The organism is Paenibacillus sp. R-74696, from assembly GCF_055814915.1.
This window is the reverse complement of record NZ_JBPULM010000030.1, coordinates 1-115,343: the sequence shown is the minus strand read 5'-3', so window position 1 is coordinate 115,343 and position 115,343 is coordinate 1. Positions and strand designations below refer to the sequence as shown.

The window sequence follows — 115,343 nt, the reverse complement described above, 5'->3', positions numbered from 1 at the left end:
CAAGCTTCTCCTGATGCGACGGGTGAAAACAATCAATCTGTGTACCGTTTGCGAGGCGACAGCCTCCCGGAAGGCTGGTCCGAAGTGCTCGCCGAAGAGACCAATATTCATACGGAGCTCATTCGCGTGCTGAAGACGGCTGAGAAAATGTCCGAGGAGATTAAAGATCGCATTGATGAGCTGGCGGTACAGGCGCTTGTAACGGACTTGAATGGCGCTTTACGCGATTTGACGAGAGTCAAGGATGATCTGCGCAGCTTTATGAAGGTCGATCAGACGACGGACGTGTTCTGGCTGGAAGCCAATATGACCTACAAGCATCGATCGCTGCATCTTTATGCGGTGCCAATTGATGTGAGCAGCCAGCTTCAGCAGTATTTATTTGATGTGAAGGACAGCATTATTTTAACGTCCGCCACTCTATCGGTGCAAAAATCATTCCAGTTCGCTGAAGAGCAGCTTGGACTTGGCGGCTTTGAAGAAGCGGGAAGGCTGCGTACCGTGCAGCTGGCATCGCCATTTAATTACCGTGAACAAGCGCTCGTTATTATTCCGCGCAATTTCCCTGTTCTTAAAGGCTCAGCGGGAGAGCCCGCATTTATTTCAATGCTCGTCTCTTCCTTGGCAGATGCGGTGCAGCAGACAAATGGCAGAATGCTAGTGCTGTTTACCTCTTACCGAATGCTAAAGCAGGTATACGATCCGCTTAAGGCGGCGCTTGCGGCCACCAGCATTCAAGTGCTGGGCCAAGGCATCGACAGCGGCAATCGTACGAAGCTGACGCGGCGGTTTTTACAGCAGCCGGAGTCTGTGCTGCTTGGCACAAGCAGCTTTTGGGAGGGCGTTGACATTCCTGGCGAAGCCTTAACTTGCCTTGCTATCGTCAGACTGCCATTCCAACCGCCGAATCATCCGCTGCTGGAGGCGAAGTCGGAATTGCTGCAGCGCCAAAAGCAAAATCCTTTTATGAAGCTGTCGATCCCGCAAGCGGTTATTCGCTTCAAGCAAGGCTTTGGCAGGCTCGTGCGAACGGCGAAGGATAAAGGGATTGTCATTATTTATGATACACGGGTTATTGAAACGTATTATGGCAAGCATTTTCTCTATTCTTTGCCTGGACCGAAAATTGAGCATATGCATATCGAACAAATTGTACCGAGAATGAGAGAATGGCTTGGTGCCGAGAAGGAGGAGGAGAACGGGTGAAGCAGACGAAAATATCGGAGGCCGTCGTAAGACGCCTCCCCATTTACCTGCAAGTGCTGAACGAGCTGAACAACCGGGAGGTGCAGACCGTTTCGTCCCAGGAGCTTGGCGTCAAGCTGGATTTAAATCCGGCGCAAATCCGCAAGGACTTGGCGTATTTCGGTGATTTTGGCCGCAAGGGTATCGGCTATGATGTGACGTATTTAATTGAAAAAATTCGCCAAATACTCAAGCTTGATCAGACGATTAATGTGGCGCTTGTCGGTGCGGGTAATTTGGGTCATGCTCTATGCAATTATAATAAATATTCTAAAGACAATATGAAAATTATTGCGGTGTTTGATGTGCATCCATCTAAAATCGGCTCGCAAATTAATAATTTGACCGTAATGCCGATGGATATGCTGAAACATACGGTTGAGGAGAATAATATTCGAATTGGGATTATTACCGTTCCCGGATTTGAAGCGCAAAACGTTGCTAATCAATTTATAGATGCGGGCATTGAAGGCTTGCTCAATTTTGCCCCAGCGATATTGAAGGTACCAGAAGAAATTCGCATTCATCATGCTGACTTTACGAAAGAGCTGCTAAGTCTGGCGTATTACTTGGAGAGGGAAAGGGATGACGAAAATGAGCCAAATTTGGATTGAAAATGGACGTTTTGTAACGATGGAGGATGGCGAGCATGTGCTTCAAGGGCATATGGTTGTGACCGATGATCGCATTACATATATCGGAGCAGAAGCTCCAACTGGGCTGCAAGCCGATGTGCAGAAGCTGGACGGCAGTAAGCTTGCTTTTATGCCGGGCCTAGTAAACACGCATGGGCATGCAGCTATGACCTTGCTGCGCGGCTACTCCGATGATCAAAACCTGCAAGTCTGGCTGGAGCAAAAAATGTGGCCGATGGAGGGCAAATACATCGACCTTGATACACGTGCGGGCAGCGCGCTTGCCGTGGTAGAAATGCTGAAATCCGGTACAACGGCTTTCGTGGATATGTATGACCGCATGGATCAGCTGGCCGAAGTCGTGGAACAGTCCGGCATTCGCGGCTGTCTGACGCGCGGCGTCATTGGCCTCTGCCCAGAGGATGTGCAGCAAGCGAAACTGGAGGAAGCGATAGCTTTCGCACGCGATTGGAACGGCAAGGCAAATGGCCGTATTACGACGATGATTTCGCCGCATGCGCCTTATACATGCCCGCCCGATTATATTGAGAAATTCGTGCAGGCTGCTCATGATTATGATTTGCCGCTGCACACGCATATGTCAGAATCAATTGCCGAAGTAGAGCAGAACGTTCGCGATTATGGCGTTCGTCCCGTTCAGCATCTCGACAATTTAGGCTTCTTCTCTCGTCCGGCACTTGTTGCTCATGCGGTGCATTTGAATGACGAGGAAATTGCGCTGCTTGCTGACCGCAAAGTAGCTGTATCGCATAACCCGGTCAGCAACCTCAAGCTGGCAAGCGGCATTGCCCGCGTTCCTGATTTGCTTCGCGCTGGTGTAACGGTATCACTAGGCACGGACAGCGCGGCGAGCAACAACAATCTCGATCTGTTCAAGGAAATCAATCTTGCGGCTTTGCTGCATAAAGGTGTTTCTGGCGATCCTACGGTTGTTCCAGCCATTGAAGCTTTGCGAATGGGCACGGTATACGGCGCTCGCTCTATTTGGCAGGAAGATTCCATTGGCCGCCTGCGCGTTGGCATGAAGGCGGATTTCATCGCCATCGATATTGAACAGCCGCATTTTTACCCACAGACGGATATTGTGTCCCATCTGGTGTACGCGGGCTCGGGCCGCGACGTCAAGCATGTATGGGTAGACGGGCGTCAGGTTGTACGGGATGGCGAATGCACATTGCTCGATGAGGAGAAAATTCGTCACGATGCTCAGGCAAGCTTCGAGAGGTTGTTGAAGGCATAATGCGGGCGAGAACGAGAAAGCCGTTTTGGACGGTAAAACGGGCTGTCTTTATTTCAATTGTTTTTGTTATCGCCTTGTTGACCGTTACGATTGTTTATTACCGCGCTGTGCATAAGGAATTATGGGCAGAGGAAGCTCCAATTAAGGCGTATGCTGTAGAAGCCGCACAGTTGACGGAAGTTACGGGCATGACGAAGCAGGTGTGGGATGGCATTTCCTGGGTCGTAAAAGGGAAGACCGCGGATGAACAAGAAGTTTACGTATTTCTGACAACAGTCGAAAGTCCTGTGCTTACACTGAAAGCAACGGAACATATTACAGCAGAACAGGCGGAATCTGCGTTACTGAGCAGTAAGCCGGATGCGGATGTTAAAAGGACACAGCCGGGATTGCTGAACGGCGAGCCGGTATGGGAAATTTTTTACAGCCGTGATGAAGCGATAACGAAATATTATTATGCGTATTATTCGTTCCGCGATGGCGCATTTGTGAAGCAATATAGTTTAGTAGGTGACAAGGCGTCCTAGCTGTATTGGATGCTTAAGCTGTAACAGCTGGAATTGCTGGCTATTATTACACCCCCTTATTCAAAAGGCGATGTGATATACTTTCGTGTATCGGAGTTGATATGCGTTTGGTATATCACCGTCATTTTGAGAGGGGGATTTTTACGATGTTCAAACTCAGGATCATGCCGATTTTGCTAACAGCTGCTGCGTCCGCCCTCGTTTTGTTTGGAGGCTGGCTCATTTATCATCAGGTTGCATTCGCAGCTCCGCTTGCCAAGGCGGTTGATCAAATAGAAGGCATTGCTTCATCCGACACACCTATTATGGATACGGACCGTATTACTTTCCCGCTGACGCTTACAGCCGGAGCGGATTTAAAGCATGTATATGAAACGATAGTCGAGCAAAGCAAATCTGTCGCCCAGAGCCGCGACATTCAGCTCGATATTGCGAATACCGACTCGAATGCGAAGCTGGATCAGCTGTGGTCATCGTCTTTATTCAAAGTGGCCGAAGCGATGGAGCACAAAAACTATTCTGCTATTCCGGAGGCACTTAAAGCTTTGGCAGATGAACATTCGGGTGTGGAGGCCATTACCGATATCGATGATAGCAATGTCTATATTACGCTGAAAGATGGCACGGCAACGAAGTATATCATCCTTCCGCGCGTTGCCCCGCAGCTGGAGGTGTCCAGTTATGCGTAAATACGGCATCGAAATGGCGATTGGCTTTGTTCCGGTATTCATTGCCTTTCTTTTATTTGTAAATGTGAATTTAATGCCTTTCGTACTGCTTGTCATTATCGCAGCTGCTGTCGTGTATTTAGCGACTGGCAGAGGCAAATTCGCACATGCTTCCGGAACGAAGCGGCGGAAGGTGTCAAGCAGCGTTCCCTTTTCCTTTGAGCAAATCGGCGGACAGGAGCGGGCCAAGCAGGAGTTGATCGAGGCGCTTGATTTTCTCGTCCGACATGAGGAACTGAGCAAGCTGGGCATTCGGCCCTTGAAGGGGATTTTGCTGACGGGACCTCCGGGAACTGGGAAGACGCTAATGGCGAAAGCCGCAGCGCAATATACCGACTCAATTTATCTGGCTGCCTCCGGCAGTGAATTTGTAGAGATGTACGTCGGCGTCGGCGCTGGCCGGATACGCGACTTATTCAAAGAAGCCCGGACGAAGGCGAAGAAAGCGGGCAAGGAAAGCGCCGTTATTTTTATCGATGAGATCGAGGTTATCGGGGGCAAGCGCGATGGCGGGCAGCATCGGGAATATGATCAAACGCTCAATCAACTGCTCACGGAAATGGACGGTATTCATGCGGATACGGCGCCGCGGCTGCTCATTATTGCAGCAACGAACCGTAAAGAAATGCTCGACAGCGCCCTGCTTAGGCCCGGACGGTTCGACCGCCATATTGGGGTAGAGCTGCCGGACAAAAAAGCGCGCCAGCAAATATTGAATATTCATGCGGCCAATAAGCCGCTTGCCGAGACGGTTGAGCTGGAGAAGGTAGCGGCCGAGTCGTTTGGCTTTTCCGGTGCCCAACTGGAGAGTGTCATGAACGAAGGTGCGATTTATGCGATGCGGGAGCAAAGCGAGGTCATTGAAGAGCAGCATCTGGCTATGGCGATAGACAAGGTCATGATGGGCGAGAAGACGGACCGCGAGGCGACGAAGGAGGAGCGCGAGCGTGTGGCGCTGCATGAGCTCGGCCATGCGATTTCAGCTGAGCTGCTCCGCCCGGGCAGTGTATCTCAGGTTGCCTTGTCTCCACGTGGTCAGGCGCTAGGCTATGTGCGTCATAATCCAGAGCAGGACCGTTATTTATACACAAGGGATTTTCTAAATGGGCAAATTATGATTGCGCTTGGCGGGGCGGCGGCCGAGGAAATCTTCTACGGAAATCGCAGCACAGGGTCGCGTGGCGACTTTGACCAGGCGATGAACATTGTCCGCACACTTGTCGAGTCGGGCTTAACGGAGCTAGGCATTATTCATCCCGAAATGATGACGCCTGATGCATGGGCGAAAATCAATCGCTCCATCCTTGACGATTTAATGGGCAAGACGATTGCAATGCTGGCACCGAAGCGCCAGGTTTTTCTGGACGCGCTAGATGTTCTGATCCGTGAAGAAACGCTCAGCGGCGCCGAGTTTCGTGAATTGCTTAAGAAGTTGTCACATAGCGCATCATAATACAGCATGAAAACCCCTCAATTTATTACAATTTGAAGGCAGACGACATGTCTGTCTTCTTTTTTTTCAGAAAACCGTTATAATAAACATTGAACATAACTATAAAGAGAATGTTTCTCATTTACATGGTGTAGGGAAACGACAAGGAGAGAATCATGTCTATTAAAAAAGTTGGCGTAGTTGGCGCAGGTACAATGGGCCAGGGCATTGCCGAAATGTTGGCCTCGAAAGGGCTGGACGTTCATTTAATCGAGATTTCGGAAGAAAGATTGACATATGGCAGGCAAATGATTGAGCTTAGCCTGGACAAGCAGATCGAGAAATGGGCTTTGACGCAGGCCGAGAAGAAATTGATTATGAATCGTATTCATATGACCCTGTCCTATGATGCACTGGCCGAATGTGAGCTGGTCATTGAGACGATTACGGAGGATCTGGAAAGCAAGAAGGCGGTCATTAGCCAAATCGATGACATTTGCGGCGCTGAAATTATTTTGGCGAGCAATACGTCCACACTCAGCTTGACAGAACTGGCTAGCGCCTCTGCACATCCGGAGCGGGTTATCGGGCTTCATTTCATCTATCCGGTGTTGAAAATCGATTTGGTGGAAATTGTCCGTGGTCTTAAAACGAGCGAAGATACCTTCACAAGCACCAAACATTTCGTTGAAGAAATTATTCATAAAAAAGGCGTCATGGTATTTGAATCCCCTGGATTCGTAACATCCCGCCTTATTTGCTTGTTCATAAACGAAGCTCTGCACGTATTGGAGGAAGGTGTCGCTTCTGCGGAAGACATCGACAGCGCGATGCGTGTCGGCTATTCCTTCCAGCATGGTCCATTCGAGATGGCGGACCGCTTCGGCCTCGATTCCGTGCTTGCGGCACTGGACCGGATGTTCCGTGAATATGGCGAGCTCAAATACCGCCCTTCCATCGTCTTAAAAAAAATGGTGCGTGCTGGTCAGCTGGGTGCAAAAACTGGCGTTGGCTTTTTCAAATATGACAAGGAAGGGGATCGGATCTAATGAAAGTACTCGTTATTAATGCAGGAAGCTCTTCTCTGAAATATCAGCTTTACGACATGCGCGATGAATCGGTGCTGGCTAGCGGCCGGGTTGAACGAATCGGGATGGACTCCTCCATCGTGACGCATGAACCAGCAGACAAGCCGGAAGTGCGCGATGTGAGCGAAATTTTGGACCATGTGACGGCAGTTAAAAAGGTTATTGACATGCTGACTCATCCAGAACATGGCGCAGTCGCGACAATGGATGAAATAGAGGCGGTCGGCCACCGCGTTGTGCACGGCGGGGAAGTATTCAACAGCTCTACGCTTGTTACAACTGAAGTTAAGCTTGAAATTCGCCGCTTGTTTGATTTGGCACCACTGCATAATCCGGCCCATATGATGGGGATTACTGCGGTTGAAGCAAATATGCCGGGTGTTCCACAGGCTGTAGTATTCGATACAGCGTTCCACCAGTCGATGCCGAACACTTCTTATCTGTATCCGATCCCTCAGGTGCTGTACCGTCGCCACAAGGTACGCCGTTACGGCTTCCACGGCACATCTCACCAATATGTGAGCCAGCAAGGCGCAGAGCTGCTTGGAAAGCCGCTGGAGTCGCTTAAAATGGTTACGGCTCATATTGGCAACGGCGCAAGCTGTACGGCGATTTTGGATGGCAAATCATTCGATACAAGCATGGGCATGACCCCGCTTGAAGGTTTGATGATGGGTACACGCAGTGGTGACCTTGATCCGGCGATCGTTCCTTTCGTCATGAATAAAGAAGAGCTGACACTTAGCGAAGTGAATTCCATGCTGAATAAGCATAGCGGCATGCTGGCGATTTCTGGCATTAGCAGCGATATGCGCGAAGTAACGGAGGCGATGGAGGAAGGCGATCGCAATGCGAAGCTTGCTTTTGATATGTATACGTATCGCGTTCGTAAATATATTGGCGCGTACGCGGCTGCGATGAACGGCATTGACGTTCTGTTGTTTACGGCCGGCGTTGGCGAAAACTCTTCGGCATTGCGCAAAGCGGTATGCGATGGCATTACCTTCCTCGGCATTGAACTGGATGAAGAGAAAAATGCAAAGCGCAGCAAGGATGCGCGGGTTATTTCGACAGACGCTTCGCGCGTGAAGGTACTGGTAGTTCCTACGAATGAAGAGCTGTTGATTGCTCGCGATACGTACACACTGGTACAGGCTCAGGCAGCGGGTGCAGCAAACGTTTAAGTAGGTTTTAATGGAAAGGCGGGCAAGCAGTGAGCAATGATGACATCTGGAAAGCTTATTCGCGCGGTATGGCGGCTGTAATGGAGGAGGGCGGTGTGCACATTTACGCCGTGCTGCTGCGTTCTTATCGGCAGCTTGGGCTGACGGATAGCGAGCTGCTGCTGCTGCTGCAGCTTAAGGCATTTCGGGATGTGGAGGGAAATGGCTTCCCGACGCCAGACGAGCTGGCGGAGCGTATGGACGCAAGCGAGCGCAGTATCGTCGAGCAGCTTGGAAAGCTGATGAAAGAAGGCTTTCTAGCGATTGATGAGCATCTGGACTCCCAAACAGGCATCCAATCCGAGCAGTATAACTGGAGCGGCTGGCTGCTTAAGGCAGCCGAATGGGCGGCTCTGGAAAAACGCGAGTCGAAAAAAGCGGAGAAAGCGCAGCGCCAGCCGGTGCAGCGGGTAGCAAATCCGGTCAATCTGTTTAATATTTTCGAGCAGGAGTTTGGCCGGCTGCTGTCGCCAATCGAATGCGAAACCATCAGCGGATGGATGGATGAGGATAAATATGCGGAAGAGCTTATTCGCTTTGCGCTTAAGGAAGCGGTATTTGCTGGGAAGCTGAGCTTCCGCTACATTGACCGCATCTTAATCGAGTGGAGCCGCAATCGTGTGACGAACGAGGATGAAGCCCGCGCCCATGCGCAGCGTTTTCGCGGCGGCAGGGGATAGGGGCACGGCGCGTCTTGTTATTTTTGTCAGTGAGCCAATGAGTATTACGGGTTAATTATAGCAGCGGCCGTCATCCTTAATAGGTGGCGGCCGTTTTTTTGACTTTTTGGATGCTGGCTAAATGAGCTCGAGCAGAATTTCAGCTGCTATTCACTCTAGTGGAATAAGGATTGTAAAAACGGCTGAAGTGTGTTGATTGCGTGTAACTGCATCCTTTTTTATAAAACGGTAGGAACAACGATAGTAGAAAGCGAATGTAAGGGGGAGCATGATTAAAGGAGATGAGTAAAGCATGCAGCTTGCAAATAAAATTGGCGTAATTGTCGATAGCTTTGGCGTCGGCGTGAGCGAAGGCCTGCGTTTGGCGAAGGATGTTGGAGCGGAGGGCGTGCAAATATATGCAGTAGATGGGGAAATGGATCCTGCAGTACTGACAGGATCCAAGCGCAAGCAGCTCAAGGAGGAAGTTGCTCAGCTTGGTCTTGAAATATCGGCGTTATGCGGCGACTTAGGTGGGCATGGATTTCAAGATAAACGAGCCAATCCGTTGAAAATCGAAAAATCCAAGCGCATTCTGGATTTAGCGGTTGAACTGGGAACGAACATTGTCACGACCCATATTGGCATCGTACCGGATGATCCGAACAGCGAAGTTTACGCTTCCATGCAGCAGGCGTGTGAGGAGCTGGCGAATTATGCAACTAGTCAGCAGGCGTATTTTGCGATTGAGACGGGCCCGGAAACAGCAGCGCAGTTGAAAGCATTTCTTGATACGCTAGGCTCTCGCGGCGTTTCGGTTAATTTTGACCCGGCGAATATGGTCATGGTCACGGGAGATGATCCTGTGAATGGGCTGTATATATTGAGGGATTATGTTGTGCATACGCATGTGAAGGATGGCGTCCGCCACCGGATTGTGGACCCCCGGCAAGTATATGGAGCGCTAGGCTATGAAAAAATGGATCATGGGCAAATCGCGCAAATGGCGTCCGAAGGTCCGGATTTTTCAGAGCTGCCGCTTGGCGAGGGCAGCGTAAATTTCACTGCTTATTTTAACATGATTCAAACGATTGGGTATAAGGGCTATTTGACAATCGAGCGAGAGGTTGGCTCGCAGCCAGAGGCGGATATTCGCAAAGCTGTCGAGTTTATTAAACGATACCGCTAACGAGCTGAAAATTAGCCTGATTGCGCAAAGGCCGCCAAGCATCCCATCATCTCTTCATCAGCCAACCTCTCCTTTAAGTCATGGAGAGGTTGTTTGGGCTGTATGCAATTAAATGGCCTAATAGTAGACCGTTTCCCTTGCCTTGAATCTGTAAATGGAATTTGATTAAAGTGATGGAATTATGTATAATTATTCATTGTGTAGAATTAATATTCATATTCAGGGGGAGTTTTATGAAATATAAAGTATTTGTTGATGGACAAGAAGGCTCGACAGGCTTGAAGATCTATGAGTATCTGTCAAAACGATCGGACATTGAATTTCGCAGGATTGATTCCGACAAAAGAAAAGATCCTGAAGAACGAAGTAAATTCCTTAATGATGCAGATATCGTTTTTCTATGTCTGCCCGATTCAGCTGCAAAAGAATCCATTGCGCTAGTGAAAAATGAAAAAACAAGAATCATAAATACCAGCACTGCCTTTAGAACGGATAAAAATTGGATATATGGATTGCCTGAGTTGAAAAATCAAAGAGAATTCATACAGTCCGCATCGAGAGTCTCCGTTCCTGGTTGTCATGCAACTGGCTTTATTCTGACGATTAAACCGCTAATTGAAGCAGGCATTCTCCCAAAAGATTATCCTGTTACGTGTTATTCTGTGACAGGCTACTCTGGAGCTGGCAAAAGCGGGATAGAGGAATATGAAAATTCAGCGTTAATTGCTGAAAGAAAACTCCATGTTCCAAGACATTATGCGCTTCACCACAATCATAAGCACATACCTGAGATGCTGATGTATTCAGGACTTTCATATGAGCCATTATTTACGCCCATAAAAGCTAATTATGCACAAGGAATAGCCATGTCAGTCCCCTTAATGAGCAGGATTTTGTCCAAAAATGCTTCTGCAAAAGATGTACATGAAGTATTATCAGCGTATTTTGAATCGGAGCGTTTTGTTCATGTGATGCCATATGATTCAGAAGCATATCTTGATGAAGGCTGCTTCATGATTTCTGAGTGTAATCATACAAATCGACTGGAAATTTTTGTTTTTGGACAAGAGGGCAAGGTAAATATTATTTCCAGATACGATAATTTAGGCAAGGGTGCATCAGGTGCTGCCGTACAAAACATGAATATCATGCTTGGATTGGATGAAGGTAATAGCCTGGTGAACTAAATCAGTTGATACAAAGCGTTATCCGCTTGCAGATAACGCTAGTTTTATAAAAAACGGCAGAATAGGGCTTTATTTTTGTGAGAGGTCAACCAGAAATGATTGGTTGGCCTATTTTCTCGTCCATTTACTACTTCAAATTATGGCTATTAAAGTTCTGGAGCATTGCGGTGAATTGCTTCAGCGAGGCATCATCCCATTGTGAAATGCTGGCATAGAAGGCGGATTCTTTTTCCTTCAGGGCATCCAAAGCTCGCTCCCGTCCAAGCTGGGTCAAGGATAAGCGCACGCCGCGGCGATCCTCGGGAGTGGGCTCGCTTTGTACATATTGAAGACGTTTAAGCTGGTTGACCAAGCGGGTAACGGAGCTTCGGTCCATAGCTGTTGCTTCGGCTAAAGCTGTGGCGCTGGTTGTCCCATAAGAAAGGAGCCACCGTACAATTAAAAAAGCGGCGGGCTGCAAGGTGGAATCAAACCGCGCAGCAGCTCTGACATTCAAGGCGTGCGAGGCGCTAATAAGCGCATTAAGCTGTTCACCAAGCTTTAATTCAAGCTGTGTTCTTGGTGGAAGCTGCTCTGATTGATTATTATTCATTATAAACATCTCCGTTGGCTCCATAGATTTACATTCGAATATAATTGACATATATCAAATAAAATCATATAGTTGATTTATGTCAATTATATGATTTTGCATATGGAGTGTCAAAAAAATTCAAGATAAACAGGAGAAACGTATGAATACAAATTCAGTGGCTGTCATTACAGGAGCGACCAGCGGTATTGGTCAGATTGCCGCAATTGATTTAGCCAAGCGAGGCATGAAGCTTGTATTAACCGCTAGAAGCAGGGAACGAGCGGAGGAAACAGCCAGAAGGATTAATGAGGCAGCGCCTCATTCGGAAGTTGTCTTCTTTTACGGAGACTTATCTATCATGGCGGATGTGAAAAGAATAGGGGAAGAAATCCAGTCAGCCTATGCCCAAATCGATGTGCTCGTGAATAATGCGGGTCTGCATGCTTTTACGCAGCGGATCACCTCCGAGGGTTTCTCGGAAATGATGGCCGTCAACTATTTGGCGCCATGGCTATTGACGTTGATTTTGCTGCCGTCGCTCAAGGCTTCTAGCCAAGCGAGAGTTGTCAATGTGGCATCAGAGGCATCCCGCAATCATGGGGTGCTGGCGCTGCCAGAAGATTTAATGGATACAGCTGATTTTACAGCAAGGGGCTCGTCAGCCATCTATGGAAAAACAAAGCTGTTGAATATTATGTTTACCGGGGAGCTTTCCCGTCAATTATCTGGCACCGGCGTAGCTGTTCATGCGCTCAATCCAGGATTTAATGTAACAGGGCTTGGACGCGAGCTTTGGTTTGCCCCGATGCTTGAACGAATATTAAAAGGGCTGCGAATTGGAGATCCGCGCAAAGGTGCCGAGATTATTACCCGTTTAGCGATTGACCCGCAGTATGGAGGAGTCACTGGCGGGTATTATAACGTTGGGACAGGCAAATCCATTCTTCCTGTGCATCCTGGCGGCGATAAGGCAATGCTGTCTAAGCTGTGGATGGAGACGCAGCGATTGCTGCAGCATAGGAAATGGATTTAATCATAGGTTTAAGCAGGTGTATGATGACTACTCCGATTTTACCGCAAAAAGCATAACAGCGGCGGTATCTAACTGCTCCACGACGATGGAGTAGCGGTGCGACTTGAGCCATTCTTGAAGCTCATGCAAGTGTAACGGCTCGATAGGGACAGCAAGTGGCTTCCTAACAGCAGCAGGAGCAGGAGCAGAATTAGATAAGCCTGCTCCCTCTTCGTTATCGAGGCTTAGATCGGTAATAGCCAGTCGTCCTCCCGGCAGCAAAATGCGGTCCATCTCAGCCAGAGCCAGCAGCTGCTGGGAGCCATTCAAATGATGCATCGCAAAGCTGCAAGCGATGAAGGAGCATACGCGGTCCGGTAGCGGCAGGGTGAGCAGGTTGCCGAGCTTTGCTTCCACATGCGGCAGACGCCCGCGCAAAATGCTGAGCATTTGCGCCGATTGCTCAATAGCTGTTAAGTATACGCCCGCCTCGGCGAGCTTGACTGACAGATTGCCGGTTCCGGCCCCAAGTTCGGCGCCGCACTCGCCCGCAATCGGGTCAATCCATTCCAGCGTTTTCATAAGCGCTTGTTCATAGCCAGAAGGGGTCAGTACCTTTGCTAATGCGGCCATTGGGGCCGCTTCGCCATGCTCCAGCGCCAGACGATCATAATCCCAGCGGTCATTCCAGCTTCTTCGCTCGGAGCGGGAGTGCTTCATCATATCCGCCACGTCCTCAGCTGTGCTAAGCTCAGGCTGTGCCTGACGCCGCCATATGGCAATCGTATCATCAAGCGCCTGCAGCTTTTGACCCGTTATGACCCATTCCTCATACAGTAGAGCCCGCGCACGATCGGCTAATCGCAGAAAATCATCATGCTGTTGTACCGTTTGCAGCACCTCGCCGATGACAGCCAGCGGCATGCCCAGCTCACGCAGCGCAATAATCCACCGCAGACGCTCCATATCTGCCTCGCTATACAGGCGATAGCCGTTTTCTCGCGCTTTCGTTGGCGAAACGAGCCCTTTTTCCTCGTAAAACCGCAGCGTACGCGGAGTTGTGCCAAGCAATCGTGCGGCTTCAAATACCTTCACAACGATTCCTCCTTTACTAAAGCATGAACCTTTCCCTAACGTAAAGGTCAAGCATTTTTTTAAATATAGGAAAGTATATGATTTTTCTATCCTTTCTCTGTATTCCACCCTCGAAACGGTAGCTTTGCCGCCATAGGACGGCAAAGGCCGTTTCACCTTGGATACTGATACATAGTGTCGCCTGAGTATCCCTTGAAAAAAGAGCCGCCTCTGCACCGTTGTGCATCGAGACAGCTCTTATTCTTCTTAATCTTTATATAGTTTGCGATTGAAGCGGCACATTATTTGCGGCCGTTCAACAGCTCCCAGCGATATACATATTCAAATATGAACTCAAACGCCTCCAAATGGCGCTTCGCTTCAAACGGATTTGCTCCCCAGGCGTAAATGCCATGCTTGCGCAGCAAAATGCCGGGAATTTCCGGCTGCAGGCGCTGAGTCACCTCGGGAACGATTTGCGGTATGTTGGCGAAGTTGGACACGATCGGAATGTCGATATGTGCTTCCTCGTCCCAAATATTGAACGCCTTAATCAGCTCGACACCATCGACCGGCACGGACTTGCGATCCCAGAACCATTCCGAGATGACGCTGTTAAAGACGGTATGCACATGAAAAATAGCGCCTGCGCCCGTCTGGCGATAAATTTCGCAGTGGATCAGCGTTTCTGCTGAAGGCTTCAGCTTCGTCGCTTCGACAGCTTTGCCTTCTTTATCGACGAATAAGTAGTCTTCCGGTGTATGAACCGTTTTATCCTTGCCGCTTGCCGTAATGGCAAAATGGAACTGCTCGGGGTCGAAATCGCCGACGCGTACCGACAGATTGCCGCTCGTGCCAGGGAACCAGCCGCGCGAGGCGAACAGTTCCTTCACTTCACGCAGATCAGCCAGCGCTTTCTGCTTCTGCTCCGTTGTAATTTGCTCAAATGTCATTACGATTCATCCTTTCCCTTGTCAAGCACGCGAATAATATCATGGAACGTCTCATATTCGGAATGAGGCAGGCCAAGCTCTTGGCATTTCGTCGTCAGGTGCGAGCGGGAAAATACCGTATCCGCCAGCTTTGCGCCTTCAAAGTCCGTCACGCTGTCGCCAATGACAATACGTTCATATTGCTCAGCGGGAAAACGTCGCATAATGGTCGTTTTGCACATGCCGCATGCGTTGCTGCACTGTCCGTCACAAGGATGCGGCCATGTAATTTCAATATTAGGGCCGCTAAAATCGTGGCCATTGCAATAAATATGATCCTGCGGAATATCGAATGGCTCAAGCACCGGATAGACGAAAAAGTCAATGCCGCCGCTTGTTACATAAAATTCAATATCATTTTTCCGGCAGTAGGAGAGGAGATCGCCAAAGCCTTCGCGAATTCGCGCATTCGTAATGCCGAAATGAACAACCTCGCTCATTATCGAGGAGGGGAGGAGGCGAAACAGCTGGCCAACCCCTTCACGGATCGAAATTTGCTGCGAAATCGTCTGCTCCACAATGGGCTCCCACCCTGGCGGGTTAAAATGGCGGATAATCGCAATAATATTATCGTTTATTGTAATCGTTCCGTCAAAATCGCAGAAAATGATGCGTTTTTTTGCTGCTGTCATTCTTTAATCCCCCAAGCGTCAATGGCAGCTTGCAGCGCTTCGCCGCCAGGAGCCGCGGCAGCTTCGCGCAGATGAACGCCGTTCATCGCCGCATCAATCGCCAGGCGGAAGGCTTGTCCGCCAGCAGCAGTGCCCATTGGATGGCCGTGAATGCCGCCGCCTGCGTTGACAACGACCTCGGTGCCGAAGTCGCGCAAAATAAGTGGAACAAGGCCCGGATGAATGCCTGCGGATGGAACCGGAAAGCTGGTAAGCAGCCCGCTAGATGGTGCCAGCAGCGCATCCTTGACTGCGAGATTTTCTTCCTTCGGCATGACGACCGAGCCGTAAGGAGAAGGGAACAGCACGAGATCAGCTCCCGCAAGGCGCATAAGCTTGCCTAGCAGCACGGATGCGCCAATGCCATAGTGCGGTGAGGGATACATCGCGCCCGCCATAGCCGGATGTGCAGCAATAGGGACATTGATAGATGCATCCTTGCTCAACTCATGCAGCACATCGTAGCCATATGCCAGCACATTAAAAAGCAGGGCGTTAGCGCCAGCAGCAATTGCTTTGCGCGCCTGAGAAGCTAGCTGCGAAGTAGGTCCAGTCAAATTGACGGCATAAAGCAGCTTTTGTCCTGTTTCCTGCTGGGCGCACTCGGCAGCTTCCATACAAGCCTCAACGCGTTTTTCCAGCGGGGTCAGCGGATTTTCAAACAAAATTTCATCATCTTTAATCAGATCCACGCCGCCAAGCGCCTGCTTATAAAACTGCTCCTGCAAGTTGGCCAGATCATGTCCGACCACGGATTTGAAAATGCTCATCAGCAGCGGGCGCTCCTGTACGCCGAGCAGGTCCCGAACGCCCTGCAGGCCAAACTTCGGACCCGGGAAAGCAGAGCCGAACGACTGTGAAACCTCAATATCAATCAGCTTAATGCGACCGTCCATCGACAGCTTGCCGAAAATTGTAACGAGCAGGGCAGGGATATCACGGCTGAAATTAATATCTGGATAAGCAATGCGAATATCAGCGAAGCGATTGCCTTCTCCGCCTTCATGCACCTCAACGGACAATACTTTGCCGAGATGCTTCTCCATTTCGGATTTGCGGGCCTCTGGCAGGTCGGTCCAGCTTCCAACCGTCAGGCCGACGGCGATGGATAACGCTTTTTTATCAAAATCTGCTTTATCGTCAAAGCTGCGATAGGTAGCAATGCAAAATTCACTCATTATTTCAAGCTCCTCTCAATATCGGCTCCGATTTCGGCTGCGCGCTCGGCGGAACGCTTCATGCCGCTGGCAATTGTCTCGGCTAAGCCTTTCTGGCTCATTACCTCAAGCGCTGCTTGCGTCGTTCCGTTCGGGGATGTCACTTTGCGTCTCAATTCGGCAGGCTCCTCGCCAGTTGCGCGTACCATCTCTGCAGCACCAAGCACCGTCTGGGTGACAAGCTCCTTGGCAGCCGTTTCGCTAAGGCCCATTGCCTTTGCCGCATCAATCATCGCTTCCATAAAATAATACACGTAAGCTGGGCCGCTGCCCGATACGCCGGTAATGACGTCCTGATAGTTCTCCTCAACAACGGAGGTTATGCCAACAGATTGGAAAATAGCTTCCGCCAGCTGCTGCTGCTCCTTCGTCACCGCTGCGGAATAACTAATGCCGGTAACGCCGAGCCCGATCGTGCAGGAAGTGTTCGGCATTGTGCGGACAATGGACAGCTTGCGGCCAAGCAGCAGCTCAATTGACGCGATCGATAGTCCGGCAATAACCGAAATAATAAGCTGATGCTCCGAAATAAAAGGCTTAATGCCCGCAATTGCTTCAGCCGCATCCTTAGGCTTCATCGCGAGAAAAATAATGTCGGCATCCTTCAGAAACGCTTCGTTCGAGGAGCCTTGCAAAATCGTCTGAACGCCATACTGGCTATTAAGCTCGGTGAGCCGATCAGCATTTTGCCGATTGAGCATCGCAATGCGTCCCGGCTGGGTCAGCTTCTGATTAATCATGCCGCGGGCGATGGCTTCTGCCATGGAGCCGGCGCCGTAGAACGCGATTTGCAGGGATTGAATACGATCACTCGTCTTGGTGTCTGTATCTATTGGCATAACGGTTTCCTCCAGTATTTTGAAATCGTAAAGGGAATGCGGAATTAGCCGCGAATTTGTCCTGAGCCAGTAATCCGGTATTTTGTTGATGTAAGAGCAGGCAAGCCCATTGGCCCGCGCGCGTGGAGCTTCTGCGTGCTAATGCCGATTTCGGCGCCAAAGCCGAATTCAAACCCATCCGTAAAGCGGGTAGAAGCATTGTGATAGACGGCGGCCGCATCAATTTCCTGCATAAAGCGTGCTGCATGGCCAGCGTCCTCGGTCACGATACATTCGGAATGCTGCGTCCCGTAGGTGCTAATGTGGGCAATAGCTTCATCCAAGCTATCAACGATTTTTACGTTCAGAATATAGTCATTATACTCTGTCGCATAATCTTCATTAGTGGCTTGCTTGACGCCAGAAATGAATTGCATCACGCGCTCGCAGCCGCGAAGCTCTACCTTTGCTGCCTTAAACTGCTCGGCAAGGGAAAGGAGCGATACGCTGGCAAAAGCCTCGTGAACGAGCAGCGTTTCCATGGAGTTGCAGACGGAAGGGCGCTGTGCTTTTGCGTTAAGGGAAATGCTTGCTGCCATTTCGGCATTTGCACTTGCATCAATATAAGTATGGCAAATGCCTGCGCCAGTTTCAATAACTGGGACGGTGGCATTTTCAACAACGGTGCGAATGAGCGCCGATCCGCCGCGTGGAATAATGACATCAAGCAGTCCGTTCAGCTTGAGCATTTCATTGACCGATGCGCGATCGGAATCTTCAATGAGCTGGAGTGCGTCGGCTGGCAAAGCCGTCGTTTCTAGCGCCTGGCGCAGCACCTCAATAATTTTGCGATTCGATTCAAGTGCTGCTGAGCCGCCGCGGAGCACGACGCAGTTGCTTGTTTTGAGACATAATCCAGCCGCATCGACCGTCACATTCGGACGCGCTTCATAGATGATGCCAATAACGCCGAGTGGTACACGCGATTTTTCAATATGCAGGCCATTCGGACGGTCGAACTGCTCCAGCAGCTCGCCGACTGGGTCAGGCAGCAGAGCGATTTCTCGGAGCGCTTGGGCAATAGCTTCAATTCTTGTTTCATCAAGTGCGAGACGGTCGAGGAGGGAGCGGCTAGTGCCGGCTGCTTCTCCGTTTTGCAAATCGAGCTTGTTCGCTTCAATAATGTCTGCTGTGTGGGTAATTAAAGCATCAGCAATCGTTAACAGCGCAGCATTTTTCTGGTCGGTCGTTACAGTGTTCATGACGCTTGCAGCACGTTTTGCCAAGGTGGCTTTTTGGACGACTTCGCTTGTCATAGATTTGTTCCTCCTAATAAAATAGTGAAATACAATCGGACCCCTACTTATGAAATAACGGGCTTATTTTAATGAAACCCATTCATCCCGGTGGATTACTTCAATCCGGTTCACGTCAATTCTGCGCTTCACTTCTTCGCTGCCAAGTCCAGCTGCGGCTTTCGTTTGCCAGGCGGCGTAGTTGACGACGCCGCGCCCTATCGTATCGCCGCTCGCGCTAAGCACTTCAACGATATCGCCTGGATGAAAATCGCCGCTGCTTTCTGTAATGCCGGCAGGGAGCAGGCTTTTGCCTCCTGTAAGCAGGGCAAGCTCCGCTCCTGCATCGACTGTAATCGTGCCTTGAGGCATAGAGTGGAAGCCCAGCCATTGCTTCTTCATCGGCAGGCTGTGCATTTCCGTATCGAAATACGTGCCTTGGCCGGAGCCGCTTGTAGCAAGCGACAGATCGCCGGGCTGCTGTACTTTCCCGATAAAAGCGGGCACGCCGCCGCGCATGGCAATCCGGGCTGCTTCAATTTTGGAGCGCATTCCGCCCGTTCCAACTGCCGAGCCAGCACCGCCAGCGAACTTCATAATGTCTGCGGAAATGCTGTCGACACGCTCGATTTTGACTGCTAAAGGATTTTTGCGCGGATCTTCCGTATACAAGCCGTCCATATCTGTAATAATAATGAGCTGACCGGCTTTTGTCATCGTTGCGACCAGCGCAGACAAGTTGTCATTATCGCCAAATTTCAGCTCATCGGTTGCAACGGTATCGTTCTCATTAATAATCGGTATCGTGCGCAGCCTGAGCAGCTCTTCAATGGTCATCAAAGCGTTTTGAATTCGCTTGCGGTTCGAGAAGTCGGCCCGTGTCAGCAAAATTTGTGCCGCTCCAATACCGAACTGGCTAAAAGCCTCCTGATAAGCCTGCATAAGCAGCGCTTGCCCAACTGCTGCGGCCGCCTGCTTCTCGTGAACGGCTTTGGGCCTTGACTCATAGCCTATTTGGCGAAAGCCTGCGGCTACGGCGCCAGAGGTGACTAGTATGACCGAGCGGCCTGCTGCATGCAGCGCGGCAAGCTCAGATACAAAATAAGCGATGCGTTCCTTATTCAGTCCGCCTTCCTCGGAGGTTAGCGAGCTGCTGCCGATTTTTACAATGATTCGTTCCGCCATTTATCCATCATCCCATTTCCTGACAAAATAAAAAAGACTCCCGTCCGTAAAGGACGAAAGTCTTATAAGCTTCCGCGGTACCACCTTAATTGACCGAATGCCAATATAGGCAAACAATCCTGCTTGGGCCTCGTAACAGGAGGTGCTGTCCGATTCATCATCGGCCGTTCAGGGGCAGGTTCAGCGAGCAGTCGAGGTAAATTCTTGCAGCCTCTGGAATTCACTCTCTGGGCACGACCTAGTCAAGCTTACTAGTCCCGTCATAACGTTTCATGTTCAGTTGATTTAAGCATATCATGATCGACTGGCTGCTGTAAAGAGAGGCAATCGCAGGCGGCTAGGCTTTGAAAATGCCAAGCTTGCCAATACGTTCAACCGCTTCCTCCAGCCGAGCTTCGCTCGTAAGCAAACCAAGCCGCACATACCCTTCGCCGAATGAGCCGAAGCCGACTCCCGGCGCGACAACGACATCCGCTTCCTGCAGTACGAGATCCGCGAAAGATTCAGACGTGTAGCCTTCCGGAACAGGCAGCCAGCAGAAGAAGGAGCCTCCTGGGCGCTCTGCTTTCCAGCCGATGCGGTCAAGGGCGCCGAACAAAGCCTCGCGTCTGCGCTCATAGGTAGCGTTCAGCTCTGTTACGCATTGCTGCGGACCGGTTAGCGCTTCAGCAGCCGCTTCCTGAATGCCGCCAAACAGGCTGCAATAATAATGATCCTGCATAAGATTAATTAAAGAAATGATCTGTGAGTTGCCTAGTGCAAAGCCTACGCGCCAGCCCGCCATATTGTAGGATTTGGACAAGGTATAAAACTCGATGCCCACTTCCTTTGCTCCCGGCGTTTGGAGGAAGCTGACTGGACGCTCGCCATCAAAGCCAATCGCGCCGTAAGCAAAATCACTTGCGACAACGACGCCTGTGCGGCGGGCGAATTCAACCGTTTGGGCATAAAATTCTGGATTCGCTACCGCTCCGGTCGGATTGTTCGGATAGTTCATAAACAACAGCTTGGCACGCTCAAGCGCGGCTACGTCAATGGCGCTATAATCGGGCAAAAAGTGGTTTTCCGCCGTTAGCGGCATAAAGTGCATATCCGCTCCAGCGAGTGCCACGCCTGACCAATAATCGGGATAGCCCGGATCAGGCACGAGGCAGACATCGCCGGGATTCAGCAGGCACTGGCTAATTTCCACCAGGCCTGTTTTGCCGCCGAACAAAATAGCGACTTCTGTGGTTGGGTCTATATCAACGTTATAATCTTCCTTATAACGTTTTGCGACGGCTTCCTTGAGAAAAGGGTAGCCGCTAAAAGGCGGATAACGGTGATACATGGGGTTAGCGGCAGCTTCTTGAAGCTTTGCCACAATGTGCGGCGGAGTCGGCTGATCGGGATTGCCTTGTCCAAGGTTAATAACGTCGCGGCCTTTGGCAACTTGGGCATTAGCCTTAGCAACCAATTTAGCAAAAAATTGCGTGGGCAAGCCCGTCATACGATCTGCTGGTTTAATGATATGCTGCTCCAGCTTTGTTTCCATTTTTATTCACACTCCACATCCAATAGTTGCTCATGAACAATAAGCCGTTAAGCATTACTGTAGCACGCAAAAACCATTTATGTCGAGTGATTCAGTTGGAATGGATTTTTAAGTGGCAGGAATGCCGACTTTTTTAATGAAAGCTGCGATGTCGGCTTTAAACAGCAGCAGCAGCGGCCTGCGCTGTTCATCAAAAACCAACAGCTGAGGGGCTTTGCCTCCACATACGAATAAAAACACTTCTTTTACTTGGAGTGAAATATTATTCGTGCTCAGGTTGTATGCTTTTGCAAGTGGAACGCGATAAACATAGGTACAGGTGTTGTCATTCGTTAATTGGGGGGCAAGACCCGTTACAGAGTCCAGCCAGCTGTTTGCCATCTTTTGATAGTCGTCGTCATTCGGTACGGTTAGAACGACCTTGCCGGCTTTTACATCAAAAACTTGAACCGGTCCTACGGTCGGTTGCTCTTTCGCTGTCTCCTGGGCAAAGCCGGTGGAGGCGAAAATAAATAGTGAGCAAGCTGCGCACAGGGCAGCTATCCATTTTTGCAGCTTCATGTTGGCATGCTCCTTGTCTGTATATGGCTTGGTAATTGTACTTGAGTTATCATCCCCATCTTGACACAGAACCATGTGAAGGTATCATTAGGGAAAATGAATGGTTGCATCATAATAGGAGGCTCGCCGAAAATGAATACTGAAAAATTAAACCTTGCGCTGCTGCAAATGGATATAAATGCTGGAAATCCAGAGGCTAACTTTGCCAAGCTTGAGCAAATGCTGGAGAAAGCGGTTAGCGGTGGACGCAAGCTGGACGTTATTGTTTTTCCCGAAATGTGGAACACAGGCTATGCGCTGACGGAAATTGAAACGCTGGCCGATGCGAATGGAGAGAGGACGAAGCAGTTTTTGTCAGCCTTCTCGGCCAAGCATCAAGTGAATATTGTTGCGGGCTCAATCGCGGAAAGCAGGGCGGATGGGGTTTACAATACGATCTTTGCTTTCGACCGCACTGGGGAAACGATTGCCGATTATTCTAAAATCCATCTGTTTCGTTTAATGGACGAGGAGAAATATTTGCAGGCTGGCGATAAGCTGGGCTCATTCCAGATCGGCGGACAGGAAGCCGGCATGATGATCTGTTATGATATCCGTTTCCCTGAGCTTGCTCGCAAGCTGGCGCTTGGAGGTGCCAAGCTGTTATTCGTTCCAGCCGAATGGCCGAATCCGCGCCTGCATCACTGGAAAACGCTGCTGAGCGCCAGAGCGATTGAAAATCAAATGTTCGTCATTGCCTGCAATCGGGTTGGGCAAAGCGGCGAAACGAGCTTTTTCGGGCATTCACTCGTGCTTGATCCGTGGGGGGAAACGATTGCCGAGGGTGGGGAGGACGAAGCGATTATTTATGCGGAAATCGATTTGTCGCTAGTTGATGCCGTTCGAGGCAAAATTCCCGTCTTCGAAGACCGCAGGCCGGGACTGTATTAGAAGCATGAAGAAACATCAGTGCTGCTGTCTGTTTCATCATGCTCCCCAGAAAATTTATTATTTATAGTGGACAATGGTTTTGTTCATCGTTCTAATGAAGGCTTCCGTAGCTTTAGACAGGTAACGGCCCTTGCGGCTGGCGATGACCAGCGTCCGTGATGCTTTGGGCGATAGCGGCAAATAGATGGGGGCGAATTCGCTCCCTCTTTGGCGTGTCAGCATTTTCGGGACGAAAGCGATGCCCATGCCGCCCGCGACGAGCGATTGGACGGTTTCAATATTGCTGCTTTCAAATACGATTTGCGGCGTAAAGCCAGAAGCTTGGCACAGCTCGACTGTAATTTGCCGGAAGCCCTGCCCTTTTTTTAATCCGATAAATGGTTCATTGCGCAATACGCTAATCGGTACAGGCTCTGTGCTTTCCGCAAGCGGATGCTGCGGCGGGATCGCCAAACAGATTTCTTCTTCCATTAATGGCTCCCATGCAAGCGAGGTATCGGCTAGCGGAAGAGATAGCAAGCTGAGGTCGGTGCCGCCGCTTGCCGTAAGCTGCTCCAGCTTTGCTGAAGTATCCTCCACGAGCACAACTTCAATTTGTGGATACTGGGCGCCGAATACCGGCAGGACGAGCGGCAGTATATGCGAGCCCGTAATCGGCAGCGTTCCGACAACGAGGCGTCCGCGCCGCATTTGCGCCATATCGTCCATTTCCTGCTTGAGCTGCTCGATTGCATCAAGGATCGTTTGGGATTTGTCGACAAAAACTTGCCCGGCCTGCGTCAATTCAACGGAGTTGGTCGTGCGCCGAAACAGCAGTACGCCAAGCTCCTGCTCCAGCTTCGACAGCTGCTGGCTGAGCGATGGTTGGGCGATATGCAGCTTTTCCGCTGCGCGGGAGAAGTTTTTTTCAATTGCGATTTGCAGCACATACTGCAGTTGTCTGAGCTCCATGGGCATCCTGCTTTCTTTGTTTTAAATATAAGAATTTATAAGTGTTCTCGTTTAAATACACTTATATTTCTCGGACTGAAACGCGCCGCGCCGCCAAAGGACGGCGATAGCCGTTTCACCTTGCTGGGAAGAGCTTCTTCATTTACCGTTATAGTTTTTACCTATAGACATTATAGATATTATATCTTGGATCAATCAAGTGCCAAGTGTTATGCTTAGAGCATCATTTTGAAGAGAAGTCGAACAATGGGGTGAATTTAATGGCTAAAAGAACGATGTTTGAGAAGATTTGGGACAATCATGTCATTAATCAAGAAGAAGGCAAGCCGAGTATCATTTATATCGATCTTCAACTGGTTCACGAAGTAACTTCGCCGCAAGCTTTCGAAGGTCTTCGCATGTCTGGCCGTAAAGTACGTCGTCCAGATTTGACATTCGCAACGATGGATCACAACGTTCCTACGAAAGACCGCTTTAACATTACAGATCCTATCTCCAAGCAGCAAATTGATACACTGACGCAAAACTGTAAAGATTTCGGCGTAAAGCTGTTTGATCTTGACAATATTGACCAAGGCGTTGTACACGTTATGGGTCCTGAAATTGGTCTTACGCATCCGGGCAAAACGATCGTTTGCGGCGACAGCCATACTTCCACGCATGGTGCGTTCGGCGCGCTGGCATTTGGTATCGGTACTTCCGAGGTTGAGCACGTAATGGCAACACAATGCTTGCAGCAATCGAAAGCAAAAACGATGGAAGTTCGCTTCACGGGCAACCGTAAACCGGGCGTAACGGCAAAAGATATGATTTTGGGCGTTATCGCAAAATACGGTACGGACTTCGCTACTGGCTACGTTATCGAGTACACAGGCGAATCGATTCGCTCACTGACGATGGAAGAGCGTATGACGGTTTGTAACATGTCGATCGAAGGCGGCGCTCGCGCAGGTCTGATCGCTCCTGACGAAACGACGTTCAACTATCTTCGTGGACGCGAGTATGCTCCAGCAGATTATGATGCGGCTGTAGAAGAGTGGAAATTGCTTTCCACTGATGAAGGCGCAACTTATGACACAATCGTTGATTTTGACGTTGATTCCCTGATTCCGCAAGTAACCTGGGGTACTAGCCCTGGTATGGGTACAGATATTACATCTTCGGTTCCTTTCCCAGCACAGCTACCTACGGAAAATGAGCGTAAAGCTGCTGAGAAAGCATTGGAATATATGGATCTGAAGCCAGGTACGCCTATGAACGAAATCGAGATCGATTATGTGTTTATCGGTTCTTGTACAAATGGACGTATTGAGGATCTTCGTGCTGCTGCTGAAATCGCTCGGGGCTACAAAGTTAGCGATAGAGTGACCGCAATCGTCGTTCCAGGCTCAGGCCGCGTTAAAATTCAGGCTGAAAAAGAAGGCCTTGATAAAGTATTTATCGAAGCAGGTTTCGAATGGCGTGAAGCAGGCTGCTCGATGTGTCTGGCGATGAACCCGGACGTTCTGCAACCAGGACAACGCTGTGCTTCGACATCGAACCGCAACTTCGAAGGCCGCCAAGGCCGCGGAGGCCGTACGCATCTTGTATCTCCAGCAATGGCTGTTGCTGCAGCTGTTATGGGCCGCTTTACAGATGTGCGTGATTGGAATGTCAAAACAGAAGTATTGAACTAATCAGGACGTGCGAGAGGGGTATTACCGATATGGAACCATTTAAACAGTTTACGGGCATTGTTGCTCCAGTCGATCGCGTTAACGTAGATACGGATGCGATTATTCCTAAACAATTTTTGAAGCGCATTGAGCGCAGCGGCTTTGGACAGTTTCTATTTTTCGAATGGCGCTTTCATGAGAACGGTGAAGTAAACGCTGAATTTGAACCGAATAAGCCTCGTTATCAAGGCGCTTCCGTGCTCATTTCACGCGCTAACTTCGGTTGCGGCTCCTCCCGTGAGCATGCACCATGGGCGATTCTCGACTATGGCTACAAAGTCGTTATTGCACCGTCTTATGCAGATATTTTCTACAACAACTGCTTCAAAAACGGCATTTTGCCGCTTAAGCTGAGCGAAGAGCAGGTTGAAGATCTGTTCCAGCGCACGGCGAAGCATGAGGGCTACAAGCTGAATGTTGATCTGGAAAACAATCGTCTGACTGATGATTACGGTCTGGAAATCAACTTTGAGCTGGATGAGCACCGCCGCCAGTTCCTTCTGCAAGGACTTGATGATATCGGCCTGACGCTGATGCATGAAGATAAAATTACAGCTTACGAGCAAAAACGCGCTGCAAAAGCGCAAGCATAAGCTAAAAGCAAGAAAAACGATGGCATCCTTTCTATTAGACGCCATCGTTTTGGCGAAACGTATAGAGAAGGATGGAAAAACCATATACTTTCCTATATTTTAAAAAGAGGGCAATTTCCTGTCGGAAAATTTGTCCTCTTTTTTCCTCTATACGCAACTTTTTCTGACGCTATGCGTCTAATATTTTAGTCTGTTTAAGTCGAATGCACCCCATTCGATGAGGGCAATTTCAGTCATCGAGGTGGAAAATGAAGAAATTTGTACCGATTCTGTTGCTCATGTCGTTGTTATTCACGCTGTTTTCCAGTGCAGGACATGCTGCCGAGGTTGTGCCAAAGCTTTATTTGAATGGGGCTTTACTAGATTCGAAGGTAGCGCCGCAAATCGTAGACAACAAGTATACGCTTGTGCCGATTCGGCTCGTGTCGGAGAGTATCGGCTACAAGGTAGGCTGGTCGTCAGCTACACAGACAGTTACTGTACATAATGGTTCTGATTCAATTGTACTTACTATTAACCAGGATGTCGCTTTTGTTAACAATGAGCAGGTGAAGCTGGATACGCCGGCGCTGCTGCAAAAAGGGACAACCCTTATTCCGCTGCGTTTCGTCGGGGAATCTCTCGGAATGCAGGTCAATTGGGATCAGGCGACAAAATCCGTCCAATTGTTTAAAGAACCGGAACCAACTCCTACGCCAACCCCATCGACAGATCCGGTTGTCACACAGCCTGATGGCGTTGTAACAGGTATTTCGTATGACAATGAAAATGCAATTATCATTCATTACGAGGGAAGCGCAGTCTACAATCAGCCCTTCAAGCTAGAAAGCCCGAAACGAATCGTAATGGACATTCCAAAGGTGTCTTATTCGGATACGCTTATAGCGCAGCTGAACTCAGGACAGATCAATCTTGAAGTAGGCGAGCATCCTTATTTGAGCGGCATACGCTATTCCTTGTTCTCGTCAAGCCCGGCAACCGTCCGCATTGTGCTTGATCTGAAAGCAGATGCCGATGTGGATGTCATGAACAGTGCGCTAGGCGAAATTCGCATTAATGTCATTGATCCGCTGCCAGTGGAAGCTACACCGACACCAACACCGACACCGACGCCTTCTGCGACACCAACGCCAACTGCGGGTCCGACACTGCCAGCAAACGGTGTTTATTCGATCGTAATTGACGCGGGGCATGGCGGCTCTGATCCAGGTGCCAAAGGAATTAACGGCAGATGGGAGAAAGAATTTAATCTCAGTATTTCTTTGAAGGTGAAGGCTTTGCTGGATAAGGAATCGAAAATAAAAGCTTATTTATCCCGTCCGGATGACAATTATGTGAAGCTGGAGGATCGGGTAAAGTTTGCTGAAAATCTTAAAGCCAATCTATTCCTGTCTGTGCATGCCAATAGCAATCCAAGCAGTGCCGCAACAGGCACGGAAACCTATTACACAAGAGCTAGCAGCAAAGCATTTGCCGATGCGGTGCATAAGCAGTTTGCTAAAGCAACAGGTCTTAGGGACCGCGGGGTCAAGCAGCAAAGCTTGCATGTAACGAGAGAAACGACGATGCCGGCGATTTTGCTCGAAGCAGGGTTTTTGTCTAATGCCGACGATTACAAGAAGCTGTTTGATGATTCCGTGCAAAACAACATCGCTGCCGGAATTGTAGCAGGAATCAAAGACTATTTAAAGTTATCGTAGAGACAGGGGGATAACAGATGCTGCGAACAGTAAGCCAGTTCATGTTGACTTTATGTATAGTTGGACTCGTTGCGGGCTGCGGCGCGGTAAACAAGCCGGCTGAATCAGGCGCGGGCAGCAGCCCGTCGCCTTCTATTCAGCCATCGGCTGCTCCGACAGCTGAGCCGTCAATTGAGCCTGAAAAACAGACAGCAGAAATAAAGGTATATGCGGGAAATGAAGAACTGGATGGTTTAGTAGAGCAGCAGGTTCAGGTTGCATACAGCTCAGATCTGGAATTAGTTCAAAACGCAATAACAGCACTGCAGCATGTGGAGGGCGAAGGCGCTGTATCACTGTGGAAGCTGATCGAAGTTAAATCGGTGCTGCTGGGAAGCGACGGACAGGTGACGATTGATCTTCATTTGTCTGACGAATCTCGGCTTGGTTCACCTGGCGAAGTATTAGTGCTGGAGACGCTCCAGAAAACATTATTCCAGTTCGACTTTGTAAAAGCCTATGATTTGCTCGTCGATGGAGACAGCGCTGATACGCTGATGGGTCATGTGGAGCTTGAGCATCCAACCGTCAAGCCTTAGCTTTGCCACCAGAGGACGGCGACAGCCTTTTACACGTTTTGAAACTATTCGGGGGGAACGATCATTATGGCATTGTCACGATCATCAAAATCTATTATTGCAGGTACGATTGCATTTTCCGTTTTGGCGGGACCGTTTGTGGTTCCCGCCCCTATTTCGTATGCGGCGACAGTAAGCTCCAATCCGTTTAGCGATGTAGCGTCGAATCACTGGGCGCAAAAGCATATTACAAAGCTTTCATTTCAAGGCATCATTAATGGCTCAAACGGTCTATTCCGCCCAGCTGACAATGTTACGCAGCAGGAAGCGGTTCTTATGGCTTTGCGTTTTATTGGAGCAGCTAATGAAGCCCCAGCTGATGATACCGTTGCGTTCCCAGAAACGTTTGTCATTAAGAGCGACTTTAAGGGCGAAGTTAAGCTCGCTTTCGATAAAGGCTTGCTGGATCAGGCTGAAGAATATGCGCTTGCCGCTTCCGGCGATCAAGCTGTAGGCTGGGGACAGCGACCAGCTACACGGGAATGGGTAACGAAGCTGCTCATTCGTGCTATTAATCAGAAGAGCACAGCGGACAACATGCAAAATGCCGTTTCATCGTTTAATGATGCGGATCAAATTTCCAGCAGCTACCGTGGCTATGTCAATGCTGCTGTTTCACTAGATTTGGTTAAAGGGGTAACAGCAGTCAAGTTCGATCCTAAAGCGAATGTAAACCGTGCAAGCCTTGCAACACTGTTCAGCCGTGCTGAGAAGCTGTATCCGGTTGAATATGCAGGACAAGCAACGGGTGTACTGCTGCAAGCCAGCGACACGGGCATTACGATTTACAGCAAGGAGCAGTCGGCTGTGTATACGCTCAGCGCGAATACGGCCATTTATCGTTATGACTCCGAAACGCCTATTGCAGCTAAGGATCTTGTACAATATGCAAATGTAACGGTTATTACGAAATCAGGTGCGGCTGCTTACGTGGAGCTTCAGGATGACAAGCCGCAAATTAAAACGATAACAGGTACGGTTGGCCGCGTGCTGCCGGATCAGAAGCTGCTATACGTGTGGATCGATAATAAGCCGGTAGAGGTTTATTATGACGACTCGCTTATCGTAGCCGAAACGTCTGGCAAGACGATTGCCATTAGCGACTTGAAGGAGAACAGCGCAATTACAGTGACGCAGGATACGTTCCGTACATCCCCTAAAGCGCTGAAAATTACAGTTGATCAGCAAACAGGAGCAGCCGTGCTGAAAGGCACGTTTATTTCTGGCGATGCAAGTGTCCTTACGTATGAAGACAGCGCAGGCAAGCTGAACTCCAAATTTTTGAACAGCACGGTTGAAATTATAATCGAAGGCATCGTAGGGCCAACGATTGGCGATTTGATTAAAGATGTGGATCAACTGCAAATTACAACGAATGACCAGGATCAGATTACAAAAATCGAGGTCATAAACCGCAACGTTCAGGCGCTTGTTGGAGCTCAGGTGGAAAGCTATAATGCGGACAAAAAATTCCTTGTCGTTTTTGACTCTACAGGAACAAAAGCATATCCGCTTTATTTGACCGAGAAAACAAGAATTGACAATAACGGCAATGCAATCAAGCTGGACGACATCGGAACATGGCTGACAAAAAACCGCAAGCTGACGATTACTTACAGTGGAGATAAGGTAGTGTCCTTGTCGATTGCAAGCAAATATACGGGCAAACTCGTTTCCATTAATGGCTCCAGCAATTCCGTTACGCTGAGCGTGCCTGGCGGCGTTGATGTTACGGTTGCTTATTCGGCGCCAACGGTAGAGGTTCCGGGCATTGCAGCGGCATCTCTGACTGATCTTAAAGTTGGCGATACGATTACAACGGTTATGAATGTGAATCAGGATCGGGCAACGCTCATTCAGGTTCATCGTCCAATCCAATATGAAGTGCGCGCAGTCAACACTGGCACCAAAAAGGTTACGGTCGTTAATGCGCAAAATGTACAGACAGATCTAGTGCTGTCGGGAATCGATATTACAAATGAGACAGGAAGCAAAGTGGCGATTGATACACTTGTTCCGGGCACTTTGATTAATGTCAGCTACATTGGCAAGCAAATTATTGCGGTGAAATCTATCGTCGTATCTTATGGAACTGTTCAATCGGTAGGCACAAACAGCGTTACGCTGACGAATGAGAACGGTCAGACAACAACGGTTGCACTTGGTCAAACATTTTTCATTACGAAGGGCACATCCACTTCTGCGACTACGTCGACGCTCGCAACTGGAGATCGGGTCCAACTGAGCAAAAATGAAAATGATGTGGTGCTGGTCACAGTAGCCGTTGGCCAGACGAGAACGTTTTGGCAGTATGACGCTACGGCTGGACAGCTGTGGACACTCAAAACAACCGATGCGGACAACGCCAATTATTTTTATGTAACAGGCGCAACGAAGCTGCTAAAGGATGGAAAAGCGGTTTCGCTGCAGGACATTAAATACGGCGATCAGATCATCGTTTATGCTTTCAAAAATAAAGCGGTGGAAATCGTAAAAGTGTAAATTGGTAAGGTTATGTGACAAACTGCCCTACGGGGCAGTTTTTTTATGGTTTTTTCAATATTTATGGTGGATTATAGTTGCATGGAGAGACGATTTTCGCTACACTTTGAACGATAGTGTTTGGAATGGGAGAGAGGACGATGAATGCGAAGCAGAAGATGCGACACATATTGGATACTCTTGCGGAGATGTTTCCGGACGCACATTGCGAGCTGAACCATTCTAATCCGTTTGAGCTGACGATTGCCGTCTTGATGTCTGCGCAATGTACCGATGAGATGGTGAATAAGGTAACCGCGAACCTATTTCAAAAGTATAAGCAGCCGGAGGACTATGTGGCGGTTCCGCTAGAAGAGCTGGAGCAGGATATTCGAAGAATCGGTTTATTCCGAAGCAAAGCTTCCAATATTCAAAAATTGTGCCGCATTCTCATTGATAAATATGATGGAGAAACTCCTTCCACGCATGAGCAGCTGGTCGAGCTGCCGGGTGTTGGACGCAAGACGGCGAATGTCGTCATGTCTAATGCGTTTAATGTGCCGGCTATTGCAGTCGATACCCATGTTGAACGTGTATCCAAGCGCCTTAGGGTAGCGAAGCCTGATGATTCTGTGCTGGAAGTTGAGAAGAAGCTCATGAAGCTTGTTCCCAAAGACGAATGGACCCTTACCCATCATCGGCTCATTTTTTTCGGCCGCTATCATTGCAAGGCGCAAAATCCGCAATGCGAGGTTTGTCCGCTGCTGGATATGTGCAAAGAAGGAAAACAACGTATGAAGCCAGGCTTAAACAAGAAGACTGTTAAGAGAGTGGCTAAATAAGGTTGGCTAATAACCAATACTTTTAAAATGAAGGATGATGACAGTGAAGTGTATTTCCGTGTATACAAATAGTTTTGAGCTTTTCTCTGATATTTATGAGCAGGTGCTTAGCTCCCCGCCAGAAGAAAACGAAGATATCGTAGTGGAAGGCGTAACCGTTAGCGGCTCCGGCGACGTGCCTGACCAATACATCGAGCGTATGCGTCAAAAACCGGAAGTCGTTGTTATGCGTGAAAAAGAGCGTAACATTATGATTTTGCAGCATGGCAATGTATTCGAAATTTGCATGCCTTCCGATGATGAGGAAATTGCATAGATTATGGCTGAAATGACGGTACAACGCATTGAAGAAGCAACAATCCTGGCGGCCCGCGAAATGACGGACGCAGGTGATGCGCTGCACGCCAAACAAGTTATGGAGGTACACAGTAAGCTGGCCGAGGGTCGGCTTACTGTTGCTTTTTGCGGTCATTTTTCCGCAGGCAAGTCGACGCTGATCAATCGGCTGTGCGGGGCTCAGCTTCTGCCTTCGAGTCCGATTCCGACCAGTGCGAACGTAGTGTCCATAAGAGGCGGAGCAGAGGCGCGGGCAAGCATCATCACGGAGAAGGATGGCGAGGCGTCTAGCCTCAGTGTTCCTTTGGAGGATCTGGATCGCTATTGCGTAGACGGTGAGCAGTTCCAATCGGTCTCGATCACGTATCCAACAGAAAGATTAGGCAATCATACGGTACTTCTGGATACGCCGGGCATTGACTCTACGGATGATGCTCACCGGATGGCAACGGAATCAGCGCTGCATTTGGCGGATGTCGTGTTTTATGTCATGGATTATAATCATGTGCAATCGGAAATTAATTTTGCGTTTGCCAAGCAGCTTAAGGATTGGGGCAAGCCGTTATATTTTATTGTGAATCAGATTGATAAGCACAGGGAACGCGAGCTAACGTTTGCTGAGTATCGCAAAAGCGTAGAAGAGGCGTTTCAAGCCTGGCATTTGGAGCCAGCGGGAATCGTTTATTTGTCGTTGCGCCAGCCGGATCATCCGCATCAGGAATGGGAGGCGCTTACGCGGCTGCTTGACGAGCTGAAGGAATTACGTGAGCCGCTTGCTGCTTACAGCGTCGATGCTTCGCTGCGCCATCTTGCAGCGGAGCATTTGAAATGGTGCGAGATGCAGGATGAACCGGAGAAGGAGCGGCTGCTTGCCGAGGCAGGCGGAGAAGAGGAAGCGCAGCGGGTGAAGGCGGAGCAAGGCGAGCTGACGCTGCAAATGAAGCAGCTCGAAGCAGAACCGGAACGGCTGCGTCTGGAGCTGCGCCGGGATTTGCAGGCGCTGGTAGACAATGCAATCATTACGCCAGCTCCGGTGCGCGATTTGGCGCATGCGTTTCTGGAAAGTAGAAAGCCGGGCTTCAAGACGGGGCTGCTGTTCGCTGGAGCGAAGACGGCGGCTGAGCAGGAACGCCGTGCGGAGCTGTTCTGTCATGATTTTGCTGGCCAAGTGAATGCGGCAGTTGATTGGCATGTAAAGGATTTGCTGCGCCGCGCCGCTGAGAAAGTCGGCTACGCAGCGGAAACGCTGGAGCAGCAGCTTGCCGAGCAGTTTAGCTGGAAGCCGGATACTTCCTGGCTCATTCAGCGCGTAAATACGGGAGCGGTATTCGGCAACGAATATACGATGACGTATACGCGCGAATTAGCCGCGGAGGTGAAGGAGGTTTACCGGAAGCGCGGCAATGAGCTGATTGACGCGCTGACGGCGCATGTGGCAGAGGCGAGCGAGACGGCCGCTGCAGATGTGCGCGGACGGCTTGCGGCGCTTGATGCGCAGGCCGGGGCGCTAGGGCTGCTTGCGGCGCTGACGGAGCGCGCCGCGCAGCATGCGGCGCAGGTTGCGGGGACGCTGCCGCAGCCAGTGGCGCGGCCGGCGCTGCCGCAGCCGCAACGTGCAGCGGCGGATGCACGCGCGCGCGCAGCTGTAGACGGCGGCGCGGCAGATGCCGCCGCCGGGCAAGAGCTGGGCCGCGCGAGCGAAGCTGCGCAGCGCGGCGATGGGGCGGCAGCGGGCGACGCTGCTGCCGCAAGGGCCAGCGGCGCGGGCGTTGCCGCGACGCCCGCGCAAACTGCGCTCGGCAGCGGCGAAGCGCTGTCGCAGCAGCATGGCGCAGCCGCGCGCTTGCTCAGCGCAGCCGCGCTGCTGACGCCGCACGCGCCGCTAGCCGCGGCCGCGCAGGCGATGCAGGACAAGGCGAACCGGCTCCGCAGCAGCCGGTTCACAATCGCGCTGTTCGGAGCGTTCAGCGCGGGCAAATCCTCGCTCGCCAATGCGCTTATTGGCGAGCCGGTACTGCCGGTGTCGCCGAATCCGACGACGGCGGCGATCAACCGTCTCGTGCCGCCATCGGGCGGCCGCGAGCATGGCACGGCAGGCGTCGTCATGAAATCCCGTGACGCCGTCCTGGAAGACCTGCGCTATTCGCTCGCTTTGCTCGGCGAAGACGCTTCTGACGCTGCGCTGCCGGACGCTGCCGCTCTCATGCGCGCGATCGACCGCCTGTCGCCGGATGCGATTCACGCCGGCGGACGGCCGCACTACAGCTTTCTGCGTGCTGCACGCGCAGGCTGGGAAGCGCATGAGGCGCTGCTTGGCCAGCGCCTCACCGTCTCACAGGCGGAGTACGAGCGCTTCGTAGCGGAGGAATCGCGTTCCTGCTACGTCAGCGAAATCGAGCTTTATTACGATTGCGAGCTGACGCGGCAGGGCATCGTTCTCGTGGATACGCCGGGAGCGGATTCCGTGAACGCCCGCCATACGGGAGTTGCGTTCAATTACATTAAAAATGCTGACGCTGTCCTGTTCGTCACCTATTACAACCATGCTTTTTCACAGGCAGACCGTCAGTTTCTCATGCAGCTTGGACGGGTCAAGGACCAGTTCGAGCTCGATAAAATGTTTTTCCTCGTCAATGCGGCCGATTTGGCAGCTGATCAGGAGGAGCTTGCGGGCGTCCTGAAGCATGTGGAGCATAATCTGCTCCAGCATGGCATTCGTTCGCCGCGTCTCTATCCGGTTTCAAGCCTGGACGGTCTCGACGCGAAACAAAATGGCGATGGCGAGCTGCTGGCACGCTCGGGCATTGACGCTTTTGAGCGCTCCTTCCTGCATTTCGTAAGCGAGGATTTAGGGAAGCTTGCAATCGACGCAGCCGAGCAGGAAATTGTCAGGGCGGCAGCTACCGTAAATGGCTGGCTGAACAGTGCCACAGGCGATGCGGCTACGAGAGAGCAGGAGCGCAGAGGGCTGGCTGAGCTTCAAGAGCAGGCACAACTGCTGCTTGCTTCTTATCGTTCCAGCGAGGCGCCGCCACAGCAGGCACAGGAGCTAAGCGAGCTGCTCTATTACGTCGTGCAGCGCCAGCAGCTTAGATTCGGTGAATTTTACAACTACGCGTTTAATCCTTCTGTCTTGCAGGATGATGGTCGCGATTTGAAGAAGATGATTTGGACGGCTTGGCTTGATTTGCAGCGGCAAATTCAGATGGAACTGGCGCAGGAGCTGCAAGCGACCTCGCTGCGTCTAGAGCGAATTTTGAATGGCCTTTTGCGCAAGCAATTTGACAGCTGCGCTTCTGAGCTTGCCGCTCTGCTAACGGGCTATCAATCCATCCCGTATGAGACGGCGACCATTCCTACTCCGGAAATCGACGTCGATTGGACGACAACGGATATTACAGGAAAATGGCTGTGGAGCCGCTTTAAATCGCCGCGGCAATTTTTCGAGGGCGACGGTAAAGGGCAGCTGCGCAAGGAGCTTGAAGCGCTGCTCATTCCATCACTCCAGCAGTGGATGGCTGCCGAGAACAGGCAGTGGACCGAGCGCTACAGCGTGCTTTGGAAAAAGTACGCCGAGCAGTCAGGCGAGCAGCTGCAGCAGGACGTTGTCAACTATGTAGAGGGCAAGCGCATCTCGCTAGCGGATAATGCCGATGTGGGTCAATTGCGCGAGCTGCATCAGCAATTGATTCATCTTCATAGCGCAACAATTGCATAAGCTTTCATCTAATAATAGTCTGAATGCTTTCAGCGACTGATAACAGTTGCTGAAAGCATTTTTTATTTTGCCAGGCGATTATAAGTTTCACACTTGTAAGCGGATTATATTTCACCCTCTAAACGGCAGCTTTGCTGCCTGAGGACGGCGACAGCCGTTTACGCTTGTGGGGCAATCCATTTATTTGGCATATGTTTTGAAAACCGTCTGTGTTTCAATAAAAAGTCTATTTATGCAGCCAAGCCACGTAAAATTGTTTAGGCTTGTTTTGTGTGTTTCTGTGCAAAAATGGCGTAAGACGCACACTTTAGGGATGATTTAAGACGATACTTGAGCATAGGTTAGTTAGTGTTTCCAAATTGCCATAATCGGCTGTTTCAATGTAATATACGGAAATTTACTCAGATTGCTCCTGTCATGGGATGCTGATAATATTCATTCATGCTTACAAAAAAGAACAGGGAGTGGGATTTGTTTGGACGTCTTTAGGCAACTCAAACGATTTTACTGGGTCGAACGAAAATTCCTTCTGACCTCCATCGTCTGCCTGATGTTTGCGACAGCGCTCGGACTCGTATATCCGAATTTGCTTCGCATCTTAATCGACGATGTCATTAAAGAAGAGCAGTATGGCAAGGTGCCAGCGTTAGCGCTAACCGTTGTCGGGGTTGTGACGTTAAAGGGATTAATGCAATTTTTACATGGCTTTTTTGGGGGAAGGATCGGCAATCGAGTAGCTTTTAGGCTTCGCAATGCTTGTTATGACAAGTTGCAATCGTTATCTTTTCAATATTATGACAAAGCGAAAACAGGCGATCTCATGTCGCGCTTGACCGCGGATTTGGAAGCGATCCGCAACTTTATCGGCTTTGGCTTCGCCCAAATTTTGAACGTGGTGCTGATGGTCGTGTTCGGCGGAGCGATGATGCTGTCCATCCACTGGCAGCTGACATTAATTACATTGGTTACGATCCCGCTGCTGGTGTTTACAGCTTTGCGCTTCGAGCGCAGAATCCACCCGGCCTTTCAGGAAATGCGCCGCGCGCTCAGCAGCCTGACGACGGCCGTTCAAGAAAACATTACTGGCGTTCGCACGGTAAAATCCTTTGCCCGCGAGCCGCATGAAGTGAACAAATTTTCGGTGAAAAACGAAGCTTATCAGACGAACCAGATCGGTGCAGCGAAAATATGGGCGCATTATTTCCCTATTATGGAATTATGCGCAAACATAAGCGCAGTCATTCTGCTTCTAGCAGGTGGAATGCTCGTCATTAGAGGAGAGCTCAAGCTTGGCGAGCTAGTTGCCTTTTTCAGCTTAACTTGGTACATTATCGGCCCGATGTGGGGCATTGGGTTCCATATTAACAACTATACGCAATCCAAAGCTTCCGGCGAGCGGGTGCTGAACCTGCTGAACGAGCATGTCCATGTGAAAAACCTCGAGCATGCTATTGTGCTGGACGATCAATTGGTTAAAGGGCATGTCCGTTTCAACAATGTAACCTTTCATTATCCAGATAAGGCTCCGGCATTAACGAATATCTCGATTGATGCGCCGGCAGGCTCGGTAATTGGTTTTCTGGGAGCTACAGGCTCTGGAAAATCGACGGTTATCCAGCTCCTCATGCGCGCCTACAATGTGAAAGAGGGCAGCATTACGCTGGATGGCATGGATATTCGTGACATTGACGTGTTCAGCCTCCGCAGACAGATGGCTCCTGTTTTTCAGGAAACGTTTCTGTTCTCCGCTTCCATTCGCACGAATCTGGCTTACGGCATGCAGGACGTAACGGATGAGCAGATTGAACGCGCTGCGAAGCTGGCGAAGGCACATGATTTTATTATGGAAATGCCGGAGGGCTATGACACCATTGTCGGTGAAAGAGGAATGGGTCTGTCTGGCGGACAGAAGCAGCGGATCGCGATTGCCCGCGCCCTTATTAAAAATCCGCATATTCTCATTCTTGATGATGCGACGAGCGCTGTAGATATGGAAACGGAGCATGAAATTCAGGCTGGCTTCAAGGAGCTCATGGCTGGCCGCACGACCTTCATTATCGCCCACCGTATTTCCTCGCTGCGCCATGCGGATGAAATTATCGTTTTGGATCAAGGCGTTGTTGTGCAGCGTGGCACGCATCAGCAATTGCTCGCGCAGCCTGGCCCTTATCGCGATACTTACAAAATTCAATACGCCGACTTTCCGCTCGAAGAGCTCGAGCAGGCGGGCGCGCAGTGGAAGGAGGGGGCGCTCTGATGAGCAGCACATCCGGCACGGATAAATACGATAAAAAAGAACGTTTTATTTACAAAGATGATGATGCGATCGAGAGGCCGTTTAACTGGGCGCAGGTGGGCAGATTGTTCGTTTATATGAAGCCTTATAAGCGCCAGCTGATCCCGGCCATCTTCATGATGATTATTGGCACACTGACGCGGCTCGCGACTCCCGCACTCGTCATCCTCGCGATTGACGAGGCCATCCAGCCGGCTGAAGGCGCGGCAAGCTTGCCAAAGCTTTACCTTTATGCTGGCCTAATGCTGCTGCTGTATGTCGTTCAATGGGCTGCCAACAGTTACCGGATCAAATATACGAATATTATTGGACAAAAGGTCATTTATGACCTGCGGCAGGATCTATTCAAGCATATCCAGAAGCTTAGCTTCCGCTTCTTCGACAAGCGTCCGGCAGGCTCCGTGCTTGTACGGGTTACGAATGACGTTAACGCCCTTCAGGACTTGTTCACGAACGGTGTTGTCAACCTGCTGATGGACTGCGTGCAGCTGCTCGGGATCGTTGTCATTTTGCTGGTCTGGAATTTCAAGCTGGGGCTTGCGATCATGGTGACGGTACCGTTGATGTTTATCGTTTCGACTGCGCTGCGCAAACGGATCCGCTTTGCTTGGCAGGACGTGCGGATGAAGCAATCGCGGATTAATGCCCACTTAAACGAAAGCATCCAGGGGATGAAAGTAACGCAAGCTTACGTCCAGGAAAAAGACAATATGCGTTTCTTCGACTACATGAATACGGTGAATGTGAAATCATGGAATAAGGCATCGGCGCTCAACCAAGCGTTTGGTCCGGTCATTGAAATCACCTCAGCGCTCGGTACATTTATTTTGTTCTGGTACGGTGCTCATCTGATTCAGCAGGGCGCGATTACAATCGGCTTGCTCGTCGGCTTCGCCAACTATATTGGAAACTTCTGGGACCCGATTAATCGGCTCGGCCAAATGTACTCCCAGCTTCTGATTGCGATGGCATCCTCCGAGCGGATTTTTGAATTTATCGATGAGGAGCCAAATGTAAGCGAGAAGAACGCAGCGAAGGCGCTGCCGAATATTCGCGGCGACGTTGTGTTTGACAACATTATTTTTGAATATGAAAAAGGGCGCCAAGCGCTCAAGGGCATTAGCCTGGAGGCCAAGGCTGGCCAATCAATCGCTCTCGTTGGGCATACAGGCTCCGGCAAAAGCACAATCATCAACCTGCTTTGCCGTTTCTATGATCCTGTAAGCGGCAGCGTGAAGATTGACGGGAAGGATATTCGCGATGTCACGATCGAAAGCTTGCGCTCTCAGGTCGGCATCGTTATGCAGGACACGTTCATTTTTTCGGGCACGATTCGCGACAATATTCGTTACGGCAGACTTGGTGCATCGGATGCGGATATTGTGGAAGCAGCTAAAGCGGTGCATGCCCATGACTTCATTATGAATTTGCCGGATGGCTATGATACGGAAGTAGAGGAGCGCGGCAACATATTGTCAATGGGCCAGCGCCAGCTGCTTTCCTTTGCAAGAGCGTTGCTTGCGAATCCGCGCATTCTCATTCTCGATGAAGCTACAGCAAGCATTGATACCGATACGGAGCTGAAAATTCAGGAGGCGCTTAAGACGCTGCTTGCTGGACGGACATCCTTCATGATTGCCCATCGCCTGTCAACGATTCGCAATGCCGATGAAATTATCGTGCTGGATCACGGCCGCATCGTCGAGCAGGGCAAGCACGAAACGCTTATTGCCAAAAAGGGCATATACAATGGGCTGATTGAAGCCCAATATCGTTTCTTGTCAGCTTAAGTCGAATCGAAGCGGTCAAGGTCTTGATTTTTACTGCAGGAACCTCCACAATGGAAGAAAAAACAATTCGGAATCGGAATCGCTGCCCTGAAGGGGCAGCCGCCGACAATTATCCGGTTTGCTTCCAGGAGGTTCTTTTTATTATGTATGGATCACCATTGTCTGGAGCTTCGCGCAAGCTTATGCTGCTGGGATCAGGAGAGCTTGGCAAGGAGGTGGCGCTCGAAGCGCAGCGGCTCGGCGTTGAGACGATTGCTGTGGATCGCTATGAGAACGCGCCGGCGATGCAGGTTGCTCATCGCTCTTATGTGGCTGATATGCTGGATGGAGCAGCACTTAGACGAATCATTGAAGAGGAGCGCCCAGACTATATCGTGCCGGAAATTGAAGCGATTGCAACCGAAACGCTGCTGGAGCTTGAACAGGAGGGCTTCCGCGTCATTCCAACGGCCCGCGCTGCGTGGCTGACGATGGACCGGGAAGGCATTCGCCGCCTCGCTGCCGAGCAGCTTGGCCTGCCGACGGCCGCCTACCGTTTTGCCGATACGCTGGAGGAGCTGCGTGAAGCGGCAGCAGCGCTAGGTTTCCCATGTGTCATTAAGCCGATCATGAGCTCATCTGGCAAAGGGCAAAGCGTCTGCCGCAGCGAAGCGGAAATTGAAGCCTGCTGGAGCTACGCCATGGAAGGCGGTCGCGCAAAGAAGCAGCGGATTATCGTTGAAGGCTTTATTACGTTTGAATCGGAAATCACGCTGCTTACGATTCGCTCTGTATCAGGCACAAGCTTCTGTGCGCCTATTGGCCATGTGCAGAAGGATGGCGATTACATCGAATCATGGCAGCCGCATGCGATGAGTACCGAGCAAATCGAGCAGGCGGAGGAAATTGCCCGCAAAGTGACCGAAGAGCTGGGCGGCTACGGCCTCTATGGCGTCGAATTGTTCCTTACGCAGGGTGGTGTGCTGTTTAGCGAGGTTTCTCCACGTCCGCATGATACGGGCATGGTTACGATGGTGACGCAGGATTTGTCTGAGTTTGCGCTGCATGTTCGCGCTGTATTGGGCTTTCCGATTCCAACGATCAGGTTGCTGTCGCCAGGTGCTTCACACACGCTCAAAGCGGATCGCGAAAGCAGCGAGTTCCGTATTGGCGGTGTGAAGGAAGCGCTGGCGCTGCCGCATACGCAGGTGCGTGTATTTGGCAAGCCGGAGACGAAGGTTGGGCGCCGGATGGCTGTTGCGCTCAGCACGGCTGCAGATGTGGAGCAAGCACGGGAAACGGCGCGGCAAGCGGCGGAGCTGCTGCACATCACATACGGAGAATAAGCTGCAGAAGGGCTGCCGCGTCCAGTTATCGTATGGGCGCAGCAGCCCTTCTTTCCCGAAATATAAGCTTTGCCGCCAAAGGACGGCGATAGCCGTTTCACCTTACCTATTTTGTTTTTTTCCAATACACACCTGTTGAATCTATCGTGACGAGCGGATCAGTAATATGATAGGCGTTGCGGAAATCGGTTACAGCTGCGGAGCAATAGCCAATGGAATAATCGTCAATAACGATAAAGCCGCCGATGGTTACTTTGGGATACAGATGGGTCAGCGCATCCATCGTCGAGGAATACATGTCGCCATCGAGGCGTGCTATTGCTATTTTATTCGTTGGCGCCGCCGGCAGCGTATCCTTGAACCAGCCTTTAAGAAAAATAATGCCATCGTCATACAAATCGTATTTTTGAAAATTGCTGATGACCTCAGGCAGGGAAACGCGCAAAAAGTCCTGTTCGTGAAATTTCGAGGTTTCGTCGATCGGACAGCGGGCCTCCGGCTTTGGCAGTCCTTCAAAGGAATCGGCGACGATGACTTTCCGGTTCGTTATGCCATGTACTTTTAGAAAGCCGCGCATAAAAATACATGTTCCGCCGCGCCATACGCCTGTTTCAATGAAATCACCCTCGATATTGTTGCTAATGACAGCATTCATAAGCTGATGCAGATGATTCATGCGGATACGCCCGATCATACTATGTGCGATGAGTGGCCAATCGAGGCCTTGAAAGCGATTTTCCTTCGTAGCGCCAGGCTCATGCTCCAGCCAAATTTCAAATAATATTGCTTTTTTCAACATTTCCAAATACATCTCTTTTGGTGTATTATTGCTCATAATCACAGTCCTTTTCTTTTTTATGGTTAACGTATGAATATGAATCAAGTTTGAAAATGGCTTGTGTATACGACCACTGGCGCGAAAAACTTATACATCGCCCATCATTTGTAAATGATTGAGAAAAAGGAGTGAGACAAGCGATGCGTTCATCAAAAAGATTAGGCATTATAATTGGCAGCTGCTCCCTGTTAATCACGATATTAATGCTTGTAGGCATTGGTTATTCGATTAAGGATCAGTTGTTTCCCTCTGTTTCGGCACAACCGCAGGGTACGGCGCTGCCAGGCCAGACGCCTGAGAAAAATCAGCTTCGCATTGTAGCGATTGGCGATTCTCTGACCAAGGGTGTTGGTGATTCTACAGGCGAGGGTTATGTCAAGCAGGTCGTAGACAGCTTGGCTGCTGATCCGGACAAGCAGGCGGAGCTCGTCAACAATTTGGGCATTAGCGGCCTGAGAGCCGACCAGCTTGCAGAAAATTTAAAGACGGATAAGGGCATCGCTTATGCGCTTCAGCAGGCCAATGTCATTTTGCTGACGATTGGCGGAAATGACCTGTTTCAATCGCTGCAGGGTGCTGGGGATTCCAATACTTCTGCAACTGCTGAACAAAGCATGTCGCTCGAGCAGGTAGAGAAAGGGCTTGAGGAGGGCTTGAAGCGGCTGGATGATGTCCTGTCGGAGCTGCACCGAATTAATCCGGACGCCCGCGTCATTTATATGGGCCTCTATAATCCGTTTTTTGATGTAGAAGAGCTGCGGGATGGCAGCTTGCAGGTACAGAAGTGGAATGAAAGAGCTTATGAAATGCTGCATGGATATTCGAATATGACGATGGTACCGACGTTTGATTTATTTGAGGAACGTATTGGCAGCTACTTGTCCTCAGACCATTTTCACCCGAATCATGAAGGTTACAAACAAATTGCGCAGCGGTTCGTGCAGGCGTTGTAGCAGAAGGAGTCGCTATGGAACAGTCAAATTTAGTGCTGCAAGTGACAAATCTAAGCAAAAAAATTCGCGGCAAGCAAATTATTCACGATGTCAGCTTTGAGGTGCGGGCGGGTGAAATTTTTGGGTTCCTTGGACCCAATGGCTCTGGCAAAACGACGACGATCCGCATGCTGGTCGATCTGATTAAGCCGACCTCTGGGCAAATACGGATTTGCGGGCATGATGTGCAAAAACAGCCGGAGCAGGCGCTTCGCCATATCGGGAGCATTGTGGAAAACCCTGAAATGTATGGATTTATGACGGGCTGGGACAATTTGCAGTATTTTGCCAATATGCTTGATGATGTGGATGAGGCGAGAATTAGCGAGGTTGTCGAAATCGTCAGTCTGACAGAGCGTATTCATGAAAAGGTCAAAACGTATTCGCTCGGCATGAAGCAGCGTTTAGGCATTGCCCAAGCGTTGCTCGGACGTCCGAAGCTGCTTATACTTGATGAACCGACGAATGGGCTTGATCCTCTGGGCATCAAGGAGCTGAGGGCTTTTGTGCGAATGCTTGCTGGAGAAGGCATCAGCCTGTTTATTTCAAGTCATTTGCTCAGTGAAATTCAACTGATGTGCGATAGAGTGGCCATTATTGACAAAGGCAGGGTGCTTGCCGTAGGCTCGGTGGACGAGCTGGTGCAGCAGGCAGGAACGTATGTATTATGGCAGCTGGAGCCTCGGGAGCAGGGTATTGCTTTGCTGCTGCAAGGCGGCAAGGCAGCAATCGTCTCGGAAGAGGAGCACCGTATCGATGAAAGCGTGCTTGCGAGCATGCCGGGGGCAGTCGTCACAACGATGCCGCTGGAGGATATTGCAGGTACCGTGAGCCGACTGGTGGCAGCAGGCATTAGCGTAGAAGGGGTGCACAAAGCCGCTCCTACACTGGAAGAATTGTTTTTGAACATGACGGAGGGGAAAAGCCTTGCATAAACTACTGCTTCTTACCGAGAATGAAACCTTGAAGATGTGGAAAAAAAGAAGGTTTCTCGTCATTATCCTCGTACTCCTTGTTATTATTCCAATGTTCACGTATGCTCAGTTAACCGTAGCCCAGAACAATAAAGACAAATTTGCCGACTGGCGCAATGAGGTGCTGCAGCAAATTACGGATATGCAAAACAGGCTGTCGAGCAATCGGATTCCTGAGGAGTGGAAAAAGCAGCAGCGTATAGCCGTGCAGCAGCTCCAATATTATTTGGACCATGATGTCAATCCGAGCAGCCCGAACGGCGTGACGTTCACGCGGGAATTCATGAATAATGCGGTAGGGCTGTTTATTCCGCTGCTGGTCTTGACCATTGCCTCTGATCTCGTATCCGGAGAACGCGGCACCGGAACGATCAAAATGCTGCTCACCAAGCCGGTTCGCAGATGGAAGGTGCTGCTTAGCAAGCTTGCGGCGCTTACGCTTTATGTATCGCTGCTTGTCGGGGTGATGGTGCTGCTTTGTTATTTGATATCGGGCATGTTTTTCGGCTATGGAGGCTGGGGCTTGCCGATATTTACCGGTTTTACAATCAATGGCAGCGAGGTCGACACAAGCTTTGTGCACGTTGTTCCCCAGTGGCTGTATATGCTCATGCAGACGGGACTCGTATGGCTGTCCGCCATGACCGTAGCGATTCTTTCCTTGATGGTATCGGTCCTTGTTAGAAGCACGGCGGCAAGCATGGTCATTATGATGGCTTCCGTTATTGCAGGAACGATCCTTTCGAGCATGTCCTCCTCATGGGAGAATGCCAAATATTTATTCGCCGTGAACCTCAATTTACCGACATATTTGGAAGGATCACCGCCGCCGATTGAGGGCATGTCATTTTCTTTTTCCCTTATCGTGCTTGCGATTTGGGCGATTGCGGGGCTTATTGTCTCGTTCAGCGTCTTTACTAAACAGGACATCTTGAATTAAAATAGCTTGAAGATACGGTAACGATGTAACAAGTGCTGCAGATAAGGGGGGCGCATATGGCAGAGCATACAGATGTTTTTACACAAGCACCGGCCGCGGATCGGAATTATGAGGCCGATGATATACAGATTCTTGAAGGCTTGACAGCCGTACGGAAACGTCCGGGAATGTATATAGGCTCTACGAGCAGCTCAGGGCTGCATCATCTCGTTTGGGAAATCGTCGACAATGCTGTCGACGAGCATTTGGCAAAGTTTTGTTCCGCCATTGAGGTAACTTTGCACAAAAACGGCTCCATTACGGTCTATGACAATGGACGAGGCATTCCGACAGGGATGCATAAAAGCGGCATTCCAACGCCGCAAGTTGTATTTACGATCCTTCACGCTGGTGGGAAGTTCGGCGGCGGGGGATATAAAAAATCAGGCGGCCTGCACGGCGTCGGCGCTTCGGTAACAAATGCGCTATCCGAATGGCTGGAAGTGGAAATTTTCCGTGATGGAAAAATACATAAGCTTCGGTTCGAATATTGGGTAGATGCGGATGGCAAGGAGCATGTCGGCGAGCCGACAACGGGACTCGAAGTGACGGGAACGACATCGCGTACGGGAACGAAGGTTACGTTTAAGCCGGATGGACGCGTGTTTCAGACGGGAACTACGCTAAATTACGATACTTTGGCGGAACGGCTTCAGGAAATCGCTTTTCTCAATTCGGGGCTGAAAGTGACGATCAAGGATGATCGCAGCGGCAAGCTTGATGTATTCCACTATGAAGGCGGAGCGCGCCAGTTCGTCGAGTTTCTCAATGAGGACAAGTCGGTGCTGCATGACGTCATTCATTTTACTGGCGAACGTGAGGATATCGAGGTTGAAGTGGCGCTTCAGTACAATGATGGCTATACGGAAACACTGGCTTCCTTCGTTAATGCCATTCCTACACGCGGCGGCGGTACGCATGAAACGGGCTTCAAAACTGCCTATACGCGCGTCATGAACGATTATGCCCGCAAAACCGCGATGCTGAAGGAGAAGGACAAAAATCTGGAAGGCAATGATCTGCGCGAAGGCATGATGGCGGTCATCAACATTAAGATGTCTGAGGTAGAGTTCGTCGGCCAGACGAAGGACCAGCTCGGCAGCGCATCTGCACGCGGCGTCGTCGATGCGATTGTGACGGAGAAAATGCAAGTGTTTCTCGAAGAAAATCCGCAGGTTGCGCAGCTGCTGCTCAAGAAGGCCGTTCAGGCTTCCAGGGCGCGGGAAGCGGCGCGCAAGGCGCGGGAAGATATGCGCAGCGGCAAGAAGAAGAGCGAAAGCTCCAATCTTGGCGGCAAGCTGACGCCGGCACAATCGAAGGATGTTACGCGCAATGAGCTGTTTATCGTCGAAGGCGATTCGGCGGGCGGCTCGGCCAAGCAAGGCCGTGATTCGAAGCATCAGGCGATTTTGCCGCTCAAGGGCAAGCCGATGAATCCGGAGAAAGCCAAGCTGCATGATATTTTGAAAAACGACGAGTATAAAATGATTATCGCCGCGATTGGTGCAGGCGTAGGCCCGGAATTTGATTCCGAGGAATGCAACTATCACAAAATTATTATTATGACGGATGCCGATACGGATGGTGCCCATATCCAGGTGCTGCTTCTGACGTTCTTCTATCGTTATATGAAGCCGCTCATTGACAGCGGACGCGTATATATTGCTCAGCCGCCGCTTTACAAGCTGACGCGGAAATCCGGCAAGCTGGAAACGGTGCGTTATGCATGGACGGATGAGCAGCTGCAAAATTATTTAAAGGAATTCGGCAAAAACTTTGAGCTTCAGCGCTATAAAGGACTTGGCGAGATGAATCCGGACCAGCTGTGGGAAACGACGATGAATCCGGAAACACGGACGATGCTGCAGGTGCAGATCGAGGATGCTGCGAAGGCGGAGCGCCGTGTGTCTGCGCTGATGGGCGACAAGGTTGATCCACGCAAGCGCTGGATTTTGGAAAATGTTGATTTTGCGGAATATCAGGAATAGGAGGCAAGCAGCATGAGCATTTTGGAACAGTTTCTTCCAGCTTTTCTTGAAGAAATCGTGGGCGATCGTTTCGGCCGCTACTCTAAATATATTATTCAGGACCGCGCCATTCCCGATGTGCGCGATGGCTTGAAGCCGGTACAGCGGCGTATTTTGTACGCAATGTACGATTCCGGCAATACGCCGGACAAGCCATATCGCAAGTCTGCGAAAACGGTCGGCGATGTAATGGGCAACTATCATCCTCACGGAGACTCGTCTATTTATGAAGGCATGGTGCGGATGGCACAGCCTTGGAAAATGGGACATATACTCGTTGACGGTCACGGCAACTGGGGCTCGATGGATGATGATCCCGCTGCGGCCATGCGTTATACGGAAGCTCGTTTATCTCCGCTGGCAATTGAACTGCTGAGAGATATTGATAAGCGTACGGTCATGTTCAAGGATAACTTTGATAATACGACGAAAGAGCCGGTTGTGCTGCCGTCTCGCTATCCCAATTTGCTCGTAAATGGGACCAGCGGCATCTCTGCCGGCTTTGCGACTGAAATACCACCCCATAACTTGCGTGAGGTCATTGATGGCTGTATCGCGGTTATGAACAGCCCAGAGACGACGCTCGAAGAGCTGATGCAAATTATTAAAGGGCCTGATTTTCCAACGGGCGGACTGATAATGGGTGAGGAAGGCATACGCGATGCTTATGCGACCGGCAAAGGCCGCATTTATTTGCGCGCCAAGACAGCGATTGAGGACATGCGTGGCGGACGCCAGCAAATTGTAATCACCGAAATTCCTTATCAGGTTGTCAAATCCCGCCTCGTGACGGCCATGGAAAACATTCGTCTGGAGAAAAAGGTCGAAGGTATCGCTGAGGTTCGCGATGAGAGCGGACGCAATGGACTGCGGATCGTTATCGAGCTGAAGAAGGATACGGATGCAAACGGCATTTTGGCTTATTTGCTTAAAAAGACGGATTTGCAGGTTGCCTACAGCTTTAATATGGTAGCCATCGTTAATAAAACGCCACAGCAGCTCGGCATACGCCAAATGCTGGATGCCTATATTGCGCATCAAAAGGAAGTTGTAACATTCCGTACGCAATATGATCTAGAAAAAGCGGAAGATCGTGCCCATGTGCTGGAAGGCCTTGTGAAGGCACTGAATTTGCTTGACGAAGTGATCGCAGCGATTAAAGCCTCCAAAAACCGTGCCGACGCACAGCAAAATCTCGTGCAGAAGTTTGCGTTCAGCGAGCGCCAAGCGGATGCGATTTTAACGTTGCAGCTCTATCGTCTGACGAATTTGGAAATTACGTCGCTGGAGAAAGAGCATAAGGAAGTAATGAAGCGCATCGCTTATTTGCGCAGTATTCTGAACAGCGATAAGAAGCTGATCGGTGTCATTCGTGATGAGATGATGGAAATTCATGCGAAATTCGGCATTAACCGCCGTTCGGATATTCAGGGAGAAGTAGAAGAGCTTAAGGTAAACCTTGAGGTAATGGTTACACCTGAGGAAGTGCTCGTTACACTTAGCAATGAAGGCTACATGAAGCGGACAAGCATGCTGTCGTTTACACGCTCTGGCGGTGAGGTTGGCAATGCGGGCGTGAAGGAAGGCGATATCGTCCGCGGCTTGTACGCTGTCAACACCATTGATAATTTGCTGCTCTTCACGAAAAAGGGACAATATTATACGCTGCCCGTCCATCAAATTCCTGAGTTCAAGTGGAAGGATACAGGGACCGCGGTCGTCAATATCGTACCGATTCCGAAGGATGATGCGATTATCAGCGTCATCCCCGTGAAGGATTTTAATGTTCCAGGCGCTTCGCTTGTCTTTGTTACCAAACGTGGACAGGTGAAGCGGACCGAGCTGAAGGATTACATGTCAACGCGCTCGACCGCGATTGCAGCCTGCAAAGTAGCCGAAGGCGATGAGGTCATTAAAATTATGCCGAGCGACGGTACGAAGCAGCTGATGCTCGTCAGCAAGCAAGGCTGGAGCATCCGGTTCTCCGAAAGCGAAGTAAACCCTATGGGACGTGTCGCTGGAGGCGTGCGCGGCATGCAGCTGAAGGAAGATGACGAACTGATTGCGGCAGATTGGGTTTCCGAGGATGAGGGAGAATTATTCGTCATCTCTGACCTTGGATATGCCAAGCGCTCGCTGCTGCTGGATTACCCTGTTCAGGGCAGAGGCGGCAAAGGCGTTCAGACGTTTGAATTTAAAGAAGGCAAGCGCGTGAAGCCGAATGGCTCAGCACTCGTTTATGCTGTTTATTGCAAGGAAGCGATTGATCTGATTGCGCTAACCTCATCCGGGGCTAAGCTGCCGATTACGACGGAGAAATCGGCGATTGATGATCGCAGATCGATAGGGCGGACTATCGTTCCGATCGAAAAAAATGATGCCATAACAGCGGTCATTGTCCGCCCGTCTGAAGTCATTCAATCATAAGGGCGATTAGGCGGATCAAAGCGTTCAATTAACTGGATCATCGCATCCAACATAACCCACAATGGTACGAGCTCATCCGGGCGATCGAGCCATTGTGGGTTTTTTATAATGCCGTAAGCTTTAATTTTGCGAATAATTTCGGCTTTCTCGTTGTCCATAGAGGTTCACTCCTTATGAGGTGAGGATGGCGAAATAGGGAAAGCGCCCAGATTCATTGTATGTCTACTCTTGTCAAAACGTTCGGGTATATCGCAGTTTGTGAGGGAAATTATTAATTGGGTTAACCTTTTATTCGACAATCTCGGATGGTATAATTGGAATTAAAGAGAAATTGGACAGGAAGCGGGTGCATGAATGGTTTCTGATGAATTTACTCGATTGTGGACGAAGCTAAGCAGAGAATGGAGGACAGGTCTGGAAGAGGGGCTGGCGCCGCTCACTGAAGGTCAGCTGAATGTGCTGGATTTATTGCTGCAGAACCAACCGATGAAGCCATCTGATCTATTGCAGCATTTGGCCACGACACCGGCAGCGATTACTACTTTGCTCGATCGTATGGAGCGCAATGAACTAATTGTACGTACAAGAGATACAGCCGATAGACGAATTGTATGGATATCCGTTTCCGGCAAAGGGAAATCAGAGGCACAGCGTGGCAAGGAAGTACGAACAAAGCTCATTTCCGAAGCGCTGGATCGGATTTCCTCCCATAATCAGCAGCTGCTTGTTTACTTATTAGGCAAGGTAGCGAATCGATAGTTTGGCCATTGCAGAAGGCAGGTGAACAGGCGAGCAAGGCAAGACGCCTGCGCTATATTCTGTGCATGAAACGGGCGTTGCCGTCTAAGGACAGCAACGCCCGTTAATGCTCACCCATCGATCTGCTGCCTCGCATGCTCTAAGAAGCTTCTAAGACATTGATTCGAGCCTTGTACGCAGCAGGCTGAGATTTTTTTTCAGAGAAGCATATAGATCCGGTGTGAGCAGCTTGCTTGACTGCTCCGCCAGCGTTTGCTCGACAGGCAGTATGCGATAGCGATAATTATGATCCGGTTTGTAGCGGTAGACCCAAGTCGGAATCGCTTCAATATCGGCAAGCTGGATGCTGCCGTCCCCGTTATTTTTGCGGATAAGCACTTGATAAATAACGCCATAATCCTTCGTGTCTCCACGCTGGTTGGAAATAAAATTGCCCATCGAATATATAATAAGTCCTTGGCGCTCGCGCCCGTTGTCATCCGTTGCCTCCAGCACCTCATAGGGCTGAATAACATGCGTATGCGAACCTGCAATAATGTCGGCTCCTTCCGCAATCAGCTTGCGGGCAAGCGTCTTCTGCTCCTCATTTGGCTTCGTCTGATACTCCGTTCCAAAATGTAGCGCCACCGTAACAAAATCAGCTCCTGCTTTCTTCAGCTTCTTAATGTCACCAATCATTTTTTGCTCGTCAATTAGCGGAACCATGTAGGGTTTTCCTTTAGGAATAGCAATGCCGTTCGTACCATATGTGTATGCGAGCAGCCCCATGCGAATCCCGTTTTTTTCGACGATAATATTTGTATCCGCTTCCTTTTGTGTGGCGGCGGAGCCTTTTATTATAAATCCTTTCTCCTTCATATGCGCAAGCGTCAGCAGCAGCCCTTTCTCGCCTTTGTCGAGCACATGATTGTTCGCATTGGTCAGTATGTTGAAGCCGGCGTTTTGCAGCGCATCAAGCAGGGCAACGGGCGCATTAAACGTCGGGTAACCGGTATATTCGAACGCTGATCCGGCAACAGGCGTTTCTAAATTCGCCAAAACCCAGTCGCCTTCCTTCAATATCGGCTCAACATCTTGAAAGAAAGGGTCAAAGTTATAGCTTTTCGTTTTTTTATTATAGGCCCCTGGCAGCTCCGGGGAGTGCATCATAATATCGCCAACTGCGACCCATAGCGCTTCCTGATAGCTATTAGAAGGGCTGGATGGGGGAGAGGCTGCTTCCTGCGTTGTTGTCGGCACTGGTGATGGGTCAGATGAAGGCACAGGGGAGGTCGTTGCACTAGGAGCTGTTGTCGGTTGTGCGCTGGCGCCTGATTCCGACGTCATTGGCAGCGTGGAATCGCCGCTGTTAGCGGTAAAGCTAGCGGTAAATGGTAATGAGCTTGCTAGCGTCGGGAAAAAAACAATAAGGAGTCCTGCTGCTGCCAGCAGCAGCAGGAGCAAATTGACGGCAAGATGAATTTTAGTCCTTCGGCGCATATGCGGAATCTCCTTCAGCCAAGTAGACGTCTGCTGCGGCTTCCAGCTCGGCTTGCGGCCACCAGCCCCAAGCTTTCGAGCCATAAGGGATGGAGCGGAAGCAGACGTGTTCCTTCGTTATGGGATGGGAAACCGAAACGGAAGTAGACCAAAGTGCGATATCGGCAACGCCGCCCGTTTGCGGCGCTCCATATTTGCGGTCGGCCACCAGCGGACAGCCGATAAAGGCCATTTGCGCGCGAATTTGATGAGGCCGCCCCGTATGCAGCATGACAGCTACCAAAGAATAACGGTCTGAACTGGATATAACGGTATATTCCAGCACAGCTTCCTTCGCTTCAGGCGCTTCCTGCTTGAATACGGTCACCTGATTCAGCTTCGCATCCTTGCGAATAAAGTGGCGAAGCTTGCCGCTTGCCGCATGAGGCTTGCCATGTACGACGCACACATAGGTTTTGCCAAAATTTCGGCTGCGGACAGCTTCGGAGAGCCGTGAGGCCGCTTTGGAGGTTTTGGCGAACAGCATTGCGCCGCCTACAGGCTGATCAAGCCGGTGAATAAGGCCGAGAAATACATTTCCCGGCTTATCGTGGCGTTTTTTTAAATCGCGTTTCAGCAGTGTCAGCATATCCGGCGTACCGGTGTGATCCTCTTGGGAGGGAATGCCCGGCTGCTTTACAACTGCCAAAATATGATTGTCCTCAAACAGCACTGGAATTTCGCCAATGCTGCCCCCAGAGGAGCCTGCCATTAGACAGACTCCCAGCGGCCCAATATGCCACAAGGCAGGTTAAGCCCGGATGCGGTAATAGGCAGGCCAATTTCGCCGCAATGAATGGCCCCGCCGAAGCGTTTCGCCATCGTCATATGGAGCAGATTATGAAGCACGGATGGAGATAGTCCCGTCGTGTACGAATTAATCAGCATAAACAATGGATTATCGGATAAAATCGTCGTGCAGAACTCAAGGAATGGGAACAGGTTCTCTTCCAGCTTCCATGTCTCGCCATTCGGGCCGCGTCCATAGGATGGCGGGTCCATAATAATAGCGTCATATTGACGGCCACGACGCTGCTCGCGTTGCACAAATTTGAATACATCATCGGTAATGAAACGGATTGGCTTGTCGGACAGCCCGGACAGCTGGGCGTTTTCTTTTGCCCACTGCACCATGCCCTTGGAAGCATCGACATGAACAACCTCTGCGCCGGCTGCTGCTGCGGCAACAGTAGCTCCACCGGAATAAGCAAAAAGGTTCAGTACGCGAATCGGACGGTCCGCTGTGCGGATTTTGTCCATCATCCAGCTCCAGTTCACCGCTTGCTCAGGAAATAGCCCCGTATGCTTGAAGCTTGTCGGCTTAATATGAAAGGACAGCTCTCCGTAGGAAATCGTCCAGCGCTCAGGCAGCTGGGAATTGAACTGCCATTCGCCGCCGCCCGAGGAGCTGCGATGATAGTGGCCGTCTGTTTTTTGCCACAAGCCGTCTTCCTTCGTTATGGGCCAAATAATTTGCGGGTCTGGCCTGCGAAGAATATAGGAGCCCCAGCGCTCAAGCTTATCTCCATTTCCTGTATCTATTACCTCGTAATCTCTCCATTTATCTGATACGTACATGATTTTAGTATTCCTTCCCAATTTCAAAATTTGTATTATAATATTATGGTCAACGCTAATTATAGCGAAGCAAACAAGTTGAAGCAATTAGGAGAGGATATTTATTCGAAAGGGATTTTGGGGATGGATCGCTGGACTTGCTGCAGGCGTGCTTATATTTGCATTAACTGCACAGCAGGCTGTGCGCCTGGAGCTGTCACAGCTGGACAAAGAAATAGCCGCATTCGCTCAGCAAATGCGGGGAGAAGGCTGGACAGCTTTTTTTAGAGTGCTGTCTTATATGGGATCTTCGCTATTTATTATCGCAGCGACTTTTGCGCTTTTTCTATGGTTCGGCTGGCGCAGCGGCTGGCTGAAAGCAGCACCGATTATAGTTGGTACTGGACTTGTATACATAACGAATACTTTGGCCAAAATGGCGTTTGACCGGGGTCGGCCAGAGGAGGCTTGGGGAATAGAGGCAGCTAGCACAAGCTTCCCGAGCGGGAATGCCATGATGGCGCTTTCGCTTTATGGGTTGGCTGCTATATGGATTGGAAGGGATGCCTGGTTCAGTCAAACGACGAAGCGGATCAGCTATGTACTCGCCGGATTGCTTATTCTATTAATGGGCGCCTCAAGGCTTTATTTCAACGTCCATTACGCAACGGACATTATTGGCGGTTATGCAGCCAGCTTTGCTATCCTCGCACTGATGATGGCCGTTCTGACGGCTCGCCGCTAACGAAGGCAGCAGGGCATTACGATGGCTAAGATTTATTCAGACTCGCGTAGGACACTAAGCATCTTGTCAATGGACGCTTTTCGCTTGTCTTCATCCATATGATTCAGCAGCCGCAGCAGCTCTTGCGTTTCTTCCCTGGCTAGCCCAGCCTCTTGCTGGCGGGTTTCACCTTCAATAATATAATCCGTCGTTACATGAAAAAAGAAGGCGAGCTTAATCAGCGTTTCATATACAGGCTGGCGATTGTTAATTTCGTAATGACTGTAGGCTGATCGGGTGATTCCGATCGCACGGGCAACGGCTTCTTGCGAAAGATTTTTTTGTAAGCGGAGTTCCTTCAATCGGTCTCCCATCGTCATTTTAGTGGCTCCTTCAAAAAGGCTGAAATAATAATACAAGCTTAACTATTAATTTATGATACAAAATGTATCATTGTCAATAGTTTTGGCGAAATTAGCAGGAAATATCTGTATTTAGGGAGGGTGAATAAACAGTGGTACTAACCTTTGAATGTGTTTGCGGCAATCAAACCGGACTGTTCGCAACCGGAGATCGAGATGATCAGGGACGCGAATATTTGGAAGCGGAGGACGATGATCGCATCAGCTGGGTCGTGGGCGAGACAGGCATATTGTTCAAATGCTCCTTCTGCGGTCATACGTACCGATTAGAGAAGCAATAGCTTGTCGGGAGAGGTACCTTTTCGGAGTGGCATAATAATGAGATTGAGTCATCCGTACAACTTGAGTGAGATATGGGATTCAATCTTTTTTTATGTACGTACAAGTTAGGGTGGCAATGCTGCTAACAAAAAGCCGGATTTTACGCTTTACGCGTAAAGTTCGGTTTTTTTTGCTTTTGTTTGTCACAAAAGAGGAGGCTTCTTTGTCTTATCTTATGAGAACCGAAAAACACCAACCTACTAGGAGGAATTTATAATGAAATTAAGAGTAAACTATCGCACGGCGAACCCGGCTGTATTTAAAGCGTTGATGGAATTGGAGAAAGCAGCATCAAGCTCCGGCATTGATCCTATCACCTATGAGCTCATTAAGCTGAGGGCGTCGCAAATCAATGGCTGTGCTTTTTGTCTGGATATGCATAGTGAGGATCTTATGAACAAGGGCGAAAGCATGCAGCGCATTATGCTGCTAAGCGTATGGCGAGAAGCGCCAATTTATACGGAGAAGGAATGTGCCGTTTTGGAATTGACCGAGCATGTGACTCAGGTTTCGGAAGCGGGAGTGCCGGATGAGCTGTACAATCGGGTGAGAGACTATTATGATGAAGCGGAATATACCGCATTAATTTTAGCGATTATTACGATCAACAGCTGGAATCGAATTGCCATTTCAACCAGCATGTTCCCTGGCTGCTTTGACTAAAGGGACATTATAGGCATTTATAAATTTGGTTATTTTGTTGAGGGAAAGGAAGTTTTGGACGCGAGATGGCGGATACTCAGGTGTTGTGGAAAGTAGCAGAGTGGTATGCGGATTATAAGTCGCTGCTTAGCTCGCTTGCATACAAGCTGCTTGGATCACGGCAGGAGGCGGACGATGTCGTCCAGGATGTTTTTGTGACGCTTCAGTCGGCGGAGCCTTATCCGCTGAGCAATGTCAAAGCCTATTTGTGCAAAATGACGGTCAATCGCTGTATGAATGTGCTGCAATCTGCCCGCCACAAGCGAGAAGCTTATGTCGGCGAATGGCTCCCGGAGCCATGGAGCGGCGATTATGGCGATGAGCCTTTGGAGCAGCTTGCGCGCAGGGAAACGATCAGCTATGCAATGCTCGTCATGCTGGAGCATTTAGCCCCATTAGAGCGTGCTGTATTTGTGCTGCGTGAAGGCTATGGATATGGCTACGATGAGCTTGCTGAGCTGGTAGGCAAGTCAGAGGCAAACTGTCGCAAAATTTTAAGTCGTGCCAAGCAGGCGCTTGACCTGTACCGCCAGCTTCCACAATCGCATGCTGAAGAAAGAGAGCTAACGGTGGACGCAGCTGCATTGGAGCCATTTGTTGCGGCATTTGAACAGGCCGATATTGGGAAGCTGCTTGCGTTGATGCGTCAAGATGCTGTGCTTATCACCGACGGCGGGGGCAAAGTTACTGCAGTGAGACGGCCCGTTATTAGCGCACGCCGCGCTGTCATACTGTTGCGGAGAATGTCTACGCACAGTCTGCACGCTGCGAGCCTATCTGTCTCCATCATAAACGGGCAGCCAGCGCTCGTCTTTCGCCGTGAAAAGGCTGTACAGGCGGTTATATGTCTGGAATGGGTTCATACGGAGGCCGGCAGCCGTATCAAGCGTATTTATACGATGTATAATCCGGATAAGCTATCGCTTATTTAATGTGAGGTTCTACTCATAATTTGCTTGCTGGATGCAGAACATAAAGCTGAGCAAGCAGCAAATGAATGAGGGGGAACAGCATGATGAAGCGTATGACACTCCGGCTGCTAAGCCTGTGTTTGGCTGTATGGCTAGGCTGCCTTGGCATGGGCAGCGCGTTTGCACAGCCGGGGGTTTATCATTTCGGGTTTAAGAAAAGCGCAGGAGGACAGCTGCCTTCGATTAATGAGGAGGGCTTTAAAGGCATCGTCCAGCAAAATGGGGCGATTTTCCTCGGCGATACGAAGCAAAAGGAGCTCTATCTGACCTTCGATAATGGCTATGAAAATGGCTATACGGCCAAGGTACTGGATACGCTTAAGGCCAAGGGTGTTCCTGCCGCTTTTTTTGTAACGGGTCATTTCATTAAAGATCAGCCGGAGCTAGTCAAGCGAATGGCGTCGGAAGGGCATATCGTTGGCAACCATTCCTGGAGCCACCCGGATATGACACAGCTAAGCTCAGGACAAATTCAGACCGAGCTCCAAAAGGTGGAGGAGCAGTCGGCTCTGCTGACGGGCCAACAGCAAATGGCGTATTTGCGTCCGCCAAGAGGCATTTTCAGCAATCAGGTGCTTGCTGTCAGCAAGCAGGCTGGATATACAAGCGTATTCTGGTCGGTTGCCTATAAGGATTGGGACATTAACAGCCAGAGGGGCGCAGCATATGCCCAGGATCAAGTGATGCGCCAGCTTCATCCGGGAGCCGTTATATTGCTGCATTCGGTTTCCTCCGACAATGCTGGGGCCTTAGGAGCGATTATAGACGGTGCTAGGGCGCAAGGCTATACGTTCAAAAGCTTGGATCAGCTGACCAATCGCAGCTATTGATATCTACAGGCTGCTTTGCAAGTCGAATGGTTGCAGCCGAATACGATGAGTAAAAATGGAAGATATGCATAGATAAAAACCAACCCCGTGCTGCCCTAACTAGAGCACGGGGTTGGTTTTATGTGTATACTGGGCATGCTGTACGCAGGAAGAGCGCCGTTATGTGTTATTTTGTTCCAGCGGTATATTGGGCACTTGGAAGTTCAACGGTCCAGCCAAATGGGTCGGCAATGACGCCCGTTTGGATGCCTGTTAACGTCTCATACAGCTTGCGTGACAAAGGACCTGTCTCTCCGCCGCGCAGCAGCAGCTGCTCATCGAGGTAATGCAGCTCTCCAATTGGAGAAATAACCGCTGCCGTACCCGTTCCGAAAGCTTCCTCCAGCGTATCGTTATGATAAGCCTCGACAAGCTCGTCAATGGATAGCTTGCGCTCCTCAACGGGAATGTTCCACGATTTAAGCAGCTCAATAATCGATTTGCGCGTAATGCCGTCGAGAATGCTGCCATTCAGCGCCGGAGTTACAATTGTGCCATTGATGCTGAAAAAGACATTCATGCTGCCAACTTCCTCTACGTATTTACGCTCAACACCGTCCAGCCACAACACTTGCGTACAGCCTTTAGCTGCCGCTTCTTCCTGAGCTTTCAGTCCTGCGGCATAGTTGCCGGCTGTCTTGGCATTGCCGACGCCGCCTTTAACCGCACGTACATACTCGGATTCCACAAAAATTTTCACCGGATGAATGCCTTCCGCGTAATACGAGCCGACTGGCGAAAGGATAATCATAAACATGTAGTTTTGCGAAGGGGCTACACCAAGTGATGATTCATTCGCAATAATGAACGGACGAACGTATAGGGATGTTTTATCCTCATCAGGAATCCAGTCCTGATCAACAGCAATGAGTTGCTTCAAAGCTTCCAGCGCAATTTCCTCGTCAAGATGCGGAATGCTCAGACGTTCGTTAGAGCGGTTAAGCCGTTTAAAGTTTTCTTCCGGACGGAACAGCAGTATGCTGCCTTTATCTGTGCGATACGCTTTCAAACCTTCGAACACCGTTTGTCCGTAGTGGAACACCTTGGAAGCAGGGTCGAGCGTAATCGGCTGGTAAGGAACGATTCTTGGGCTATGCCAGCCTTTCGATGCTTCATAGTCCATAATGAACATATGGTCGGTATAATATTTTCCAAACCCTAGTTGATCGGCTTGGGGCTTTGTTTTTTTGGTAGCAGCTAATTCAATGGCAATCGGTTGGCTCATTTTAGAATCCTCCCACTTATATTCGTGATAGTCGTGTAGTTGAATCGTACCACTTAACCAAGTATATTGATAATATCTGTTTTGTCGGATCATCATACTTTTTAGGTATAGGAGAGTGCATATGGATATACGTCAGCTCAAATACTTTCTGGCGATCGCCAAGGAGGGGCAGATTACGCGCGCCGCCAAGCTGCTGAATATGGAGCAGCCTCCGCTTAGTCGCCAATTAAAGCAAATGGAGCAGGAGCTGAACGTCACTTTATTTGACCGCAATGGAAAAAGCCTTGTGCTGACCCACGCGGGAGAGCTGCTGCGCGATAAGGCAGAAAGCTTAGTCAACCAATTTAATGAAACGATGCAGGAGGTGCGAGAGCTCGATGCGGGCATTCAGGGCGTGCTGCCTATTGGCTCGGTCGTTTCCTGCATTTCGCTGCTGCCGCCTGTCATTGAGCGGTTTCGGGACAAGCATCCCGAGGTGACGTTTAAAATTTGGGAAGGCGATCATTATTTGCTGGGCAGCCAGCTGGAGAAGCGCAGCATTGAGCTTGTCGTTGCCAGACTCCCGTTTGAATCGGCGTCTGATTCACTGCCTTATTCGATTTTGCCGCTGCCATCCGATCCGTTTGTAGCCGTACTGCCCTCAAAGTGGAGCACAGATCCACACAAGCAATCGATGCAGATGAGCGAGCTTAAGGATTTGCCGTTTCTTGCCCTCAAGACGGAGCGGACAACGGCGATGCATGAGAAGGTGATGATTGAATGCCGCGCTCATGGCTTTGAGCCGAAAATCATCTGCGAATGCTCCAGCGTCGCCATTATAATGGCACTTGTGGCAGCTGGGATCGGCGTTACCGTCTTTCCCAAATCGGTCATGGCCTCTTTCCCGCTGCCAACGATTCGCATGCTGGCCATCACGGACACGGATTTTCAATCAGATGTCGGTATCGTTTGGCTCAGGAATCGTTATCTTTCCAATGCCGCCCGTCATTTTATTCAAATGTTTCAGCAATAGCCGCCGCTTCGGGCTCTTCCGGCGTTATTTTGAATTTGCGCGTTTCCTCCCGCAGCTCAGTAGAGAGCGATGTTAACGCTTCTGACGAAGCGCTCATTTGCTGAACGGTCGCCATTTGCTCCTCCGAGAAGGAGGAAATGTTGCGAATGTCCTCGGCAATGCTTTGCGACATCGTAGCTAGGCGTTCCGACAAATCAGCCATCGTGCGCGAGTCATCGCCAAAATGGCTGACAGCCGCTGTAATTTCTCCAATATGAAGTGAAGCTTCTTGTACGGAGGTATCGATATTACGGAACGACTGGCCGGCCTGCTGGACCACCTTCATGCCCGCTTCCGTTTCTTCAATACCTACGCCAATCGAATGGGAGGCGGTATTCGTATCCTTTTGAATATTGGCGATGAGCTCGAAAATTTGTTCTGCGGAGACGCGTGCTTCCTCTGCGAGCTTGCGCACTTCGCTTGCAACGATTGCAAAACCTTTGCCTTGCTCGCCCGCATGGGCCGCTTCTATTGAGGCATTCAAAGCGAGCAGATGCGTCTGGCTGGCAATCGCCGTAATGACATCGGCAATGGCGCCGATCTCCTGCGACCTTGCCGAGAGCTGATGAATGATCGCGAATGTCTCTTCCGTCGAATGTTTTATCTTCTCCATTTGAATAACGGTTTGTTCAATAACTGAGCCGCCATAATTTACCTCTTGAACGACTAGGGCAGACGCATTCAGGCTAATATCCGCGGACTGCTTCATCATTTCAGCCCGTTCGAAGTTGCTTTCGGCTTTATGACGTGCACCCAGCATACCCTCATGCTGCTGCTGGACTTGCCCGGATATCGTAATGATATGAGCCGTTAGCTGTTTCGCGGCCACTGTATTTTTCTCCGAGCCGTCATGTAAAAGCAGGGAAGAGGTAGCTACTTGCTCTGCTCCTTGATTGATTTGTCCGATGAGCTGCAATAAATATTGCTTCATTCGGTTGATTGCCCGGGCGGTTTCACCAATTTCGTCATTTTGCTTCAGGGTTAGCTCAGAAACGAGTAAGTTTCCGTCAGCAATTTGTTCAATGTTTCGCGATATGCGAACAACAGGCTCTGCTATGTAATGGCTGATGGCTCGTGCAACAATTAAGCCAAGCAATATAATGAGACACGTAAGAAGCGGAAAAAGCAATTCGGCAACGCTAGCGTTTTTTTCTGAACTGTCGTCCTGAAGAAGGGTATTCAGCTGTTGCTGCTCATAGTCAAGCCATGCGCTGACTTTATCGGATGCTCCAGCATTTGTCGCTGCTGCGGCCGCATCGGCCAGAAGCTGTTGTCTCTCTGTATTGACGATGCTTTGCTTCAGTGCAGCATAATCCTTATCCTTGAGATTTAGCTCAAAATAGGAGAGGCCTGACAAACCGATAATTAAGACGAGAATGATTGAAAATCCGGCCATGATTTTTTTGCGAAGCGTAAAGGTTAGCAGCTGATTGAATTCAGATTTAAAGTCGTTCACCACAGTTCCTCCTGATATTTATAGAATGATTTTTGGCATGTTCTTGTCGAATAATAACTGTTGTTGTCAGTTAATGTTATTGTACAATATAATCATTTTGTACCGTTAATACTATTTTTGTGATTCTTAAGGACTAAGGAGCTGAAGGCGTGTATCAACAAAAGCATTTGAAAAGGCTTGAAATGGGATCTTTTATATTAAGAATCGTAATGGGAATCATCTTTATATTTCACGGTGTCGACAAGTTTGTTATGGGGATGGATAGCGTTTCGACGATGTTCAATAACTTTGGCATTTCGGGATTTTTCGCCTATGTGATAGCAACTCTTGAGGTAGTGGGCGGAGCTGCGCTGATTCTCGGCCTTGAAACCAAAATATTTGCCGCCTTATTCGGCATTCAAATGATTGTTGCGACCTTGTATGTATCGTGGGAAAAAGGCTTGATCAACGGCTTTGAAATTGATTTGCTGCTCTTTGCCTGCTGTGTCCATTTGACCATGAATGGCAGCAGCTGGCTATCGCTCGACAATGTGTTTCACGGCGGCAGAAGAAGGGTTCAGTCAGAGGAAGCCTAAGCCTTTACGATACCTGTCATTGAGCGAGGACTGGCTTTTGTATATAATGAGGATACGTATGGGGTGAGCTTGACGAGAAAGGTTGGAATGATGCAGTTGCCAAATGGAGAAAAGACGGCGGAGACAGAATCATCGAAGCGTTTACAGCCGATTACAACGCAATTCATGCAAACTGAAGGCAAAGCGCTCGTCTTGCAGCGCGCTGATCCGTGGATTTATAAGCATGTAGACGGCTGGTATTATTTCACGGCAACTGAGCCGGATTATAATTATATTGAGCTGCGCCGCTCGCAGACGATCGTTGGTTTAGCTGATGCGGAGCCGGTTGCAATCTGGCACAAGCATGAAAGCGGCGAGATGAGCGAGAAAATTTGGGCCCCTGAAATTCATTTTATCGCTGGCCGCTGGTACATTTATTTTGCTTCGGGCAGGACGGATGCAAGCTTTGCTCATCGTACATATGTGCTTGAAAATGAAAGCGTTAATCCGCTGAAGGGTGCATGGACGGAGAAGGGCAAAATCATAATGAACTGGGAGTCCTTCAATCTGGATGCTACGACGTTTGAGCATAAGGGAGAGCGCTATCTGGTTTGGGCGCAAAATGATCCAGCGATTAAAGGCAATACGAACCTGTACATCGCGGCGATGGAAAACCCTTGGACGATTCGCGGGACTCAGATTATGATCGCAACCCCAGAATACGATTGGGAAAAAATCGGCTATTTGGTTAATGAGGGGCCAGCGGTCATTAAACGGGGCGGCAGCATTTTCATCAGCTATTCTGCAAGCGCTACCGATTTTCATTATTGCGTCGGTTTGCTTACGGCATCTGAGGACAGTGACCTGCTTGCTGCTGCTTCGTGGACGAAATCGCCGGAGCCGGTATTTAAGACGGATGAGGGGCGCGATCAGTATGGGCCGGGCCATAACGGCTTCACTGTAGCGGAGGATGGCGAGACGGATGTATTCGTGTACCATGCCCGCACCTATAAGGAGATTGAGGGCGACCCGCTAAATGATCCGAATCGTCATACGTTCGTCAAGCAGCTGCATTGGTCGGAGGATGGCAAACCTGATTTTAAGGTCTGGAATGAAGGCTGGACAAGGTGAAGGGGCTGTCGCCGTCCTCTGGCGGCGCGGCGCGTTTCATTCCGAGAAATAGAGAGAAAGGATGGAAACATCCTATCCTTTCCTATGTTTTCAAAAAAAGTGGCCCACATCTCTGTGGGCCTGTCCTAGTTATATGATCAACTGTGGGGTTGATAGTTATTATTATATAAACAAAACCTTAGTCGAACCTTAAAGAACTTTGTCTAACGATTGTCTAAAACGTGAATGATTGACGTCAAATGTGACAAAATTCGCTATAAGGTTGAAAAAATGCTCAAATCCAGCTGAAGCCCTTGCTTTAGCTGGATTTTTTTGAAATATAATCCTATGATAATGATCACCCTTATTTATGGACTTATTTTTCACCCATGAAATTGTAGCTTTGCAGCCAGGCGGTTTTCGTAGTTTTCACTTTCGTCGATTAAGCCATGGGGAAACTGTCACAATTCAGCATTCTTTATTGTGATTTCAATCACAATCAAAAACGTATTCCTTGTTTATACTGGTGAAGATCAAGTTTGAAGGATACTTAAACCCGTGAGGAGAGTGCGATGATGCTGAGTGAGAAGACCATTGCCACAATTAAATCTACCGTTCCTGTATTGGAAGTCCACGGTACGACAATTACGAAGCATTTCTATGAAACGATGTTTGCGGCTCATCCGGAGCTGCTTCATATTTTTAACCATGCCAATCAAAAACAAGGCAAGCAGCAAGCAGCGCTCGCAAATGCGGTTTACGCTGCCGCTCTTCATATTGATAATTTGGCTGCTATATTGCCAGTTGTGAAGCAAATTGCCCATAAGCATAGAAGCTTGGGGATTTTGCCAGAGCATTATCCGATTGTTGGGAAATATTTGCTTGCAGCGATCAAGGATGTGCTGGGCGATGCGGCTACGGATGATATTTTGCAGGCGTGGGCAGAGGCCTATGGTCTTATTGCCGATGCGTTTATCGGCGTGGAGAAGGAAATGTATAAGCAGGCAGAGCAGCAGCATGGCGGCTGGGAAGGGTTCCGGGCTTTTGTGGTCAATAAAAAGGTTCAGGAGAGCGACAACATTACATCCTTCTACCTCCTGCCGGAGGACGGCGGTGCAATTGCAAGCTTTAAAGCTGGGCAATATGTGAGCATGAAAAGGGAACTGCCGAATGATGCTTTTACCCATATTCGCCAATATAGTTTATCGGACTCGCCAAGCAAGCCTTATTACCGCATTTCGGTCAAACGCGAGGATGGGCGGGATGACCAGCCTGCTGGCAAAGTGTCCGTGTCTTTGCATGAGCATTTGCGCGAAGGAGATATCGTTCATTTGTCAGCACCGGCGGGCGATTTTACCGTGGATTTGGAGGATACGCGGCCTGTCGTGCTCATTAGCGGCGGCGTTGGGCTGACACCGATGATGAGTATGCTGCATGCTGTAGTGGAAGCCAGTCCAGAGCGGCCGGTTACCTTTATCCATGCGACCACGAATGGAGACACGCATGCGATGAAGGAGCAGGTAACCGCGCTTGCCGGCCGTCACCCGCAGTTGTCCGTCTTCTACTGCTATACGCAGCCTACGGCACATGACAAGGCGCTTAAAGATTACCACAAGGAAGGGCTGATCAATTTCCCATGGCTTCGCACAGCTATTCCGACGACGGATGCCAGCTTTTATTTTTGCGGACCACAGCCGTTTATGAAAATGATCAATCGCGCCTTGCGGGTGTTTGACGTTCAGGCTTCCGATATTCATTTTGAGTTTTTTGGTCCGGCTGAAAGCTTGAACGATGGGCAAGGCGAGCAGCAGGAAACAGCCGATACCGTTTAATTAGAAGGAGGCTTTCTTCCCTGCGCTCTCGGTGGCCTTTGCGCGCAGCAGCCGATTGACTGTTTCGCGGCGCAGCCCGATCAGCTGTCCAATTTCATCCTGCGTCAGCACATCGCAAAGGGTAGCTGGTGAAATATACTGGTCGAACCATTGCTCCAGCTTGCGGAGCTTATCAATCGGTGCGGCCTGCGTCAATTGATCGATGCGCTGCTGCATCATGCGCAGCTTGTTTTGCAGCAGCAGCGCAATATCGCGGCATTTTTCCGGCTCGCTCTCCAGCGTTTGGTACCATTCTCGGGGCGGCAACACCTCAATATTGCAGGTGACCAGCGCTACAGCTGTTCCGTGATACGCCTGCTGGGTAATGAGCGAATGATGGGGAATCGTTTCTCCAGCGGTGATAATATTCATTAGAATGGGATTGCCATCCTCATGCAGGCGAATAATTTTGAGCATCCCGCTTTTAATGTGGTAGAGCGGTCCTAGCTCTCCTTGACGGAACAGTGTTTCTCCTTTATGAAGCAGCATAACGAGCATCTTCCTTCCTAGTATTTCTTATATATAAATGATAACGGCATTTCATAGAAGGGATCAATCAGTGCCAGGCTGATTGGTCTTTTTTTTGCAATATACACATGCATAAGCTATTCTTTAGTGACCTATCTCACAGTGGTTTGGCACATTATACTGGTACATTGAAATAAATGAGAACAGCTTTTGAAAGGACGACCTTCTAATGAACATACACAAGGAGAAGAACGATAGCAAGCATCAGAGAAAAGCAGTGACGCTAGGCGATGCGCAACAGGCCTTGCTCGATCGGGTCCATCAGGCCGGTACGGTCAAAATAGCACTGGCCGATGCAGCAGGCTATGGCTTGGCCGAGAGTATTCACGCACGAGAAGCGATTCCGCATTTTCGCCGCTCCGGCATGGATGGCTACGCCATCAGAACGGCGGATTTGCAGCAGCTACCTGTTATGCTGGAAGTTATTGAACAGCTGCCAAGCGGAACTGTGCCGACAAAAGTGATTGTGCCTGGCACAGCGGCACGAATTATGACCGGCGGGATGGTGCCGGATGGTGCCGATGCCGTCATTATGCTGGAAATGACGGAGGAGGCCGAAAAGGCTGGTCAGCCTTATGTCATGCTGCGCAAGGCGGTACCCGCTGGAGCGAACATATCGCCAATCGGCCAAGAAGCACTTGCTGGTGAGCTAATGCTGGAGGCGGGCGAACGGATCGGGCCGGGGCAGATGGCTCTGCTGAGCGCACTCGGCTGCGCGGAGGTTCGTGTGCACCGCAAGCCGCTCGTTGCGATCGTTTCAACCGGGAGCGAGCTGTTGTCCATTAATGAGCCGCTGGAAGGCGCCAAGATCAGAAACAGCAATATTTATATGCTGGCGGCCCAAGTGCGGGCATGCGGCGCTGAACCGCTTTTCGTGGAGCACATTGCTGATGATTATGCGAACGCTGAAAGCATGCTGTACAAGCTGCTCGCAAGCGACGTGGATATCGTGATTGCAACGGGAGGCGTATCTGTCGGGGATTATGATATTATCGCTAATTTTTTCCAGCAGTGGGAAGGGGAAACGCTGTTTAATAAAATCGCGATGCGCCCAGGCAGTCCAACGAGCGCAGGCATATGGAGGAATAAACTGTTTTTTGGATTGTCCGGCAATCCAGCAGCATGCTTTATCGGCTGTGAATTATTGGTGCGTCCCGTATTGCTCGCCATGCAGGGGGAGCACAAGTCAGTTGATATTCAGGGGCATGATGCTTTTCTTGCAGCCGATTATAACAAGGTTAATGCCTATCCCCGCTATGTACGGGGCATTCGATATTTCAATAACGGACTGGTGTACGTTAAGCAAGAGGGTGTGGATATGTCGAGCGCGCTGGTTACGTTAAAGGATGCAAACTGCCTAATCGTCATTCCGCCTACGAAGACAGGCATCAAGGCGGGGACGCTTGTTACGGTCATTCCTCTTGCCGCTTCTACTTTATAAGATTGGGCAGTCCTGCACTGTACAAATTTGTCCTGTAGCGTATGCCATGAAAAAGCGCCGCCCGTTCACCTCCCGAGCTATATTCGGAAGGGAAGAGAGGCGGCGTTGTGCGGCACAGCATAATTAGTAGTTGATGCGCACGGGATTATTGCGCAGCCGCCACATTCGGCCATCCTAGGCGTCTAAATCAAGAGTCTGCTGCCGAGACGGCAGCGGCAGTGCTAACGCGGTCAACAGCGTCCTCCTTCATACGTTTGCGCGTATTCCAGTCAAAACGCCGCGCATTGCTCCAAAAATTATATTCTCCTGTATAGTACCCCTGTTCATCTACCTCGAGCTTTTTGCGGGCAATCATTTTGACATAACCAATGACGCGGCTGAAGGTGGCGATATCGTCGCTGCCGCATACAGGACAGGCGTGAATGTTTTTTCCATCCTCAGCGACGATTTGCTGGCTGCAAGTAAGACAGCTTGTCAGAGTCGGCGTGAGCGTAATATATTGAATCGGCTTCTCGAAAATTTTCTTTAAATAATCGGCGAGCCTCTCCGGAGCAAGCTTCGTTTCAAGGAAATGATGCAAAATGCTGCCAGAGGTCGCATAAGCCTGAAATTCAGCGCTGTTCTCCACCTGGCGAAGAAAATCATCTTCGCTGAACGGCAGCATGCAGCCCGAGGTTAAATAAACGTTATCCCCTGTACCCTGTACGAAAATACTGCGATCATGGTTTTTCGCCCATTTAACATCATGACGGGCCAGCTTGATCGCGGCATTTTCACCCGGTGCATATTCGATGCCGCAGGCAACCTGATCGCGGATGATAAATTCATTGATCGTCTCTGTCATGAACTGCATGATTCGGTGGGCGAGCTGCTTGCCTGCCTCATTGTTCATCCCGCCCTCATAGCCGATATTGATTAGCCCCTCATGCATGCCAGTAACGGCAAACACATTAAAATAATTGGACAAATCACGGTTTAAGGCGAAAAAGGTCGGATACAGCTCTTTGTTTTGCTCAATCCACTTGCGCTTGGCCATATGGCCTTCCTGCATAATGTTCAGCAGCTCCTTGATTTTCGCAAGCAGCGTATCTTCATGTCCACCGTATTCCATTAGGACGCGGTTCATGTTTAAATTAAGAACTTGTACGGCACCGGTAGAACCAGTGGAGCTGCCAAAAATCCCGCTTCCGAGACGTGACAATATCGTTAAGTCTATTTGCAGTCGGCAGCACAAGCTGCGGCTGACCTCGGGATCACGCGGTTTAATATAAGGGTTCAGACGGCGATAATGCTCGCTCTCGAACGGCTTGCTGCGGAAGTTTTCGAAATAAACGCCGCCCCATTGGTACATGCCATCCAGCAGCTCTAGAAACAACGGATTGCTATAGTCAAAAAAATCGTCAATCGGTACTGTCAAAAGCGGAAAGGTGAACGGGATGCCATTGCCTGTACCTTGCTTCATCACCGCAATAACCGCCTCGTTAATCCGGTCAAAGTAGGCGGATGGAATTTCCTTGTAGCGCATGTCCAGCGGCGAGCCGCCAATGACGACAAAATCATCCTTGATTTCATCAGAAGGCTTGCCAAATTCTAGCGTAATGTTAGTGAAGGCAGATTGCGAACCACCGCGCAGCGGCATATTCATTTCCCAGATCAAGCTTTGGAACAGCTGCTCAAGCTCCTCGGCGGTGAAGATATGGCCTCTGACAGTCTCCTCATAATAGAGATAGGAGGCGGATACCGTCGTCATCTGCGAAAGCATGACAGCGCCGGATACCTGCTGCGACATCAGTACGACGAGATTGCTAAAATGCCGCAGCAGCGTTTCGAGCTTTTTTGTCGGCTGCGAGGACATCATATTTTTCGCCAGTGTTGGGATGCCGTTCGCCGCAATATCCTTGCAGCCTACACTTAGGCAATAAGGGCTAAGCTGCTTGTCGTGAATGTACACAACGCCATCCCAATAGAGCTCGGTAAGCGCGGGCGGCAAAATATGCTCCAGCAAATACTCCTCCTCGGCAAAATTATTCAAATTATGGCGCAGCAGCGGCAGCGAGTAGACAAAGTTGCTGTTTTCTCTTTTCAAGTAGTCGGCTTGCTTCGTCTCGGACCCGGAAGTAAACGTGCGGATAATATCGGTAGATTGGCTAAACATCATCGGCCTCCGTTCTATTTTTGCGGTGGATGGTAGGGATTCAGGGAATAAGGTACAATACTGTCATACTTGTCTTTCAACTGCTCAATATAGGAGGCAATCTGGACGAAAAACTCCTCGCTCAGCAGCGGGTAACGAACCGTCCTTACTTGGCTCAGCCTGCTGTTGTGGCGAATGACGAGATCGACGGAGTCGAGGATGTCCTGACAGAAGCGGACGGAAGGCTGGGCGCCGATAATCGCCTTGAACACCTCGGCATCCTCCGCTGGGTCGAGCAGGTGAAAGGGCAGCTTCATATCGATATGAACGCCGTCGATCAGCGCCAGTTCCAGCAGATGCTTCAGTTTGCCAGGGAATGTGCCATTCGTCATAACAATGATTTTCCCTCTGAAAATAAGGCGTACACGCCGCAGGAAGCTTTCCAGCTCAGCCGCGCTGCTGATTAAAAATTCGCCCCCGCTGAACAGCACGGCGTCGAACAGCCCATCGCTGCCGCTCAGCCGCTCAAGCGTCTGCTCTGGGGTTAACAGCAAATGCGGAATCGGCTTCTGCGCGATTAATTCCGCATCATTATGGCAGCCGTAGCAGCGCATATTACAGCCGTTCCAGGCGTGAATCAGCAGGGAGAGATGCCCGGGCAAATCTGTAAAGGTACGGATGAACCGGGGGTAGAAGGTCAGCATCATATTCTCCTTCCCACTGAAATAACTACATTTAGTTTCAGAAGTTAATGATAATACAACATGTGGTAGTCGTGAAGTGATAGGGATCACAGCAGCGTGAGAAAAAGAAGGAGAGGGACCATTGCAAACTTCCATTATTCAAATTGTCGGCTTTAAAAACACCGGAAAAACGACGCTGACCGCAGCGCTGGTCAAGCAGCTCGCCGAAGCCGGCTGCCGCGTCGGCACGGTTAAGCATGACGGACATGATTTTGACATTGATCATCCGGGTACCGATACATGGCAGCATCGCGAGGCGGGTGCGCATAAAATCGCCATCACCTCGCCGCATCGCACGGCGATTATGGAGCAGCGGCCGACGCCGCTGAAGGAGCTGCTTCAGCAGTTTGGCGACATGGACTGGGTCATTGTCGAGGGCTTTAAACAAGAGTGCTATCCGAAGATCGTCTTGATCCGCAAGGAGGAGGATGAGGCGCTCGTTAAGCAATTAGAGCAGGTCGTTGCGGTTGCATCATGGTATCCGGTGAGTTTTGGTGGGCTCCCGGTATTCGATGTGCAGGATAGCGCTGGTATGGCAGCTTGGATGCAGGAGGAACGCGGCAAGGGAGCATTCGTGCTGGAGGAACCGACATAAGGTTATAAGCGGGGTAAAGTAAATTAAAGAAACCGCCCGCTAGAGTTGGTATCGCTCCTTGAGACGCGCGTAGTGTTACTAGGAATAGGCAGCAACACGAATAGGAGTAGGAATAGGAATAGGAATAGGCAAGCCGCGATGAGGATCATCGGCAGCTTGCTTATTTAGAAGGCTGTTTTCTGAAATATTGTTGCTAAATAAAAAACAATTATAGTCATTATAGCCTCGCAATAGATTCACTTAGAAAGGTATGATAGACATTAGTACAGTTTATAGAGGGAGATTTATTATGAACACAAATGCTCGTTCCGATTCCAAAGAAAACATTTTTACGATTGAATGTAAGGATGTCATTCTACGAGAATTTTTAGTTACGGATTTAGATGATTTTCATTCACTCACCTGGCAACCTGAAATACATGAATTTTTGCCAGGCTGGAACGTATCGAAAGAGCAAAGGGAAGATTGGTTTATCAACTATGAAGTTCCAGAAAACAAACAGTTTTTGAATGCTGTATCCAAAAGTGAAGACATTGGTGAACTCCGTCTGCGATTAGGAATTATATTGAAAGAGACAGGAGAATTTATCGGTTGGTGTTGTTCAGGAATTAAAGATGAATTGCCACCGCCAAATCGAGAAATCATGTATGCAATTTCTAAGGAACATAGAGGTAAAGGCTTTACAACCCAAGCGTCACAAGGAGTGATTAATTATTTGTTTGAGAGTACGAACGTTAAGGTGCTTAGTGCTATTGCTCTATTAAATAACGTTCCGTCCAATAAGGTAATACAAAAATGTGGTTTTCACTTTCAGAGTATTATTGAGATGGATAACGAAAAATATAACTATTATAAACTTGATAAAAAGGATTGGGCCGGCAAACGTTAGCTTTGCCGCCAGAGGACGGCGAAAGCCGTTTACGCTCGTACCTAGCAATAACCTAGAAATTCCTTCGCCTCCTCCGACATCATGGCGGGCTGCCATGCAGGCTCCCAGACGACATTCACGTCAACGGAGGTGAAGCCCAGCTCCCCCAGCAGCACATGCCGGACGCCGCCAGCAATCATATCGTGCATCGGGCAGCCTGGCGTCGTCAGCGTCATGATCACGGTAATATGTTCGTCTTCCCAATTCAAGTCGTATACAAGACCGAGATCGACAATATTGACTCCCAGCTCGGGATCATGCACCTTCCGCAGCAATTCCCATACTTGCTCCTTCGTACCCTTGTCCATCCTGCTCCTCTCCTCTCCAAAGTGCTGCTTTTCATCTTGCAAAAACCAAGGCGATTAATGAAATATAACCGAGCGAAAATAAGGAAAAGCCAAGTCCGCCTACAAGCGCCAGAAACGGCAGGCCAAACAGCAGCCCCGCAAACAGCAGCAGCAGGGAAAAAGCAATGCCGGTAAGTCCAAGGTTGACGCCGTTATCGCCCAGTAAAGCCGCCATAGTAGGTATGCCTGGTTTGCCGACCTGCGGACCGTATTTTTGCGTCCACCATAGGAAGGGGACGATTTTGGACAAGTAGCATAAAATCATAAAACTGGCCCAGCCGCCTAAATAAATCCAGCCCGCAGCTGTTGCCAGCTCAGCGGAGCCAAAAGCCTGCGGATAAAACGCCGTATAGATCAGCGCGCCGATGGCAAACAGCGCAATAGCGCGGCAGCTGTTCAACGACCATACGATGCCTGCGCCGGGATGGCGCTTATGCCGATGCTTGCGAATTTGCGCAAGGTGAACATTGTAGGCAAGCAGCGCAAGCACGAGAAAGAGCAGCGCGGTCCATTTTGCCCAGAAGCCCCAGTCAAACAGGAAGGAGGCAGCGCCCATCAGCACGCCAGCATTCCATAAGCCGAGTGTGATATAGGACAGGCGGGCGGGAAAGCTGTGCGCCAAATAAAACATCGGCAGCATTTTATAGCTGAAGCCGGTAATGAGCAGCCCGAACCACCCTAAGGTGCCGAGCCAAATATGGGCACCGAACATGCGCTCATGCAGCCCGCTCCAGGCATTGAGGGCGAAGTTCAGCCCCATCCCCATGCCGGATAGCCCTGTGAGCGCCAAATACAATACAGCGCAAGCGGTGCTGAGCGTGATGGCATTCCACTGCGCGGCGCGCCATAGGGTATAAATGACATTAAAGGCGAACAGCAGCAGACCGATTAGAGCGAGCACGGCAAACCCGGCAATCCAGGCAACTTCGCCTTTAATGAACCCGTAAAGCAGTCCGCACACCCCGGCGGTGAAGCAGCCGTAATGGACGTAAGCGAGCCGTTCGCTAAAAATTTTTGATTGTAAAATAACATGAATGAGCTGATATACAGCGCCCATTGCAATCATCGTTGCCCATCCAAGAATGATGAGATGGATGTTGAACCAGCCTGTGGGCCCGCGAACAGGATCTCCTATCCAGTCGGCAAGCGACAAAAGGGAGGTGAGATGGAACAAGGTAAAACCGGTAATGCCTGTTGCGATAAAGAGAAAAGGGAGACGCAACATAAGCTGAGGCCTCCTAGCTTTTTTGAATGAACACTTGTGCGGTACCATCTTCCTGTTCTTCAATTGTAAAGGCGTAACCAAGCGAGTTAAGCTCCTCAATGAGAAAGACGGGAACTCTATCATTATGAATAATAACTTCATCGCCGATGCCCAGCTTTTCCAGCGCGTTCAGGGTGCGAATCATCGGTTGAGGCGGCTCCAGTCCACGGTTGTCCAGCCGAATGATTTTTTTGCCGGAATGCTCTGAAGAAGCTGGGGAGGCTGCCGCTTCTGTATCTCCTGCCTCGTCCCTTACAGCATCCTCCATCGCTGCATCGGGCTCTGCATCCCATGCCTGCAGGAAGCTCTTGTTTTTTTTGTTGACGAAAGTGACGCTCCAGTGCTCAGGGCCAACCTGCTGAACTTTATTGGCGTAGCCCTTTACTTTCATCAAGCCAAGCAGCGGGGTAGGCTTGAAGGTAGCATGGAGCACGAGCACATCATGGGTTTCCAGCTCCTTCACCTGATCCATAATGAGCTGGAAGGGCTCCAGCATTTGGCGCAAATAAGGCCTGACATCAAGCTCCACAATTCGGGTTTGCTTAGCTAGCATGGCTGCTCTCCTCCTCCGATCGTTAAAGGTAAAGCCTCGCTTCCTCGTACAGCCCCGTCATTCCTCCATATAAAGCATAGAAAAAGGAGTCCGGCGCATCGAGTGAAAAGGAGGTGTATTGCTTGGGGTCCGTATTCAGCATCCGCTCGAAAAGCGATGCGCTGTCGTAAGCATAAAAGCAAAAATACGTATAGTTGAACTGCGGCATTTTTTCCACCATGGTGACGATGTCAAACGCATATTCCGTAATATGGGTCTGGGCATCGCGGATCATGGTCAGCGCATCCTCCAGCTGGACCGCAATTTTAATCGTTTTTTCATTGACGATAGTCACTTTGGCCATCTGCTTGTCTCCTTATCGAAGCTATTCTACAAAGCTTTTTGTTGCTACAGCGCAAGCTTTCCGATTTTGACGCGAAAAAGCTCAGGGCCCTGCTCGATATATTCCCAATCAAACTGATCCTTGTACATCGATTCGAATTGGAAGCGGAGCGGCACGGGATCATGGTCGTTAATGAGCAGCATCGCTTCGGAAGGCTTAAGCTCCTGAAACGTTTGAAAAATAACTTTGTGCTTTAATTGCGGCGGATACTCCGTAGCGTTGACAGTTGCAGTGAAAGCTTGCATAAAACATTCCTCCTCGAAAAGATTGGTTTTGGCTATGTCTAAAGCATAATCGAAAGCGAGAGGCGGCTTTGTGACGGGAATCACATTGTGCGGGGTAAAGGGTATGCGAGCAGGCGATATGCTGCGGGTGACGGCTGTCACAGCCATCCTGCCTAGTTTGCTGTAGACTCGCGGTATAACGAAAGGAAAGGCCGCGCTGATTGAACGCGGCCAAGCGGGAGGGGAATATGGAGCAGCAAATGGAGCATAAAAAAGAGCTTGAACAGCAGGTGGACATTCGGGTGCTGCCAATGGGCAGCGATTTAGTCTTTCTCATCACCGGGGGAGCGGCCCATATTGGCGCGTCAGCTACCGCGTATTGGACAGCATGGGGCGCTCATTTAGCTGCTCCCAAATGCGAAACCATCACACTGCCAGGACACCAAGAAGGAGAGCTGGCAGCGGAACTGGCGATGCTGGCGGCAAGCACCCTCGGCGTAACTGCTACTGTGGTCGTGGGCATACATCTGGAGCAGCCGACTCGCAGCGAAATAACGAACATTGTCAATCGAACGAGAGAGGGCATGAAGCAGAAAATTGCGCTTCTGCGCTAATGCTTCATCGCCGGCTCATGCGTATCCTTGCCGTCTTTTGTTACGCGTAATATCGCGGTGGCGCCCTTGGAGGCATCATTAAACTGATGCGTCACAATCGGGTAGTCGCCTTCCTCGGTAACAGTCACCTCGACCACAGCACCGCCGCTTGCCGGAAGCAAATAGGTTTGCAGGCCGTACAGCACATTTCGCGGATTGCCGTCCATATAAACCCGGTCCAGTAGGGTGCCTACAATATGAAACGAGCTGACCTCGTTCGGACCGGCGTTATTGACATAAAACCGCACCCGATCTCCGACTTTGGCAAGGAAAGGCTGTTCTTTCAGCCCAAAATCATTGCCATTAAACACGACATAGATAGGCTCATCATTTAAAAAAGCTTGATAGTCATGCTCCGTATACCACTCGCTTTGCACAATCGTGTATTCCCGGTCAATGTCTGCATCGCTAGGATAACCATTCGCAGGCGCTACAATAATCATGCCGTACATGCCGTTTGCGATATGGGCGAGTGCCGGACTTGTCCCGCAATGATACATAAACACGCCCGGCGACTCCGCTTTATAACTAAAGTGACCTTCTTCATTCGGCATCACATCGATGAATTTTTTGCTTGGCGCAGCATGAACGGCGTGAAAATCCATCGAATGGGGCACGTTCGGGTCCATATTTTTCAGCGTAAAATCAATCGTGTCGCCTTCGTTCACATGCAGCACAGGTCCGGGTACCGTCCCATTGAACGTCCACGCATTGTAAAAGACGCCTTTGGAAATTTCTACATCGGTTACCTGAGCAGTCATTTCAATCTTAACCGTGCTTCCCTCCCGGTGAATAATCGGTGCTATAGGCGGCTGATTCAACGTTTCCGCAGCTTCCGCAATAGCGGCCGCATCATTATCCTCCGCAGGGATGTATGCGCAGAAAAGAGCGATTGCCCCCAAAATTGCGATCACAATCATCATATGCCTCACATTCAGCATGGTCATCCTTCCTTTCAATCCAGTAGATGCCTAAAGTGATATCGTATACCTCAACAATAAAGTAAGGTGCCGCTTGCGAATGTGACGGGACGCACAGTTGCGCTCCAGAATGTTTTCTAAAATAAGGACAGTTTCTATTTTGCTAAGGAAAGGAGGGAGAAATATGAGCATGACAGTAAACAAACAGGAGCGCGATTACAAGGTTAATCCATTTATCGTCATTTGGGAGGTGACCCGCGCCTGTGCCCTCAAATGTCTGCATTGCCGAGCGGAGGCGCAGTACAAGGCAGAGCCTCATCAGCTAACACTTGCTGAAGGCAAGCGGCTGATTGATGAGATTGCGGCGATGGATCGGCCGTTATTTGTTTTTACAGGCGGTGATCCGCTTATGCGGCAGGACTTGTTTGAGCTTGCTAAATATGCATCCGAGGAGCAGGGACTGCCGGTTTCGATGACACCTAGCGCCACACCGAAGGTTACTTATGAGGCGATTTGCAAGGCAAAGGAAGCGGGCTTGTCGCGTTGGGCGTTCAGTCTGGATGGTTCGACAGCGGACATTCATGATCATTTTCGCGGAACGCGAGGCTCGTTTGCCCAGACGATGAAAGGAATCGCATATTTGCAGGAGCAGCAAATTCCACTGCAGGTGAACACAACCGTGTCGCGCTACAATGTGGACGATTTGCCTGCAATCGCCGAGAAGGTGAAGGAATTGGGCGTCGTCTTGTGGAGCGTGTTTTTTCTCGTCCCGACGGGCCGGGGAATGGAGGCAGATATGATTTCGCCGGAGCAGCATGAGGCAGTAATGATGTGGCTGTGCCAAATTCAGCGAATGATGCCGTACGGAGTGAAAGCGACGGAAGCACCGCATTATCGCAGAGTTTTTATGCAGCAGCAAAAGCGGGAGCAATTGGAGAGGCGAAAATATGCGGGTGAGGAAATAGCGGGACGCATAGATACAGGCGGGGGTATGGGCAAACATGCCGACATGCTGGGACGTGCGCCCAAAGGCGTCAATGATGGGGACGGCTTTGTTTTTATTAGCCACACGGGGGATGTTTATCCAAGCGGTTTTCTGCCGATTGCATGCGGCAATGTACGCGAGCGGCCGCTCGCAGACATTTATCGGCATTCCCCCATCATGCAGCAGCTGCGGGATAAATCTCTGTTAAAGGGGAAATGCGGAATCTGTCGCTTCAAGCACATATGCGGCGGTTCAAGGGCGAGGGCCTATGCCCTCACTGGCGATTATTTGGAGAGTGATCCTTATTGTGCTTATATACCGAGTTTAAATTAAATAGGTAAAGGCGGGGAGTTCATGCCTTATAAAAAGCTATGGGCGGCATTGGCGCTCGTATTTGTTCTATCCTTTGGCGTATTGCTCTATTACGGCGGAGAAATTATTCAGGAGAAGCCGCCGATCCCAGAGCGAGTGGTCACGGAGCAGGGAGATGTGATTTTTACTAAAGCCGATATTATGGAGGGTCAGCAGGTGTGGCAGCGAATGGGCGGTCAGGAGCTGGGCAGCATCTGGGGCCATGGCTCCTATGTCGCGCCGGATTGGACGGCTGACTATTTGCATCGGCAGCTTGTATTTATGAATGATTATAACGCACAGCAAAAATACCAGCTGCCTTATAAACAGCTGACTGAGGAGCAGCAGGCGGAGCTTAAAGCCACGCTCAAGCGTGAAATCCGCAACAATACGTATGACGCACAGACGGGTGACCTTATCATTACAACGCTACGGGCATTGACGGCTTCTGAGCTGGGTGACTATTATGCAGCTGTATTCGGAGATGCGCCTGAATGGGCCGTATATCGCGAGCAAATCGCGCTGCCCGCCAATACGATAAGCTCAGCGGCGGACCGCGAGAAGCTAAACGCCTTTTTTTGGTGGGCGACTTGGTCGACCTCGACGAATCGATTAGGCTCGGATATTACGTATACGAATAACTGGCCGGGCGAGCCGCTCATTGACAATGAACCGACAAGCGTTTCGCTGCTCTGGTCCATTGTGAGCGTCGTTTTGCTGCTTGCGGGAGTAGGAGCGCTTGCTTGGTATTACGCCGTACAGCGGAGCAAGGAGCAGGATGAGAGCGGACATATACCGGAGCAAGATCCGCTCCTGCAAGTAAAAGCGACGCCTTCCATGCGTGCGACGATGAAATATTTCTGGATTGTGACGGCGCTGATCGCCGTGCAGGTAGGTCTCGGAGCGATTACGGCCCATTACGCGGTAGAGGGCAATGGCTTTTACGGCATTCCGCTTGCGGAATGGTTCCCTTATAGCGTCACGCGAACCTGGCATCAGCAGCTTGCGGTATTTTGGATTGCGACCGCATGGCTCGCAACGGGTCTATACATCGGACCAGCGATTTCAGGGCATGAGCCCAAATACCAGCGTTTAGGGGTGAACGTGCTGTTCTGCTGCCTGCTGCTGATCGTTGCCGGTTCAATGGCGGGCGAATGGCTTGCGGTCAAAGGCTACATTACAAGTGCGACGCATAATTTTTATTTTGGACATCAGGGCTATGAATATGTCGATTTAGGCCGGGCTTGGCAAATTTTTCTGACGGTCGGCTTATTTATCTGGTTTTTCCTCATGGCGCGGGCAATTTGGCCGGCTCTGAAGAAAAAGGGGGAGAGCCGCCATCTGCTGACGCTGTTTCTGATTGCTTCGGTTGCGATTCCGACATTCTACATTCCGGGCTTAATGTGGGGGCCTCAGGCACATTTGACCATTGTGACCTACTGGCGCTGGTGGGTCGTTCATTTATGGGTGGAAGGTTTTTTCGAGGTATTCGCTGCTGTTGTTATCGCATTTCTGTTTTCTCGCATGGGGCTTATACGCACGGCAACCGCGACTGCAACGGTGCTGTTCTCAACCGTTATTTTTCTTGCTGGCGGCATTATTGGCACGTTTCATCATCTATATTTTGCCGGGACGCCGATTGGGGTGCTCGCTTTCGGTGCATCGTTCAGTGCGCTTGAGGTCGTGCCGCTGCTATTGATTGGGTTTGAAGCTTATGAAAATTTGCGTCATGGCCGGGCAAAGCCGTGGGTAAAACGCTACAAATGGCCGATCTTTTTCTTCGTCGCCGTATCCTTTTGGAATTTGGTCGGAGCAGGTCTCTTTGGCTTCCTGATCAATCCGCCAATTGCACTTTATTATATGCAGGGGCTGAATACGACGGCGCTTCATGCGCATACCGCGCTGTTCGGCGTTTATGGCATGCTCGGAATCGGGCTTATGCTGTTCTGTCTGCGCGGGCTCACCGGAGAGAAGGAATGGCGGACGAAGCTGCTGAAATTTTCCTTCTGGTCGTTTAATATTGGCTTGATGACGATGGGGCTGGCAAGCCTGCTGCCCGTAGGCATACTCCAAACGCTGGCGAGCATGGAGCATGGGATGTGGTATGCGCGCTCTGCCGAATTCCTTCATACCCGCACAATGCAAAATCTTGTCTGGCTGCGGGCTGTCGGCGATACGATTTTCGCTCTAGGTGTAGTAGGGATTGTTATTTTTGTTATCGGTTTGGCGACAGGACGATCCTATAAATCGGACGTTAGCTAATCATATACGCTTGCTGGAAGTCTGCATGCTGTAGGGCTGTCAAGCGGCGGGCGAATCGCTGCTTGACAGCCCATCTTAGACGAAGGAGGGGGAAGGCTTGCCCAAAAGCTGGATTCATCTAACGCTTGGTTATTTCCTCGTAACGGCGGTAACTGGCCTGCTGATGCGCAGTATGGCATTTGTCACGCTGCCGGGGCTGCGATACGATTATTTGCTGCATGCCCATTCCCATTTGGCACTGCTCGGCTGGGGATATATGGCGCTGTTTATATTGTTTCTCGCTGTCTTTTTCAACTCAGCCAGTGGCAGGGTAGAGGGCGTCTTCAAGGAACAGAAAATCCGCGTGATGCTGGTGACAACACAGCTGACCCTAGCCGGAATGTTTTTGGCGTTCTGTATCCAAGGCTATGCCGCCGTATCGATTAGCTTCTCGACGCTGCAAATTTTGCTTTCCTACTGGTTTGCTGGATGGGCGTGGAGAAGCTTAGTGGCAATGGCAAGAGAAGGAACAAAACCGGAACGAGAAAAAGGCCCACATCCAAGCACGAGTCAGCCGCTCTCCTTTCTGTTCGTCAAAGGCAGTCTGCTATGTCTCGTCATTTCCTCGCTTGGTCCTTGGGGGCTTGCCCTGCTGAGTGCCAATGGATGGAAGGGCAGTCCGCTATATGAAGCAGCGATTTATTTTTATTTGCATTTTCAATATAACGGCTGGTTTACGCTCGGCTTGCTCGCGGTGCTGCTGCGGCTGATGGAACAGCGGCAAATCGCCTATTCTGTGAAAATAGTCAAGCTGCTGTTTTGGATGTACGCGCTGGCAATGCCGCCTGCATTTCTACTATCGGTGCTCTGGCTGAAAATAGGGCTGGCCGCCCAGCTCGCCGCAGCGCTCGCTGCCGTCATTCAGTGGGCGGCTATGTTGCTATTTTGCGCCGTCCTGCTCAAAGCCCGCTTCGCCTTGTCCGCCGTATTCACAGGCTGGGCGGCACGATTGCTCGTGCTTGCGCTGCTGCTCGCGGCAGTCAAGGCAACGCTTGAGCTGGGCCTTATCGTGCCTCAGCTGGCGGAGGCTATTTATCAATCGCGCAGCATCGTCATCGGTTATTTGCATCTGACGCTGCTCGGTTTCGTAAGCTGCCTGTGCCTAGCGCTTTTCCTCCAGCAGGGCTGGCTGAATGGTAAGGGGAGGACGGTGCATATCGGTTATATGAGCTTTATTGCTGGTTTTTTGCTGAACGAGCTGACGTTATTTTTACAAGGCTTATTCGATTGGACAGGTCGCGGGGCGCTTGTATTTGTACAGGAAGCCGTCTGGGCCGCAAGCCTGATAATGGTGACGGGCATCGCCTTATTCTGGGGAAAAAGAAAGGCCGCGCAAGTGCAAGGCTAACCGCCTTCACTTGTGCGACCAGGTTTTTAATGCTTCATAGTCATGAATCAGGTAGCCGCTCCGTTGAGGCTCCAAAATCCCTTCCTTACGCAGCTGATTAATGAGCCGGTTGACCGTTTCCCTCGTCGTGCCAATCGTATTGGCAAACTCCTGATTGGTCATCGGCACCTCCACATGGACGCTGCCGCCTTGCTCCGTTCCATAATTTTCTGCAAGCTTGAGCAAGAAGGAGACGCCGCGGTCCTGCACATCCTGTCCTGTGAGCTCCTGCAATTTTTCCTGCAGCTCCATTATTTTACCGCTCAATACGCGCATTACCTTAATGGCGATCGCCGGCGTATTCATCATGAGCTGCTCGAACGCATGAATAGGAATGGCCAGCAGCTGCGTCTCCATAATCGCCTCTGCCGTTGCCGGATACGGGTGCTGGTTGAAAAAGCCCGTATGAGGAAACATATCCCCTGTTTTGAGGAAGGACATAATATGCTCATTGCCGTTTTCATCGGTTTTATAGGTTTTAATCAGCCCGTTCTGGACGAAAAACACGGCCTCTTTATGGCTGCCCTCCGTAAAAATAGCGGTCCGCTTGCGGTATGACCGAGGAATGACAATAGCCCATATCCGGGCCAGTTCATCCGGCGTCAAATCGCGAAATAAAGAAATTTGGCGTAAAAGCTCCATCTGCTGCATCTCCGTACACCTCCGTTTTTTTCATTATAACTCAGACGATTTAGGCGTTATGTGACGCTAGTCACAGGTTTAGTCTATCTCTTCAATCATGTACCGCCTATTTCCCGTTCGTATGACCCATATCACATCCGCTCTGTTTCTGGCGTGGTATCGTAATCTGTACAGATGAAGGGGGATGGCAGAATTGGGAGAGGCACCTAAGCAAATCATCATCATTGGGGGCGGCATAACAGGTCTGAGCGCCGCCTTCTACATGAGAAAGCTGCTGGATGGGCAGCAAATATCGGCAGAAATAACCCTTATAGAAAAAAGCAGCAGCCTTGGCGGGAAAATAAAAACGCTGCGCCGGGATGGCTTCCTCATCGAGCAGGGGCCGGATTCGTTCATGGCACGCAAGCAGCCCATACTGGATTTGACAAGGGAGCTTGGTCTTGAGCCGGAGCTCGTAGCGGCGAATCCGAAAGCGAAGGCGAACTATATTTTGCATAAGGGCAGGCTGCATCAAATGCCTATGGGCCTGATGCTCGGCATTCCGACGGAAGTGACTCCGTTTATGAAGACGGGGCTGTTGTCGCCGCTGGGCAAGCTGCGTGCAGCCTTTGATTTATGGCTGCCGAAGCGGGAGGAGGCAGGGGATGAGTCTTTAGGTGCCTTCATTGAGCGGCGGCTTGGCCGTGAGGTGCTGGAGCAGGTTACGGAGCCGCTGCTGGCGGGCATTTATGCTGGAGATGCCAAAGCGCTCAGCCTGCAAGCGACCTTCCCGCAATTTCGGCAGCTGGAGCAGCGGCATCGCAGCTTGATTTTGGGCATGCTCGCCAGCAAGCGGCAGGCACGTGAAATGCCGAAGGAGCTGCCGGAAATAGCCCGCCGCAGCCTGTTTCTCACGTTTAAAGGCGGGCTTGGAAGCCTGATCGAGCGTTTGGACGAGCAGCTTTGCTCCATCCGCCGGCTGACTGGACAAGCGGTCAAGGAAGTGACGAGGGAAGGGCGGCGCTATCAGGTTCGGCTTGAGCACGGAGAGGAGCTGCAGGCGGATGGCGTTATTATGGCGCTGCCGGCTTACGAGACCGCCGTTTTACTGGAAGGAAGCGCAGGAATGCAAGTTCAGGCGCAAAGATCAATACAGGCACTGCGCGACATTCCCTATGTATCGGTTGCCAATATCGCGCTAGCCTTCAAGCCGCAGGACATTAAGCTTCCGCTGAATGGCTCCGGATTTGTGGTGCCGCGAAGCGAGGGCCGAATGATAACCGCATGCACCTGGACGTCGTCGAAATGGCTGCATACGGCGCCGAATGGTCATATTCTATTGCGGGCTTATATCGGACATGCGGGGGCGCAAGCCTGGGCGAAGCTTACGGATCGCGAGCTGCTGGATGCTGTTCGCCAAGATTTGCAGGCGATAATGGGCATTGCAGCTGAGCCGCTTTTTACGGAGCTGACCAGGTGGGGACGGTCGATGCCGCAGTATCCAGTGGGGCATCTGGAGCAGTTGGCGAAGCTGCGTGAGGGGCTTGCGGCTAGCCATCCCGGCATATTGTTGTGCGGCTCCGGCTATGAGGGAGTCGGTCTGCCGGATTGTATCGGGCAGGGAAGGCGAGCGGCTGAAGCGCTGCTGCTATTTTTCAAGCAGTGATCCTCATCACAAACATGCTAGCTGGCCTGCGCTATACTAACAGCAGCTCAAGCTTCATCAATTTAAAAGGCCGGAGCTGCAACATTATTTTATGGAGGTGCGACAAATGACCATATTTAACGGTACAGAGAAAATTGGTGAAATTGTGACGCGTTATCCGGGGGCAAGCAACCTGTTTCGAGCCTATAACATTGATTTTTGCTGCGGGGGCAATCGCTCGCTGCATACGGTGCTGCGGCAACAGGGAACGGATGAAGCTTTGTTTTTAAGCGCGCTCAATGAAAATTTTGCCGAGGCCAGCAAGCATAAGGGAGAGGATATCGACTGGAGCAGCAGACCTTTTACGGAGCTGATTGAGCATGTGATTCAGACGCATCATGTGTATGTCCAGCAGGAGCTTCCGCTGCTTAGCGAGTTTACGACGAAAATATTGCGGGTGCATGGGCATAAGCAGGCTGATGTGCTGCCCCGGCTGCATAGATTATTCCACGAAATGAAGCTGGAGCTGGAGCAGCATTTAATCGACGAGGAGGAGCAAATCTTTCCACTCATCCGCCAGTATGAGCAGGAGCCATCCCCCGAGCTGCACCAGAAGCTGACAGCGGCGATAACGGAGCTTGAGTCCGAGCACAGCCAGGTAGGTGATCTGCTCAAGGAAATACGTGCGGTTACGCATCATTTCGAGCTTCCGGAAGGGGCATGCCGTACGTATACGTTAACCTTTCAAAAGCTGGAGGAACTAGAAACCGATCTATTTCAGCACATTCATTTGGAAAATAATATTTTGTTCCCGCGCGTTCTTCAGAGCGCATAGCTTCATTTAAGATAGAACAAATAATATAAAGAAAATAAATAATACAGAAAAAAAGCCTTCCTACAGGTTGAACCATTGCAGGAAGGCTTAATTAAATGCGGCAAACCTCCTTCGGACATTGCTCGCAATTGCAAATCGATTTCAGATGCTCGATGTCTTTCAGCACGATATAGCCGTGATCGAATGACAATACCTCTTGTTTTTTTAGCTCGCCGAGCATGCGGTTGACGCTTTCCCTAGCAGCGCCGATATAGTCGGAAAGCTCGGTATTCGTTATTTTCTCAGAAATGAGCACGCCCTCCTCCGTTTGCGTCCCGAAAGAGTTTGCCAGCCGAATAAGCGTCGAGGCCAAAGCTCCCTGCTTCCCATAAATGACGAGGTCGCGGAATTTAGTCTGAGTCAAACGATGCATAAGCCCCATCCACTTCATAAATTCAATCGCCAAATCGCCATGCTGCCACAATAAAATTTCCAAATCGCTTTTTTGAATAACGCCGATGGTGCAGTCCAGCACGGCCTTTGCGCTTGAGCTGTGGCAAGTAGGCTTGAAAGGATCGAACTGGCCCAGAATATCACCTGTTTGATATTGCGAGAAGACAAATTCCTTGCCATCGGTATTGTGTTTAATCAGCTTAACGCGGCCTTCCATTATGTAATAGAGCTTGTCGTCGGCATCGCCCTCCCAGAAAATATGGCTGCCGGCCGGAATATGATGGGTATACATAATTTCATTGAGTTTCTCAAAGCTGGTCTCTGAAAAACAAAATGTATTGTATACGTTTTGTGTGTAAGGTCTCGCTACTGTCATTGGTTTCATCCCCAATTACCGCCTTTGCTGCTAGTATAGCGGGACTATCCGCTTGAAATAACTTACTCCCAATGTAACAGAAGTCCATCATCGTCAGAGTGACTAAAATCACACTTTGGCCATAAAAATTGTAAATAAAGCCTAAGAGAGTGATATTTGTAACAGTATCGCCTTATAAAACCTTCTATAATGTAGCCAGAAAAGGGTGTCCACTACAGAACGGAGGGACATATATGCTGACGGGAGCCATATTAGCCGGCGGGCAAAGCCGCAGAATGGGCGGTCGCCATAAAGGTCTGCTTCCTTTTGTAAACGAAAGCATTGTCGAGCGGCAGATCCGCACGATGAAGCAGCTTTGCGCTGAAGTCATTTTAGTAACGAATGACCCGCGAAGTTATTTGCCGATTCTGGGGAGCAGCATTCGCATCATTACAGACTATATTCCAGGCAAAGGGCCGCTGAGCGGCATGCATGCCGCCTTAACTCTAGCGACACATTCGGACATTTGGGTCGTGGGCTGCGACATGCCGCTTATTTCAAGCACGGTTGCCGAGCAGCTGTGGAGGGTGAAGCGGGAGCGTCGCTCTGCGGCGGCAATTCCATCTGTGGCTGGCAAGCTGCATCCGCTGCATGGCGTCTATGACAAGCGCAGTGCTGGCGAAATTGAGAAGCTGCTCGATATAAAAGAATACCGAGTGATGACTTTTCTGAACCGGATTTGCTATAACGGAGTAGATTTGCAGCAGCTCGAAGCACCGACCGAGCAGCTTAGCTGCGTGACGAATGTGAACACGCCTGAGGAATACGAGCGCATCATCAGCTTGTATGACGCAGCCTTGGCCTCTCAAACTTCCAATGCCTAGCTTCAGACAGATGCTTTGAATTCAATTTTCCTTAACGCTGAATAGAGCGGAGGAAAATTGTTTTTTTTTTTGAACAAAAAGTGACGAAGGTTTTAGTGTGATGACAATCACAGCGATACATCCGTCTGCAATGGTTTAATGGGGGCAGAAAACATCGAAGAAGGAGAATTTGCCATGGATCGAGCCTTTGCTTCCAAATTTGCGAAAATGTATTTCATGACCGTAGTAGCGCTGCTGATTCTAGTGTACGTCGGCACCCGATTTTTCACCCATATCGACCTTGCCCTTTATGGCTATATGGTGGGCACGTTCGTTTTCATCGGGGGATTTTTCTACCGATTTATTGCTTGGGCCGAGCGTCCACCGACGAAGCTGATTATGAAGAAGGGGCTTAAGCTGCTGTTTCGCAAAAGCACCCCGCAGACATCGGTTGAGCATCTGGCGACCTATCGTTTCATCTTCAAGCGCGGCGTTTACCGCTGGACACAGCACGTGCTGCTTGGCTGGGGATGTATTTTATCCTGCTGCGTTACGTTTCCGCTGGTGTTCGGTTGGATGTATTTTACGATGGGCGAAAATGGCCTGTACACCGTCGTCGCCTTCGGTATCAATGTGATGCAGGTGAAGGCGGACGGCTGGATCGCCTTTCTATTCTACAACGCGTTGAACATTACCGCCTTTATGGTTATTGCCGGGGTGTGTATGGCGCTGTATCGCCGACTTAACGATATGCAAGCGAAGGCTGAACAGACATTTACCTATGATTTTTTGCCGCTGTTTTTGCTGCTCTTTATTAGCATTACGGGGCTGCTGTTGACAGTCAGCAACATTTTTCTGCATGGCTGGGGCCATCCGGTTATGTCGCTCATCCATCAATGGTCGGTTATTGTTACCCTCATTTATTTGCCTTTTGGCAAGCTTGCGCATATTCCTTTCCGTCCAATGAGCGTACTCGCCAAAAATTATCGCGAAGCTTACGGCGAGCAGCAAATGAAAGCCTGTAAAGTATGCGGCAGCAGCTTCGTATCGACGGAGCAATCCAGCGATGTCATTCAGGTGCTTGCCCAAAACGATATTTCCTTCGAGATGAAGGAAGGCTTCCATCTCGCGGAGCTTTGTCTGCCTTGCAGACGCAAATACCGGATGTCCCGCTTTACTGGCATTCCGACACATGAAATCAAGGTCAAGGAGGCCAACCAGCATGCTAAAGGATAAGTTTCAGCAAAATATTCCCAATAAGCATCATCCGAAGGAAAAGCTGGTCAAAACCCACTGCGCCTACTGCGGCATGCAGTGCGGGATGAATTTGCGGGTCGATACCGACAAAAATACGATTATCGGAGTGGAGCCAAGATACGACTGGCCCGTCACACGCGGCAAAATGTGCCCGAAAGGCGTAACCGCCTATCAGCAGACGAATCATCAGGACCGGCTGCTAAAGCCGCTCATTCGGGATGACGCTTCGAAAAAAGGGACAAAGGAAGGCTTCCGCGAAGCCAGCTGGGACGAAGCTTATGATTTAATTGCCCGCCGCTTCAAGGCGCTGCAATCCGAATATGGCAAGGACACGCTGTCCGTATTCAGCGGTGTCTCGATGACGAATGAAAAATGTTATCTGACCGGTAAATTCGCCCGAGTTGGGCTGCAAACGAGATACATCGATTACAATGGGAGATTTTGTATGGCGAGCGCAGCAGCGGGCTTCCTTCGGAGTTTTGGGATTGATCGAGGCTCAACGCTGCCGTGGACGGATATTCATCAGACGGATTGCTTGTTCATCGCAGGAAGCAATACGGCAGAATGCCATCCAACGTCGATGTTCCGCGTCTGGGAGGTGCAAAATCGCGGTGGCTATCTCATCGTCGTCGATCCAAGGGAGACACCGATTGCCCGAAGGGCGGATGTCCATCTCGATCTCAGACCGGGAACGGATTTGGCGCTTGCTAATTGCATGGTAAATCTGCTCATTCAGAACGGTCATGCGGATCATGAATATATCGCGAATTATACGAGTGGCTTTGAAGAGACGGTAGAGATTGTGAAGATTTTCACACCGGAATACACGAGTGAAATTACCGGGGTAGCTCCGGAGAAGCTGATCCGGGCAGCGGAAATTTTCGGCAAGGCGCCGAATGCGATCGTCATGTTCGCCAGAGGCATTGAGCAGCAAGTTAAAGGCGCAGACAACGTCTCGGCCTACACGAATATGGCCCTTATTTCCGGAAAAATTGGACGGCCCAAATCGGGTGTAGCGACGCTTACGGGACAGGGCAACGGTCAGGGCGGACGCGAGCATGGGCAAAAGTCCGATTTGCTGCCGGGCTATCGCAAGCTGACGAATCCGAAGCATGTGCAGGAGGTATGCGAGGTGTGGGGCATTACGCCGGAGGAAATGCCGCTACCGGGTGTATCGGCCTTTGAAATGTTCGAGCTGATGGAGCAGAAGACGATTCGCGGCTTATATCTGCTATGCTCGAACCCGGCTGTTTCCGCGCCGCATCTCAATTATGTGCGCTCGGTATTGAAGGATTTGGACTTTATGGTTGTCGCCGACTTCTTCCTGTCGGAATCAGCCGAATTCGCCGATGTCGTGCTGCCGTCTGTTACATGGTCGGAGGATGAAGGCACGGTGACGAATTTGGAGGGCCGCATTATTAAAATCAACAAGGCACAGGAACCGCTGGGTGAATCGAAGCCGGATTGGCTCATTCAAGTAGAGCTGGCAGAGCGGCTTGGACGCGGTGACTATTTCCGCCATTTACAGACGGCAAGCCAGGTTGCAGATGAGTTTCGCCTCGCTTCCAAAGGTGGATATGCTGATTATTACGGCGCCACTTGGGACAAAATCGATCGACAGGATGGCGTGTTCTGGCCCTGCAAGGATGAAGCGGATACGGGAACGCCCTATATGTTCGAGGATCACAAATATTTTCACCCCGATGGCCGGGCGAAAATTTGCGCATTGCCTTACCGCCCATCAGCGGAGGAGCCATGCGAGGATTATCCGCTCCGCCTGACGACAGGGCGGGTTGTCTATCATTATTTATCGGGTAATCAGACGCGGCGGATTCCGTTTTTGCGGGATATGTGCCCAGAGCCGTATGTTGAGGTTCATCCTGAGACGGCCCAGCAGTATGGCATTGCGCATGACGAGGTTGTCAAATTGTACACCCGCCGGGGTGAATGCTTATATAAAGTGAAAGTTATTGAAGCGATCCGCAAGGATACCGTATTTGTGCCTTATCACTATGGTCATGAGCAGTCGGTCAATTTGCTGACGATTGCTGCCCTTGATCCGATGTCGCGAATGCCGGAATTTAAAGTCTGTGCCGCACAAATGACGAAGGTGCCCGCCGCCGGAAAGGAGGCAGCACGATGAAAAAGCTGCTTTACATTGAAATGGACAACTGCATCGGCTGCCGCAGCTGTCTCGCCGCTTGTACGCAATGCGGCGGACACGACGAGCGCAACCGAAACTATGTGTACGACGTCAACCCGCTGGTTGATCGCCAGACAATTCCGCTCATGTGCCTGCACTGTGTCAACCCGGCGTGCGCGAGAAGCTGCCCGGCGCAAGCGATTCAAATTACTGAGGAAGGCGCAGTGCTATCCGCGCTTGTCGAGAAATGCATTGGCTGCCAAAACTGCACGATCGCTTGCCCTTATGGCATTCCTAAATTTGATGAAGAGCAAAATTTGATGTATAAATGTGACCTCTGCTACGACCGAACGAAGGAAGGCATCCCGCCGATGTGCGCTTCCGTCTGTCCGACCAATACGCTGCAATGGATTACAGAAGAAGAGCTAGCGGAGAAGCAGGAGCAGCACCGACTGGGCAAATGGGTTTCCAGCCACCAGCCTTTCGAGCCGCTTGAAGGCGAGACGAATGTAAAGATCAGCCTTCCCGGCATTTTGCAGGGTGTCCAAAAGCTATTTTAAACGATAGGGCTTTACCGGCTTTGGCATTATGATGCGGCTTGGAACGTTAGCTAGTAGAAGGAGGTTCGGATGCAATGGACAATGAAGCAGGAAAAAATAATAAAGTGCCATTTGAAGAGGATAATTACACGCATAACATCCACAAAAATAATGAACGCCAGCTGGACCGCAGGGGCTTTCTGAAAACGATGGTTGGCGCAGCCGGCGTGTTCGCCGTGTCCACGCTGCCTTGGGGCGGCCTTGCTGCGAAGGAACTGATGGGTTTTGGAAAAAGCAGCCATCCGAAGAAAAAAATCGCCGATGTGCGGGCGCTCAAAGTAGGAGAGGCGGTGGAATTCCACTACCCCGGCGACCATGAGTCAGCATTGCTCATTCGGCTAGGCGACAATCAGTATAAGGCTTACCAAAATGCCTGTACCCACTTGAAATGCCCGGTATTTTGGAGCCGCGAGGAGGATCAGCTCGTCTGCCCTTGTCATCATGGTTTTTTCGATCCGCAATCGGGCAAGCCGACAGCAGGGCCGCCACGGAGAGCGCTGCCTGAGATTTTGCTTGAGTTGGATGGCGGAGCGATTTATGCGACAGGGGTGAAGCGGTATGAAACGTAGCTACAGAGGGGTGTTGCTGCTGTGCGCGGTGCTTTTTTTGAATATCGTCTGCACGCAGTACGTCGTTAATCATTATTTTCATGAAAAATATGAGCTTGTTCTCGTTTTTGCCTTGCTGAATGTACTGCTTTTCCCGCTGGCCCTATGGATTTATAAAAAGGAGGTTCGCAGATGAACGGAAATAAAACGCAGTTATCGATTCAGACGGGAAGCCTAATTCTTGGGTTTATGGTTTGGGTTATTCTTTCATCGCTTATTCCGTTTATTAAGGAGGATATCCAGCTGACATCAGGCCAGCTTGCCTGGGTGACGGCGATTCCAGTGCTATTCGGCTCAGTGCTTCGGATACCGGTCGGCTATTGGACCAATCGCTATGGCGCGCGCAAGCTGTTTGGGTTTAGTTTTCTCCTTTTGCTTGCCCCCGTCTATTGGGTCAGCCTTGCAGACAGCTTTATCGATTTGATTATCGGCGGGATTTTCCTTGGCATCGGGGGCGCAGTGTTTTCGGTTGGCGTCACTTCTCTGCCGAAATATTACCCGAAGGAACGGCATGGCTTTGTGAACGGCATTTATGGCATCGGAAATTTGGGTACGGCGATTACAGCATTTACCGCTCCCGTAGCGGCTAACTATTTGGGTTGGAGCAAAACAGTGCTGCTATATCTGGTGCTGCTCGCCATATTCATCTTGATTAATTTTATGCTGGGAGATCGCAATGAGCCGAAGGTGATGGCTTCTTTGTCGGAGCAGATCAAAGGGGTATACCGTAATGAAAAGCTGTGGGCGCTCTGTTTGTTTTATTTTATTACGTTCGGCTCTTTCGTCGCTTTCACGGTCTATTTGCCAAACTTCCTCGTCTCGCATTTTGAGCTGAGCAAGGTGGATGCGGGGCTGCGCACAGCTGGCTTCATCGTACTTGCGACCATCATGCGGCCTGTTGGCGGCTGGTTAGGAGACCGTTTCAATCCATTTATGATTTTGATGTTCGTGTTTGGCGGACTTACGCTGTCAGCGGTCGTGCTGTCTTTCGCGCCATCCATCGGCATGTATACGGTGGGCTGTCTGATTATTGCGTTTTGCGCGGGTACTGGCAACGGGACGATTTTCAAGCTGGTGCCGTTGTACTTCACCAAGCAGGCGGGCATTGCGAATGGTCTAATATCCGCTATGGGCGGGCTTGGCGGATTTTTCCCGCCACTGCTGCTGTCCGTGCTGTACAACTGGACCGGCCATTACGCCATCGGCTTCATGGCACTGTCAGAGGTTGCGCTGGCGAGTCTAATTCTCGTCATTTGGCTGTACTATCAAGAGAAGCTTGGTCATGCTGAGCGCCTGATTCAGCAAAACGCTCAAAATGCTCAAAACGACCACAGCACAAGAAATAGACTGCCGGGGGATATGGTCAAATCTTAAAGGTTATAGGTCAGGCTCCATTTGATAGATGCACAGGGAGGGATTGACGATGAAATCGGAATTTATGCTGGATTTATGCTTTATCCGCAAGCAGGAGCTGGGAAGCTCATTTACTAAATCAATTGAAGGGCTGCTCCAGCAGCTGTTCGAGAAGAAATCCTCCTGGTTTCTGGAAGAGAAGCAGGAGGGGGAGCTTGAGGTCGTCAATGCGGCGGTGAAAGGCTACAGTGACTGGGAGAAGGATGAGGAGGTGCTGTTGTTTATTGAGGAGCAGGCACCTCCGGAATTTTGGGAGTGGATTCAGGGTTATAGGCTGGAGCTGGATTTGAAGCGTCCCGAGGAATGCAGGCACTGCGGCGAGAAAGCGGGCAGTCCAAATACGGGGGCAGGTGCAGCCTCATGATGGAGATGCAGCGCTTGGTGGATGAGCTGATGCCGTATGCGGGCAGCCGCATTAAGGTGTGGATGGAAGATCGTTCAGGGGAAAAGCAAACTTTGCCGAAGCCATATACGCTGTTTAAGGTAGAGGCGGCAAGTGACGGCACGCAGCTGTTGTTTTATTTTAACAAGGAGCAGTTTCTGTCGGTTCCGGTGTTTGATGAGAAGCATACGATGCTGGAGCAGACGCCGACCGGACCGCGCTTTGTCTCGCATGATGAGCGGTCGCAGCTGCATTATTGGGTGTATTTTTTATAGGTGAGTATAGCCTTCGCTATAAAGCTCCAACGTCGCTGGGTTCGTGACGGCGGGGCTTGTTTTTATAATGTCGGTTTGACAGTATGGATTTTATCAATTATCATTTAGATATTATCAAATCGACAATATTAAAAACGGAAGCGGGGAACGAGCCATGTTTGGATTCGAATTCGTTAAGTTTCAACCGAGCGATTATATTATTCAGGTGAAGAACGGGAAGGTTGTGAAAGAGGGCGTTGGTCTGTCCTTCTATTATTATGAGCGGGCGTCCTCGGTGGTCGTCATTCCGATTTCCTCAATCGATGTGCCTTTTATGTTTGAAGAGATTACTCGCGATTACCAGACGGTAACGGTGCAGGGTCAGCTGACCTACCGGATTGTGGACTACCGCAAAATGATGGAAATTATGAATTATACGTACAATATAAAGAAAAAAGCCTATATTTCCGACGATCCGCTTAAGCTGTCCCAGCGTATGATTCAACTTGCCAAGGTGCTGACGAAGAAACAGCTGGCGCAGCTGCCGCTTAAGGAAGCGATCCAATCGAGCGAACGGCTGGCGAAAATGATTAGACAGGACATCAGCCAGCATGAGGAGCTGACGAAGCTGGGCATCGAGCTGATGGGCTTATCTATTTTGGCGGTGCTGCCGAACAAGGAGACGATGCGGGCACTTGAAGCGCAGTCGCGCGAGCAAATGCTTCAGGATGCGGATGAGGCGCTGTACGTGCGGCGAAATTCCTCCATAGAGCAGGAGCGGCGCGTGAAGGAAAATGAGCTGAACACGGATATTGCGGTTGAGCTGAAGAAGAGGCAAATTCGCGAAGCGCAGCTTGATGCGGAGCGCTCGGTGCGCCAGAAGCAAAACGAGCTTAAAGAGGTGCAGCTGCAATTTGATACGCAGCTTGAGGAGAAGAAGCAAGCGATAATTGAGCTGGCTGCTGCAAACAAGCGGTCTGAGGCGGATGCCAAGGCGTATGAGCTCGCCGCTGTTATGAAGTCGCTGCATGACACCCAGCCGTATGTGCTGCATGCGATGACGAATATGGGCATGGATTCGAATAAGCTCATTGCGATTGCATTCCAGGAAATGGCGGAAAAAGCGGAGCGAATTGGGCAGCTGAATATTTCGCCGGATCTGCTGCAAAGCCTGATTCCCGGAGCTGGCAATGGGTCGGGCTCGGGCAAGCCTGAAGCTAGAGGAGGGGCAGGACGATGAGCCGGGCATCGGGTGCAGATGCAAAGTTTATCGTCGTAAAGCGGAAGACGAGGCTGGAGGAACTGCTCGTTCGCTACAATACGGTGCAGCAGGCGAAGTTTTACATTGAGCGGCTTGGCGCTGACTTTGGCGACTATTGGCTGGAAAATGACGTGTATCAAAATGCTGTATCAATGACGGTAAGCGAGCTGGAGCAGCAGGGCAGAGTTCAAGTGCTGGATCGCGAGCATGTGCCCAGCTTCCTATTCGGCGACCACGATATCGTCGTCGTAATTGGCCCAGATGGGCTAGTCGCGGGTACGCTAAAATATTTGGACCGCCAGCCGCTCATTGGCGTCAATCCAGAGCCGCAGCGCTGGGAAGGCGTGCTGCTGCCCTTCACGGTTGGCGATTTGCGCCTGCTTATTCCCGAGGTGCTGCGCGGCAAGCGCCGGGTTCAGCCTGTTACGCTGGCAATGGCGCAGCTCAACAATGGCCAGTGCCTATACGGCGTTAACGATTTGTTTATCGGCCGCAAAACCCATGTATCGGCACGGTATGAAATTAAGCTCGAGCAGCATGCTGAGCAGCACTCCTCCAGCGGCATCATTGTGTCGACCGGCCTCGGCGCAAGCGGCTGGCTGCGCAGCGTGCTTGCCGGGGCAGCGGGCATTGTAAGCAGCGCGACACACCAGCCGCTGACGCTCACACCGGAAAATTTAGGCGCGCCTGAGGAACAGGCAAAACGGTGGCTGGACTGGTCGGTGGACTCGCTTTATTTTACAGTGAGAGAGCCATTTCCAAGCCGGACGACCGCAGCTTCGATAGTGTTCGGGCAGATCAACGGGCAGCGCAAGCTGCGAATCATGTCGCAAATGCCGGAAGACGGTGTTATTTTCAGCGACGGGGTAGAGAGTGATTTCCTTACTTTCCATTCAGGGCTTGAGGCAACGATTGGACCCGCTGATCGACAGGGACATCTCGTTATTTAAGCAAAGTTTAGAACAAGAACAAGCACAAGAATAAGAACAGGGCGCAGGGCGCGATCATTTTGGAAATCTATAGGGAGATTCGCACGCCAGTCCGCAGCAATCATGCTATAATTGGGGCATGGGTTGATGGGGATGATTCGGATTAGCAGGAATACGCTTGTGAACCTAATCTAGAGATGAGAGAGTGATTTTGAAATGCTGCGTCGATTTTTTTCGTATTATCGTCCCTATAAGGGGCTGTTCTTTCTTGATTTCGGCTGCGCCATTCTTGCCGGATTGCTGGAGCTGGCTTTCCCGCTTGCGGTCAGTCAATTTATTAACGATTTGCTTCCCAGCCAGAATTGGACGCTGATCGTTGCTGCCTGTGCGGGGCTGCTTGCCGTTTATGCGCTCAATACGGCGCTGAATTATGTCGTTACCTACTGGGGGCATATGCTAGGCATTAACATTGAAACGGATATGCGGCGCAAAATGTTCGACCATATCCAAAAGCTCAGCTTCCGCTTCTTCGACAATCACAAGACGGGGCATTTGATCGGCCGCATTACGAATGACCTGAATGATATTGGCGAAGTAGCGCATCACGGACCAGAGGATGTATTTATTGCGGTTATGACGCTTATCGGCTCCTTCTCGCTGATGGCCTACATTAACCTCGAGCTTGCACTTATAACCTTCATCATTATTCCGGTTATGGCTTGGCTGATTATCGTCTTCGGCGGCAAAATGAGCAAAACGTACCGTCGCTTGTTCGGCGATGTCGGCAACTTTAACGCCCGTATTGAAGACAATGTCGGCGGCATTCGCGTCGTTCAATCGTTTGCGAACGAAGAGCATGAGAAAAAGCTGTTTTCCGTAGACAACCAAAATTTCCGCCTGACGAAGCTGCTCGCTTACAAAACGATGGCGAAAAGCATTTCCGTCAGCTATATGATGATGCGTCTCGTTACGATTTTTGTCATGATTTGCGGCGCTTACTTCTTTATTCAGGGGAAGCTGGATATGGGTGAATTTATGGCGTTCATTTTGCTTTCGAACATTTTCTTCCGCCCGATTGAGAAAATCAACGCGGTTATCGAAAGCTATCCAAAAGGCATCGCCGGCTTCAGACGTTACACGGAAATCATTGATACAGAACCTGACATTGAAGATCGCCCAAATGCGACAGAGCTCAAAAAAGTCGTCGGTAATGTCCGTTTTCATGACGTGAGCTTTGGTTATGAAACGAACAATATGATTTTGCAGAAAATCAATTTGGATATTAACGCTGGAGAGACTGTGGCATTCGTCGGGCCGTCTGGCGCAGGGAAAACGACGATTTGCAGCCTATTGCCGAGGTTTTATGATGTGCTTGCGGGCAGTATTACGGTAGACGGCAAAGATATTCGGGACATTAAGCTGGAATCGCTGCGCAAAAATATTGGAATCGTGCAGCAGGATGTGTTCCTGTTCTCGGGCTCCATTCGCGAAAATATTGCTTATGGAAACTTGAAGGCAACAGAGGACGAAATTTGGGAGGCGGCGCGCCGGGCATCGCTTGAAGATTTGATCAGAAAAATGCCTGAAGGGCTGGATACCATTATTGGAGAGCGCGGCGTCAAGCTTTCGGGTGGACAAAAGCAGCGCCTGTCGATTGCTCGAATGTTTTTGAAAAATCCGCCGATTCTCATCCTCGATGAAGCGACCTCGGCACTTGATACGGAGACGGAAGTCGCGATTCAAAAATCGCTGTCCGACCTGTCCGTAGGCAGAACGACGCTAGTCATTGCCCACCGCCTGACGACGATCAAAAATGCGGATCGCATCATTGTCGTCGACGAGAGCGGCATAGCTGAGCAAGGAAGGCACCAAGAGCTGGTTGCGGCAGGAGGCATTTACAGCAAGCTGCATCAAGCCCAATACAGCACGGTCTAGCCATTACGGCGAAAGGCCGTTTACGCTAGATAGAATGGCCTGATAATCCTCCGGCGTATTCATATTAATGAACTGCTTGGCAATCGCCGGATTGTCAGGCTTGTAAGGAATGATGGACAGCTGGGGGAGCACATCCATGACCTTCAGATTTCGGCTATACAGCGCGGCGGCCCATTTGCCCAGCGTTCGTCCATGGAAGATGGCAAACAAAGGATGGCTTCGCTCCTCGATGATCGGGATGACAGCATCTTTGGCTGGATGGCTGCCAAGCAGCGCCAGCATTTCAATAAAAGGCGCAGCGGTGAGCAGTGGATAGTCACAGGCCGCGACAACGTAAACCGTGTCCGGTTCCTGATCGCTCATTCCGGCATGCAGTCCGGCAATCGGGCCAAGACTTGGAAAGATATCAGGCTTAATTGTAATAGAGGGAGCAAGGAAGGGATATAATTCAGGCTCATTAGTAATGATAGAAATGCGGTCTGTAAGAACACTTAGCTGCTCAGTTATGATTTGGATAACAGGCTTGCCATTAATAAGGAGCAATTCTTTACGCTGCTGCATGCGGCGGCTCTCTCCTCCGGCAAGCACAATGGCTTCCAGGTTCATCCTCGTTCACCTTGCTTTCCATAATTCGTTGATGTCAGGAACATTGACAAATACTTGACCTCTATTCATAATGTAAAGAACTTATTCGCTATTTACCATAGTGTAAAGTATGAGGCCATCATTAAACAACATTCTCTTTTGTATAACCTGAGGTGAGGAGCTTGGAGCATTCAATAAAGGATCAAATGAGCCGTGGTCTGCGGGACCTGCGCATATCTGTTACCGACCGTTGTAATTTCCGCTGCCGTTATTGTATGCCGGCCGAAATTTTCGGCAAGGACTATCCGTTTTTGCCTGAGGACAAGGTGCTCAGCTTTGATGAGATAGAACGGCTCGTAACGATTTTTGTATCATTGGGCGTCAAGAAGCTTAGAATTACCGGCGGAGAGCCGCTGCTTAGAAAAGATTTGCCAACGCTGATCAAGCGCTTGAATGCAATCCCGGGCGTTGAGGATATTGCACTCACGACCAATGGGGTTCTGCTTCCCAAATCGGCTGCTGCACTTGCGGAAGCTGGAATGCGGCGGGTAACGGTCAGTCTGGATTCGCTGAATGACGAGCGGTTCCGGCTAATGAACGGAAACCGCAGCGGCGTACAGGCCGTGCTGGATGGCATTGAAGCGGCTTCTGCGGCAGGCATGCCAGTCAAAGTCAATATGGTTGTCCAGAAGGGCACCAATGATCAGGATATATGGCCGATGGCAGCTTATTTTCGCGAAAAGGGACATATTCTTCGGTTCATTGAATATATGGATGTGGGCAATTCAAATGGCTGGAAGTGGGATCACGTTTTTTCAAGCAAGCAGATTTTGCAGCTTCTGGAAGAGCACCTGCCGCTTGAGCCGGTGGAAGCCCATTATGTAGGCGAGGTTGCTTCACGCTATCGCTACCTGGATGGATCGGGGGAAATCGGTTTTATTTCCTCCGTCAGCGACGCTTTTTGCAGCACCTGTACACGGGCACGCATATCAGCTGAAGGTAAGCTGTACACCTGCCTGTTTGCCTCGAAGGGCTATAATTTAATGGAGCTGCTGCGCGGTGACGGAACGGATGAGTCGATTCGGGAATCCATCGCCCGCATTTGGACGAATCGCGATGATCGTTATTCGGAGGAACGGGCTACCCGTACCCAGTCGCCTGCGAAAATCGAAATGTCTCATATCGGCGGCTAATTTCATAAAGAGTGACCGGCTAAGGCCATCCACCACGCTTCTGCGAGAAGCGTGGTTTTTTGTGAAAAAAACATCATAATCGTCTATCACTTTTTCTAATGGAAATTATCATAATTCTTAATTTATAAGGCTAAATTAGGGTGAAATACCCCCATTTCACTCGGATTTAGCCACATTTTGCTCCTGAATCGACTTTTTAGGAAAAATTAGGTGGTAATGTGCGCATTGCCCGATTGCACTTAATATGTTAGTTTGAATATTAATGATGGACTAAAGTGTGTAAGCGCAGTTTACAAGGTGAAACGGTCGAAAGCCGTCCTTTGGCGGCGCGGCGCGTTTCAGTCTGAGAAATATAGAGAAAGGATGAGAAAATCATATCCTTTCCTATATTTTAAAATAGTATGATTTCATGTTTATGAGAGGTGGATTTTGTTGCAACTTCAGGTGACGAACAGTCCTTTTAATCAGGAGCAGGTTGAGCTTCTTAACCGCCTTCTGCCAACTTTGACGGAATCGCAGCATATATGGTTATGCGGATATTTGTCCGCAGTTCAGAGCACAGCAGCTTTTGCCCCTATTAGTGCAGAGCCGCAATTAAGCGCAGCACTTGCTGTAGAAGGGGAAGCGCTGTCAGCACCCGCTCAGCCAGCAGGCTCGCGCGAAGTGACGATTTTATTTGGATCACAGACAGGCAACAGCCAGCGGCTGTCCGGCAAGCTTGCAAGCAAGCTTGAGGCAAACGGCTTCCAGGTTACATTGGCCGCAATGAACAAATTCAAGCCTAATGGCTTGAAGAAGGTTGAAAATTTATTGATTATTGCAAGTACACATGGAGAAGGCGAACCGCCGGATAATGCAATCTCCTTCCATGAGTTCCTATATAGCAAAAGAGCGCCGCAGCTGGATGAATTGTATTTCTCCGTTCTGTCGCTCGGTGATACTTCGTATGAATTCTTCTGCCAGACGGGTAAAGATTTCGACGTTCGTCTTGAGGAACTGGGTGGCAAGCGCCTGACGCCGCGTATCGATTGCGACTTGGATTATGATGAGCCGGCAGCAGAGTGGTTCAATCAAGTTGCGGCAGCGTTAAACGAGCGTTTGAATGGATCGGCAGCTGCACAGCCAGCAGCTGTATCCACAACCGCTTCGGTTAGCTCGACTGAATCCGAATATTCGCGTACAAATCCGTTTCATGCGGAAGTGCTCGCGAACATTAATTTGAACGGTCGCGGTTCAGACCGCGAGACGCGCCATCTGGAGCTGTCGCTTGACGGATCGAGCCTGCAATATGAGCCGGGCGATTGTCTGGGTCTTTTTCCAGAAAATCATCCGAAGCTTGTAGACGAGCTGATTCAGGCTTTGGGCTGGAGCGCGGATGAGAAGGTTCCATTTAACAAAAAAGGCGAAGAAGGCTCGCTGCGCGAAGCGCTTCTGAAGCATTATGAAATTACAGTATTGACGAAGCCGCTGCTGGAGCAGGCTGCGAAGCTTTCGGCCAATAGCGGGCTTCAAGAGCTTGCAGCGCCCGGCAAGGAGAAAGAGCTGAAGGATTACATCAACGGCCGCGATTTACTTGATCTGGTGCAGGATTTTGCGCCTTGGAACTGGTCGCCTGCTGCATTTGTCGGTATTTTGCGCAAGCTGCCAGCACGTCTTTATTCCATTGCGAGCAGTTTCCAGGCCAACCCGGACGAGGTGCATCTGACGATTCGCGCCGTGCGTTATGAAGCAAATGGCCGCGAGCGTTACGGCGTATGCTCGATTCATACGGCAGAGCGTCTGGAGCCAGGCGATACCGTACCGATTTATATTCAGAACAACCCGAATTTCAAGCTGCCGGCAAGCGCCGAAACCCCGGTTATCATGATCGGTCCAGGCACAGGCGTAGCACCTTTCCGGGCATTCATGGAGGAGCGCGAGGAAACGGGAGCGGAAGGGAAATCTTGGTTATTTTATGGCGACCGCCATTTCGTAACGGACTTTCTGTATCAAACGGACTGGCAGCGCATGCTGAAGGACGGCGTTCTGACGAAGCTGGACGTTGCGTTCTCACGCGACTCGGAAGAGAAGGTGTATGTACAACACCGTATTCTGGAGCAAGGCAAGGAGCTGTATGAATGGCTGCAAGCCGGCGCCCATGTATATGTGTGCGGCGACGAAAAGCATATGGCACATGATGTGCATTCCGCACTCATTACGGTCATTGAGCAGGAAGGCGGCATTAGCCGCGAGAAAGCAGAGGCTTATCTCGCCGACATGCAGCAGCAGCAGCGCTACCAGCGCGATGTGTACTAAACCGACTTAAAGCGAGTGCGAGAGGAGAAAGCAGCAATGGCAAATGATCAAATCGTAAAGCCTATCGGCGGCCCGCCGAGCGATGTTGAACATATTAAAATAGAGAGCAATTACTTGCGTGGAGCGCTCGTTGAGACGCTTCGCAATCCGGTTACAGGAAGCTTGCCGGAGGACGACAACCGCTTGATGAAATTCCACGGCAGCTATATGCAGGATGACCGGGATCTTCGCAATGAGCGCGAGAAGCAGAAGCTGGAGGCTGCATACCAGTTCATGCTCCGCGTCGTTGTGCCTGGTGGTGTAGCAACATCCGAGCAATGGCTGGCGATGGACGAACTGGCCCATAAGTACGGGAACGGAACGCTGCGTCTGACGACTCGTCAGGCTTTCCAAATGCACGGCGTGTTGAAATGGAATTTGAAAAAGACGATCCGTACGATCAACGACAAGCTCATGACGACGCTTGCTGCCTGTGGCGATGTTAATCGTAATGTGATGAGCAATCCTAACCCGCATTTGTCTGAGGCTCATGAGCAAGTGAATGAGTGGGCAAGACTTATTAACAATCACCTCGCGCCGCGCACACCTGCGTATCATGAAATTTGGCTGGATGGCGAGAAGGTAGAAAGCTCGGAAGCTGCTGGCGAAGTGGAACCGATCTATGGACCGGTTTACTTGCCGCGTAAATTCAAAATCGGGATGGCCGTTCCGCCATCCAACGATGTAGATGTTTATTCTCAGGATCTGGGCTACATTGCGATTTTGGAAAAGGGCAAGCTCGTCGGCTTCAACGTAACCGTTGGCGGCGGCATGGGCATGACGCATGGCGATACGGCGACCTATCCGCAGCTTGGCCGCGTTATTGGCTTCTGTACGCCTGAGCAAACGATTGACGTTGCCGAGAAAACAGTTATGATTCAACGCGATTATGGCAATCGCTCTGTTCGTAAAAATGCCCGTTTCAAATACACGATTGATCGCCACGGTCTGGACTGGTTTGTTGACGAGCTGCACAAAAGAATGGGCTGGAAGCTGGAAGCGCCGCGCGAATTCCACTTCGACAGCAATGGCGACCGCTATGGCTGGCTTAAAGGCACAAACGGCAAATGGAACCTGACGCTGTACATTCAAAGCGGGCGGATTCAAGATGAAGGCGACTACAAGCTGATGACGGGCCTCCGTGAAATTGCGAAGATCCATACCGGAGACTTCCGCCTTTCGCCGAACCAGAATCTCGTTATTGCCAATATTACGACGCAGAAAAAACGTAAAATTTTGGAGCTGATCGAGCAATATAAGCTGACAGATGGCCTGCATTATTCTGCTTTGCGCCGCAGCTCGATTTCCTGCGTAGCGCTGCCTACCTGTGGCCTTGCGATGGCGGAAGCAGAGCGGTATTTGCCGACTTTGATCGACAAGCTGGATGTGGTCATGGATGAAGCTGGTCTGCGTGACGAGTCCATCGTTATTCGCATGACAGGCTGCCCGAACGGCTGTGGCCGCCCAGCGCTGGGTGAAATTTCATTTATCGGAAAATCGCCAGGCAAATATAATATGTATTTGGGCGCAAGCTTCAACGGCGACCGTTTGAACAAGATGTACAAGGAAAATATTGATGAAACGGAAATCATCAGCACGCTGACGCCTATTATTAACCGCTTCGCGAAAGAGCGCGAGCAGGGCGAGCATTTCGGAGATTTCGTCATTCGCAATGGTTATGTGAAGGCTACGACGTCGGGGCTTAATTTCCACGACTAGAGGCTCCGCTGCAGGCTATAACAGGCGAGCTTGGAAAAGGCAGATCATACGCTTGCCAGCTGCTCTATTTTTCTCAAAACGATAGATAGGAAATAAGGTCTGGGGCATTGGCTCCAGGCCTTATTTCGCATATTGCCTATTGAGCGGCTGATGCTTATAATAATTGAGTCGATGTAGAGATAGAGAATGCAATTGGACATATGTAAAGAGAGGAGCACGTCATAGCGATGATGCCGGAAAAAAAAGTAACGTGGCTGGAGCTGTTTTATGATTTATTGTTTGTCGCGGCCGTCTCCAAGGCCACACATGTGCTGCTTCATGTCGAGCATAGCAGCATTACTTGGGAGCATTTATCCAAATTCATCTTGATTTTTGTGCCGATTTGGTGGGCATGGGTTGGACAGACGATGTACAACAATCGTTTTGGACAGGATACGCTGAAGCACCGATTATTTATCGTGGTGCAAATGTTTTTCGTCCTTATTATGACAGCAAGCTTGAATGTTGATTTTGACGCGTATTATGTGCCCTTTTTTATTGGTTATATCGGGCTTCGGATTATAACGACCGTGCAATATTTGCTTACGGCACGTTCAGAGGTGCTGCATAAGCTGCAAACCGCACGCTTCTTCGGTACTTATTTTTGGCTGGGGATAGCGGTATCGTCATGTTCCTTGTTTTTTGATTCGTGGCTGCGTTACGCGATTTTGTATGCGGGCATTATTTTGGACATCATCGTTCCGTTAATTGGCCGCAAGCATCTCGTTGTCACGCCGATCCATACCCCTCATTTACTGGAGCGTTTTTCGCTGTTTACGCTGATTTTGCTGGGGGAATCGGTCGTTAGCCTGCTTTCGATTTTGGATGCTGGAGATATGAGCTTTACTTCTATTGCATTCGTTGCACTCTCCTTTATTCTCGTCATTGCGATTTGGTGGCAATATTTCGAGAACATGGAGAAAAATGTGGATAAAACGAAGCGAACGGCGGGGCAGACGATTATTTACGGTCATTTGTTTATCTATTTATCGCTTTGCATGATCGCTGCTTCGATTCAGCTGGTATTTTTAAACAAACTGGAATATGGCTTTATGCTTGGATTTGTTTTTGGCTCTGTGCTCATTTATTTTCTGTCGGTTATGTGCGTGTTATACAGCTACCGTTTTGAGCATTTGCGTCCAACCGTGAAGCATATTGCGCTGCTGTTTCTGCTGCTGCTTGTTTTATTCAGCGTGAACTTGCTCGTTGTAGTGCCGCCGACGGTCGTGCTGCTGGAACTCGTACTGTTTTTTATTGTATTTGCCAAAACAACGGCTTAACATTCAAAGGATGAACGCTGTCAAAGATGAATGGTTCACTTATAAAACGCTGGATTATCGAGAAAATATTATGCGAACCATTTTTCGACCCTTCAAAAAACCCTTGAGCCCTTGTGCAGCAAGGGTTTTTCCTGTTTTCCCGCTTCGCTTTTGTTGCTTTGTTTTCGCATAACTTTGATTTTTTCAGCCCAGATATACGAAACAGGCACATGAAGGTTATCCGCAGAAAAAGATATGCACACCTGATTTTACGTGATATACGAAGCTGATAAAATCAGCATAATAGCCAATGTTTATATACATAAAATTGAATTAGCAGCCCCGCCCCCAAGAGATTTTTTAAAAAAGCGTGTTGAGAGAGTTATTGAATCATTCATTTGGCTGGACAGCAAGCGCGGCATTCATTATGATTTAAATATGAAAACGTTATCAAAATGGATGCGTTATTATGCGGGCAGGGGGCCAGGGGCTTGCGCAAATCGATGTTCGTCAGCTTGTTTGCTGGATGTTTGATTATTTTGTTTTTCACGCTAGCCTCGATGATAAAGGTGTTCTCCTCCAATTTAATTGAGCCTGCGCTTACATCGGAGCAGCATAACAGCTACCGGCTCGTACTCATTACAAGCGAGCTGGATACTCCGTTTTGGGCGAAGGTGGAGAATGGGGCTATGGCAGCAGCTGAGCGCTATGGTGCAAGCTTGGAGGTATGGGGCACCTACGGCTCGAATCGCGATGATTTTCTGAAAAATATTGAGGTTGCAATTGTATCGAAGGTAGATGGCATTATTGTGCAGGGACTGGATACGGATGAATTCAAAAGCTTGACCAAGGTGAAGGCCGCAAGCAGCGGCATTCCGATTATTACCGTCGCAAACGATGTTCCGATGAATGAGAGCCTGCGCCGGACCTATGTCGGCTCTGATCATTTGGAAGCAGGCAGCATGATCGCGCGCCAGCTGGTGTCGGATATGGGCTTCGCGGGCAGAGTGGTGCTGATGGTCTCGGACCGTCAGGAATATTTCCAGCGCTCGCGCCTAACGGGCATTTTAAATGTACTGAAGCCGTATCCCCAGATCGAAACGCTGATCGTTGCGGCAGGCGATTCGCGTGTGGATGTGGCCAGCGCTACGAATAAGCTGCTGAACGAGGCCCCTAACGTGGATGCCTTTGTTGCCGTGTCTGCGAATCATGCAGGCTCTATTATTCAGGAAATTAGCAAACGGAAGCAGGTCGAGCCATTTTACATCTATTCTTTCGATGATTCGCCAGAAACGTTGACCTTGATGCAGCAGGGCAAAATTGATTCGTTAATCGCACAGTCCCCGGAGGCGATGGGAGAGGAAAGCGTCACCCATATGATCAAGTGGCTGACTGGCGAGCAGGTGCCGCTAAACCCTGACGGTTATTTTACGGACATCAAGGTACTGCGGGCGGGGGAAACACGATGAACAGCATACATCGGAAAATTTTGACAATGTCGGTTATTGTACTGTCCATTATGGTTTTGATTTGGGTCGTGCTCACTTACTATAATCAGAAAACACAAGCGCAATATAATGATATTCTTCAGCGCTATTTGCGCATGAATGAAGTAACTGATCACAGCCACCAGACGATTATTGCTTTAAATGACTATATGCAAAAGCCATCTGCGTTTAAGCTGAGCAAGCTTAACCAGAACAAAAAAAACATGCTGATGGCAAAGCTGCAGACGGTCACACTGCGTAATAAAGACAACGCTTTTACCCTGACGAGCTATATCAATATGATTGATAGCCTGATCGCTTCAGCGGATTTGACGGTTATGTTTCTCGGACAAGGAAACGCGGAGCAATCGACTGAGAAGTTCGAGGAGGCAACTCGCATTGACAAATATATTGCCGAGACGACGATTACCCTTATTGACAAAGAGGTGCGGACGTACGATGCATTTTACCGCGGCATTATTGAGCAAAGCACAGAGCTAAAACGGCTTGGCGCTTGGCTGCTCTCCTTAATTACGATTATACTATTGCTGTTTACCTACTGGTTTTCCCTCAGCATTACCCGGCCGATTCAGAAGCTGACGGTGGCCGCCAAGGAGCTATCGCGCGGGCGCTTCGACAAACCGATTGAAGTACACTCCAACGACGAAATTTCATTCCTCGCGAAGACGTTTGACCGCATGCGCGTAAATATCAACAATTTAATCTCCGAGATTCAACAGAAGGCTCAGCTTGAGAGTGAGCTGCAGCAAAGCAAGCTGCTCCTGAAGGAAAGCCAGCTGATCAGCCTGCAAAGCCAGATTAACCCCCACTTCTTGTTTAACACACTAGATACCCTCTCTAAGAAAGCTTATCTCGATGGTTCCGAAGAAACAAGCGATTTAATTGCAAGCGTCGCTGGCTTGCTGCGCTATAATTTGCGCCGTCTGGACCGGGCGGTAACGCTTGAGGAAGAACTGTCGGTTGCTTTGAAATATATCGAGATTCAAAGTGCACGCTTCACCGATCGGCTGCGATTTGAGCAGGAGGTCGATGAGAGCTGCCTTCAGCTCAAGCTTCCCTGCCTTACGCTTCAGCCCATTATTGAAAATGCGGTAATTCATGCCGTGGAGCCGCTTGAGGATGGGGGGAGCATAACGCTTCGGATTTATGAAAGAGAGCAATGTGTTTGGATTGAAATTGAGGATGACGGAGCTGGCATGACGGCTGAGAAGGTGAACCATATTTTGATGGAGGGCGGCAACGCCGATGGTCTGGGGCACTCTACGGGAATAGGCTTCAGCAACGTGGTTAAGCGGCTGCGGCTGTTCGTCGGCGCTGAGGATGTCATTTCCATTGACAGTGAACCCGGCTGCGGAACCAAGGTAACGATAAAAATACCATTGGCGGGGAGCGAAGGCTAGCATGCTTAAACTATTAATTGTGGATGACGAACAGGTAGAACGCGAAGGCTTGCAGGCGATTTTGCACAAGGGCTTTCCCACCTGTGAATTTAAGCAAGCGAGAAATGGCGCAAAAGCGATTGAATTGGCAAGTGAGTGGCAGCCGGACCTTATTCTGATGGATATTAAAATGCCAGGCGTAAACGGAATTGAAGCCATTGAGCGGATATCGGTCTTTTTGCCAGATGCAAAATTTATTATGGTAACGGCTTACGACACATTTGATTATGCCCGTAAGGCGATTAAGCTGGGGGTTAAGGATTATTTGCTCAAGCCTAGCAAGGCGAGTGAAATTATAGCCGTTATCGGCAAGGTTATCGATGAAATTCTGCAGGAAAAAACCATACTGGAGCAGCGTTTGCTTGACGAGGAGAAGCTGCGGAAGATGATGCCGCTAGTGGAATCGGATGTTGTAATGCAGCTGCTGTTCGACCATGTCCATGAAGTACATATTAATGACATGCTTCAGCTTCTAGGAGGAGAAATTACAAGTGAGGCATTCGTCATGCTCTTGATGCTGCCAAGCGAAGGAGCGGCAGAAGCGCTCTATAGCACATTGAAAGCAAAGGTGAGAGAGGTAGGAAAAGGCTGGGTAGGGGCCATGTCGGGCCGTCAAATTCCGTTTATCGTGTTCCGCGAGGAGGCCAAAACGTTCCGCGCGCAGGCGGCATCGCTCGTGCAGCAGCTTCTGCTGCTGCAGCGTTCCGCTGGCGGAGACTTTTTCATAGGAATAGGTAGCTGCTACGCGGGACTTGGCAATGTTCGGTTATCCTACCAGGAAGCACTGCTTGCAAGCGCCAATACGGAGCAGCCCGCCAAGCATCAATTTTATGGAGAGATGGATAGGGAAGACACTTTCGGAAGCGGTTATCAGGACAAAGAAACAGAGAGGCAGTTCGTTGACCGAATTCGTTTAGGGCAGTGGCCGGAGGTGCGGAAAATGATTATGGGCTTAATTGACCGCTGTGACCAGAATCAGGCCTCCCTGACGGAATCGGGGCAATATGTACTGGAGCGGTTATGGCTCATCGCCCGTGTGGCTATGGAAATGGGAATTGAGATTGAGAAGCCATTATTTTCCTTTCAAGTACGGCAGTACCAGCAGCTGCGCGCCGAAACCGAGTGTTTGCTCAGCAAGATGATGTCTACGCTTGAAGTCCATCAAGCAAATGTACAGCCCGATGCGGTAGGTCGAATGAAGCAGTACATTATAGAACATTCCGAGAAAGAGATTTCACTGGAGATGATGGCGAATCGAATAGGGCTGAGTCCCTTTTATATGAGTAAAATGTTCAAGGATCAGGAGGGCATCAACTATATCGATTTTCTCACCGAGTGCAGAATTGAGAAAGCAAAGAAGCTGATGGCTGACCCGGAACGCAGCTTAAAGGAGATCACGTTTGAAGTGGGCTATAACGATCCCAATTATTTCAGCAAGGTGTTCAAAAAGGTGTGCGGCGCATCCCCAACCGATTACCGGCGGGCGATTATAGGTAGTAAGCGATGAGAGGGCAATCCATCTTAAAAAAATGCAGATGATCGCAAAAGAGTGCTGGAAGTGGTTTGCTCGCCTGTTCCAAATGTATGCTATATTTGAAAATATAAGCAGTTACATTTTGTGAGATAAGGGAGCGAAGAAAATGGGGAAACGTTTGACAAGAGGCGGGGTTGTATCCATTGCATTAGCTTTGATTCTTGTTCTGTCAGCTTGCTCGGGCGGCAACGGCAACGGCAACGGCAACGGCAACGGAAAAGAAGGTTCTGGATCAGGCACGAAAGAAACGACCGGGAAGGCGAACAATGCCAAGTCAGGGGATGAAAAGCTGGTCATTGGCTTCTCGCTGGATACGCTTCAAGAGGAACGCTGGCAGCGTGACCGCGATTTGTTCATTGCGGCAGCCGAGGCACTGGGCGCGAAGGTAGAAGTACAGGCAGCGAATAGCGATGATGCGAAGCAAATCTCGCAAGCGGAAAATTTGATCAGCCAAGGCGTAGACGTGCTGGTCGTTGTTCCTCATAATGCGGAAGCTACCGCTGCTATCGTAGAAAAAGCCCATGCTGCAGGCATTAAAGTGCTAGCGTATGACCGCTTGATCAAAAACTCCGACCTCGATCTGTATATCTCATTTGATAACGAAAAAGTAGGCGAAATGCAGGCTGAGGCTATCGTGAAGCTAGCGCCAAAAGGAAAATTCGTTTACATTGGCGGCTCGGAAACCGACAATAATGCTCATTTGTTCAAAAAAGGCGCGTTTAATATTTTGCAACCTCTTATTGACAGCGGTGACATTCAGGTTGTCTTCGACCAATGGACGAAGGATTGGAATCCAGCGAACGCACTTACGAATATGGAGAATGCGCTTACAGCAAACGATAATAAAATCGACGCCGTTGTTGCGGCAAATGACGGTACGGCAGGCGGCGTTATCCAGGCACTGGCTGCTCAAGGGATCTCTGGCAAAATTCCAGTATCCGGCCAAGACGCCGAGCTTGCGGCAGCACAGCGTATCGTTGAAGGCACACAAACGATGACGGTTTACAAGCCGATCAAGGATTTAGCTGAGAAAGCGGCCGAGCTAGCGGTGAAGCTTGCCAAAGGTGAGAACGTTGGCGCGGATAAATCGGTCAATAACGGTAAAATCGATGTGCCTTCGGTCTTGCTTGATCCCGTTGCTGTTGACAAAACGAATATCGATGCGACAGTGATTGCGGACGGCTTCCATTCCAAAGAAGATGTATACAAAAACGCGAAATAGAGGCTTGCGACGAAGAATGAGGGGATGAAGCGATGGGCAACATGACGCGCCTCCCCTCTTTGTTATTTTCGGAGGTGTTTAAGGGATGACGGCTGCATTAGAGATGCGCAACATTACAAAACAATTTCCAGGCGTTAAGGCGTTGAACGACGTAACCTTTTCGGTAAAAAAAGGCGAGGTGCATGCGTTATGCGGCGAGAACGGCGCTGGCAAGTCCACTTTGATGAAGGTGCTTAGCGGGCTTTATCCGCATGGCACCTACGATGGGCAAATCATGATCAACGGCGAAGAGAAGCGCTTCGGCAAAATTAAAGATGCGGAAGAAGCGGGCATCGCTATCATCTATCAAGAGCTTGCCCTTGTGAAGGAGCTGTCGATCGGCGAGAACTTGTTCCTCGGCAAGGAGCCCGCAGTCTTTGGCATCATCAACTGGGAGCGGGTGTTCAAAGAAAGCGAGCGGTGGCTGAAAGAGGTTGGCCTGCATGACGTAAATCCGGAGCATCCGATTGGTGCGCTCGGGATCGGAAAGCAGCAGCAGATTGAGATCGCCAAAGCACTGTCCAAGCGGGCAAACATCCTGATTTTAGATGAGCCGACAGCAGCATTGACGGAGCAGGAGGTCGAGATACTGCTCGGCATTTTGCGGGAGTTCAAGAAACGGGACGTTACCTGTATTTATATCTCCCATAAGCTTAATGAGGTGTTTGCAATCGCGGATACGGTAACGGTGCTCCGTGACGGGCAGACGGTGGGCACCTATCCGATCGCCGAAGTCAACGAGGATAAAGTTATTTCGCTTATGGTAGGACGAGAGCTGAAGGAGCGCTTTCCTAGAAAGGCAGCGATTCCAGGCGAGGTTGTGTTGAAGGTAACAGACTATACCGTTATGAATCCCGAGCGTCAGGGGAAGAAGGTCATTGACAATCTTAGCTTTGAGCTGCGCAAGGGTGAGATTCTAGGTATTGCCGGGTTGATGGGGGCGGGCAGAACGGAGCTTGTCATGAGCTTGTTTGGCTCCTATGGCGGGCAAAACCAAGGGACGATCGAAATTGAGGGCAAGCCAGTCAAGCTCAAAAATACCCAGCAAGCGATCAAGGCAGGCTTGGCGCTTGTATCGGAGGACAGGAAAAAATATGGTCTTGTGCTTGGCATGGATATCAAGAGCAACGTGAGCTTAGCGAGTCTTGGCGCGATTTCCTCTGGCGGCATTCTTCGCCCGAATGAAGAAATAGCGGCAGGCAATCAATATTTGCGCTCGCTGCGCGTGAAGGCGAACTCGGTGGAGACGATTGTAGGCACATTAAGCGGAGGCAATCAACAAAAAGTGGTGCTCGGCAAATGGCTGATGACGGTTCCGAAAATATTGATTTTGGATGAGCCGACACGCGGGATTGACGTAGGCGCCAAATTCGAAATTTACAACATTATGAATGAATTGATTGCGCAGGGCGTTTCCATCATTATGGTATCCTCGGAGCTGCCGGAGCTGCTTGGCATGAGTCACCGAATTATGGTTATTGCAGAGGGCAAGCATATGGGGGAATTTGCTGCTGAGGAAGCGACACAGGAAATGATCATGACGGCTGCCACAGGAGGAAAAGGACGATGAGCATGAATCAAGAAACCGTATTCAACCAAACGAAAACAAAGCGGCGTCCGAATTGGTTTAAATTTGATGCTCGTGCCTATACGATGATTGGCGCGCTATTGTCCATATGGGTGTTGTTTTCATTGCTGCATGAGCGCTTCTTGTCGCCAACGAATATTTCGAATTTATTTTTGCAAATGTCGGTAACGTCTATTATGGCTATCGGGATGGTTCTCGTTATCGTTGCTGGTCAGATTGATTTGTCTGTTGGCTCACTTGTGGGGTTGACCGGGGGCATCGCAGCGATCCTGAATGTATGGTACGAATGGAATACATTTCCGGTCATTATAGCCACTATGGCCATCGGCGCTGCAATCGGCTTCATCCAGGGCTGGATCATTGCTTACCGGGCTGTTCCGGCGTTTATCGTCACCTTAGGCGGGATGCTTATCTTCCGGGGCATTTTGTTTGGGACGACAGGAAGTGTGACGATTGCTCCGCTGACGCCTTCCATGAAAGCGATCGGACAATCTTATGTAGGCGATTTAATTGGCTGGATTTTTGGCATTGCCGCTTTGGCGGTGGCTGGTTATTTGGTCATGCGCAAACGGTCGGCTAGAGCGAAATTCGGGTTCGATGTAGAGCCTTTTGCGGTAAGCGTGCTGCGTTTGGGTGTCATTGGCGCGCTTGTCATCGGCTTCGTGTATTTGATGAACAGCTATAAGGGCATTCCTGTTCCCTTCGTAATGGTCATCGTACTGGCACTCATTTTCACTTTCATTTCGAAGAATACGACGTTCGGACGTCAAGTCTATGCTATCGGCGGAAATGCCGAGGCAGCGCGTCTATCAGGCATCAATATCAAGCGGCGCATTCTGCTGGTATTCGTTCTCTGTAATACGTTAGCTGCGATCGCTGCGCTTGTTCTGACAGCCCGACTGAATGCGGCAACGATGAGCTCCGGGCAAAACTACGAGCTGGATGCCATTGCGGCATGCGTGATCGGGGGAACAAGCCTGATGGGTGGTACCGGAACCATCGTAGGAGCTATTATTGGTGCGCTCGTCATGGCGAGCTTGGACAACGGCATGAGCTTAATGAATTTAGAGTCCTTTTGGCAGTATATCGTCAAAGGAGGCATTCTCATTCTCGCGGTGTACGTGGACATTTATACGAGGCAGCGGAAGAAGGTTTAAGCTTGCAGCAATGCAGTAGGAGGCTGGATGAACGGGGGGCGCATTTGGAAAATGCACCTCCCGTTTCATTTGATTAGCTTATGGTTGAGCTTGTAATCCGTTCAAATAGTCCTCGCGCAATAGGCCGTAATAGTCAATATCCTCGTAGTTATCCCATTTCAAATAATGCTGTAGAAAAGTGCCCTCATACTTCATTCCCACTTTTTTCATGACGCTGGAGGAAGCGGGGTTTTTGCTCATCGCTGCCGCATGAATTTTGTGAAGGTCAAGCTCTTCGAAGCCAAAAAGGAAAAGCGGCACTTTCGCCGCCTCATCTCAATATTCATAGAATTCGTTTCATATTCTCAACAGGACTAAATTTCTTATGCTGCTGCTTGATATCGTCTGAACAATTCGACATAGTAGTCGACCATTATTAATGAAGCATGGCCAAGAATTCGTCTAAGTGTAAAAGGATCTCTACCGTTCAAAATATAAAATTTCTCCATCATATGTCGGAACGTATGCGGGGAGACTCTAACGCCGGTAATGTCCGCCGCGCAACCATAAGCGTACATATGGAGATCGTTGGCGATATTCTCTGTTAGCCAGCCTTCTTCAAACAAGTACTTGAAAAACTGCTTTATGGCCTTGATTCGTCCATTTACCGTGTTGTCTGATCTGCCTTGGTCGAACAGATAGGCAATAAAATGATTTTGATTTCGCGAATCGATACCGTATAGATATCAAACGGCACTTGCTGCGCCAGAAAGGCTTTTTTCATCTGCTTGGCGCTGTCCTGATAGAAACGAAGTGTTAGCGGTGAAAGGTTTTTGGCCTTGCAATCGAGAATAAAGGAATGAAGCAGATCTTCAAAACTGAGTTGTTATTTAGTCTGGCTTGGATTCTCTGCGTTTTCCAGCTTGTTCTGTCGACGACGAATATTCATTTCCCATTCACCTCACTTTCTGACAGCAGGTGAAGTGCTTCGGCTAAATGTTCGACAGGATGAACTTCTCATGCTGGGCTTGTAAGTCGCTAGCAAATCATTCCACATACATTTCAGTCGTCTCGATTTGCGCGTGCCCCATTACGCTCTTGAGCGTGAAGACATCGCCGCCATTTAATAAATATTTCTTGGCAAACTGCACCAAAGAGCTCGGCAGTCCACCCTTTTTCATATAAAAGCTGAGCAAAAGACTTATAGATGTGCAGGTTACAATTAAGAGTACGTAAAGTTAGACCCTCGTCAAGCAGACTGGGCAGCACCTGCTTTTTGAAGACGGAAGGTGAGAGATCTCGTAGTTGTAGCTCCAAATCATCGAGATGCTGGTGGAGTTTTTCCAAGCCATTGCGATAACGACGATTGCTCTCCCTACTGAAGTTCGCTTTCTTTGTTCGGCACTTCGCATTTCCTCCTTATGGAGTTATGCGAACCAAAGTGGATATGCGAAGGAGGGGAGCGGGATTCGTATAACTTGCACGAAAAACCGGGTTATTTGAAGGATATTCGTGTTCCTCGAAAAGCGCAGGAATCCCTTGATACATATGGGTTTCTGGGCATTTTGAAGGTCAGAGATTTTCAGAGAATGGCTCGTATAACACTATATTCATGCTGCAAACAGACATTTTATTTTCTCGTCAGCGTACCACAATTGTTTCAAAAAAAATGGATTATCGATTAAGAGGAGAAGACATGGAGCAAATCATTATCCAACCAGTGACCACCCAAAATTGGGAAGAAGCGATGGAGATTTCTGTCAGTGAGGAACAGAGGGACTTCGTTCCGTCAGTGATTCAGTCGCTCGCCTATGCCTATATCAAACCATGGGATGAAGCGTTAGACCCGTTTGTCCAATCCATAAATGGAAAAATCATTGGGTTCTTTTATATTTCGTACACGCCCCACAGTTCTGATAATTATTGGATCGGCGGATTTCAAATTGACCAAAAGCACCAACGGAAAGGCTATGGAAAAAAAGCAATGGTTCAAATCATTAATTTTATTAAGGAAAATCATTCGAATTGCAGGTTAATTTCCTTAACTGTGGAAAAAGAGAATTTTATTGCACAAAATTTGTATGAAGGAATAGGTTTTATCAGAGGATACCGTTCGAACCAGGATGGGGAGATTATCTATACCATGCAACTCAACTGAACGGTATTCATTTCATAATGGAGGCGGTTTACGCTTTGACTATTATTAAATTACATAAGATTATAAAAGAGTTCGAAAGCGAGTGTACCCAATTAAGCGTGAGCAGCCAACAGATAGACTTGGTTGCAAGTAATGAGGATTCACTATTACATGCAGCAAATGAACCTACATCTGTTCCATACGGCATTTTTTCTGAAGGAATAATGGTCGGGTTTATACTTTTTGATAATGAAATATATAAAGACGGTTATTATTGGATTCTGAGATTTATGATTGACGAGAGATTTCAGAGAAAGGGTTATGGAAAAGCGGCGATTGAAGAAGTAATTAAGATGCTTAGTGCCAAGGTGGACTGTAAACAAATCAGGGTATCACATATCCCACACAATATAACCGCAAATAAACTCTATAAGGATTTAGGGTTCGTAGAAACGGGAGAGTTGGAAGGAAACGGGGATATTATTTTGGTTTATTTTATGTGAGATGTTTGTCTCCCTGTTGCTGGAACTTAGAAGCCATTGCCCGAGTGCAAAATAGATGATTAACGCTCGTTGTATCCACCTTTTGTGATAGATACATATGCCTATTTTCTCAGACCGGGGCTACAGAATGTTGCTTAAGGATCATTAAACGAAATTCCAATTCATGTTAAAATAATAGAATTACAAATAGAAAGGTGCGTAATACGATGGGATCATGGGGAACAGCATCGTTGGAAAGCGATGAAGGACTTGACGTACTTGATGCTTTAAGCAAATTTGCAGTGGACCGCCAGTCTTTTAAGTTGAAGGAGCTTTTAGCTCATTATAGAGAGCTCGGATTCCTTGCGGAAGATCCGGAAGAGGAGGATTTCCTTTATGATAATTCAGCTATTGCTCTAGCTGAAATTGTGTGCGCCTATATCGAAAACGGCAAGACGCAATACGAGGCTCTGAGTGGTTTGAAGGAGATCGTCTGGGAAACGGAGGATCTGCTCGAGTTGAAACAATTGGTTCAGCAGGTGCTGGATAATAAAGGCGGAGAACGCGAGCTGTATGAACTACGGGATGGAGATCCGGACTGGATTAACCATATGGGAAATGTAGTTCGTATTTTATCAGAGCAGGTTTAAATTGTGAAAAAAACGGCTGCAGCCGCATTAAGCGATTGCAGCCTATTTGCTGTTCATCATCAGCTTATATTTTGTGAAAATCCAAGAGTTAACCATATCAGTCATCGCATGATGGCTTATGCGCACAGGTGGCTTTTGCTCTTGCAAAGCATCTGCTGTTGCTGCATGTACCGAAAAACGAAGCGGTTTTGTCATTTTTTTAATATCTTTTGTGATTTCATCAAAAAACGCATAAGCTAACGGCTGATGCTCCCGAATATCCTCATAAATATAATAGTTTCCTTGTTCATCCTCCACATTGATTTGAAAGCCTTTTGGAAAGGAAAGCATGATGCACGGCAACTCATCCTCTGCCCATTGTCCGTAATAGGGAAAAGGGATACCTTCATTTCTCGCAAAAAAACCCGTGCTTTCATGATCAGACTTAACAGAGATGGAATAAACAAAGAAGGGATGATAATCC

At 49.8% G+C, this 115,343-nt stretch carries 106 protein-coding genes and 1 pseudogene (1 of these 107 running past the window's edge); 73 read left to right on the top strand and 34 right to left on the bottom strand.

Annotation, left to right across the window (positions count from 1 at the left end):
• The 11 genes from dinG to argC form a co-directional block, all read left to right on the top strand.
• Positions 1-1,206: the final stretch of an ATP-dependent DNA helicase DinG gene (gene dinG / locus ACSR9A_RS12235; RefSeq protein WP_473757487.1), read on the top strand. The gene continues 1,659 nt to the left of window position 1, outside the view; 1,206 of the gene's 2,865 nt are visible here — the last part of the coding sequence; its start codon lies beyond the left edge, outside the window; its stop codon occupies positions 1,204-1,206.
• On the top strand, positions 1,203-1,859 hold the full coding sequence (locus ACSR9A_RS12230; protein ID WP_473757486.1) for a redox-sensing transcriptional repressor Rex: 657 nt from the start codon (positions 1,203-1,205) through the stop codon (positions 1,857-1,859). The genes dinG and ACSR9A_RS12230 overlap by 4 nt, the downstream gene beginning before the upstream one ends.
• On the top strand, positions 1,840-3,141 hold the full coding sequence (locus ACSR9A_RS12225; protein WP_473757992.1) for an amidohydrolase: 1,302 nt from the start codon (positions 1,840-1,842) through the stop codon (positions 3,139-3,141). The genes ACSR9A_RS12230 and ACSR9A_RS12225 overlap by 20 nt, the downstream gene beginning before the upstream one ends.
• Positions 3,141-3,668: a hypothetical protein gene (locus tag ACSR9A_RS12220; RefSeq protein ID WP_341278123.1), complete on the top strand. Its 528-nt coding sequence runs from the start codon at positions 3,141-3,143 to the stop codon at positions 3,666-3,668. Before ACSR9A_RS12225 ends, ACSR9A_RS12220 begins: the two co-directional genes overlap by 1 nt.
• Before the next feature lie 146 nt (positions 3,669-3,814).
• A complete protein-coding gene (locus ACSR9A_RS12215; RefSeq protein WP_473757485.1) occupies positions 3,815-4,357 on the top strand; it encodes a hypothetical protein in 543 nt (180 codons plus the stop codon).
• Positions 4,350-5,849 carry an AAA family ATPase gene (locus tag ACSR9A_RS12210; RefSeq protein ID WP_473757484.1) on the top strand — a complete coding sequence of 500 codons (1,500 nt, stop codon included), beginning with the start codon at positions 4,350-4,352 and terminating at the stop codon, positions 5,847-5,849. The genes ACSR9A_RS12215 and ACSR9A_RS12210 overlap by 8 nt, the downstream gene beginning before the upstream one ends.
• 155 nt (positions 5,850-6,004) lie before the next feature.
• The gene (locus ACSR9A_RS12205; protein ID WP_473757483.1) at positions 6,005-6,877 is read left to right on the top strand and encodes a 3-hydroxyacyl-CoA dehydrogenase family protein; all 873 of its coding nucleotides are present in this window, start codon (positions 6,005-6,007) and stop codon (positions 6,875-6,877) included.
• Positions 6,877-8,100: an acetate/propionate family kinase gene (locus ACSR9A_RS12200; RefSeq protein WP_341278119.1), complete on the top strand. Its 1,224-nt coding sequence runs from the start codon at positions 6,877-6,879 to the stop codon at positions 8,098-8,100. Before ACSR9A_RS12205 ends, ACSR9A_RS12200 begins: the two co-directional genes overlap by 1 nt.
• 29 nt (positions 8,101-8,129) lie before the next feature.
• Positions 8,130-8,819: a DnaD domain-containing protein gene (locus ACSR9A_RS12195; RefSeq protein ID WP_473757482.1), complete on the top strand. Its 690-nt coding sequence runs from the start codon at positions 8,130-8,132 to the stop codon at positions 8,817-8,819.
• Between the two features lie 292 nt (positions 8,820-9,111).
• Positions 9,112-9,987 (top strand): sugar phosphate isomerase/epimerase family protein, encoded by an 876-nt coding sequence (locus ACSR9A_RS12190; RefSeq protein ID WP_473757481.1) that lies wholly within the window; start codon positions 9,112-9,114, stop codon positions 9,985-9,987.
• Positions 9,988-10,220: 233 nt separating this feature from the next.
• Positions 10,221-11,174, top strand: a complete 954-nt coding sequence (argC, locus tag ACSR9A_RS12185) for an N-acetyl-gamma-glutamyl-phosphate reductase (protein ID WP_473757480.1) — start codon at positions 10,221-10,223, stop codon at positions 11,172-11,174.
• Between the two features lie 127 nt (positions 11,175-11,301).
• On the opposite strand, the gene ACSR9A_RS12180 is transcribed toward argC, so the two are convergent.
• A complete protein-coding gene (locus ACSR9A_RS12180; protein ID WP_473757479.1) occupies positions 11,302-11,766 on the bottom strand; it encodes a MarR family winged helix-turn-helix transcriptional regulator in 465 nt (154 codons plus the stop codon).
• 142 nt (positions 11,767-11,908) lie between these two features.
• Here ACSR9A_RS12180 and ACSR9A_RS12175 point away from each other — a divergent pair, with 142 nt between their 5' ends.
• Positions 11,909-12,781, top strand: coding sequence for an SDR family NAD(P)-dependent oxidoreductase (locus ACSR9A_RS12175; protein WP_473757478.1), 873 nt, complete (start codon positions 11,909-11,911; stop codon positions 12,779-12,781).
• Positions 12,782-12,808: 27 nt separating this feature from the next.
• Here ACSR9A_RS12175 and ACSR9A_RS12170 read toward each other — a convergent pair whose 3' ends face one another.
• The 9 genes from ACSR9A_RS12170 to ACSR9A_RS12130 all read right to left on the bottom strand — a co-directional run bounded on the left by ACSR9A_RS12170 (position 12,809) and on the right by ACSR9A_RS12130 (position 22,107).
• The gene (locus ACSR9A_RS12170; RefSeq protein WP_473757477.1) at positions 12,809-13,855 is read right to left on the bottom strand and encodes a MerR family transcriptional regulator; all 1,047 of its coding nucleotides are present in this window, start codon (positions 13,853-13,855) and stop codon (positions 12,809-12,811) included.
• 281 nt (positions 13,856-14,136) lie between these two features.
• Positions 14,137-14,787 carry a methylthioribulose 1-phosphate dehydratase gene (mtnB, locus tag ACSR9A_RS12165; RefSeq protein WP_341278110.1) on the bottom strand — a complete coding sequence of 217 codons (651 nt, stop codon included), beginning with the start codon at positions 14,785-14,787 and terminating at the stop codon, positions 14,137-14,139.
• Positions 14,787-15,458 (bottom strand): 2-hydroxy-3-keto-5-methylthiopentenyl-1-phosphate phosphatase, encoded by a 672-nt coding sequence (locus tag ACSR9A_RS12160; protein WP_473757476.1) that lies wholly within the window; start codon positions 15,456-15,458, stop codon positions 14,787-14,789. The genes mtnB and ACSR9A_RS12160 overlap by 1 nt, the downstream gene beginning before the upstream one ends.
• Entirely contained in the window at positions 15,455-16,675 is a 1,221-nt protein-coding gene (locus ACSR9A_RS12155; protein WP_473757475.1) for a 2,3-diketo-5-methylthiopentyl-1-phosphate enolase, read from the bottom strand. Before ACSR9A_RS12155 ends, ACSR9A_RS12160 begins: the two co-directional genes overlap by 4 nt.
• Positions 16,675-17,553, bottom strand: coding sequence for a pyrroline-5-carboxylate reductase (proC, locus tag ACSR9A_RS12150; protein ID WP_473757474.1), 879 nt, complete (start codon positions 17,551-17,553; stop codon positions 16,675-16,677). The genes ACSR9A_RS12155 and proC overlap by 1 nt, the downstream gene beginning before the upstream one ends.
• A 44-nt stretch (positions 17,554-17,597) precedes the next feature.
• Complete coding sequence (locus tag ACSR9A_RS12145; protein ID WP_473757473.1) at positions 17,598-18,848, bottom strand: glutamate-5-semialdehyde dehydrogenase; 1,251 nt, start codon at positions 18,846-18,848, stop codon at positions 17,598-17,600.
• A gap of 63 nt (positions 18,849-18,911) precedes the next feature.
• Positions 18,912-20,012 (bottom strand): glutamate 5-kinase, encoded by a 1,101-nt coding sequence (gene proB, locus ACSR9A_RS12140; protein ID WP_473757472.1) that lies wholly within the window; start codon positions 20,010-20,012, stop codon positions 18,912-18,914.
• 337 nt (positions 20,013-20,349) lie between these two features.
• Positions 20,350-21,546, bottom strand: coding sequence for a pyridoxal phosphate-dependent aminotransferase (locus ACSR9A_RS12135; RefSeq protein WP_473757471.1), 1,197 nt, complete (start codon positions 21,544-21,546; stop codon positions 20,350-20,352).
• 108 nt (positions 21,547-21,654) lie between these two features.
• Positions 21,655-22,107 carry a hypothetical protein gene (locus tag ACSR9A_RS12130; RefSeq protein WP_341278103.1) on the bottom strand — a complete coding sequence of 151 codons (453 nt, stop codon included), beginning with the start codon at positions 22,105-22,107 and terminating at the stop codon, positions 21,655-21,657.
• 132 nt (positions 22,108-22,239) lie between these two features.
• On the opposite strand from ACSR9A_RS12130, the gene ACSR9A_RS12125 reads away from it, so the two are divergent.
• Positions 22,240-23,037 (top strand): carbon-nitrogen family hydrolase, encoded by a 798-nt coding sequence (locus ACSR9A_RS12125; protein WP_473757470.1) that lies wholly within the window; start codon positions 22,240-22,242, stop codon positions 23,035-23,037.
• Positions 23,038-23,094: 57 nt separating this feature from the next.
• Here the strand turns inward: ACSR9A_RS12125 and ACSR9A_RS12120 are convergent, their stop codons facing one another.
• On the bottom strand, positions 23,095-23,988 hold the full coding sequence (locus ACSR9A_RS12120; RefSeq protein ID WP_046234749.1) for a LysR family transcriptional regulator: 894 nt from the start codon (positions 23,986-23,988) through the stop codon (positions 23,095-23,097).
• Positions 23,989-24,248: 260 nt separating this feature from the next.
• On the opposite strand from ACSR9A_RS12120, the gene leuC reads away from it, so the two are divergent.
• The 11 genes from leuC (at position 24,249) to purT (ending at position 41,401) form a co-directional block, all read left to right on the top strand.
• Positions 24,249-25,664, top strand: coding sequence for a 3-isopropylmalate dehydratase large subunit (leuC, locus tag ACSR9A_RS12115; RefSeq protein ID WP_341278101.1), 1,416 nt, complete (start codon positions 24,249-24,251; stop codon positions 25,662-25,664).
• A gap of 29 nt (positions 25,665-25,693) precedes the next feature.
• Positions 25,694-26,296, top strand: a complete 603-nt coding sequence (gene leuD / locus ACSR9A_RS12110) for a 3-isopropylmalate dehydratase small subunit (protein WP_473757469.1) — start codon at positions 25,694-25,696, stop codon at positions 26,294-26,296.
• A 248-nt stretch (positions 26,297-26,544) separates the two neighbouring features.
• On the top strand, positions 26,545-27,996 hold the full coding sequence (locus ACSR9A_RS12105; RefSeq protein ID WP_473757468.1) for an N-acetylmuramoyl-L-alanine amidase family protein: 1,452 nt from the start codon (positions 26,545-26,547) through the stop codon (positions 27,994-27,996).
• Between the two features lie 17 nt (positions 27,997-28,013).
• Positions 28,014-28,574, top strand: coding sequence for a GerMN domain-containing protein (locus tag ACSR9A_RS12100; protein ID WP_473757467.1), 561 nt, complete (start codon positions 28,014-28,016; stop codon positions 28,572-28,574).
• Positions 28,575-28,640: 66 nt separating this feature from the next.
• Positions 28,641-31,115, top strand: a complete 2,475-nt coding sequence (locus ACSR9A_RS12095) for an S-layer homology domain-containing protein (protein ID WP_473757466.1) — start codon at positions 28,641-28,643, stop codon at positions 31,113-31,115.
• Between the two features lie 140 nt (positions 31,116-31,255).
• Positions 31,256-31,936 carry an endonuclease III gene (gene nth / locus ACSR9A_RS12090; protein WP_473757465.1) on the top strand — a complete coding sequence of 227 codons (681 nt, stop codon included), beginning with the start codon at positions 31,256-31,258 and terminating at the stop codon, positions 31,934-31,936.
• Positions 31,937-31,979: 43 nt separating this feature from the next.
• A complete protein-coding gene (locus tag ACSR9A_RS12085) occupies positions 31,980-32,252 on the top strand; it encodes an NAD/NADP transhydrogenase alpha subunit (protein WP_338551653.1) in 273 nt (90 codons plus the stop codon).
• Positions 32,253-32,255: 3 nt separating this feature from the next.
• Positions 32,256-35,990: a dynamin family protein gene (locus ACSR9A_RS12080; RefSeq protein WP_473757464.1), complete on the top strand. Its 3,735-nt coding sequence runs from the start codon at positions 32,256-32,258 to the stop codon at positions 35,988-35,990.
• A 475-nt stretch (positions 35,991-36,465) separates the two neighbouring features.
• Complete coding sequence (locus tag ACSR9A_RS12075) at positions 36,466-38,247, top strand: ABC transporter ATP-binding protein (RefSeq protein WP_473757463.1); 1,782 nt, start codon at positions 36,466-36,468, stop codon at positions 38,245-38,247.
• Positions 38,247-40,076 (top strand): ABC transporter ATP-binding protein, encoded by a 1,830-nt coding sequence (locus tag ACSR9A_RS12070; RefSeq protein WP_473757462.1) that lies wholly within the window; start codon positions 38,247-38,249, stop codon positions 40,074-40,076. The genes ACSR9A_RS12075 and ACSR9A_RS12070 overlap by 1 nt, the downstream gene beginning before the upstream one ends.
• A gap of 143 nt (positions 40,077-40,219) precedes the next feature.
• The gene (purT, locus tag ACSR9A_RS12065; RefSeq protein WP_473757461.1) at positions 40,220-41,401 is read left to right on the top strand and encodes a formate-dependent phosphoribosylglycinamide formyltransferase; all 1,182 of its coding nucleotides are present in this window, start codon (positions 40,220-40,222) and stop codon (positions 41,399-41,401) included.
• Between the two features lie 106 nt (positions 41,402-41,507).
• On the opposite strand, the gene ACSR9A_RS12060 is transcribed toward purT, so the two are convergent.
• Positions 41,508-42,236 (bottom strand): TylF/MycF family methyltransferase, encoded by a 729-nt coding sequence (locus ACSR9A_RS12060; RefSeq protein ID WP_473757460.1) that lies wholly within the window; start codon positions 42,234-42,236, stop codon positions 41,508-41,510.
• 143 nt (positions 42,237-42,379) lie between these two features.
• On the opposite strand from ACSR9A_RS12060, the gene ACSR9A_RS12055 reads away from it, so the two are divergent.
• Genes ACSR9A_RS12055 through gyrA form a run of 5 tightly spaced genes read left to right on the top strand, consistent with a single transcriptional unit; the run spans position 42,380 to position 49,638 of the window.
• Complete coding sequence (locus ACSR9A_RS12055) at positions 42,380-43,192, top strand: GDSL-type esterase/lipase family protein (protein WP_473757459.1); 813 nt, start codon at positions 42,380-42,382, stop codon at positions 43,190-43,192.
• 14 nt (positions 43,193-43,206) lie between these two features.
• A complete protein-coding gene (locus ACSR9A_RS12050) occupies positions 43,207-44,166 on the top strand; it encodes an ABC transporter ATP-binding protein (protein ID WP_341278089.1) in 960 nt (319 codons plus the stop codon).
• Positions 44,159-45,145: an ABC transporter permease gene (locus ACSR9A_RS12045; protein WP_473757458.1), complete on the top strand. Its 987-nt coding sequence runs from the start codon at positions 44,159-44,161 to the stop codon at positions 45,143-45,145. Before ACSR9A_RS12050 ends, ACSR9A_RS12045 begins: the two co-directional genes overlap by 8 nt.
• Positions 45,146-45,201: 56 nt before the next feature.
• Entirely contained in the window at positions 45,202-47,172 is a 1,971-nt protein-coding gene (parE, locus tag ACSR9A_RS12040) for a DNA topoisomerase IV subunit B (protein ID WP_473757457.1), read from the top strand.
• A 12-nt stretch (positions 47,173-47,184) separates the two neighbouring features.
• Positions 47,185-49,638 (top strand): DNA gyrase subunit A, encoded by a 2,454-nt coding sequence (gyrA, locus tag ACSR9A_RS12035; protein ID WP_473757456.1) that lies wholly within the window; start codon positions 47,185-47,187, stop codon positions 49,636-49,638.
• Here the strand turns inward: gyrA and ACSR9A_RS12030 are convergent.
• Positions 49,629-49,796 (bottom strand): hypothetical protein, encoded by a 168-nt coding sequence (locus tag ACSR9A_RS12030; RefSeq protein WP_172455590.1) that lies wholly within the window; start codon positions 49,794-49,796, stop codon positions 49,629-49,631. The genes gyrA and ACSR9A_RS12030 overlap by 10 nt on opposite strands.
• Before the next feature lie 196 nt (positions 49,797-49,992).
• Between ACSR9A_RS12030 and ACSR9A_RS12025 the strand changes: the two genes are divergently transcribed.
• Positions 49,993-50,397 (top strand): MarR family winged helix-turn-helix transcriptional regulator, encoded by a 405-nt coding sequence (locus tag ACSR9A_RS12025; RefSeq protein WP_341278085.1) that lies wholly within the window; start codon positions 49,993-49,995, stop codon positions 50,395-50,397.
• 150 nt (positions 50,398-50,547) lie between these two features.
• Here the strand turns inward: ACSR9A_RS12025 and ACSR9A_RS12020 are convergent, their stop codons facing one another.
• From ACSR9A_RS12020 to ACSR9A_RS12010, 3 genes are read right to left on the bottom strand one after another with little or no spacing between them, the layout of a single operon-like run.
• On the bottom strand, positions 50,548-51,876 hold the full coding sequence (locus ACSR9A_RS12020) for a CapA family protein (RefSeq protein WP_473757455.1): 1,329 nt from the start codon (positions 51,874-51,876) through the stop codon (positions 50,548-50,550).
• A complete protein-coding gene (locus ACSR9A_RS12015; RefSeq protein WP_473757454.1) occupies positions 51,860-52,627 on the bottom strand; it encodes an RluA family pseudouridine synthase in 768 nt (255 codons plus the stop codon). Before ACSR9A_RS12015 ends, ACSR9A_RS12020 begins: the two co-directional genes overlap by 17 nt.
• A complete protein-coding gene (locus ACSR9A_RS12010) occupies positions 52,627-53,493 on the bottom strand; it encodes a class I SAM-dependent methyltransferase (protein ID WP_341278082.1) in 867 nt (288 codons plus the stop codon). Before ACSR9A_RS12010 ends, ACSR9A_RS12015 begins: the two co-directional genes overlap by 1 nt.
• Positions 53,494-53,641: 148 nt before the next feature.
• Between ACSR9A_RS12010 and ACSR9A_RS12005 the strand changes: the two genes are divergently transcribed.
• Positions 53,642-54,217, top strand: coding sequence for a phosphatase PAP2 family protein (locus tag ACSR9A_RS12005; RefSeq protein ID WP_473757453.1), 576 nt, complete (start codon positions 53,642-53,644; stop codon positions 54,215-54,217).
• A 32-nt stretch (positions 54,218-54,249) separates the two neighbouring features.
• On the opposite strand, the gene ACSR9A_RS12000 is transcribed toward ACSR9A_RS12005, so the two are convergent.
• The gene (locus ACSR9A_RS12000; RefSeq protein WP_473757452.1) at positions 54,250-54,576 is read right to left on the bottom strand and encodes a helix-turn-helix domain-containing protein; all 327 of its coding nucleotides are present in this window, start codon (positions 54,574-54,576) and stop codon (positions 54,250-54,252) included.
• Between the two features lie 134 nt (positions 54,577-54,710).
• On the opposite strand from ACSR9A_RS12000, the gene ACSR9A_RS11995 reads away from it, so the two are divergent.
• From ACSR9A_RS11995 to pdaA, 4 genes are all read left to right on the top strand, one after another.
• Positions 54,711-54,899: a hypothetical protein gene (locus ACSR9A_RS11995; RefSeq protein ID WP_341278079.1), complete on the top strand. Its 189-nt coding sequence runs from the start codon at positions 54,711-54,713 to the stop codon at positions 54,897-54,899.
• A gap of 256 nt (positions 54,900-55,155) precedes the next feature.
• A complete protein-coding gene (locus ACSR9A_RS11990) occupies positions 55,156-55,602 on the top strand; it encodes a carboxymuconolactone decarboxylase family protein (RefSeq protein WP_473757451.1) in 447 nt (148 codons plus the stop codon).
• Between the two features lie 65 nt (positions 55,603-55,667).
• Positions 55,668-56,573, top strand: a complete 906-nt coding sequence (locus ACSR9A_RS11985) for a sigma-70 family RNA polymerase sigma factor (protein WP_473757450.1) — start codon at positions 55,668-55,670, stop codon at positions 56,571-56,573.
• 83 nt (positions 56,574-56,656) lie between these two features.
• On the top strand, positions 56,657-57,442 hold the full coding sequence (gene pdaA, locus ACSR9A_RS11980) for a delta-lactam-biosynthetic de-N-acetylase (RefSeq protein WP_473757990.1): 786 nt from the start codon (positions 56,657-56,659) through the stop codon (positions 57,440-57,442).
• 166 nt (positions 57,443-57,608) lie between these two features.
• On the opposite strand, the gene ACSR9A_RS11975 is transcribed toward pdaA, so the two are convergent.
• A complete protein-coding gene (locus ACSR9A_RS11975) occupies positions 57,609-58,706 on the bottom strand; it encodes a branched-chain amino acid aminotransferase (RefSeq protein WP_341278076.1) in 1,098 nt (365 codons plus the stop codon).
• Between the two features lie 121 nt (positions 58,707-58,827).
• Here ACSR9A_RS11975 and ACSR9A_RS11970 point away from each other — a divergent pair, with 121 nt between their 5' ends.
• On the top strand, positions 58,828-59,718 hold the full coding sequence (locus ACSR9A_RS11970) for a LysR family transcriptional regulator (RefSeq protein ID WP_341278075.1): 891 nt from the start codon (positions 58,828-58,830) through the stop codon (positions 59,716-59,718).
• On the opposite strand, the gene ACSR9A_RS11965 is transcribed toward ACSR9A_RS11970, so the two are convergent.
• Positions 59,696-61,213 carry a methyl-accepting chemotaxis protein gene (locus tag ACSR9A_RS11965; RefSeq protein WP_473757449.1) on the bottom strand — a complete coding sequence of 506 codons (1,518 nt, stop codon included), beginning with the start codon at positions 61,211-61,213 and terminating at the stop codon, positions 59,696-59,698. The genes ACSR9A_RS11970 and ACSR9A_RS11965 overlap by 23 nt on opposite strands.
• A 149-nt stretch (positions 61,214-61,362) precedes the next feature.
• On the opposite strand from ACSR9A_RS11965, the gene ACSR9A_RS11960 reads away from it, so the two are divergent.
• From ACSR9A_RS11960 to hmpA, 3 genes are all read left to right on the top strand, one after another.
• Positions 61,363-61,788 carry a DoxX family protein gene (locus ACSR9A_RS11960; RefSeq protein ID WP_473757448.1) on the top strand — a complete coding sequence of 142 codons (426 nt, stop codon included), beginning with the start codon at positions 61,363-61,365 and terminating at the stop codon, positions 61,786-61,788.
• 165 nt (positions 61,789-61,953) lie between these two features.
• Complete coding sequence (locus ACSR9A_RS11955; protein WP_473757988.1) at positions 61,954-62,898, top strand: glycoside hydrolase family 43 protein; 945 nt, start codon at positions 61,954-61,956, stop codon at positions 62,896-62,898.
• Positions 62,899-63,452: 554 nt separating this feature from the next.
• The gene (gene hmpA / locus ACSR9A_RS11950; RefSeq protein ID WP_473757987.1) at positions 63,453-64,709 is read left to right on the top strand and encodes an NO-inducible flavohemoprotein; all 1,257 of its coding nucleotides are present in this window, start codon (positions 63,453-63,455) and stop codon (positions 64,707-64,709) included.
• Here hmpA and ACSR9A_RS11945 read toward each other — a convergent pair whose 3' ends face one another.
• Positions 64,710-65,237 carry a Crp/Fnr family transcriptional regulator gene (locus tag ACSR9A_RS11945; protein WP_473757447.1) on the bottom strand — a complete coding sequence of 176 codons (528 nt, stop codon included), beginning with the start codon at positions 65,235-65,237 and terminating at the stop codon, positions 64,710-64,712.
• Between the two features lie 208 nt (positions 65,238-65,445).
• On the opposite strand from ACSR9A_RS11945, the gene ACSR9A_RS11940 reads away from it, so the two are divergent.
• Positions 65,446-66,717 carry a molybdopterin molybdotransferase MoeA gene (locus ACSR9A_RS11940; protein ID WP_473757446.1) on the top strand — a complete coding sequence of 424 codons (1,272 nt, stop codon included), beginning with the start codon at positions 65,446-65,448 and terminating at the stop codon, positions 66,715-66,717.
• Between the two features lie 187 nt (positions 66,718-66,904).
• Here the strand turns inward: ACSR9A_RS11940 and nrdD are convergent, their stop codons facing one another.
• Together nrdD and ACSR9A_RS11930 are read right to left on the bottom strand one after the other, a co-directional pair.
• Positions 66,905-68,872 carry an anaerobic ribonucleoside-triphosphate reductase gene (nrdD, locus tag ACSR9A_RS11935; protein WP_473757445.1) on the bottom strand — a complete coding sequence of 656 codons (1,968 nt, stop codon included), beginning with the start codon at positions 68,870-68,872 and terminating at the stop codon, positions 66,905-66,907.
• A gap of 14 nt (positions 68,873-68,886) precedes the next feature.
• The gene (locus ACSR9A_RS11930) at positions 68,887-69,558 is read right to left on the bottom strand and encodes a 4Fe-4S cluster-binding domain-containing protein (protein ID WP_473757444.1); all 672 of its coding nucleotides are present in this window, start codon (positions 69,556-69,558) and stop codon (positions 68,887-68,889) included.
• 118 nt (positions 69,559-69,676) lie between these two features.
• Between ACSR9A_RS11930 and mobB the strand changes: the two genes are divergently transcribed.
• Together mobB and ACSR9A_RS11920 are read left to right on the top strand one after the other, a co-directional pair.
• A complete protein-coding gene (gene mobB / locus ACSR9A_RS11925) occupies positions 69,677-70,189 on the top strand; it encodes a molybdopterin-guanine dinucleotide biosynthesis protein B (RefSeq protein WP_473757443.1) in 513 nt (170 codons plus the stop codon).
• A gap of 289 nt (positions 70,190-70,478) precedes the next feature.
• Positions 70,479-71,078, top strand: a complete 600-nt coding sequence (locus tag ACSR9A_RS11920; RefSeq protein WP_473757442.1) for a GNAT family N-acetyltransferase — start codon at positions 70,479-70,481, stop codon at positions 71,076-71,078.
• Positions 71,079-71,119: 41 nt separating this feature from the next.
• On the opposite strand, the gene ACSR9A_RS11915 is transcribed toward ACSR9A_RS11920, so the two are convergent.
• Genes ACSR9A_RS11915 through ACSR9A_RS11895 form a run of 5 tightly spaced genes read right to left on the bottom strand, consistent with a single transcriptional unit; the run spans position 71,120 to position 73,908 of the window.
• Positions 71,120-71,425, bottom strand: a complete 306-nt coding sequence (locus tag ACSR9A_RS11915; RefSeq protein ID WP_473757441.1) for a metal-sulfur cluster assembly factor — start codon at positions 71,423-71,425, stop codon at positions 71,120-71,122.
• Positions 71,426-71,456: 31 nt separating this feature from the next.
• Entirely contained in the window at positions 71,457-72,689 is a 1,233-nt protein-coding gene (locus ACSR9A_RS11910; RefSeq protein ID WP_473757440.1) for a hypothetical protein, read from the bottom strand.
• Positions 72,690-72,702: 13 nt separating this feature from the next.
• Positions 72,703-73,281: a DUF2249 domain-containing protein gene (locus tag ACSR9A_RS11905; protein WP_473757439.1), complete on the bottom strand. Its 579-nt coding sequence runs from the start codon at positions 73,279-73,281 to the stop codon at positions 72,703-72,705.
• Between the two features lie 22 nt (positions 73,282-73,303).
• Positions 73,304-73,624, bottom strand: coding sequence for a hypothetical protein (locus tag ACSR9A_RS11900; protein WP_473757438.1), 321 nt, complete (start codon positions 73,622-73,624; stop codon positions 73,304-73,306).
• Positions 73,625-73,668: 44 nt separating this feature from the next.
• On the bottom strand, positions 73,669-73,908 hold the full coding sequence (locus tag ACSR9A_RS11895) for a DUF2249 domain-containing protein (RefSeq protein ID WP_341278060.1): 240 nt from the start codon (positions 73,906-73,908) through the stop codon (positions 73,669-73,671).
• 227 nt (positions 73,909-74,135) lie between these two features.
• Between ACSR9A_RS11895 and lpdD the strand changes: the two genes are divergently transcribed.
• Positions 74,136-74,501 (top strand): prenylated flavin chaperone LpdD, encoded by a 366-nt coding sequence (gene lpdD / locus ACSR9A_RS11890; RefSeq protein ID WP_473757437.1) that lies wholly within the window; start codon positions 74,136-74,138, stop codon positions 74,499-74,501.
• On the opposite strand, the gene ACSR9A_RS11885 is transcribed toward lpdD, so the two are convergent.
• Positions 74,498-75,481, bottom strand: a complete 984-nt coding sequence (locus ACSR9A_RS11885) for a multicopper oxidase domain-containing protein (protein WP_473757436.1) — start codon at positions 75,479-75,481, stop codon at positions 74,498-74,500. The two genes, lpdD and ACSR9A_RS11885, sit on opposite strands and share 4 nt — an antisense overlap.
• Before the next feature lie 169 nt (positions 75,482-75,650).
• Between ACSR9A_RS11885 and ACSR9A_RS11880 the strand changes: the two genes are divergently transcribed.
• The 3 genes from ACSR9A_RS11880 (at position 75,651) to ACSR9A_RS11870 (ending at position 80,445) form a co-directional block, all read left to right on the top strand.
• On the top strand, positions 75,651-76,778 hold the full coding sequence (locus tag ACSR9A_RS11880) for a TIGR04053 family radical SAM/SPASM domain-containing protein (RefSeq protein ID WP_473757985.1): 1,128 nt from the start codon (positions 75,651-75,653) through the stop codon (positions 76,776-76,778).
• A gap of 21 nt (positions 76,779-76,799) precedes the next feature.
• Positions 76,800-79,058: a nitric-oxide reductase large subunit gene (locus ACSR9A_RS11875; RefSeq protein WP_473757435.1), complete on the top strand. Its 2,259-nt coding sequence runs from the start codon at positions 76,800-76,802 to the stop codon at positions 79,056-79,058.
• A 97-nt stretch (positions 79,059-79,155) separates the two neighbouring features.
• Entirely contained in the window at positions 79,156-80,445 is a 1,290-nt protein-coding gene (locus tag ACSR9A_RS11870) for a hypothetical protein (protein WP_473757434.1), read from the top strand.
• 6 nt (positions 80,446-80,451) lie between these two features.
• Here the strand turns inward: ACSR9A_RS11870 and ACSR9A_RS11865 are convergent, their stop codons facing one another.
• On the bottom strand, positions 80,452-81,135 hold the full coding sequence (locus ACSR9A_RS11865; protein ID WP_473757433.1) for a Crp/Fnr family transcriptional regulator: 684 nt from the start codon (positions 81,133-81,135) through the stop codon (positions 80,452-80,454).
• Positions 81,136-81,310: 175 nt separating this feature from the next.
• On the opposite strand from ACSR9A_RS11865, the gene hemG reads away from it, so the two are divergent.
• Together hemG and ric are read left to right on the top strand one after the other, a co-directional pair.
• Positions 81,311-82,771 (top strand): protoporphyrinogen oxidase, encoded by a 1,461-nt coding sequence (hemG, locus tag ACSR9A_RS11860; RefSeq protein WP_473757432.1) that lies wholly within the window; start codon positions 81,311-81,313, stop codon positions 82,769-82,771.
• 106 nt (positions 82,772-82,877) lie between these two features.
• Positions 82,878-83,585 carry an iron-sulfur cluster repair di-iron protein gene (ric, locus tag ACSR9A_RS11855; RefSeq protein ID WP_473757431.1) on the top strand — a complete coding sequence of 236 codons (708 nt, stop codon included), beginning with the start codon at positions 82,878-82,880 and terminating at the stop codon, positions 83,583-83,585.
• 91 nt (positions 83,586-83,676) lie between these two features.
• On the opposite strand, the gene ACSR9A_RS11850 is transcribed toward ric, so the two are convergent.
• Positions 83,677-84,393 (bottom strand): Crp/Fnr family transcriptional regulator, encoded by a 717-nt coding sequence (locus ACSR9A_RS11850; protein WP_473757983.1) that lies wholly within the window; start codon positions 84,391-84,393, stop codon positions 83,677-83,679.
• Between the two features lie 233 nt (positions 84,394-84,626).
• On the opposite strand from ACSR9A_RS11850, the gene mobA (ACSR9A_RS11845) reads away from it, so the two are divergent.
• The 12 genes and pseudogenes from mobA (ACSR9A_RS11845) (at position 84,627) to ACSR9A_RS11790 (ending at position 96,016) form a co-directional block, all read left to right on the top strand.
• Complete coding sequence (mobA, locus tag ACSR9A_RS11845) at positions 84,627-85,256, top strand: molybdenum cofactor guanylyltransferase (protein ID WP_473757430.1); 630 nt, start codon at positions 84,627-84,629, stop codon at positions 85,254-85,256.
• Between the two features lie 174 nt (positions 85,257-85,430).
• Positions 85,431-86,471, top strand: a complete 1,041-nt coding sequence (locus ACSR9A_RS11840; protein WP_473757429.1) for a hypothetical protein — start codon at positions 85,431-85,433, stop codon at positions 86,469-86,471.
• Positions 86,458-88,635: a molybdopterin oxidoreductase family protein gene (locus tag ACSR9A_RS11835; protein WP_473757428.1), complete on the top strand. Its 2,178-nt coding sequence runs from the start codon at positions 86,458-86,460 to the stop codon at positions 88,633-88,635. Before ACSR9A_RS11840 ends, ACSR9A_RS11835 begins: the two co-directional genes overlap by 14 nt.
• Positions 88,632-89,195: a 4Fe-4S dicluster domain-containing protein gene (locus ACSR9A_RS11830; protein WP_341278050.1), complete on the top strand. Its 564-nt coding sequence runs from the start codon at positions 88,632-88,634 to the stop codon at positions 89,193-89,195. Before ACSR9A_RS11835 ends, ACSR9A_RS11830 begins: the two co-directional genes overlap by 4 nt.
• A 74-nt stretch (positions 89,196-89,269) precedes the next feature.
• Entirely contained in the window at positions 89,270-89,803 is a 534-nt protein-coding gene (locus tag ACSR9A_RS11825; protein ID WP_341278049.1) for a Rieske 2Fe-2S domain-containing protein, read from the top strand.
• On the top strand, positions 89,793-89,978 hold the full coding sequence (locus tag ACSR9A_RS11820) for a hypothetical protein (RefSeq protein WP_341278048.1): 186 nt from the start codon (positions 89,793-89,795) through the stop codon (positions 89,976-89,978). Before ACSR9A_RS11825 ends, ACSR9A_RS11820 begins: the two co-directional genes overlap by 11 nt.
• Positions 89,975-91,120, top strand: a pseudogene (locus tag ACSR9A_RS11815) (nitrate/nitrite transporter); the annotation flags it as partial. The gene ACSR9A_RS11820 and the pseudogene ACSR9A_RS11815, both read left to right, overlap by 4 nt.
• Positions 91,121-91,265: 145 nt before the next feature.
• Entirely contained in the window at positions 91,266-91,619 is a 354-nt protein-coding gene (locus ACSR9A_RS11810; protein ID WP_473757427.1) for a hypothetical protein, read from the top strand.
• Entirely contained in the window at positions 91,616-91,912 is a 297-nt protein-coding gene (locus ACSR9A_RS11805) for a hypothetical protein (protein WP_473757426.1), read from the top strand. Before ACSR9A_RS11810 ends, ACSR9A_RS11805 begins: the two co-directional genes overlap by 4 nt.
• A 154-nt stretch (positions 91,913-92,066) precedes the next feature.
• Positions 92,067-93,131 carry an SPFH domain-containing protein gene (locus tag ACSR9A_RS11800; RefSeq protein WP_473757425.1) on the top strand — a complete coding sequence of 355 codons (1,065 nt, stop codon included), beginning with the start codon at positions 92,067-92,069 and terminating at the stop codon, positions 93,129-93,131.
• Positions 93,128-94,102: a diacylglycerol kinase catalytic domain-containing protein gene (locus ACSR9A_RS11795; RefSeq protein ID WP_473757424.1), complete on the top strand. Its 975-nt coding sequence runs from the start codon at positions 93,128-93,130 to the stop codon at positions 94,100-94,102. The genes ACSR9A_RS11800 and ACSR9A_RS11795 overlap by 4 nt, the downstream gene beginning before the upstream one ends.
• A 195-nt stretch (positions 94,103-94,297) precedes the next feature.
• Positions 94,298-96,016 carry an ABC transporter ATP-binding protein gene (locus tag ACSR9A_RS11790; protein WP_341278043.1) on the top strand — a complete coding sequence of 573 codons (1,719 nt, stop codon included), beginning with the start codon at positions 94,298-94,300 and terminating at the stop codon, positions 96,014-96,016.
• 3 nt (positions 96,017-96,019) lie between these two features.
• Here ACSR9A_RS11790 and mobA (ACSR9A_RS11785) read toward each other — a convergent pair whose 3' ends face one another.
• Positions 96,020-96,622, bottom strand: coding sequence for a molybdenum cofactor guanylyltransferase (mobA, locus tag ACSR9A_RS11785; protein ID WP_473757423.1), 603 nt, complete (start codon positions 96,620-96,622; stop codon positions 96,020-96,022).
• A 161-nt stretch (positions 96,623-96,783) separates the two neighbouring features.
• Here mobA (ACSR9A_RS11785) and moaA point away from each other — a divergent pair, with 161 nt between their 5' ends.
• The 10 genes from moaA to ACSR9A_RS11735 all read left to right on the top strand — a co-directional run bounded on the left by moaA (position 96,784) and on the right by ACSR9A_RS11735 (position 111,632).
• Positions 96,784-97,794, top strand: a complete 1,011-nt coding sequence (moaA, locus tag ACSR9A_RS11780; RefSeq protein ID WP_473757422.1) for a GTP 3',8-cyclase MoaA — start codon at positions 96,784-96,786, stop codon at positions 97,792-97,794.
• Between the two features lie 432 nt (positions 97,795-98,226).
• Positions 98,227-100,089 (top strand): assimilatory sulfite reductase (NADPH) flavoprotein subunit, encoded by a 1,863-nt coding sequence (locus ACSR9A_RS11775; RefSeq protein ID WP_473757981.1) that lies wholly within the window; start codon positions 98,227-98,229, stop codon positions 100,087-100,089.
• A 36-nt stretch (positions 100,090-100,125) separates the two neighbouring features.
• The gene (gene cysI / locus ACSR9A_RS11770) at positions 100,126-101,847 is read left to right on the top strand and encodes an assimilatory sulfite reductase (NADPH) hemoprotein subunit (RefSeq protein WP_473757421.1); all 1,722 of its coding nucleotides are present in this window, start codon (positions 100,126-100,128) and stop codon (positions 101,845-101,847) included.
• Between the two features lie 230 nt (positions 101,848-102,077).
• Positions 102,078-103,166 carry a low temperature requirement protein A gene (locus tag ACSR9A_RS11765; protein WP_473757980.1) on the top strand — a complete coding sequence of 363 codons (1,089 nt, stop codon included), beginning with the start codon at positions 102,078-102,080 and terminating at the stop codon, positions 103,164-103,166.
• Positions 103,167-103,636: 470 nt separating this feature from the next.
• The gene (locus ACSR9A_RS11760) at positions 103,637-104,614 is read left to right on the top strand and encodes a substrate-binding domain-containing protein (protein ID WP_473757420.1); all 978 of its coding nucleotides are present in this window, start codon (positions 103,637-103,639) and stop codon (positions 104,612-104,614) included.
• Positions 104,611-106,053, top strand: a complete 1,443-nt coding sequence (locus ACSR9A_RS11755) for a sensor histidine kinase (protein WP_473757419.1) — start codon at positions 104,611-104,613, stop codon at positions 106,051-106,053. The genes ACSR9A_RS11760 and ACSR9A_RS11755 overlap by 4 nt, the downstream gene beginning before the upstream one ends.
• A gap of 1 nt (position 106,054) precedes the next feature.
• The gene (locus ACSR9A_RS11750; RefSeq protein WP_473757418.1) at positions 106,055-107,599 is read left to right on the top strand and encodes a response regulator; all 1,545 of its coding nucleotides are present in this window, start codon (positions 106,055-106,057) and stop codon (positions 107,597-107,599) included.
• Positions 107,600-107,732: 133 nt separating this feature from the next.
• A complete protein-coding gene (gene xylF / locus ACSR9A_RS11745; RefSeq protein ID WP_473757417.1) occupies positions 107,733-108,848 on the top strand; it encodes a D-xylose ABC transporter substrate-binding protein in 1,116 nt (371 codons plus the stop codon).
• 85 nt (positions 108,849-108,933) lie between these two features.
• A complete protein-coding gene (locus ACSR9A_RS11740) occupies positions 108,934-110,457 on the top strand; it encodes a xylose ABC transporter ATP-binding protein (protein WP_473757416.1) in 1,524 nt (507 codons plus the stop codon).
• 2 nt (positions 110,458-110,459) lie between these two features.
• The gene (locus ACSR9A_RS11735) at positions 110,460-111,632 is read left to right on the top strand and encodes a sugar ABC transporter permease (protein ID WP_473757978.1); all 1,173 of its coding nucleotides are present in this window, start codon (positions 110,460-110,462) and stop codon (positions 111,630-111,632) included.
• Positions 111,633-111,710: 78 nt separating this feature from the next.
• Here the strand turns inward: ACSR9A_RS11735 and ACSR9A_RS11730 are convergent, their stop codons facing one another.
• Together ACSR9A_RS11730 and ACSR9A_RS11725 are read right to left on the bottom strand one after the other, a co-directional pair.
• Positions 111,711-111,932, bottom strand: a complete 222-nt coding sequence (locus tag ACSR9A_RS11730) for a GNAT family N-acetyltransferase (RefSeq protein WP_473757415.1) — start codon at positions 111,930-111,932, stop codon at positions 111,711-111,713.
• Between the two features lie 725 nt (positions 111,933-112,657).
• Positions 112,658-112,792: a hypothetical protein gene (locus tag ACSR9A_RS11725; protein WP_473757414.1), complete on the bottom strand. Its 135-nt coding sequence runs from the start codon at positions 112,790-112,792 to the stop codon at positions 112,658-112,660.
• A 515-nt stretch (positions 112,793-113,307) separates the two neighbouring features.
• Between ACSR9A_RS11725 and ACSR9A_RS11720 the strand changes: the two genes are divergently transcribed.
• The 3 genes from ACSR9A_RS11720 (at position 113,308) to ACSR9A_RS11710 (ending at position 114,880) form a co-directional block, all read left to right on the top strand.
• A complete protein-coding gene (locus ACSR9A_RS11720; RefSeq protein ID WP_473757413.1) occupies positions 113,308-113,769 on the top strand; it encodes a GNAT family N-acetyltransferase in 462 nt (153 codons plus the stop codon).
• Positions 113,770-113,804: 35 nt separating this feature from the next.
• Positions 113,805-114,251, top strand: coding sequence for a GNAT family N-acetyltransferase (locus ACSR9A_RS11715; protein ID WP_473757412.1), 447 nt, complete (start codon positions 113,805-113,807; stop codon positions 114,249-114,251).
• A gap of 206 nt (positions 114,252-114,457) precedes the next feature.
• Positions 114,458-114,880 (top strand): DUF4259 domain-containing protein, encoded by a 423-nt coding sequence (locus tag ACSR9A_RS11710; RefSeq protein WP_473757411.1) that lies wholly within the window; start codon positions 114,458-114,460, stop codon positions 114,878-114,880.
• A gap of 42 nt (positions 114,881-114,922) precedes the next feature.
• On the opposite strand, the gene ACSR9A_RS11705 is transcribed toward ACSR9A_RS11710, so the two are convergent.
• Positions 114,923-115,343 (bottom strand): hypothetical protein (locus tag ACSR9A_RS11705; RefSeq protein ID WP_473757410.1); only part of this gene is annotated, 421 nt, incomplete at its 5' end.

Excerpts from the sequence above, each read along its gene's own strand:
- ACSR9A_RS12055 (WP_473757459.1), top strand. The coding sequence starts at position 42,380 with ATGCGTTCATCAAAAAGATTAGGCATTATAATTGGCAGCTGCTCCCTG.
- ACSR9A_RS11805 (WP_473757426.1), top strand. The coding sequence starts at position 91,616 with ATGATGGAGATGCAGCGCTTGGTGGATGAGCTGATGCCGTATGCGGGC.
- ACSR9A_RS11865 (WP_473757433.1), bottom strand. The coding sequence starts at position 81,135 with ATGCAGCAGATGGAGCTTTTACGCCAAATTTCTTTATTTCGCGATTTG.
- ACSR9A_RS11945 (WP_473757447.1), bottom strand. The coding sequence starts at position 65,237 with ATGCTGCTTCATAAAGGAGAAACACTGTTCCGTCAAGGAGAGCTAGGA.
- ACSR9A_RS12215 (WP_473757485.1), top strand. The coding sequence starts at position 3,815 with ATGTTCAAACTCAGGATCATGCCGATTTTGCTAACAGCTGCTGCGTCC.
- mtnB (WP_341278110.1), bottom strand. The coding sequence starts at position 14,787 with ATGACATTTGAGCAAATTACAACGGAGCAGAAGCAGAAAGCGCTGGCT.
- hemG (WP_473757432.1), top strand. The coding sequence starts at position 81,311 with ATGGCAGAATTGGGAGAGGCACCTAAGCAAATCATCATCATTGGGGGC.
- ACSR9A_RS12000 (WP_473757452.1), bottom strand. The coding sequence starts at position 54,576 with ATGACGATGGGAGACCGATTGAAGGAACTCCGCTTACAAAAAAATCTT.
- ACSR9A_RS11840 (WP_473757429.1), top strand. The coding sequence starts at position 85,431 with ATGGATCGAGCCTTTGCTTCCAAATTTGCGAAAATGTATTTCATGACC.
- ACSR9A_RS12210 (WP_473757484.1), top strand. The coding sequence starts at position 4,350 with ATGCGTAAATACGGCATCGAAATGGCGATTGGCTTTGTTCCGGTATTC.
- ACSR9A_RS11750 (WP_473757418.1), top strand. The coding sequence starts at position 106,055 with ATGCTTAAACTATTAATTGTGGATGACGAACAGGTAGAACGCGAAGGC.
- ACSR9A_RS11920 (WP_473757442.1), top strand. The coding sequence starts at position 70,479 with ATGAACACAAATGCTCGTTCCGATTCCAAAGAAAACATTTTTACGATT.
- argC (WP_473757480.1), top strand. The coding sequence starts at position 10,221 with ATGAAATATAAAGTATTTGTTGATGGACAAGAAGGCTCGACAGGCTTG.
- ACSR9A_RS12025 (WP_341278085.1), top strand. The coding sequence starts at position 49,993 with ATGGTTTCTGATGAATTTACTCGATTGTGGACGAAGCTAAGCAGAGAA.
- ACSR9A_RS11765 (WP_473757980.1), top strand. The coding sequence starts at position 102,078 with ATGCCGGAAAAAAAAGTAACGTGGCTGGAGCTGTTTTATGATTTATTG.
- ACSR9A_RS11790 (WP_341278043.1), top strand. The coding sequence starts at position 94,298 with ATGCTGCGTCGATTTTTTTCGTATTATCGTCCCTATAAGGGGCTGTTC.
- mobA (WP_473757430.1), top strand. The coding sequence starts at position 84,627 with ATGCTGACGGGAGCCATATTAGCCGGCGGGCAAAGCCGCAGAATGGGC.
- ACSR9A_RS11985 (WP_473757450.1), top strand. The coding sequence starts at position 55,668 with ATGGCGGATACTCAGGTGTTGTGGAAAGTAGCAGAGTGGTATGCGGAT.
- ACSR9A_RS11880 (WP_473757985.1), top strand. The coding sequence starts at position 75,651 with ATGACAGTAAACAAACAGGAGCGCGATTACAAGGTTAATCCATTTATC.
- pdaA (WP_473757990.1), top strand. The coding sequence starts at position 56,657 with ATGAAGCGTATGACACTCCGGCTGCTAAGCCTGTGTTTGGCTGTATGG.
- ric (WP_473757431.1), top strand. The coding sequence starts at position 82,878 with ATGACCATATTTAACGGTACAGAGAAAATTGGTGAAATTGTGACGCGT.
- ACSR9A_RS11970 (WP_341278075.1), top strand. The coding sequence starts at position 58,828 with ATGGATATACGTCAGCTCAAATACTTTCTGGCGATCGCCAAGGAGGGG.
- ACSR9A_RS12125 (WP_473757470.1), top strand. The coding sequence starts at position 22,240 with ATGAATACTGAAAAATTAAACCTTGCGCTGCTGCAAATGGATATAAAT.
- ACSR9A_RS12155 (WP_473757475.1), bottom strand. The coding sequence starts at position 16,675 with ATGAGTGAATTTTGCATTGCTACCTATCGCAGCTTTGACGATAAAGCA.
- ACSR9A_RS11725 (WP_473757414.1), bottom strand. The coding sequence starts at position 112,792 with ATGAAAAAGGGTGGACTGCCGAGCTCTTTGGTGCAGTTTGCCAAGAAA.
- ACSR9A_RS11795 (WP_473757424.1), top strand. The coding sequence starts at position 93,128 with ATGAGCCGGGCATCGGGTGCAGATGCAAAGTTTATCGTCGTAAAGCGG.
- ACSR9A_RS11910 (WP_473757440.1), bottom strand. The coding sequence starts at position 72,689 with ATGTTGCGTCTCCCTTTTCTCTTTATCGCAACAGGCATTACCGGTTTT.
- ACSR9A_RS12160 (WP_473757476.1), bottom strand. The coding sequence starts at position 15,458 with ATGACAGCAGCAAAAAAACGCATCATTTTCTGCGATTTTGACGGAACG.
- lpdD (WP_473757437.1), top strand. The coding sequence starts at position 74,136 with ATGGAGCAGCAAATGGAGCATAAAAAAGAGCTTGAACAGCAGGTGGAC.
- ACSR9A_RS12030 (WP_172455590.1), bottom strand. The coding sequence starts at position 49,796 with ATGGACAACGAGAAAGCCGAAATTATTCGCAAAATTAAAGCTTACGGC.
- nth (WP_473757465.1), top strand. The coding sequence starts at position 31,256 with ATGAATGCGAAGCAGAAGATGCGACACATATTGGATACTCTTGCGGAG.
- ACSR9A_RS11990 (WP_473757451.1), top strand. The coding sequence starts at position 55,156 with ATGAAATTAAGAGTAAACTATCGCACGGCGAACCCGGCTGTATTTAAA.
- ACSR9A_RS12070 (WP_473757462.1), top strand. The coding sequence starts at position 38,247 with ATGAGCAGCACATCCGGCACGGATAAATACGATAAAAAAGAACGTTTT.
- hmpA (WP_473757987.1), top strand. The coding sequence starts at position 63,453 with ATGCTGAGTGAGAAGACCATTGCCACAATTAAATCTACCGTTCCTGTA.
- parE (WP_473757457.1), top strand. The coding sequence starts at position 45,202 with ATGGCAGAGCATACAGATGTTTTTACACAAGCACCGGCCGCGGATCGG.
- leuC (WP_341278101.1), top strand. The coding sequence starts at position 24,249 with ATGGCTAAAAGAACGATGTTTGAGAAGATTTGGGACAATCATGTCATT.
- ACSR9A_RS11975 (WP_341278076.1), bottom strand. The coding sequence starts at position 58,706 with ATGAGCCAACCGATTGCCATTGAATTAGCTGCTACCAAAAAAACAAAG.
- ACSR9A_RS11875 (WP_473757435.1), top strand. The coding sequence starts at position 76,800 with ATGCCTTATAAAAAGCTATGGGCGGCATTGGCGCTCGTATTTGTTCTA.
- ACSR9A_RS11810 (WP_473757427.1), top strand. The coding sequence starts at position 91,266 with ATGAAATCGGAATTTATGCTGGATTTATGCTTTATCCGCAAGCAGGAG.
- ACSR9A_RS11905 (WP_473757439.1), bottom strand. The coding sequence starts at position 73,281 with ATGCTAGCTAAGCAAACCCGAATTGTGGAGCTTGATGTCAGGCCTTAT.
- ACSR9A_RS12010 (WP_341278082.1), bottom strand. The coding sequence starts at position 53,493 with ATGTACGTATCAGATAAATGGAGAGATTACGAGGTAATAGATACAGGA.
- xylF (WP_473757417.1), top strand. The coding sequence starts at position 107,733 with ATGGGGAAACGTTTGACAAGAGGCGGGGTTGTATCCATTGCATTAGCT.
- ACSR9A_RS12020 (WP_473757455.1), bottom strand. The coding sequence starts at position 51,876 with ATGCGCCGAAGGACTAAAATTCATCTTGCCGTCAATTTGCTCCTGCTG.
- ACSR9A_RS11930 (WP_473757444.1), bottom strand. The coding sequence starts at position 69,558 with ATGATGCTGACCTTCTACCCCCGGTTCATCCGTACCTTTACAGATTTG.
- ACSR9A_RS11825 (WP_341278049.1), top strand. The coding sequence starts at position 89,270 with ATGGACAATGAAGCAGGAAAAAATAATAAAGTGCCATTTGAAGAGGAT.
- ACSR9A_RS11940 (WP_473757446.1), top strand. The coding sequence starts at position 65,446 with ATGAACATACACAAGGAGAAGAACGATAGCAAGCATCAGAGAAAAGCA.
- leuD (WP_473757469.1), top strand. The coding sequence starts at position 25,694 with ATGGAACCATTTAAACAGTTTACGGGCATTGTTGCTCCAGTCGATCGC.
- ACSR9A_RS11830 (WP_341278050.1), top strand. The coding sequence starts at position 88,632 with ATGAAAAAGCTGCTTTACATTGAAATGGACAACTGCATCGGCTGCCGC.
- ACSR9A_RS11885 (WP_473757436.1), bottom strand. The coding sequence starts at position 75,481 with ATGCTGAATGTGAGGCATATGATGATTGTGATCGCAATTTTGGGGGCA.
- ACSR9A_RS12205 (WP_473757483.1), top strand. The coding sequence starts at position 6,005 with ATGTCTATTAAAAAAGTTGGCGTAGTTGGCGCAGGTACAATGGGCCAG.
- ACSR9A_RS11955 (WP_473757988.1), top strand. The coding sequence starts at position 61,954 with ATGCAAACTGAAGGCAAAGCGCTCGTCTTGCAGCGCGCTGATCCGTGG.
- ACSR9A_RS12130 (WP_341278103.1), bottom strand. The coding sequence starts at position 22,107 with ATGAAGCTGCAAAAATGGATAGCTGCCCTGTGCGCAGCTTGCTCACTA.
- ACSR9A_RS12015 (WP_473757454.1), bottom strand. The coding sequence starts at position 52,627 with ATGGCAGGCTCCTCTGGGGGCAGCATTGGCGAAATTCCAGTGCTGTTT.
- ACSR9A_RS12120 (WP_046234749.1), bottom strand. The coding sequence starts at position 23,988 with ATGGAGCTCAGACAACTGCAGTATGTGCTGCAAATCGCAATTGAAAAA.
- ACSR9A_RS12225 (WP_473757992.1), top strand. The coding sequence starts at position 1,840 with ATGAGCCAAATTTGGATTGAAAATGGACGTTTTGTAACGATGGAGGAT.
- ACSR9A_RS11720 (WP_473757413.1), top strand. The coding sequence starts at position 113,308 with ATGGAGCAAATCATTATCCAACCAGTGACCACCCAAAATTGGGAAGAA.
- ACSR9A_RS12180 (WP_473757479.1), bottom strand. The coding sequence starts at position 11,766 with ATGAATAATAATCAATCAGAGCAGCTTCCACCAAGAACACAGCTTGAA.
- mobA (WP_473757423.1), bottom strand. The coding sequence starts at position 96,622 with ATGAACCTGGAAGCCATTGTGCTTGCCGGAGGAGAGAGCCGCCGCATG.
- ACSR9A_RS11850 (WP_473757983.1), bottom strand. The coding sequence starts at position 84,393 with ATGACAGTAGCGAGACCTTACACACAAAACGTATACAATACATTTTGT.
- ACSR9A_RS11755 (WP_473757419.1), top strand. The coding sequence starts at position 104,611 with ATGAACAGCATACATCGGAAAATTTTGACAATGTCGGTTATTGTACTG.
- proB (WP_473757472.1), bottom strand. The coding sequence starts at position 20,012 with ATGGCGGAACGAATCATTGTAAAAATCGGCAGCAGCTCGCTAACCTCC.
- ACSR9A_RS12050 (WP_341278089.1), top strand. The coding sequence starts at position 43,207 with ATGGAACAGTCAAATTTAGTGCTGCAAGTGACAAATCTAAGCAAAAAA.
- ACSR9A_RS12135 (WP_473757471.1), bottom strand. The coding sequence starts at position 21,546 with ATGGAAACAAAGCTGGAGCAGCATATCATTAAACCAGCAGATCGTATG.
- ACSR9A_RS11735 (WP_473757978.1), top strand. The coding sequence starts at position 110,460 with ATGAATCAAGAAACCGTATTCAACCAAACGAAAACAAAGCGGCGTCCG.
- purT (WP_473757461.1), top strand. The coding sequence starts at position 40,220 with ATGTATGGATCACCATTGTCTGGAGCTTCGCGCAAGCTTATGCTGCTG.
- ACSR9A_RS11820 (WP_341278048.1), top strand. The coding sequence starts at position 89,793 with ATGAAACGTAGCTACAGAGGGGTGTTGCTGCTGTGCGCGGTGCTTTTT.
- ACSR9A_RS11710 (WP_473757411.1), top strand. The coding sequence starts at position 114,458 with ATGGGATCATGGGGAACAGCATCGTTGGAAAGCGATGAAGGACTTGAC.
- ACSR9A_RS11835 (WP_473757428.1), top strand. The coding sequence starts at position 86,458 with ATGCTAAAGGATAAGTTTCAGCAAAATATTCCCAATAAGCATCATCCG.
- ACSR9A_RS12060 (WP_473757460.1), bottom strand. The coding sequence starts at position 42,236 with ATGAGCAATAATACACCAAAAGAGATGTATTTGGAAATGTTGAAAAAA.
- gyrA (WP_473757456.1), top strand. The coding sequence starts at position 47,185 with ATGAGCATTTTGGAACAGTTTCTTCCAGCTTTTCTTGAAGAAATCGTG.
- ACSR9A_RS12105 (WP_473757468.1), top strand. The coding sequence starts at position 26,545 with ATGAAGAAATTTGTACCGATTCTGTTGCTCATGTCGTTGTTATTCACG.
- ACSR9A_RS12220 (WP_341278123.1), top strand. The coding sequence starts at position 3,141 with ATGCGGGCGAGAACGAGAAAGCCGTTTTGGACGGTAAAACGGGCTGTC.
- ACSR9A_RS12095 (WP_473757466.1), top strand. The coding sequence starts at position 28,641 with ATGGCATTGTCACGATCATCAAAATCTATTATTGCAGGTACGATTGCA.
- ACSR9A_RS12175 (WP_473757478.1), top strand. The coding sequence starts at position 11,909 with ATGAATACAAATTCAGTGGCTGTCATTACAGGAGCGACCAGCGGTATT.
- ACSR9A_RS11895 (WP_341278060.1), bottom strand. The coding sequence starts at position 73,908 with ATGCAAGCTTTCACTGCAACTGTCAACGCTACGGAGTATCCGCCGCAA.
- ACSR9A_RS12190 (WP_473757481.1), top strand. The coding sequence starts at position 9,112 with ATGCAGCTTGCAAATAAAATTGGCGTAATTGTCGATAGCTTTGGCGTC.
- ACSR9A_RS11915 (WP_473757441.1), bottom strand. The coding sequence starts at position 71,425 with ATGGACAAGGGTACGAAGGAGCAAGTATGGGAATTGCTGCGGAAGGTG.
- ACSR9A_RS11900 (WP_473757438.1), bottom strand. The coding sequence starts at position 73,624 with ATGGCCAAAGTGACTATCGTCAATGAAAAAACGATTAAAATTGCGGTC.
- ACSR9A_RS12200 (WP_341278119.1), top strand. The coding sequence starts at position 6,877 with ATGAAAGTACTCGTTATTAATGCAGGAAGCTCTTCTCTGAAATATCAG.
- ACSR9A_RS11740 (WP_473757416.1), top strand. The coding sequence starts at position 108,934 with ATGACGGCTGCATTAGAGATGCGCAACATTACAAAACAATTTCCAGGC.
- nrdD (WP_473757445.1), bottom strand. The coding sequence starts at position 68,872 with ATGTTTAGCCAATCTACCGATATTATCCGCACGTTTACTTCCGGGTCC.
- ACSR9A_RS12080 (WP_473757464.1), top strand. The coding sequence starts at position 32,256 with ATGGCTGAAATGACGGTACAACGCATTGAAGAAGCAACAATCCTGGCG.
- cysI (WP_473757421.1), top strand. The coding sequence starts at position 100,126 with ATGGCAAATGATCAAATCGTAAAGCCTATCGGCGGCCCGCCGAGCGAT.
- ACSR9A_RS12145 (WP_473757473.1), bottom strand. The coding sequence starts at position 18,848 with ATGACAAGCGAAGTCGTCCAAAAAGCCACCTTGGCAAAACGTGCTGCA.
- proC (WP_473757474.1), bottom strand. The coding sequence starts at position 17,553 with ATGCCAATAGATACAGACACCAAGACGAGTGATCGTATTCAATCCCTG.
- ACSR9A_RS11800 (WP_473757425.1), top strand. The coding sequence starts at position 92,067 with ATGTTTGGATTCGAATTCGTTAAGTTTCAACCGAGCGATTATATTATT.
- ACSR9A_RS12100 (WP_473757467.1), top strand. The coding sequence starts at position 28,014 with ATGCTGCGAACAGTAAGCCAGTTCATGTTGACTTTATGTATAGTTGGA.